This is a genomic window from Streptomyces sp. NPDC027185 (genome assembly GCF_055567035.1).
The window spans coordinates 702,403-815,958 of sequence record NZ_JBVHRF010000002.1 but is presented as its reverse complement, the minus strand read 5'-3'; the positions used below and the strand labels follow the sequence as shown (position 1 = coordinate 815,958).

The following is a 113,556-nucleotide window of genomic DNA, read 5'->3' as shown; positions in this document are numbered from 1 at the left end:
GGCCGTCCTCGCCCGACGCCGCGGTCACCACACGGTGACCTTGGCGCGACAGGGAGAGTTCGAGCGCCGTGCGGATGGCGTCGTCGTCCTCGATCAGCAACAGGAAAGGCACGCCCGCCATTCTGGCCCATGGCCCCCCACCGCATCGACCGGCCGGTGGCGCGGGACACCAACCCGCTCCCCGGGGGCCGCCGAGTGCGCCGTGAAGGGCCCAAAAGACCCCCCAAGGCACATCCGGCACGCCTGTGACGTGCGCTTCGCGCATGTCGCGGGCCCCTGTGACACGGCTGTGACAGTCGACGGACAACGCGATGAAACTGCGTTGGCAGGGTTCTTGGCACCGGGAGGGACACCGACCGGGACAGACCGATCAAGCCAGGCTCTACCGACGGGGGGCGCGAGATGAACACCAAGCACGCCAAGAGCACCAGCACGGTGGTCACGCGTCTCTGCGACGTCGCACGGGCCTCCGAGAAGTCCGGTGCTGCGGGAGGGCGGGGGTGCTCCCGCGGCACCGGACGTCAGCGGCAGCCGTACATGATCGCCGTTGACGCCACGGTGAACGGCCCGGCGCCCGCCGGCCCGGCCACGGAGCGCACCGCGCCCGCCGACGGGTCCGACGCCGCCTTCACCGCGTACGTCCAGGAGCGCCGCTCCGCGCTCTACGCCACCGCCTACCACCTGACCGGCGACCGCTACGAGGCCGAGGACCTGCTGCAGAGCGCCCTGTTCTCGACCTACCGCGCCTGGGACCGGATCAGCGACAAGGCGGCGCTCGGCGGCTACCTGCGGCGCACCATGACGAACCTGCACATCAGCGCGTGGCGCCGCCGCAAGCTGAACGAATACCCCACCGAGGAACTGCCGGAGACGGCGGGCGACGTGGACGCGATGCGCGGTACCGAACTGCGCGCGGTGCTCTGGCAGGCGCTGGCCCGCCTGCCCGAACCGCAGCGCACCATGCTGGTCCTGCGCTACTACGAGGGCCGTACGGACCCGGAGATCGCGGACATCCTCAACATCAGTGTCGGCACGGTCAAGTCCAGCATCTGGCGCTCGCTGCGCCGGCTGCGTGAGGACGAGGTCCTCAGCTTCGGCCGTGACGAGGAGGAGTCCTTCGGCGAGCTGGTGGCCTGAAGGACGGGGAGAAAGCCCGAGGGGATCAAGGGCTGCGGACACGTCCCGGAAACGGGGGACACGGGGGAACACGGTCCGGCCGGACTACCGCGAAGGCCGTGCGTATCCGGGACGCGTCCGCGAACAAGGGGAGAAAGCGGGGGGACCCGAGGGAAGGGGAACGGGGGAACACGGGGGAAGGCGAAGCGGGTCCGGACAGCCGGGGAGGGCGGTCCGGACCCGCTTCGCCATGTGTGCCGTACGGCCGCAGCCCCGCCCGGCCGCCGCACGCCGGCGCGTTCCGGGCGGGGCTGCGGCCGTGATGTCTCAGCGCACGGCCTCCGCCTGCACCTCGATCCTCGCCTCGTACCGCACCGGGAACGCCACGGAGTTGGCGATGAAGCACCTGCGGTGCGCCTCCTCGTGGAGTTCCCGCGCGCGCTCGCGCATCGGCTCCGCCGTGACCCGCACCCTCGGGCGCAGCACCGCCTCGGTGAACGCGCCGCCCCCAAAGCCGTCCTCCGTCATCGTGGCGTCGGAGTTGTCCTCGTAGCCGGTGACCGTCACGCCGTTCAGGGCGCACAGTGCGAGATAGGTCAGCATGTGGCACTGCGACAGGGCGGCGAGCAGCAGCTGTTCGGGGTTCCAGGCGTCCGCGGAGCCGAGGAACGCCGGGTCGGCGCTGGCGACGAGCGGCGGTGGGCCGTCGGCGCTGACCTCGTGCTCACGGTCATAGTCGCGGTAGCCGCTGGTCCCCGTGCCGGTGTCGCCGGTCCAGACGACGCGCGTACGGTACGTGTGCTCCCTGGCCTTCGGCATGGGGGTCCTCCCGGGACGCCGTTTCCGTGGCGGCCACCGGGTCCGGCGGCCGGGCTCAGGAGCCTACGTGCGTCACTCCGAGGCCGCCGCCGGTACGGGAGATCCCGCCTCTTCGGGGGTTTCCGGCCCTTCGGCGCGGCCGTCGCCCGGACCCGCCGTCCGCGCCGCCGCGATCCGGGCCAGCGCCTCGGGGCGGGCGCACGGGTGGGCGCCGAGCGCCGTCTGCCGCGCCACCACGGAGCGTTCGGCCCGCAGCAGCCGCAGCCCGCGGCGTATCAGGTACGGCACCGGCTTGCGGCTCTCGCGCACGTCCCGCAGCAGCCGGCGGCGGAACGTCGTCGTGGGCCGTCCGCGCAGGCACAGCGCGTCGGCGAGCAGCCCGGCGGCCCGGCAGCGGTCGATCACCTCGGCGGCGAAGATGCCCTCCGCGACGAAGAGCGCGGCGCCGTCCAGCGTGACGTCCACGGCGCCGGTGCGGGCGCTGGCCCCGATGTCGTACACCGGGACGGCCGCGCGGCCCTCGTGGCAGAGCGCGGCGACGGCGGTGACGGCGGCGTCCGCGTCCCAGGAGAGCGGGGAGTCCCAGTCGGCGCCGCCGCCCTCGGGCAGCTGCGGCAGCGTCGGGTCACCGGCCTCCTTGTAGAAGTCGTCGAGCCGGAGCACCGGCAGGCCCGTACGGGCAGCGAGGGAGGACTTGCCCGATCCGGAGGGACCGGTCAGCAGCAGGACGCGGGCGGCGGGGCGCCGGGCGGCGGACGGAAAGCTCACGGGACCCCATTGTCCGGCATCCGCCCCGCCGGGCCACCCCCTGGGCCGCGCCGGTCACCTCACATCCGGCCGGCGGGCCGGTACACCGCCCCGGGCGGGGCGCGGACCCGCGCCCCGGTACGGCCCGCACCGGCCCGGTCGCGGCGGCCCGCCGTCGATCCGTACGAACCGTACGAAGTGGATCGCCCGGCGCCCCATCAACTACGCTGTGCGGTCAAGTGATCACCGAACGGTTCCTCTCCCGTGGAAGGGTTCCCCGCTCCGGGGCCCTCCGTCGCACAGGCAGGTGGCAGCGCATGGCCTCTCACGCACGTCCCAAGCCCGCTCGGCTCTCCCGTACGCTCCTGCGGGCCTCGCTCGCGGTCTCCGCGGCCGGGGCCGCGCTCGTGGCGGGCGGCGGTGCGGCGAGCGCGGCCCCGGTGAAGTCCACGGACACCGGCGCCACCGCCTCCGCGCTCTCCGGCGCGCTGCTCAACTCCGTGGCCGGCGCCACCGGACCGGTCAAGAACCTCCAGCTCGACCCGCTGGCCAACACCTCCGTCGACCCGCTCGCCAACGCCGTCGGCACTCAGGTCGCCGACTTCAAGCCGGTCGGCACCCAGTTGCTGACCGACCCGGTCACCAAGGGCGGCGCGCTCAAGGACCTGCCGCTGATCGGCGCGGTCACCCGCCTCCTGCCGTAGCGCCTCAAGAAGCGTACGGGCCCCGATCCGCGCCGGATCGGGGCCCGTGGTGCCGGGGCGACGGGCTCAGACGCCCATCGGGTGCCACACCGTCTTCGTCTCCAGGAAGGCCAGGAGACGGCCGGTGCCCGGGTCGGCGGACCAGTCCACCGGGGCGGGGCGGCGCACCCGCTTGAGGTTGTCCGCCGCCGCGGTCTCCAGCTCCGCCGCCAGCTCGGCGTCCGCGCCCGCCAGATCGATGGCGTTGACGTCCTGGTGCGCGGCGAGCGGCGCGCCCAGCTCCGCCGTACGGCCGGAGAGGAGGTTGACCACCCCGCCCGGCAGGTCGGAGGTGGCCAGCACCTCGGCCAGCGACAGCGCGGGCAGCGGGGCCCGCTCCGCCGCCACCGCGACCACGGTGTTGCCCGTGACGATCGCGGGCGCGAGCACCGACACCAGCCCGAGGAACGACGACTCCTGCGGCGCCAGCACCGCGACCACACCGGTCGGCTCCGGCGACGACAGGTTGAAGTACGGGCCCGCGACCGGGTTGGGACCGCCCGCGATCTGGGCGACCTTGTCGGACCAGCCCGCGTACCAGACCCAGCGGTCCACGGCCGCGTCCACCTGCGCCGCGGCGTCGGCCTCGGCCAGCCCCTCGGCCGCCGCGACCTCCGCGGTGAACTGCGCCCGGCGGCCCTGGAGCATCTCCGCGACGCGGTAGAGGATCTGCCCGCGGTTGTACGCCGTCGCGCCCGACCAGCCGCCGAACGCCTTACGGGCCGCGACGACCGCGTCCCGCGCGTCCTTACGGGACGCCAGCGGCGCGTTGGCCAGCCAGTTGCCCTCGGAGTCGGTCACCTCGTACACCCGCCCGCTCTCGGAACGGGGGAACTTCCCCCCGACGTACAGCTTGTAGGTCTTGAAGACGGAGAGTCGGTCAGCCATGGTGCTCGCCCTTCGGGGTCGACGGGGTCAGATACGCCGCCAGTCCGTGGCGGCCGCCCTCGCGGCCGTGGCCCGACTCCTTGTAGCCGCCGAACGGCGACGTCGGGTCGAACTTGTTGAAGGTGTTGGACCAGACGACCCCGGCGCGCAGCTGGTTCGCCATCCACAGCATCCGCGAACCCTTCTCCGTCCAGATCCCGGCGGAGAGTCCGTACGGCGTGTTGTTCGCCTTGGCGACGGCCTCCTCCGGTGTACGGAACGTCAGGACCGACAGCACCGGGCCGAAGATCTCCTCGCGGGCGATGCGGTGCGCCTGGGTGACGCCGGTGAAGAGCGTCGGCGCGAACCAGTAGCCGGACGAGGGGAGTTCGCACTCGGGGGACCAGCGTTCGGCGCCCTCGGCCTCGCCCGCGTCGGCGAGCGCGGTGATCCGGGCCAGCTGCTCGGCGGAGTTGATCGCGCCGATGTCGGTGTTCTTGTCGAGCGGGTCGCCGACCCGCAGCGTCCGCATCCGGCGCTTGAGCGCGTCCAGCAGCTCATCGGCGACGGACTCCTGGACCAGCAGCCGCGAACCGGCGCAGCAGACATGGCCCTGGTTGAAGAAGATGCCGTTGACCACGCCCTCGACGGCCTGGTCGAGCGGGGCGTCGTCGAAGACGATGTTGGCCGCCTTGCCGCCCAGCTCCAGCGTCAGCTTCTTGCCGGTGCCGGCGACCGTGCGCGCGATGGCCTTGCCGACCTCGGTGGAGCCGGTGAAGGCGACCTTGTCCACGTCCGGGTGCGCGACCAGCGCGGCGCCCGTGGAGCCGTCACCGGTCAGGATGTTGACGACGCCCTTCGGCAGCCCCGCCTGACGGCAGACGTCCGCGAAGAACAGCGCCGACAGCGGGGTGGTCTCGGCGGGCTTCAGCACCACGGTGTTGCCGGTGGCCAGCGCCGGGGCGACCTTCCACGCCAGCATCAGCAGCGGAAAGTTCCACGGGATGACCTGCCCGGCGACGCCCAGCGGGCGCGGGTTCGGGCCGTAACCCGCGTACTCCAGTTTGTCGGCCCAGCCGGCGTAGTAGAAGAAATGCGCGGCGACCTGCGGCAGGTCCGCGTCGCGGGACTCGCGGATCGGCTTGCCGTTGTCCAGCGTCTCCAGGACGGCCAGCTCACGCGAGCGCTCCTGGATGATCCGGGCGATCCGGAAGAGGTACTTGGCCCGCTCGGCGCCGGGCAGCGCGGACCAGGTCACGAACGCCGCGCGGGCGGCGGCCACGGCTCGGTCGACATCGGCGGCCTCGGCCTGCGCGACCTCGGACAGCACCTCCTCGGTCGCGGGCGAGACGGTCTTGAAGACCTTGCCGCCCGCCGCCGGGGCGAACTCTCCGTCGATGAAGAGTCCGTACGACGGCGCGATGTCGACCACCGCGCGGGACTCGGGCGCCGGGGCGTAGGTGAAGGGCGTGGAAGCGTCGAAAGTCATGGGTTGCCTCAGTCCACCGTGACGTAGTCGGGGCCGGAGTAGCGGCCGGTGCTGAGCTTCTGGCGCTGCATCAGCAGGTCGTTGAGCAGGCTGGAGGCGCCGAACCGGAACCAGTCGGCGGTCAGCCAGGGCGCGCCCAGCGTCTCGTTGACCATGACCAGGTACTTCATCGCGTCCTTGGTCGTCCGGATACCGCCGGCCGGCTTCACGCCGACCTGCACACCGGTGGCCGCGTGGAAGTCGCGGACCGCCTCCAGCATCAGGAGCGTCACCGGCGGCGTGGCGTTGACCGCGACCTTGCCGGTCGAGGTCTTGATGAAGTCGGCGCCCGCGAGCATCGCCAGCCAGGAGACCCGGCGGACGTTGTCGTACGTCTGGAGTTCACCGGTCTCGAAGATCACCTTGAGGTGGGCGGCGCCGCCTCCGGGCCGGGCGCACGCCTCCTTCACGGCCCTGATCTCCTCGAAGACCGACAGATAGCGGCCGGCGAGGAACGCGCCCCGGTCGATGACCATGTCGATCTCGTCGGCACCGGCGGCGACCGCGTCCCGGACGTCGGCCAGCTTGACCGGCAGCGCGGCGCGGCCCGCCGGGAAGGCGGTCGCCACGGACGCGACATGGATACCGGAGCCGGCGAGCGCCTCCTTGGCCGTCGCGACCATGTCCGGGTAGACGCAGATCGCCGCGACCTTCGGGACGGTGCGGTCGGTGGGGTCCGGGTTGATGCCCTTGGCGCACAGCGCCCGCACCTTGCCGGGGGTGTCGGCTCCTTCGAGCGTCGTCAGGTCGATCATCGAGACGGCGAGGTCGATGGCGTACGCCTTCGCCGTCGTCTTGACCGAGCGGGTACCGAGGGCGGCGGCACGGGCCTCCAGGCCGACCTTGTCGACGCCTGGGAGGCCGTGCAGGAAGCGGCGCAGCGCGCCGTCGTCGGCGGTCACGTCCGCCATCGACGCCAGCCGCCCCGCGGCTTCCTTGCCGTATGCGGGAACTGTGGTGGGCATGGTCACGAGGGGAGCATATCTACGCGCGTAGCGGCCTGTCATCCCCCCAGGAAGGCCGGGGCGTGCGGGAATGTGGCGCGCGCCCGGGGCCGCCCCCGGGGGGCGGGGCGCGGTAGCCCGGCGGGGTACGTGAGGGGACAGGCGCCCGGTCGGTGGCCGAGCCTGCGGGGGCGCCGGGACGGGCCGCTGCGGGGCGTACGCGCCGGCGGCGCACGCCCCGCCGGTGCCGTCGCGCTCCGTCCCGTCCCGGATACGGCGTTCCGCCCGACCGATGCCGTAACGCAATGTCCGGCATCCGGACGGTCAGGCAGAATCGGCACCATGACGCGTCAGGAACCCGCCGGTACGGCCCCGCAGAAGTACGCCGAGCGCAGCTACCGCTCGCCCATGGGCCTGGTCGGCGGCGCCCTGCTGATCGCCCTCGGCCTCTGGCTCGGCGGCGACGCCCTGGTACGCGGGGCCCTGGAGACCAAGCTCACCGCACTCTTCGCCCTGCTCCTCGGCGTCCCGCTGGTCGCCGCGTTCACCCTGCGCCCCGTGGTGAAGGCCGGCGAGGACCGCCTGCTGGTCCGTAACCCGTTCCGCACCCTGACGCTCCCCTGGGGCGCGATCGAGGACCTCCGCGCGTCCTTCTCCTGCGAGGTCTTCACCACCGGCGGCCGCAAGTACCAGCTCTGGGCGATCCCGGTCTCCCTGCGCCAGCGCAAGAAGGCGGGACGCCAGGCCGCGCGCGGAGCGGCACCGCGCCGCTCCGGCCTGGGCGGCGATCCCGGCCCGGTGCCGCGCGCCATGGCCGACCAGACGATGGACGAACTGCGCGAGATCAAGGCCCAGGCCGTCCACCGGGAGGGTGCGAGCGGCGAGCCGGTCGTCCGGTGGGCTCACGGCTTCATCGTGCCGTGTGTGGTGGGGGCCGTAGGGCTGGCCGTGATGCTGGCGGTGTAGGGGGCTCGGAGGGCGGAGCGGCACTTGCGCCCTGCGTCGCCGCCCCGGTCCGCAAGGCCCCGGGCAGCCGCGTCCGCGGAGCCCGCACAGGCCCCCCCGCGCACGCGGGGCTCACCGGACGGTCTTCGATCTGCTGGTCGCCCGGACGGGGCCATCCCCGCGTTCGCGGGTGGACGCGGCCTCGACGCTCAGCACGTCGACCTCCCAGGGAACACCCCCGCGCACGCGGGCCCCTCCGGGCTCTTCCCCGGCCCGAGCCACGCGCTCCGGCCGGACGGCCACCGCCGCCCGGCCGGAGCGCGCCCTCAGATTCCCGCGGCCTCTCCCAGGTCGGCCTTCAGCCCCGCCAGCGCCGCGGCGGCCCGCTCCCGCGCCTCGGGCAGCGCGTCCGCGGACGCCACCGGCAGCACGACCTCCAGGTAGCACTTGATCTTCGGCTCCGTGCCGCTCGGGCGGACCACGATCCGGCCCGCCGCCACCCCGCGCTCCGGCGCGCCGGCGAGCGTGTACCGCAGGCCGTCGGTCGGCGGCAGCGCGTCCGTGCCGTGCGAGAGGTCCTCGGCCGAGGCCACCGGCAGTCCGGCGAGCGTCGCCGGCGGCGCCTCGCGGAGCCGGCGCATGGCGCCGGCGATCAGGGACAGGTCCTCGACCCGGACGGACAGCTGGTCGGTGGCGTGCAGGCCGTACTCGACGGCGAGGTCGTCCAGCAGGTCGGTGAGGGTGCGGCCGGAGTGCTTCAGCTCCGCGGCCAGTTCGGTGATCAGCAGGGCGGCGGTGATGCCGTCCTTGTCGCGGACGCCCTCGGGGTCGACGCAGTAGCCCAGCGCCTCCTCGAACGCGTACCGCAGGCCGTCCACCCGGGCCAGCCACTTGAAGCCGGTCAGGGTCTCCTCGTAGGGGAGGGCGGCGGCGGAGGCGATCCGGGAGAGGAGGGAGGAGGAGACGATGGTGGTGGCGAAGGTGCCGGACGCCTGCTTGCTGACGAGGTGGGCGGCGAGGAGCGCGCCGACCTCGTCGCCGCGGAGCATGCGCCAGCCCGCGTCGGTGCCGGGGGCGGGGACGGCCACGGCGCAGCGGTCCGCGTCCGGGTCGTTGGCGATGACGAGGTCGACGCCGTCGCCCGCGGTGCGGGCGGTGGCGAACGCCAGGTCCATCGCGCCGGGCTCCTCCGGGTTGGGGAACGCGACGGTCGGGAACTCCGGGTCCGGCTCGGCCTGTTCCGCGACGACCAGCGGGGCGGGGAACCCGGCGCGGGCGAACGCGGCGAGCAGCGTGTCCCGGCCGACGCCGTGCATCGGGGTGTAGACGACCCGGGCGTCACGCGGCGAGCCCGGGGTGAGGACCGCGTCGGTCCGCTCCAGGTAGGCGGCGAGGACGTCGTCCCCGAGGGTCTGCCAGCCCGACTCCGGGCGCGGCACGTCGTGCAGCGAGCCGATCGCGGCGATCTCCGCGGCGATCTCGCCGTCCGCGGGCGGCACGATCTGGGAGCCGTCGCCGAGGTAGACCTTGTAGCCGTTGTCGCGCGGCGGATTGTGGCTGGCGGTGACCTCGATACCGGCGACCGCGCCCAGCTGCCGGATCGCGAACGCCAGGACCGGGGTGGGCAGCGGACGCGGCAGCACCGCGGCGCGCAGGCCCGCGCCCACCATCACCGCGGCCGTGTCACGCGCGAAGTCGGCGCTCTTGTGGCGGGCGTCGTAGCCGATGACCACGAGGCCGTCGCCGTCCCCGCGGCCCTTGAGGTACGCGGCGAGACCGGCGGCGGCGCGGATGACCACCGCGCGGTTCATCCGCATCGGGCCCGCGCCCAGCTCCCCGCGCAGCCCCGCGGTGCCGAACTGCAGCGTCCCGGCGAACCGGTCGGCCAGCTCGCTCACGTCACCGGCGTCGATCAGCCGGGACAGCTCCTCGCGGGTCTGCGGGTCGGGGTCCTCGGCCAGCCAGGTCTGGGCGAGACGGATCAGCTCCGCGGGTTCGGTGGCCACGTGATGCTCCTGACGACGGTGGGTGGGGCGGGTGGGACGGGGGCGGGACGGCCGGTGCCGGGCGCCCGGCGGCGTACGGGGACGGCGTACGGGCCCGGGGCGGGCGGCGGGCCGGGCGTGGCGCCCGCCCCGGCCGTCCGGCCCGGGACCGCCGGGGCTCAGAGCTTGCCGAGCACCTTGGCCAGCAGGCTGCCCATCCGCGTCGCGGAGTCGCGGCCGGCCTGGAGGACCTCTTCGTGGTTGAGCGGTTCGCCGGTCATGCCCGCGGCGAGGTTGGTCACCAGGGACAGGCCCAGCACCTCGGCGCCCGCCTCACGGGCGGCGATGGCCTCCAGCACCGTCGACATACCGACCAGGTCGGCGCCGAGCGTACGGAGCATCCGGATCTCGGCGGGCGTCTCGTAGTGCGGCCCGGGGAGCTGCGCGTAGACGCCCTCCTCCAGGGTCGGGTCGACCTCCTTGCACAGCGCGCGCAGCCGCGGCGAGTACAGGTCCGTCAGGTCGACGAAGCGGGCGCCCTCGATCGGGGAGGTGGCGGTGAGGTTGAGGTGGTCGCTGATCAGCACCGGCTGACCCGGACGCATCCCGTCGCGCAGACCGCCGCACCCGTTGGTGAGCACGATCGTCCTGCACCCGGCGGCGACGGCGGTCCGCACCCCGTGCGCGACGGCGGCCACCCCGCGGCCCTCGTAGTAATGCGTACGGCCGAGGAAGACCAGCGAGCGCTTGTCACCCGTGCGGTACGAGCGGATCTTGCCGCCGTGGCCCTCGACGGCGGGCGGCGGGAAGCCGGGCAGCTCGGTGACGGGGAACTCGTGCTCGGGCGCGCCCAGCGCCTCGGCGGCCGGGGCCCAGCCCGAGCCCATGACCAGGGCGACGTCATGGCTGGCGGCACCGGTGAGTTCGCGCAGGCGGGCGGCGGCGTCCCCGGCGGCGGCCTGCGGGTCGCGGGCGGGGTCCGTGGTAACAGATGCGTTCACGCCGACGAGGGTAGCGGGAAATCTCCTACGCGCGTAGATGCCGCCGGGGACGGGGTCGGAAGGCGCTGGTGGAGGGGGTGCGCGGGCCGGACGGGGGAACCGGGAGGGCCGGGGGAGGCGCGGGGGTTCCGGGTGTTTCCCGGGGCGGGACCCGAGGCGGAGCCCGGGGCCCTCCGGGGACGCCCTCCGGGGACGCCCTCCGGGGACGCCCTCCGGGGACGCCCTCCGGGGCCCGCCCGGGAGGCCCCGTCGTCGTGCCGTCGCCAGGGAGAGGTGCGGAGCGGACCGGGCCCGCCCGAGGTCATGCGTCCGGCCCGTCCGAGGCCATGCGTCCCACCCGCCCCGGGCACCGCCCGGCCGGGTCGCCCGCGCGGTCCGCGTCCCTCAGCAGGGCCGCTTGCGCATCTCCATGACGTAGTCGTGCGGGGCGCCCGCGGACTCGGCGGCGTCGGCGATCTCGCCCAGGTAGCGGGCGGAGGGGAGGCCGCCCTCGTAGCCGTTGAGGACGTAGAGCCACGCGGGCTCCTCGCCGTCGAGGGTGTGCACCCGCACCCGCATCCGGCGGTAGATGTCGAGGCCGACGCCCTCCCAGCGGTCCATGGAGTCCTCGTCCATCGGCGCGATGTCGTAGAGCGCGACGAACACCTGGGAGCGCGGGGCCTCGACGATGGTGGCGAGGGCGCCCTCCCAGCCCATCTGCTCACCGCCGAAGGTGAGCCGCCAGCCGTTGAGCCAGCCGGTGCCGCGCAGCGGGGAGTGCGGTGCGCGGCGGGACATCAGCCGCGCGTCGAGGTTGCCGGCGTACGCGGCGTAGAGCGACATGGTTCGAGGGTACGGGAGGCGGACCGCCCGGCTCCTGGGGAACCGAGGATCCGGAGCCGGTAAATCCGCCGCCCGCCGCACCCCGCCGGGAAGCACCGCGCGGCGTGCGGGACAATGGAGAGCGTGACTCGGATCGTGATCATCGGTGGCGGACCCGGCGGATACGAAGCGGCCCTGGTGGGCGCCTCGCTCGGCGCGGAGGTGACCGTCGTCGACTGCGACGGTCTGGGCGGGGCGTCGGTGCTGACCGACTGCGTCCCGTCGAAGACTCTCATCGCGACGGCCGAGGTGATGACGACCTTCGACTCCTCGTACGAGGAGCTGGGCATCATCGTCGAGGACGGCACGCCCGACCCGGAGCGGCCCGCCCGCGTCGTCGGCGTCGACCTCGGCAAGGTCAACCGCCGTGTCAAGCGCCTCGCGCTCGCCCAGTCGCACGACATCACCGCCTCGGTGACCCGCGCCGGCGCCCGCGTGCTGCGCGGTCGCGGCCGGCTGGAGCCGGGGCAGGCCACGGACGGCTCCCGCAAGGTCACGGTCACCGCCGCCGACGGCACCGAGCAGACCCTCGTCGCCGACGCGGTGCTGATCGCCACCGGCGCGCACCCCCGCGAGATCCCCGACGCCCTCCCCGACGGCGAGCGCATCCTGAACTGGACGCAGCTCTACGACCTCGACGAACTGCCCGAGGAGCTGATCGTGGTCGGCTCCGGTGTCACCGGCGCCGAGTTCGCCGGTGCCTACCAGGCGCTCGGCTCCCGCGTCACGCTCGTCTCCTCCCGCGACCGGGTGCTGCCCGGCGAGGACCCGGACGCCGCCGCCGTCCTGGAGGACGTCTTCCGCCGCCGCGGGATGAACGTCATGGCCCGCTCCCGCGCCGCCGCCGTCAAGCGGGTCGGGGACCGCGTCGAGGTGACGCTCGCCGACGGCCGGACGATCTCCGGCAGCCACTGCCTGGTCGCCGTCGGCTCCATCCCCAACACCGCCGGGATCGGCCTGGAGGAGGCCGGGGTCCAGATGAAGGACTCCGGGCACATCCGCACCGACCGCGTCTCGCGCACCTCCGCGCCCGGCGTCTACGCCGCGGGCGACTGCACCGGCGTCTTCGCGCTGGCGTCGGTCGCCGCGATGCAGGGCCGTATCGCGATGTACCACTTCCTCGGCGACGCGGTGGCGCCGCTGAACCTCCGGACGGTCTCCGCCAACGTCTTCACCGACCCGGAGATCGCCACTGTCGGCTACTCCCAGGCGGACGTCGACGCGGGCAAGATCGACGCCCGGGTGGTCAAGCTCCCGCTGCTGCGCAACCCGCGCGCCAAGATGCAGGGCATCCGCGACGGTTTCGTGAAGCTGTTCTGCCGTCCGGGCACCGGCATCGTCGTCGGCGGTGTGGTGGTCTCGCCGCGCGCCAGCGAGCTGATCCACCCGATCGCGCTCGCCGTCGACAACAACCTCACCGTCGAGCAGATCGCCAGCGCCTTCACGGTCTACCCGTCGCTGTCCGGCTCGCTCGCCGAGGTCGCCCGGCAGCTGCACACCCGTAAGGCGGCGAACGAGTAGCAGCCCCGCGGGGCGCGGACGGTGGGTACGTTTGTGCCCCGGGTGCGCGCGTCGGGTGAGGGGCGCGGCGGACCACTGCCGGGTGTTCGGCGCTGACCTGCGATCATGTCACCGTTGCCGGGCGGGAGTTCGGGGTAGGAGCCTTCTATACCACTCGCCCGCTCGCGCCGTGCACAATTTCCGTTAATTGGTGCAACCTGCTGAAAACAGACGGTCGTTGGCGTTACTGTCAGTTTCGTGTTCGCTGCAGAACGTCGCCAATTGATCCTTGAAATGGTGCGGGCCAACGGAGCGGTGTCGCTCCGGGAGCTCGCCCGTGTCGTCCAGACCTCCGAAGTGACCGTGCGCCGGGATGTACGCGCGCTGGAAGCGGAAGGGCTCCTCGACCGCCGGCACGGCGGAGCGGTCCTCCCGGGCGGGCTCGCCCGGGAATCCGGTCTGCCCCAGAAATCCCACCTGTCGACCGCGGAGAAGACGGCCATCGCCGATCTCGCCGCCGGTTTCGTGGAGGAAGGCGAGGCCATCGTCGTCGGTGCCGGCACCACCACCCAGGAGCTGGCCCGCCGGCTCGCGCGGGTGCCCGGCCTGACCGTCGTCACCAACTCCCTGCTGGTCGCCCAGGCGTTGGCCCACGCCAACCGCGTCGAGGTCGTCATGACCGGCGGGACGCTGCGGGGCTCCAACTACGCGCTGGTCGGCAGCGGCGCGGAGCAGTCGCTCCAGGGGCTGCGGGTCTCCCGCGCCTTCCTCTCCGGCAGCGGGCTGACCGCCGAGCGCGGTCTCTCCACGTCCAACATGCTCTCCGCCAGCGTCGACCGGGCCCTCGTCCAGGCCGCGGGTGAGGTGGTGGTCCTCGCCGACCACACCAAGCTCGGCGCCGACACGATGTTCCAGACCGTGCCGACGGACCTCATCACCCGGCTGGTCACCGACGAGCCCCCGCCCCACGACGACCGGGCGGCGACGGAGCTGCAGGCCCTCGCCGACCAGGGCGTACAGATCGCCGTCACCGGCACCGCCGCCACGGCGGACGGCGCCCCCGACCGGCGCGGCCACCGCCGGGAGGTCCCGCTCCCGGGCCAGCGCCGCAACCACCCGCCCGGTGGCGCGGCCCCGACCCTGCGCTCCGCCTCCCTGGGCGACGGGCCCCGCGTCGCCGATCTCGCCCCCCGGCGCCGCTGAGACGTCCCGGGGCCCGGCGGCACGACCGCGGGGCCCCGGGAGGTCTCAGTACGCCCGCTCCGGCCTCCGGCACCTCGGCGGTACGCGCCCCCCTTCGGGCGGGTGCCGCCGAGGTGTTTGTGGCGGCGGAGCCCCGGCCGTCCGCGGCGTTCCGGCTATGCCGCCCGGCACGCCCGCCGCTCCCGTTACGCGCCCGGCTCCCCGGCGCAGTCGCTCCCGTCCGCCTTCAGACCGGTCAGGGTGAGGGTCAGCAGACGGTCGGCGAGGAGCGGGTCGTCCGGGGACTCCTCGGCGGCCAGCGCGATGCCGTTCGTCAGCTGCATCAGGTCGCCGATGGTGACGTCCGGCCGGACCGCGCCGGTCCGCTGCGCGCGGGCCAGCAGCGCGCCGCCCGCCTCCCGCATCGGCACACTGCACCGCGCCATACCGGAACTCTCGTCCGCCGTCGCCGTCATCAGCGCCCGCGACAGCCCCCGGTACGTACCGGCATGGGTGATGATCGCGCGCAGCCACTCGACCAGCGCCCGGCACGGCTGCGGCGCGTCCGCCAGCTCCCGCGCCTGCGCCAGCAGCGCGTCCACCTCGCTCTGGAAGACCGCGCCCATCAGTGACGTACGGTGCGGGAAGTGCCGGTAGAGGGTGCCGATGCCGACCCCCGCGCGGCGGGCGATCTCCTCCAGGGAGACGTCCGTGCCGTGCTCGATGAAGGCGGTACGGGCCGCGGCCAGCAGCCGCTCGTAGTTGCGCCGGGCGTCGGCCCGCATGGGGCGCGGGGCGGGTGCCGCACCGGCCGCCGCCTCGCTCCGTCGTGCGGCCGGCCGCCGCCCTGCCGTCTCGGTCGCCATCGCCGTCCTTCCTCGTCCCGGCCGGTCCCGGCCCGGTGGCTCCAGGATGCCACTGACCGGGGCCGCGGCGGGCCGCCCGCCGGGGGCGCACGAGGCCGTCGCGCGCGCCCCTGAGCGGGGCTCCGGGCCCCGCCGGTGGACGGGCGGCGTCCCGTGCCCCAATGCGCGGTTGCCGTCCGGCGACACCTCGCCGAACACCGTGGCGCGCCGCAACGCCGCGCCCCGCGGCACCGTCAAACCTGGCGCAACACGGCGTTCCGGGCCGGTGCGTGCCCCGGACGCCGGCACATCGCGGGGTCGGCACGGGCACGCGCCCCGGCGGCCCCACCGGACCTGGGGAAGACGTCATGGGGCTGACCAGCCGCCCGCTGTTGTACGCCGCCGTACTGGCCGCCCTGGCCGCGGTCGCGCTGACCTGCCGGCTGTGGCCGCGCTTCGCCGGGCGCGGGCCGCGGGCCCTCCTCGGCCGCCTCGGCTCCCTCCTCGCCACCCAGCTCGCCCTCGTCGCGGCCCTCGCCCTCGCCGTCAACGCCAACTTCCAGTTCTACGGCTCCTGGCACGAACTGCTGGGGCTCTACGACGACGCCCCCGGCGCGGTCGCCAAATGGGGCGGGCCCACGGGCGCGGGCCCCGCCGGGGACCCGACACAGGGCCTCGTCCAGCCGTCCGGCCCCGAAGGGCTCGACAAGGTGCACGGACTGCCCAAGGGGCCGCCCGCCACCGCCGGGAAGGTCGAGACCGTACGGATCGTCGGCAAGCGCACCCACCTGGTGGACCCGGCCTACGTCTACCTGCCGCCGCAGTACTTCCAGCCCGCCTACGCCCGCCAGAGATTCCCCGTCGTCGTGGCGCTCAGCGGCTACCCGGGCGGCATCTACCTGCTCGGACAGCATCTGCGGCTGCCGCAGACCGCGGCGGCGCTCCAGCGCTCCGGCCAGACGCAGCCCACCGTCATCGTGATGATGCGGCCCACCATCGCTCCGCCGCGCGACACCCAGTGCGTCGACGTGCCCGGGGGGCCGCAGGCCGAGACGTTCTTCGCCCAGGACGTGCCGGACGCCCTGCGCTCCCACTACCGGGTCGGCCACGACCCCGGCGGCTGGGGCGTCCTCGGCTACTCCTCCGGCGGCAGCTGCGCCCTCCAGCTCGCCATGCGCCACCCCGGGACGTACACCGCGGCGGCGGCGCTCTCCCCGGACTACAAGGTCACCCCGGATCCGACCACCGGCGATCTCTTCGGCGGCGGGCGGGACCGGGTGCGCCGCCGTGAGGAGCACGACCTGGTGTGGCGGCTGCGCCATCTGCCGCCGCCGCGGGTGTCGGTGCTGATCGGGACCAGCCGCCACGGCGAGAAGAACTACCCGGCGGCCCGGGAGTTCCTGGCCGCCGTCCGCCCGCCGATGCAGGCGGACACCGTCCTCCTCGACCGGGGCAGCCACAACTTCGCCACCTGGCGCCGCGAACTGCCCGCCGCGCTGCGGTGGATGAGCAAGGAGCTGACGTTCCCGGAGGACGTGGTGGGGGCGTCGTGACGCCGTGACGGAGCCGGGGCGCGCGGCTTCCCCGTACGCGCCCCGGCCGGACCGGCGCGCGCCCGGGGCACGCGAAGGCCCCGGCACACCCGTGCCGGGGCCTTCCGTCGCGTACGGCCGGACGTCAGTCCTTGATCTCGCAGATGACGGCGCCGGAGGTGAGGGCGGCGCCGACCTCGGCGGCCAGGCCCTTGACGGTGCCGGCGCGGTGCGCGTTGATCGGCTGCTCCATCTTCATCGCCTCCAGGACGACGACCAGTTCGCCCTCGGCGACGGTCTGGCCCTCCTCGACGGCGACCTTGACGATGGTGCCCTGCATCGGGGAGGCGAGGGTGTCGCCGGAGGCGGCGGAGCCGGACTTCTTCGCCGCCTTGCGCTTGGGCTTGGCGCCCCCGGCGACCGCGGCGCGGGCCAGCGGCATCCCGAGCGAGGACGGCAGCGAGACCTCCAGGCGCTTGCCGCCGACCTCCACCACGACCGTCTCGCGGGTGTCGGCCTCCGCCTCGTCGCCGCCGGCAGCGGCGAACGGCGGGATGTCGTTGACGAACTCCGTCTCGATCCACCGGGTGTGCACGGTGAACGGGTCGGCGGAGCCGGTCAGTTCGGGGGCGAACGCCGGGTCCTTGACGACCACGCGGTGGAAGGTGAGGGCGGTGGCCATGCCCTCGACGGTGAACTCGTCCAGCGCGCGGGCGGCGCGCTGGAGCGCCTGCTCACGGGTGGCGCCGGTGACGATCAGCTTGGCCAGCAGGGAGTCCCACGCCGGGCCGATGACGCTGCCGGACTCCACGCCCGCGTCCAGCCGGACACCCGGGCCGGAGGGCGCGTCGAAGGTGGTGACGGTGCCGGGCGCCGGGAGGAAGCCCCGGCCCGGGTCCTCGCCGTTGATACGGAACTCGAAGGAGTGGCCGCGCACGGCGGGGTCGTCGTAGCCCAGCTCCTCGCCGTCGGCGATCCGGAACATCTCGCGGACCAGGTCGAGGCCGGTGACCTCCTCGGTGACCGGGTGCTCGACCTGCAGACGGGTGTTGACCTCCAGGAAGGAGATCGTGCCGTCCTGCCCGACCAGGAACTCACAGGTGCCGGCGCCCTCGTAACCGGCCTCCTTGAGGATGGCCTTGGACGCGCGGTACAGCTCGGCGTTCTGCGCCTCGCTCAGGAACGGCGCCGGGGCCTCCTCGACCAGCTTCTGGTGGCGGCGCTGGAGGGAGCAGTCACGGGTGGAGACGACGACGACGTTGCCGTGCTTGTCGGCCAGGCACTGCGTCTCGACGTGGCGCGGACGGTCGAGGTAGCGCTCGACGAAGCACTCGCCGCGCCCGAAGGCGGCGACGGCCTCGCGGACCGCGGAGTCGTACAGCTCCGGGACCTCTTCGAGGGTGCGGGCCACCTTCAGACCGCGCCCGCCGCCGCCGAACGCCGCCTTGATGGCGATCGGCAGACCGTGCTCCTTCGCGAAGGCGACGACCTCGTCCGCGCCGGAGACCGGATCGGGGGTGCCGGCGACCAGCGGGGCGCCGGCGCGCTGCGCGATGTGGCGGGCGGCGACCTTGTCACCGAGGTCACGGATGGCGTGCGGCGGCGGGCCGATCCAGGTCAGCCCGGCGTCCAGGACCGCCTGGGCGAACTCGGCGTTCTCGGAGAGGAAGCCGTAACCGGGGTGGATGGCGTCCGCGCCGGAGTCCTTGGCCGCCTGGAGGACCTTGGCGATGTCGAGGTAGCTGGTGGCCGGGGTGTCACCGCCCAGGGCGTAAGCCTCGTCGGCCGCGCGGACGTGCAGGGCGTCCCGGTCGGGCTCGGCGTAGACCGCCACGCTCCCGATTCCGGCGTCCCGGCATGCACGGGCAACGCGGACAGCGATTTCGCCACGGTTGGCGATGAGCACCTTGCGCACGATGGGGTCCTTCCTGGGCGCTACGCCGCAACACACTGAACGCAGCGAGTTTAGGGACTGGCGACACCGCGTGCCGACCCGTTCCCTGAGGTGACCTTCCCCACACGGAGCGTGGCACGTGTGCCTCTGAAGGGGGAAGACCCCCTGACAGCCCAGGGTAGGCCCGGTTCTGCGGCGCCGGGCGAGCGGCTCGATGTGGTCTAGCTCTCTGCGTTGTATCGGACGGCGGTCCGTCAAATCTTTGTGGAGTCCCTACGAATGGGCGAAGGAAAGTTTGCGCCCGGCGCGGCGCCCGCGGTTCCCCGGGCGGCCCGTCGCCTCCGTGTGCGCACACCTCTTGCCCCGGCCGTTACCCGTTAGTAGCGTGCGCGCTGTCTTCTGTACTCGCGGTAACACGGCACGGCCCGCAGGACGCGGGCGCACGGCGGCGGGCCCTCGGCGCCCGGCGGCGGCACATCCGGTACGGACGGAAGCAGGTGGCGCGGTGGCGGCGCGAAGACCCGTGGCGGCGGTGGCGGCCGTGGTGCTGATCCTGGAGGCGGGCGGCGTCCTCCTGCTGAACTGGATCATGAGCATCGTCGTCGACCGGCAGCAGATGTCCCTGGCGGGGCTGCGGCCCGGCGCGATGACCACGGGCGCGCTGGTCGCCGGCGTCCTCGCCGCGCTCTGCCTCCTGGGCTGCGCCGCCGTGCTGCTGCGCACCGCGCTGCGCGACCGCCCGCCCGGCACCCTCGGCCGGATTGCGCTGATCGTCTGCGCCGTGGCCCACGCGGTCCTCGGCGCCTTCGCCGTCGGCATGCTCGGCTGGCCCGCCTTCGCTGCCCTGATGGCCGTCCTCGCCCTGCTGGTGCTGACGCTGGTGGCGTACGGGGAACGGCCCGCCGGGCCGGGTCCGGAGTCCGCGCCCGGTCCGGAGGCCGGCGGCCCGGAGCCCGCTTCGGGGTGAGCGCGGCGGCGCCCGGCGGCGGTGGCCCGCCCCTGCCCGGCCTGCGGGGTCGGGCCGGGCCTACGCCGCCGCTCGCCCCCCGTCCGAAGGGCTCACGCCCACAGATCCGTGACGCGGACGTCCAGCTCCCCCAGGAGGCGGCGGAGCAGCGGGAGGGAGAGGCCGATGACGTTGCCCGGGTCGCCGTCGATGCCGTCGATGAAGGGGGCCGAGCGGCCGTCGAGGGTGAACGCGCCGGCGACGTGGAGCGGTTCGCCGCTGGCGACGTAGGCGGCGATCTCGGCGTCGTCGGGCTCGCCGAAGCGGACCGTCGTCGAGGCGGTGGCGGAGGTGCGGCGGTCGCTCGCGGTGTCGATGAGGCAGTGGCCGGTCCGCAGCACGCCGGAGCGGCCGCGCATCGCCTTCCAGCGGGCCGTGGCGTCCTCGGCGTCGGCGGGCTTGCCCAGCGCCCGGCCGTCCAGCTCCAGCACCGAGTCGCAGCCTATGACGAGCGCCCCGGCGGCCTCCGGGCGCGCGGCGACCGCGGTGGCCTTCGCCTCGGCCAGCACCCGGGCCAGCTCGCCGGGGGTGGGGGCGGTGAGCGCGTCCTCGTCGACCCCGCTGACGATCACCTCGGGGGCCAGTCCGGCCTGCCGGAGCAGGCCCAGGCGCGCGGGTGACTGGGAGGCGAGGACGAGACGGCGGGGGCGGGGCTCTTCGGTCATGCCCGCCATCGTACGGAGCGCCGGAGCGGCGCGGCAGGCCTGTGGACAACCGGTCCGGCGCAACCGCCGGCGGCCTGGCGGACGTCCTCGGCCGTGGAGCGGTCCGACGGGCGGCGGGAACGATTACACGTCAACGCCCGGCCAGCAGCACCATGGTGAGCATCGAGGCGATCGCCATGACCAGACCCAGCCTGCGGAGCCGTTTCTGCGCATGGCGCAGCTCCTCGGGAGGCTCGTCGGGCGGATCGGACCACAGCATGGTTCCGATCCTGCGCCCGGCGACGGTCCGGGCGCCTGAGTACGCGTACTCAGGCGCCCTCGCGAGCGGAACGCCCGCACCTGGACGAGCAGGGCGAACGCGACGCGTGCGACGTACCTCACATACCGGTGGTGCCGGTCAGCGCGGCCAGTAGCTGGTGCGCCAGGCGCGCGGCCCCGGGTGCGGGGTGCGGTGGGCCGGGATGCGCGCCGCCGGGTCGGACCACTCGGAGACCGGCGCCGGCTCCGGTTCGGCGCTCCCGGCAGCGGCGGCGCGGACCTGTACCACCGCGAGCGCGGCGGCCAGCTCCTCGGGCGTGGGGTTGCCCCGTACGACCTTGATCATGGTCAAGCCCTCCTTCGGGACGCGGGCTACAGCGGGATGTTGCCGTGCTTCTTCGGGGGCAGCGCCTCGCGCTTGTTGCGCAGCGCGCGCAGTCCGCGGACGATGTGCCGCCGCGTCTCGGACGGCATGATCACCGCGTCGACGTAGCCGCGCTCGGCCGCGACGTACGGGTTGAGCAGCGCGTCCTCGTACTCCTGGATCAGCTCCTGGCGGCGGGTGGCCTGGGCCTCGGGGTCCTCGATGGCGGCGAGGGTGCGGCGGTGCAGGATGTTGACGGCGCCCTGCGCGCCCATGACGGCGATCTGCGCGGTCGGCCAGGCGAGGTTGAGGTCGGCGCCCAGGTGCTTGGAGCCCATGACGTCGTACGCGCCGCCGAACGCCTTGCGGGTGATGACGGTGATCAGCGGGACCGTCGCCTCCGCGTAGGCGTAGATCAGCTTGGCGCCGCGGCGGATGATGCCGTCCCACTCCTGGTCGGTGCCGGGCAGGAAGCCGGGCACGTCCACGAAGGTCAGGACGGGGATGTTGTACGCGTCGCAGGTCCGCACGAAGCGGGCGGCCTTCTCTGACGCCTTGATGTCGAGGGTGCCGGCGAACTGCATCGGCTGGTTGGCGACGATGCCCACCGAGTGACCCTCGACGCGGCCGTAGCCGGTGAGGATGTTCGGCGCGTACAGCGGCTGGACCTCCAGGAACTCCCCGTCGTCCAGGATGTGTTCGATCGCGGTGACCATGTCGTACGGCTGGTTCGCCGAGTCCGGGATCAGCGCGTCCAGTTCGCGGTCCAGGTCCGACGTCTCCAGGTCCGCCTCCTCGGGGAAGGCGGGCGGCTCGGAGAGGTTGTTGGACGGCAGGTACGACAGCAGCGCCTTGACGTACTCGATGGCGTCCTTCTCGTCGGACGCCATGTGGTGCGCGACGCCGGAGGTGGCGTTGTGGGTGCGGGCGCCGCCCAGCTCCTCGAAGCCGACGTCCTCGCCGGTGACGGTCTTGATGACGTCCGGCCCGGTGATGAACATGTGCGAGGTCTGATCGACCATCACCGTGAAGTCGGTGATGGCGGGGGAGTAGACCGCGCCGCCCGCGCACGGGCCGACGACCAGGGAGATCTGCGGGATCACGCCGGAGGCGTGGGTGTTGCGGCGGAAGATCTCGCCGTACATCCCGAGCGAGACCACGCCCTCCTGGATGCGCGCGCCGCCGGAGTCGTTGATGCCGATGACCGGGCAGCCGTTCTTCAGCGCGAAGTCCATCACCTTGACGATCTTCTCGCCGAAGACGCCGCCGAGCGCGCCGCCGAAGACTGTGAAGTCCTGCGAGAACACCGCGACCGGGCGGCCGTCGACCGTGCCGTAGCCGGTGACCACACCGTCGCCGTACGGGCGGGTCCGCTCCAGCCCGAAGTTGGTCGAGCGGTGCCGGGCGAACTCGTCGAGCTCGACGAACGAGCCCTCGTCGAGGAGCAGGTCGATCCGCTCGCGCGCGGTCAACTTGCCCTTCGCGTGCTGCTTCTCCACCGCGCGGGCGGAACCGGCGTGCGTGGCTTCGTCGATCCGCCGCTGCAAATCCGCCAGTTTGCCCGCGGTGGTGGTCAGGTGTGCTTCCGGCTCGGACATCGGGATGCGGCTCCTGCTCGTCCTGGACTGGTGCGCGTACGGGGAGACGTACGGCCTTGCTACCGCTTCGTAGCGTATCGGCGGGGGTGCTCAGGGGCACTGCGTCGTTGACCACACCTAGGCTGGTTCCATGACACCTCAACCGCCGGAAAACCAGGACAAAGACGGCCGCTCGCCCGAGCCCGGGGACGGCACCGGCGCGTCGGGTGCCGGCGGGGCCGGCCGCTGGAGCGATCTGGAACGGCCGCCGCTCGACGTCCGGGCGCTCCGGCGCGCCCTGGTGCGGCCCGGCTCCCTGTGGACCGCGCTCGACGTCGTCGGCGCCACCGGCTCCACCAACACCGACCTCGCGCTGCGCGCCGCCGCCGGGGCGCCCGAGGGCACCGTGCTCGTCGCCGAGGAGCAGACCGCGGCCCGGGGGCGCCTGGACCGCCGGTGGAGCGCGCCGCCCCGCTCGGGGATCTTCGCGTCCGTGGTGCTGGCCCCGCGCGTCCCCCAGGAGCGCTGGGGCTGGCTGCCGCTGCTCGCCGGGGTCGCCGTCGCCTCCGCGCTCTCCCGGGCGGCGGGCGTGGACACCGCACTCAAGTGGCCCAACGACGTCCTGCTGACCGTGGACGGCGCCGAGCGGAAGGCCGGCGGCATCCTCGCCGAGCGCGCCGGGGACGGCATCGTCCTCGGGATGGGCCTCAACGTCTCGCTGCGCGCGGACGAGCTGCCGGTGCCCACCGCCACCTCCCTCGCCCTGGCCGGCGCGCACACCACCGACCGCGACACCCTGTTGCGGGCCGTCCTGCGCTCCCTGGAGACCTGGTACACCGCCTGGCAGGACGCGGACGGCGACCCGGGCGCGAGCGGGGTGCAGGAGGCGTACGCCGCGGGCTGCGCGACCCTGGGGCGTACGGTCCGCGCCGAACTCCCCGGTGACCGGGTGGTGCGCGGTGAGGCGGTGGCGCTCGACGGCGACGGGCGGCTGATCCTCGCGACCGAGGAGGGCGTGCAGCAGCCGGTGGGCGCCGGTGACATCGTCCATCTGCGGCCGGACGCGGGCGGCGGCTACAGCTGACCTGCGCCCTTGCGCACGGCGGCGCCGGTGGCCGAAACGCCGGGCAGCGGCGCCGGGCGGACGCCCCTGACCGGGCACGGGAGAGTGAGCCAGAGCACACCTGCCGTATCGTTGAGGCGGCCCGCCGGGGAGCGGGCCACCGGCGAGCAGTGATCGGAAGGGCAGTGCGCAGGCAGCGGACAGGGAGCGGGCGGTGACCGCCGGCGACGCGGGCGGACCGCCCGAGAGCGCGGCCACGCCGGACGGACCCGCCACGGGCTCCGGCGCCGCCGCATCCGACGACGGCCCCGGCGAGCGGGGCCCCGGCGGCGCGGCGGCCTCCGCGACCGCGGACGAGCCCCCGCCCGGGGCGCCCGGCGCGGGCTCCGCGGCGCCGGGCGCGAGCCCGTCGGCCCCGGCGGCGTCGGCGGCGCCGTCTGCGGCTGCCGACTCCGACGACACCATCGCCATCCGCCTGGAGCAGCTCATCCTCGGCGCCGACCGCCGCTACACGCCGTTCCAGGCGGCCCGCAGCGCCGGGGTCTCGATGGATCTGGCGGCCCGGTTCTGGCGGGCCATGGGCTTCGCCGACATCGGGCAGGTCAAGGCGCTCACCGAGGCCGATGTGCTGGCGCTGAGGCGGCTGGCCGGTCTGGTCGAGGCCGGACTGCTGAGCGAAGCGATGGCCGTCCAGGTGGCGCGCTCCACGGGCCAGACCACCGCCCGTCTCGCGGACTGGCAGATCGACTCCTTCCTGGAGGGCCTCACCGAGCCCCAGGACTCCGGTATGACCCGTACGGAGATCACGTATCCGCTGGTCGAACTCCTCCTGCCGGAGCTGGAGGAGTTCTTGGTGTACGTCTGGCGGCGGCAGCTGGCGGCCGCCACCGGGCGGGTCGTGCGCGCGCAGGACGACGACGAGATGGTGGACCGGCGCCTGGCCGTCGGCTTCGCCGACCTGGTGGGCTTCACCCGGCTGACCCGGCGGCTGGAGGAGGAGGAGCTGGGCGAGCTGGTCGAGGCGTTCGAGACGACCTGCTCCGACCTGGTCGCGGCGCACGGCGGCCGGCTGATCAAGACGCTCGGCGACGAGGTGCTGTTCTCCGCCGACGACGCCGGGGTGGCCGCCGAGATCGGGCTGCGGCTCATCGAGACGATGACGCACGACGAGACCATGCCGGAGCTGCGCGTCGGTATCGCCTTCGGCACCGTCACGACACGGATGGGCGATGTCTTCGGCACGACCGTCAACCTCGCCAGCCGGCTGACGTCGATAGCGCCGAAGGACGCGGTCTTCGTCGACCAGGCGTTCGCGGAGGAGCTGGGGCGTACCGGCGACGCCCCGGTCTCGGAGGCGGCCGCGGCGGCGGCGGAGAAGGCGGCGGCCGAGGCCGCCGCGAGCGGGCTGACACCGGAGCTGCCGACGTACCGCTTCGCGCTCCAGCCGATGTACCAGCGGCCGGTGCGCGGGCTGGGCGTCATCGAGCCCTGGCAGCTGACCCGGCGCGGCTGAGACGGCGCGCCCGGGGCGGCCCGGGTGCCCTCCCGGCCGGTCGGCCCTGTTCCGGTCCGTGCCGAGCTGACATGATCCCGGCGGAACCGAATCAACGGTCGTTAACCGGGAGGGTCGTATGCAGCGGTTCGGCGAATGGGTCCGTGTGGAGCGGCACGGCTGGGTGGCGGAGCTGGTCATGGACCGGCCCGCGGCGATGAACGCGGTCTCGACGGCGATGGCCGACGCGCTGGCGCAGGCGTGCGCCGCGCTCGCCGCCGACACCACCGTACGGGCGGTCGTCCTCACCTCCACCCACGAGCGGGCGTTCTGCGTCGGCGCCGACCTCAAGGAGCGCAACTCCTTCACCGACGCGGACCTGCTGCGGCAGCGCCCGCGCACCCGCGCCGCCTACACCGGCGTCCTGGAGCTGCCGCAGCCCACCGTCGCCGCGGTGCACGGCTACGCGCTCGGCGGCGGTTTCGAACTGGCGCTGGCCTGCGATCTCATCGTGGCCGACGGCAGTGCGGTGGTCGGGCTGCCGGAGGTGTCGGTGGGCGTGATCCCCGGGGGCGGCGGTACGCAGCTGCTGCCGCGCCGGGTCGGTGCGGCGCGCGCCGCCGAACTCGTCTTCACCGCCCGGCGGGTGCGCGCCGAGGAGGCCGTACGGCTGGGACTGGTCGATCAGCTCGTGGATGTCGGCGCGGACCGTACGGAGGCGCTGGAGCTGGCCGCGCGGATCGCGCGGAACTCACCGGTGGGGCTGCGCGCCGCGAAGCGTGCGATGCGGCTGGGCCACGGTCTCGATCTGCGTGCCGGACTGGAGGTCGAGGACGCCGCCTGGCGCTCCGTGGCCTTCTCCGGTGACCGTGCGGAGGGCGTCGCGGCGTTCAACGAGAAGCGGGACCCGGAGTGGCCCGGGGAGTGAGACGCGGGGTGGGCCGGGCCGCGTCCCGGGGGAGCGCGGGGGCGCCCGGCGTGCGCGGGCGCGCTCCCCGTGGCCGCCGGTCCGCGCCCCCGTCCGCCCCGCCGGTTCCGCGGGACGCGGGTGGATCACCGTGGGTGAGGATGACCTCCGGGTGTGGGAGCCGCGCGTAAGGGGCGAAAGGGGTTAAACATTCCTACGCTGTAGTACAGAGTGTGCTCACGGTTACGGAATGTGAGGGCCCGGTGACGGATGAGGGCGATGCGAAGCTGCGGGCCGTGGTGGAACTGGCGCAGGCGATGGCGGCGGCGCACGCACCACGCGACGCCGCCCACGCCGCGGCGCAGAGCGTACGGCTGGCGCTGGGCGGCTCCTTCGCCGCGATCTCGAAATGGGAGCGCGAACGCGGAAAGCTGCGGGTGCTGGTCAACGTCGGCGAACTCGCCGAAGGCGAGCAGGAGTTCCCGGAGGACGAGTCGTACCCGGTGCACGAGTTCCCGGAGATCGTCGGCCTGCGGGGCGAGCGCCGGGCGGCGGGCGGCGGCCCCGGCGCGTGGGTGGAGCGCGCCGACGGGGCCGGTGCGGCGGGCGGTGCGCCGCTCGCCGTGGTGCCCGCGGCGGCCCGCCCCCAGGACGCGCCGCTGCCCGGCGCCCCGGCGCAGGTGACGGCCGTCGCCCCGGAGGGCGGCGGGAGCGCCAACCGGCGGCGGGCGGCCGCGCTGCGCCGCCGTGGCCGCGGTTGCTGCGTGGTGGCGCCGCTGGTGCTGCGCGGGCGCGCGTGGGGCGAGCTGTACGTGGCGCGGGCGGCGGGAGAGCCGGTGTTCGGCGCGGCGGACGCGGAGTTCGCGACGGTGCTGGCCGCCGTGACCGCCGCCGGGATCGCCCAGACCGAGCGGCTGGCGGAGGCCCGCCGGCTGGCCTTCACCGACGCGCTGACCGGACTCGCCAACCGCCGCGCCGTCGACATGCGGCTGGACGAGGCGCTGGAGGCGCACCGCCGGGAGGCGGCCGTGGTGAGCCTGGTGGTCTGCGACCTCAACGGCCTCAAGCGGGTGAACGACTCCCAGGGCCACGCGGTCGGCGACCGGCTGCTGGAACGATTCGGCTCGGTCCTCTCACTCTGCGGCGCCCGGCTGCCCGGCACCCTCGCCGCCCGGCTCGGCGGCGACGAGTTCTGTCTCCTCGCCGTCGGCCCGCCCCCCGACGACGTGGTCGGAGTCGCCGCCGAACTCTGCCTGCGGGCAGCGGAGTTGGGGATCGGCGACGGTGTCGCGGTGGGTGTCGCCTCGACCGGCGACCCGATCGGCCCGGTACGCACCGCCCGCCGCCTCTTCCGCCTCGCCGACGCCGCGCAGTACCGCGCCAAGGCCGCCCGAGCGGCGGTGCCGGTGGTGGCAGGCCGCCACGGCGGCCCGGACGACCCCGTCGTCCGCCTCGCCGACACCCCGGAGCGCCGGCCGGGTACGGAACGGCGCCGGTTCCGGCGGTGAGGGAGGTGGGGCGCGCGGCACGGGGCCGGGCCGCGGCGGGCCGTCGCGCTCCTGACGCGGGGACCGGCCGGAACGCCCCGTGCGGGCCGGGCCAAAGGTGCTTCTGCGAGGCCCGCCGCGACGCCTCCGCGTACGTCAGGCCCGATCTCGCGCAGGCCGGAACAGGTGTCGCGCGGGCTCAGTACGTACGGTCGTGGTTCCGGCGGACGGAGTAGCTGACCAGTCCGGCGCCCAGGGCGAGGCAGGCGGCACCGCCGATGACGTACGGGGTGGTGTCCGGGGAGCCGGTTTCGGCGAGGGAGCGGCCGGCGGCGCCGTCGGGTCGCGCGCCCGAGCCGCTGCGGAGGGCGTTGCCCCGGTCGGCGGTCACCGCATCGGAGCCTCGGGCTCCGCCGTCCGGGACCGTGGCGGTGGTGGTCCGCGCGCCGGTGGCGGGGGCGTCCTCGGGGGAGACGATCGCGTGCGCGGACGGGACGAACCACAGGGCGATCAGTACCGACCCCGCGGCTGCGGCGGTCAGCAGTGGTCGGCGTGCGGTCACAGAACAATCCCCCTTGCAGGTCCGGCGAATTGGCCGCTGACCTCAGATGTTAGTGACCGCAGCGGGTCGCGGGAAAGTCAGGCCCCGGAGTGCTTACCCTCCGTCCCATGAGCAATGGCGAGACATCACGGTTTGTACGGCTTCATATCGAACTGGTCATGGAGGTCACCGACACCGGTCTGCTGACCGCCGCGGCCCTCGACCACGTCGCCGCCGACCCCTCCCTCCCGGACGGCGGGCGTCATCAGGCGCAGGAGGCGGTGCGCGAGGACCCGGCGGAGGCGCTGGCCCACCTCGTCGACCCGTCCGACCTGGTCACCGCGGTCCCCGGCACCGCCCTCGCGCAGGCGTCCTGGAGCTGCGAGGAGCGCGGCGACTACGACCCGGACGCGGCGTGGGACGCCGATGAGTGGGAGCTGGCGGGCGACTCCCTCCCCGTCGAGGAGGAGGTCTGATCCGGGTCCGTCCGCACGGAGCGTGACCCTGTCCGCGCGCCCCTTGGGGAGCCCCCGCGCTCCCCTCCCGGCGCCTTCGCGGCCCTCGTACGGCAGGTGTCGTACGAGGGCCGTTGCCGTGCCCGGCGCGGGGCGGGCCCGCCGCTCTGTGGAGCGGCGGGAGCATGATCGGAACGTCTCGTGGGCGTGTGCCCGCATTGCGTGTCGTTCCCCACACTTTGTCCGTATCCGGCGCGAACCATGGGGAAAGTGGCGTTTCCTGGACGTCGGCCGGGGAGGCTGCACCCGGTCTGCTGCTCGGGGATTCCTATCGGATCAATGGAGAAGCGTGTGATGACGGACAGCAAGCGCCGCAAGGGCTTCATAGCCACCGCCGCGCTGGCCGGGGGCGTGGTCGTGCTCTCGGCCTGCGGCAGTGCGAGCGGCGTGGGCGGCGACAGCCACGCGAGCAGCGGCTCCACCCCGGCGCACGAGAAGTCTCAGCAGGTCGACGAGGCCGCGGCGCAGGACGCCTCGGACGCGAAGATCAAGATCACGCCCAAGGACGGCGCCTCCACCGCGGGCATCAGCAAGGACGCGAAGGTCACCGTCAAGAGCGGCAAACTCACTTCCGTCACCATGACCGCCGTCGAGTCGAAGAAGAGCGTCGGCGGCACGCTCTCCGCCGACGGCACGTCCTGGACGCCGTCGTCGGACCTCGCCCGCGCGACGAAGTACAAGATCACCGCGCATGCCGTGGACTCCGCGGGCCGCAAGGCGGTCGAGAACTCCACCTTCACCACCGTCTCCCCGGCCAACAGCTTCATCGGCACCTTCACGCCCGAGGACGGCGCGACCGTCGGCGTCGGGATGCCGGTCTCGATCCACTTCGACAAGCCGGTCAAGGACAAGAAGGCCGTCGAGTCCGCGATCACCGTCGCCTCCAGCAGCAACCAGAAGGCCGTCGGCCACTGGTTCGACGACACCCGTCTGGACTTCCGTCCGCAGGAGTACTGGAAGGCCCACTCCGAGATCACCGTGAAGCTCGCGCTCGACGGTGTGCAGGCGTCGCCCGGTGTGCAGGGCATCCAGAACAAGACGTTCCACTTCAACGTCGGCCGCTCCCAGGTCTCCACCGTCGACGCGAAGACCCACCTGATGACGGTGGTGCGCGACGGCAAGGTCCTCAAGACGATCCCGGTCTCGGCCGGCAGCGACGACCACCCGACGTACAACGGCCGGATGGTCATCTCCGAGAAGTACGAGCAGACCCGGATGGACGGCTCCACCGTCGGCTTCACCAACAACGACGGCAAGGGCGAGTACGACATCCCGGACGTGCCGCACGCCATGCGCCTGTCGACCTCCGGCACCTTCATCCACGGCAACTACTGGGGCAAGGGCATCTTCGGCGCCGTCAACACCAGCCACGGCTGCATCGGCCTGGCGGACGCGAAGGGCGCCGGCGACCCGTCCACGGACGGTGCGTGGTTCTACAACCACTCGCTGGTCGGCGACGTCGTCACCATGGTCAACTCCCCGGACCGCACCATCCAGCCCGACAACGGCCTCAACGGCTGGAACATGGACTGGCAGCGGTGGATCGCCGGCAGCGCCCTGGGCGGCGCCGCCTCCTGACGCGACCCCCCCGCGCGAGCACCGCCGAGCGGCGACCGGACCGACCCGGTCGCCGCTCGGCGCTCTCCGCCCCGGCCCCGCGTCAGGCCGTGTACCGGTAGGCCGGATACGTCAGATAGCCCGCGTCCCCGCCCTCGTAGTACGTGGCCTCGTCGGCGGGGGCCAGCGGGTGGCCGGCGCGCAGCCGCTCGACGAGGTCGGGGTTGGAGAGGTAGGCGCGGCCGAAGCTGATCAGGTCGGCGCCCAGGCCCAGCCACCGGTCGGCGTCGTCCCGTCCGGTCTGCTTCGCGCCCATCGGCAGGACCGGATTCATGATCAGCGCGCCCGGCCAGGCCCGGCGCAGCGCGAGCAGCAGCTCCTCCTCGGCGGTCGCCTCCAGATGGATGTACGCGAGGTCCAGGCGGGCCAGCTCGGCGAGGAGGGCGGCGTACAGCTCCGGTACGTCGCGGTCCTCGACGCCCCAGAAGCCGGTGCCGGGGGAGAGGCGGATACCGGTCCGGGCCGCGCCGACCGCCTCGACGGTGGCGGCGGTCGCCTCGACCGCGAACCGGATGCGGTGCGCCACCGGTCCGCCGTATCGGTCCGTCCGCAGATTGGCGTTGGACGAGAGGAACTGCGAGATCAGATAGCCGTTGGCGCCGTGCAGCTCCACCCCGTCGAAGCCCGCGTCGACCGCGCGCCGGGCGGCCAGCGCGTACGACCGCGCGTGCTCGGGCACCTCGGCGGTCTCCAGGGCGCGCGGCATCGGGGCGGGCTGCCGCCCGGACGGGGTGAACACGTCGCCGGTGGCGGGGACGGCGGAGGGGCCGACCGGCTGCGTACCGGTGGTCTCGGGGTGGGAGACCCGGCCGCCGTGCATGATCTGGGCGAAGATCCGGCCGCCGTTGGTGTGGACGGCGTCGGTCACCGGGCGCCACGACGCCACCTGCTCGTCGGTGTACAGCCCCGGCGTCCCCGGGTTGGACTGCCCGATCAGGCTCGGCTGCACCCCCTCGCTGATCAGCAGTCCGGCGGTGGCGCGCTGGGCGTAGTAGGCCGCCATCGACGGGGTCGCCAGTCCGCCCGCGGCGGCCCGGACCCGGGTCATCGGGGCCATCACCACCCGGTTGGGGAGCGTCAGTTCACCGAGCCGGTAACCGGAGAAAAGGGTTGTCACGTCCGGGCTCCTTCGGAATCCGCGGTGCCCGTGCTTCGGACACGCGGCTACGCTAAAACCTCACATCGATGTCAGAGGCAAGCGCTGTGTCCCAGGTCACAGCCGGGGTGGAGGGTGCCGTGCGGATCGGGGAACTCGCGACACGGACGGGCGTCAGCGTCCGGTCCCTGCGCTACTACGAGGAACAGGACCTGCTTCACAGCGCGCGCAGCCCCAGCGGCCAGCGCCACTACGAGGAGACCCACGTCGAGCGCGTCCTGTTCATCCAGCGGCTGTACACGGCGGGCCTGTCCAGCCGCGTCATCGCCGACCTGCTGCCCTGCGCCGACGCGCCCAGCGCCGAGAACTCCGACTCCGCCCTGATCCGGATGGCCCAGGAACGCGACCGCCTCACCGCCCACATCGCCGACCTCGTCCGCACCCGCGACGCCCTCGACACGGTCATGGCCACCGCACGCGCCTACCGCGAACAGCTCCGCACGGACCGCCCGGACACCGCCGAGGTCCGCCGGCCCTCCGTACAGTGAACGGGTGAGCGAGCGTACGGAGAGCGGCCGGGTGAGCGGGGGCGGAGCCCCGGACCGGAACGCCGGTGGCCGGGGCGGCCGTGCCGAGGGGTCTTCCGGAGGTGAGGGGCGGGACCGTACGGGGCACGCCGGTGCGGGAAGCGGCCCGGACCGGAACGCCGGTGGCCGGGGCGGCCGTGCCGAGGGGTCTTCCGGGGGCGAAGGGCGGGGCCGTACGGGGTGTTCCGGCGCGGGTGACGGTCGGACTGGCGCAGGGCGCGCCGGCGCGGGAAGCGGCCGGGACCGTTCCGGCCGGTCCGCCGGTGCCCGGGACCGGGGCGCCGACGCCCTGCTCGGGGAAGTCCTCGGCGCCGTCCGCTACGCCGACGACGGGGCGCCGGCCGAGGACGCGATCGAGGCCGGTGCCTCCCGGCTCGCCGCCGCGTCCGAAGGGTGGGAGGCGGTCTCCGCCGCCGTCCTGCGGGCCGCCACCGACGCGGTACGCCGCTGCTGGGCCGGCGGCTGGGAACCCGCCGACCTGGAACGGATCGTCCGCCGCGACGCCGACGGCCCCGCGCACGTCGGGCCCGTCGTGGACGCCCTCGCCGCCGACGCCCGGCGCGGCCCCCGCCCGCCGTCCGCCGGCGCCCGCTGGGACGATCAGCTGCGGCGGCTCGGCGCCGAGATCTGGTGGCCGTCCGACGGCGGCTACCTCGACGCGCTCGCCGCCCGCCGCCGCACCACCCGCTTCGAGACCGCCTGCGCCGTCCTCGCGGCGCTCCGCGCCCTCGCCCGGCTGCCGCGCATCACCCCGCTCCCGGCCGCACCGCCGCCCGCCGCCGCGTCCCCGGGCGCCTCCCGCGCCCTCGGCCGGATCCGCGGCCTGCTCGCCAAAGCCGAGGCGACCGACTACGCCGAGGAGGCCGAGGCGCTGTCGGCCAAGGCCCAGGAACTGATGGCCCGTCACAGCATCGACGAGGCCCTGCTCGCCGGAGCCGGAGCCGGCGGCGGCCCCGCGCACGGCCCCGGCGCGATCCGCGTCGGCATCGAGGGCCCGTACGAACAGGCCAAGGCCCTCCTCCTCGACGCCGTCGCCACCGCCAACCGCTGCCAGGCCGTCTGGTCGTCCGACACCGCCTTCTCCACCCTCATCGGCCACGCACCCGACCTGGAGGCGACGGAACTCCTCTACACCTCACTCCTCCTCCAGGCCACCACCGCCATGCACCGCGCCGCCGACACCCACCACACCCGCGGCCGCGCCCGCCGCACCCGCGACTTCCGCCAGACCTTCCTCGTCGCCTACGCCGACCGCGTCCGCACCCGCCTGACCGCCGCCACCGAGGCGGCCACGACCGAGGCGACGACGACCGCGGACACCGAAACCGCCGGTGCCCTCCTCCCCGTCCTCGCGGCCCGCGCCCTGGCCGTCGAGGAGGCCACCGGCGCGCTCTTCCCCGACACGGCGCCCGTCCGCCTCCGCGGGGTGAACGACGCGGAGGGCTGGCACCAGGGGCGGGCGGCGGCGGACCGGGCACGGTTGGGGGAGGGGTGAGGGGCGGCGATCCGGCAGGACCCGAGCGTGAGCTGCCGGCGTTCTTCCGGCAGTGGCGAGCCGACTGGAAGGACGAGAAACTCTCCCCGTCCCATTACCTGGACTTCGAAGGCGGCCTGCGCACCGTTCTGGCTGCGGCTTGGCTCTTCTGTCCCGAGACGGTGGAGTACCGGGGCTGCGTGTTCCTCAAGGAGCGTTTCCAACGCGGCACCATCGACGACTGGTTCACGGAGCTGGGCGATGACCTGAGACGTATCGAAGCGGTCGTCAACCACATCGAGCTGTGGGACACGTTCGCCAACACGCCCCTGTCGGATGACGATCAGCTCGGTGCGGAACTGCCCCAACTCGCCCGGACCCTGGCCGAGTGCTGGCAAGGAGTCCTCTCCGCGCGTCACGCCGACCGGAAGATCACCGTCGAGGTGAGCGACGAGGAGAGCGGCTCCTACGGGCCGACGGTGACCTTCTGGACGACCCGGGACGACCGGCCGTGAGCCGGGACCCGGCACCTTGAACGGTTCGTTACGTACTGCTATGGCTGACGCCGGTGTCTCCGCACGCCAACTGGCGTTGCGCGTAGGAGTGACAGGCAAGACGGTCGAGCGCTGGCTGGCCGACGACGCGCTGATCCCGCACGCGAGGAACAGGGAAGACACCGCAGCCGCGTGGGGAGTTGAGGCAGAAATGTTGTGGCCCAAGGCCGTACGGAACAAGGCCGGGACCGGCACCGACGGCGAACTCGTACGGAGCTATCCGTACCGTTCCGCCTGTCCGTCGTCGGTCTGGGGAGAGCGGGTCGCGGCCGCCTCGGAGCACATCTTCCTGGCGGGTTACACGAACTACTTCCTGTGGCTGGAGCAGCCCGCGTTCGTGGAGACCCTGCGCCGGAAGGCCGACGAGGGGTGCCGCGTACGGTTCCTGCTCGGCGATCCGGAAGGGGAGGTCACGCGGGAGCGCGAGCGGATCGAGGACGTGGCCCTGTCGGTCTCCACGCGCATCCGGATCTCGCTGGAGCACCTGGCGAAGCTGTCCGGGACGCCGGGCGTCGAGGCGCGGTTCTCCGACGCCGCGGACGCCATGAACCACGTCTCGCTCTCCGTCTTCCGCTTCGACGCGGACGCGCTGGTCACCCCGCATCTTGCGCGGCTGGCCGGCCACGACTCCCCGCTGCTGCACTTCCGCCGCCGGGCCGACGGCGGCATGGTCGACCGCTTCGCCGAACACGCGGAGGAGCTGTGGGGGCGGGGGCGGGCGGTCTGACCTCGGCGGGTTCGGACAAGATGGATCGACTTCGCCCGGGCTTGTCTCTTTCCCCCGATATGCGGACGAGGGGGAAGAGAAGTATGGAAACCAACGCAGCGCATTTCGCGGTACCGGTACTTCGATAACCAGTTGGAGTGGTGCGATTCCCGCTCGTCTCGTTACGGGTGCTACGTGTGTATGGCGCGTAACTCACACGAAGTATTTTGAATCTAACGCTGGCCTCTACCTGCTGAAGACGTGACACGATAGCCTCATGCTGGACGGGGTGTGGAAGAGGCGGATTGATAAGCGTCGCGAGGCGGCTGATAAGGAAATCGAAAAACTTTCAGCGAGTGTCGCTCGACTTTCATTGGAGCGTGCGGTACCTATTCGTGTACGGCTTTCCTTGAGGGTTCACGAGCGATTTTACAGAAAAGCCTCACTGGTGGCACATTTGTATGGAATGCTTGTCGGGCTCTGGTTGCCGATCCCTTTGGCTGTCGCGCTCGATGAGAGGCCGGGGTCGCTGGGGGATGTCCTCGGGAAGCTGGTCGAGGCTGCGAAGGGTTCCCTGAATTATTCGGGGAATCCGAGTGATTCCATTTCGCGCTTGTTTCAGATTCTTGAAATTGGAATGCTGTATTTTGCGCTCACCGCCTTGTTTGTGGTGGGGCCGATTTTTCTGGGCCTCCGAGTTGGGTTGGGGTTCGCTGGATTTCGCGCCCCTGGCCGTAAAGTGCTCCTCACATGCCGTCGCTCCTCGCTGGTCTGTTACTGCTCGGACGTGGTGGTGGCCTGTGCGGGGGTGATGGGAAAGAGGGGAGTGCGGCGAATTGAAGCGCTCCAAAAAGTGGGTGCAGAACTGGGCTATGTGAGAGTTCGTTTGCGTTCGGTACATCGGTTCTGCGGGAAAGGGGCCTCTCGGTGTCGCAGGAAAGCGGGCGTGCGGTGTCACGTCATGCGTGTCGGAGCTTACTTGCGCCAGTTTGAAGATTCGGTCGAAACGATGACGGATGCAATCCGAGGTATGATTGGCAGTTGAATTCTCTTATGGTGGGCTGATTCGTGTCGTGACCTGCGGAGCTCAGTAGAGCTTCTTCCGTCTTGTGTGCGATATTTTTGCTCTGGGTGAAGCTTTTTGTGTCCAGCTTCGATAAGGCAGTGGCCTGGTTTCCTGTCCAGTAGCTTTAGCTGTGCTCGCTGCCCGGAAGTCTTCGATCTCGCAGTCGCGCCCTACCGGCCGGGTTCTTGTCCAGGTACTGCTGGTGTCGGATCGCTTGCGAAAGGCCGCCCTCGCAGTCGGGCTCACCTGGTCCAGGGCGAGGCTCCCGAGCTCACTCACGGTGGGGCATGTAATCGGAATCGAGCGTGAGCGAACGCGGGTCAGGCCACGTCCTGACAGGAACGTCGGAGACTGAGTACACCTCCAGGCAGGACAGATAGCCATCTGCGGCGAAGAGGAGTACTCCGGCTCCCTTCGCGGTGCCAGGGACGCGGAATGTTGCGGACGCGGCGACCGGGGCGTCTTCCTCGCGCAGTGCGGCCTGGGAGACGGCCGACCGATCCACGAGGAGATCGACAGTCGCGCACCCGCAGCCGCACTGCCGACTCACCACGGCGTGCGGCAGTTGGCGAAGCAGCTCCTCCCGGGCAGGGGTCCCTGGCGGGAGGAGTGCCTCAATGGTGGCCGCGACGTCACCGGGCAGCGAAGGCCGCTCAGATGCCATCGAAATTGGCCACCCCCACCGGGCACGAAACCCCCGTCCCCCCGATCCCGCAGTACCCCGCCGGGTTCTTGTCGAGGTACTGCTGGTGGTAGCCCTCGGCCGGGTAGAACGGGCGCTCCGCGGCGGGCAGGATCTCGGTGGTGATGGCGCCGTAGCCGCGGGTGCGCAGGACCTCGGCGTAGGCGTCGCGGGAGGCTTCGGCGGCCTGCTGCTGGGCGGCGGAGTGGGTGTAGACGGCGGAGCGGTACTGGGTGCCGACGTCGTTGCCCTGGCGGAAGCCCTGGGTCGGGTCGTGGGACTCCCAGAAGAGCTTCAGCAGGGCGGTGTACGGGACGACGGCGGGGTCGTAGACGACGCGGACGGCCTCGGTGTGACCGGTGTGGCCGCTGCACACCTCTTCGTACGTCGGGTTCGGGGTGTGGCCGCCCTGGTAGCCGACGAGGGTGGTGTGGACGCCCTCGGTCTGCCAGAACTTCCGCTCGGCGCCCCAGAAGCAGCCGAGGCCGAAGTCGGCGATCTCGGTGCCCTCCGGGTACGGGCCGAGCAGGGAGGTGCCGAGGACGGTGTGCCGCTCGGGGACGGTGAACTCCCGCTCGGGGCGGCCCTTGAGGGCTTCCTCGGGGGTCGGGAGGTGGTTCTTGAAGCGGGAGAAGAGCATCGTGATCAGGCTCCGGGGGACGACGGCGGTGGTGGCAGGCGACCGCCCGCCACGAGGACGGTGGCGTCAGCTGCAACGCCGGGAGAGGCGGGGGCATTCCGGCGACGGCCGGTCATGGGGCACGACCGGCTCCGGGCGGCGGCCGTCCACGGCGAGCCCGGCTCACGCCGTGCCGTCCGCGAGCCTTGCCGAAGCCTCGCCCGCAAGCCGCAAGCCCCTTTCCCCAAGGCACACCGGGCCGCGTACCCCTTACGCCTGCGGGGCCCGGCCCCAGCTGAGCCCGGCGGTTCGGTGCGAGGCCCGGACCGGGTGCACCGCGGCTCCCGCGCCCCTCACCCCTCCGGCGCTATGGACCCCGCGCCCGTGCCCCCGCTGCGTTCCCAGCCCGCCACGGCCAGGGCGCGGTAGGCGGCGTACTCGGCGGCGGGGTTGTGGCCGTACGACCACGGGACGGCGCCCACGTGGCCGTCGACCTCGCGGAGCTGGTCCAGGGCCTCACCGTAGCGTTCGGCGCGGACGAGGAACCAGATCAGCAGATGGCGGACGTGCGGTGCCATCGGGTGATCGGCCGGGGCCTCACGCAGCGCGTAGTGGGCGCCCTCGATCGCCCGCTCGATCACGGCGCTCCGATACAGGCCGCGCACCATGTTGGCCTCGGGGAGGTGCTCGTAGACGGCGAAGAGGGGCAGCGCGGGGAGGAGGCTGTCCGCCGGCGCCCCGGCGGCGGCGCGCTCGGCGAACGCCTCCGCCTCCTCGCGCGAGCCGTGCCACTTCTGCGACCAGTACGGGAGCGCCGCGAGGTGCGCGCCCATGTGGTGCGGCGCGCGGCGGGCGACCTTCTCCCACAGCTCGGCGTAGTCTGCGGGGCGCTCGTGCAGCCCCCGGGCGACGGCCAGCTCGATGACGTACGGAATCGGGCTGCCCGGGGCCAGCAGGGCCGCCTCGCCGCAGACCGTCCTGGCCTCCTCCAGAATCATCCGGAAGTCCTCCGAGCCCGGGTCCCGCAGCGCCTGGAGGACGAGGAACTGGGCGTGCGTCTGCGCGCCGCCGGCGTCCTTCGGGTCCTCCAGCCGCCAGCGTCGCAGCCACACCCCGCCGCCCAGCGGCGCGCCCGGCGCACCGCCCGGACCGTCCTGCTCCCGGGCCGGCTCGAAGGCGGCGGCGCCCGCCAGCGTCTGCACCCGCTGCCAGCGCCGCTCGCCGTCCTCGGGGGTGGCCCGCAGCAGCGCCGCCGCCGGCCGCCAGTCGTGGGTGCGCCGCAGTTCGGCGAGGACGTGCTCCAGCTCCTCGTCCGGGCCCGGCAGGCGGACGTCGAGGGAGTCGAGGGGGACGAAGCCGTAGCCCGCGACCGGATCGGTGACCTGTGGCGGGCCCTGCTGTCTGAACTGCTGCGCGGCCCGGCGGCGCCGCAGCCACGGCAGGAGGACGACACCGCCGAACGCGGCGGCGGCGAGGAGTACGAGCAGAGCGTCCATGTGGTGTGTCCCGGTCGGAGGCTGGGCGGGCGGAGCGGCAGCACGCGCGGGGTCCGTGCGTCCTTCTTTCTCCACTCCCCAGCGAACCAGAAAGTTCCGCGGATCCATCCGCCCGGTGGCGACTACCCTCGGTATCCATGAGCGAACAGCGCGAACCGCGCCACCAGCACTTCGAAACCCTCGCCATCCACGCAGGTCAGGAGCCCGACGCGGCGACCGGCGCGGTGGTGACGCCCATCTACCAGGTGTCCACCTACAAGCAGGACGGTGTCGGCGGACTCCGCGGCGGCTACGAGTACAGCCGCAGCGCCAACCCGACCCGTACCGCTCTGGAGGAGAACCTCGCCGCCCTCGACGGCGGTCGCCGCGGACTGGCCTTCGCCTCCGGTCTCGCCGCCGAGGACTGCCTGCTGCGGACGCTGCTGACCCCCGGCGACCACGTCGTCATCCCCGACGACGCCTACGGCGGCACCTTCCGGCTGTTCGCCAAGGTCGTGGAGCGCTGGGGCGTGGAATGGTCCGTCGCCGACACCTCCGACCCGGCGGCGGTACGCGCCGCGCTGCGCCCCCGTACGAAGGCGATCTGGGTGGAGACGCCCAGCAACCCGCTGCTCGGCATCACCGACATCGCGGCGCTCGCCACGATCGCCCGGGAGGCCGGCGCCCGGCTCGTCGTCGACAACACCTTCGCCAGCCCCTACCTCCAGCAGCCGCTGGCGCTCGGCGCGGACGTCGTCGTCTACTCCACGACGAAGTACATGGGCGGCCACTCCGACGTGGTCGGCGGCGCCCTCGTGGTGAACGACGACGCGCTCGGCGAGGAGCTTGCCTACCACCAGAACGCGATGGGCGCGGTGGCAGGACCGTTCGACGCGTGGCTGGTCATGCGCGGTATCAAGACCCTCGCCGTCCGGATGGACCGGCACAGTGCCAACGCCGCCCGGGTGGCGGAGCTGCTGACCGCGCACCCCAAGGTGACGCAGGTCTACTACCCGGGGCTGCCGCAGCACCCGGGGCACGAGGTCGCCGCCAAGCAGATGCGGTCCTTCGGCGGCATGGTGTCGTTCCGCGTCGCCGGCGGCGAGCAGGCGGCCGTCGACGTGTGCGACCGCACGAAGCTCTTCACCCTCGGGGAGTCGCTGGGCGGCGTCGAGTCGCTGATCGAGCACCCGGGCCGGATGACGCACGCCTCGACGGCCGGCTCGGCGCTGGAGGTCCCCGCCGACCTCGTCCGGCTCTCCGTCGGCATCGAATCGGTCGACGACCTGCTCGCCGACCTCACCCAGGCACTGGGCTGAGCCCGTGACGCGGCCCCTCGGGGCCGTACGGGCTCCGGGGCGCGCCGTCCTCCGGCGCGCCCCGGGGGCGGGCCCCTCAGAGGGTCAGGAGACCGCGCCCGTCGGCGGCATCGTCGCGGTGACGGCGGCGAGGGAGACGTTGAAACGGGTCAACAGGGTGGAGAAGACGGCCCGTTCCTCCTCCGTCCACTCCTCGGTGACCAGCGCCATCAGCGCGCGGCGCGAGGCGCGCACCTCATCGAGGCGGGCACGGCCCCGCTCGGACAGCTGAAGGACGACCGCCCGGCCGTCCTCGGGGTGCGTGGCCCGGCTGACCAGCCCCGCCTCGACGAGCGGCGCGACCTGCCGGGTCACGGTCGAGGAGTCGATCCCCATCCCGGCGGCGAGCGCCTTGACGCCCATCGGACCTTCCTGGTCCAAGCGGTTGAGCAGCAGATACGCGGCGCGGTCCATGGAGTTGCGCGCCTGGCCGACCCCGCCGAGGCGGCTCTGCTCGGCACGGCGGGCGAACACCGCCACTTGGTGCTGCAACGCGTCCAGAACGGCGGGACCGGCGGGGGTCGACATGTCCGAAGAGGTGGGCATGGTCGGGAGCTCGCTTCATGGGGGGCTGAGGGACCGGTGGACAAGGTTACGCGGAAGTGACCGGCCCCTGTCCGCGGAAAGCCGGGACCGGCCCGGACCACCCCCACCCGCCAGGGGCGCACGGGACGCCGCGCACGCCCCCGACGTACGCCCTGATGCCGGGCCTGACACCGTGGCCGGGAGCGCCCTGACACCTCCACGGCACCCGCCGAACGCGCGGCCCGCCCCGCCGCCGTTCCGTCCGCCCGCACCTCAGGGTGCCCGCCCCGCACCTGCCCTGACGTGCGAAGACGTCGGCTCCGGCGGATCCGCCGCGCGGCCGGTGCGCTCGCTTCGTCGCCCTGTCCTGTCCGTACCTTGGCCGGAAAAGGCCCGGCGGTCGCCGGACTGCCAGACTGACGGCATGCACGACCACACGCCCCCTCCGCACCCCGCGTCCCCCGCAGACGAGGCGGGCGGGCTCACCGTCGAGGACATCCGCGAGGCCCACAAACTGCTCTCCGGAGTGGCCCGTACCACCGCCCTGGAGGGCAGCCGGTACCTCTCCGGGCTGGTCGGCGCCCCCGTCCACCTCAAGTGCGAGAACCTCCAGCGCACCGGCTCCTTCAAGATCCGCGGCGCGTACGTCCGGATCGCCGGGCTGACGGCGGCGGAGCGGGCGGCCGGGGTTGTCGCGGCGAGCGCCGGGAACCACGCCCAGGGCGTCGCGCTCGCCGCCTCACTGCTCGGGGTGCGGTCGACGGTGTTCATGCCGGTCGGCGCCCCGCTGCCGAAGGTCGCCGCGACCCGCGACTACGGCGCCGAGGTCCGGCTGCACGGCCAGGTGGTGGACGAGACGCTGGCCGCCGCCCAGGAGTACGCGCACCGCACCGGCGCGGTCTTCATCCACCCCTTCGACCACCGGGACATCATCGCGGGCCAGGGCACCGTGGGGCTGGAGATCCTGGAGCAGTGCCCCGAGGTGCGCACCGTCGTGGTCGGCGTCGGCGGCGGCGGTCTGGCGGCCGGGGTCGCCGTCGCGGTCAGGGCGCTTCGGCCGGACGTCAAGGTCATCGGCGTGCAGGCGGCGGGCGCCGCCTGCTACCCGCCGTCGCTGGCGGCCGGCCGGCCGGTGGCGGTCGGGGGGCTCTCCACGATGGCCGACGGCATCAAGGTCGGGCGCCCCGGTGACGTCCCGTTCCGCCTCGTCGAGAAGCTGGTCGACGAGGTCCGTACGGTCTCCGAGGACGCGCTGGCCGGGGCGCTGCTGCTCTGCCTGGAGCGGGCGAAGCTGGTGGTGGAGCCCGCCGGGGCCAGCCCGGTGGCCGCACTGCTGGCGGAGCCCGGGGCGTTCGAGGGGCCGGTCGTCGCGGTGCTGTCCGGCGGCAACGTCGACCCGCTGCTGATGCAGCGCATCCTGCGCCACGGCATGGCCGCCGCCGGCCGCTACCTCTCCCTGCGGCTGCGCCTGACCGACCGCCCCGGGGCGCTCGCCACCCTGCTCGGCGTTCTCTCCGAGGCCGACGCCAACGTCCTCGACGTCGGCCACGTCCGCACCGGCCCCCGCCTGGGCCTGACCGAGGTCGAGGTGGAACTGCAACTGGAGACCTCGGGCCCCGAACACTGCGCCGAACTCACCACGGCACTGCGCGAGGCGGGGTACACGGTGTCGGAGGCGGAGTGAGAGGGCAAAAACGGCCGCGGATCCGGCGCGGGCGGTAGGCGGGCCGGGCGCCGGGCCCGCGCCCTGTCCTGGCCCCGGCATGCGAAAGCGGTCCGGAGCCGCCGGCTCCGGACCGCTTCTCGTATGTCGGGGGACGCCTCGTGGAGACGTCCGGTCTCAGCCCGAGTACGGCTTTGCGTCGAGGATCTTCACGCTGGCCTTCTTGCCGTTCGGAAGCTCGTACTCCGCGTCGGCGCCGACCTTCTTGCCGTTCACGCCCTCGCCCAGCGGGGACTGCGGGGAGTAGGTCTCGATGTCCGAGCTGGCGTACTCGCGCGAGGCGAGCAGGAACTCCAGAGTGTCGTCCGGGTCTCCGTCGAACGCGATGGTGACGACCATGCCGGGCGCGACGACTCCGGTGGCGGCGGGGGCCTCGCCGACCTTCGCGGTCTGCAGCAGCTGGGTGAGCTGGCGCACGCGAAGCTCCTGCTTGCCCTGCTCCTCCTTGGCCGCGTGGTACCCGGCGTTCTCCTTCAGGTCACCTTCCTCGCGGGCCGCCGCGATCTTCTCGGTGATCTCGGCGCGTGCGGGACCAGACAGGTACTCCAGCTCGGCCTTGAGCTGGTCATACGCCTCCTGGGTCAGCCAGGTGACGCTTTCGCTGGTCTGGGTCACAGGTGCTCCTCGTCGGTACTGGGGATAAATCAAACGCCCTACCAGGGAAGGATTGCGCCTTCACGGGTGGGCGAAACCACGACCCTAACAATTCCGGCACAAAACGGGGAAGGGGAAATCCTCAGGCAACTCTCATCTGCGCCGAAACCCCTGGTCAGCAGGGGTGGCCGCGCGCCGGGCGGGTGATACCCCGGGCATGCCGACCCGCTCGCGGACCCCCGCCCGGCCCCGTACGGGCCGCGGCCGCCCCGCGGTCCGCGTCAGCGGCCGTCCGGGGACGAGCAGCCGACCAGCTCCGCGGTGGTCGCCCGGCCGGTGGTCCGTACCGTCACCACCGTGTCGATCTGCTTCCCGCGCCGGTCGACGGTGACGTCCTTGCGGCCCACCTCGGCCTTGTCCGCGGAGACCGACCGCAGGGTGCAGACGCCCTTGGCGTCCTCGTCCTTGACGACTTCGAGATGGACCTTGACGGCGCTGTCCGACACCGTCTCCCAGGTGATCACGCGGCCGCTGAGCTTCTCCCCGCCGATGTACGAGATCCCGCACCAGGCGACGACGCCGAGCAGCGCCACCCCGAGGACCCCGCCGGTGATCTTGAGCCCGCGGTCCCCCTTGCCGGCGGAGGACCGTCCGTAGCGGCCTTCGGGAAGCCCGTCGCGTACCGCCGTCATGCGCTGTCCTCCTGCTACCGGGGCCGGGGATGTCCGGCCCCGCGGGTTCCCGTCCGGGGAATACACGGCCCCCTCGCTTCGGTCACTATAGGAGGCATCTTCTCCAGCCTTTCACTGAGGATCGAGTCTTGACTGAGCAGCTGCGTTTGATGGCGGTCCACGCCCACCCCGACGACGAGTCGAGCAAGGGTGCGGCCACCATGGCCAAGTACGTGTCCGAGGGGGTGGACGTGCTGGTCGCCACCTGCACAGGCGGTGAGCGCGGCTCCATCCTCAACCCCAAGCTCCAGGGCGACCCGTACATCGAGGAGCACATCCACGAGGTCCGCAAGAAGGAGATGGACGAGGCCCGGGAGATCCTCGGCGTCAAGCAGGAGTGGCTCGGCTTCGTCGACTCCGGTCTGCCCGAGGGTGACCCGCTGCCGCCGCTGCCCGACGGCTGCTTCGCCCTCCAGGACGTCGACGCGGCGGCCGAGCCCCTGGTGAAGCTGATCCGTTCGTTCAAGCCGCAGGTCATCACGACGTACGACGAGAACGGCGGGTACCCGCACCCCGACCACATCATGACCCACAAGATCACGATGGTGGCCTTCGAGGCGGCCGGCGACCCGGAGCGGTACCCCGACGCGGGTGAGCCCTGGCAGCCGCAGAAGCTCTACTACAACCAGGGCTTCAACAAGCCGCGCACCATCGCGCTGCACGAGGCGCTGCTGGCCCGCGGCCTGGAGTCGCCCTACGGCGAGTGGCTGGAGCGCTGGAAGCAGTTCGAGCAGCGCGAACGCACGCTGACCACGTACGTTCCCTGCGCCGACTTCTTCGAGGTCCGCGACAAGGCGCTGATCGCCCACGCCACGCAGATCGACCCCGACGGCGGCTGGTTCCGCGTCCCGATGGACATCCAGCAGGAGGTCTGGCCGACGGAGGAGTACGAGCTGGCGAAGTCGCTCGTGGACACTTCCCTCCCCGAGGACGACCTCTTCGCGGGCATCCGCAACAATTGACCCCATGATGAGCGCGACCAGCACCCTAGCCCTGACGCACTTCGTCACCCTTGCCGACTCGTTCGACAAGGACAAGGTGACCCCCGGCATCCTCGGCTTCATCGTCTTCGCGGTCATCGGCGGCGCCGTGTGGCTGCTGATGAAGTCGATGAACCGCCACATGCGGAACGTCGATTTCGAGGAGAAGGGGGAGGCGCCCGCGGGCGCCGCGGCCACCGCTTCCTCCGGTACCGCCGCCGGGAAGGGACCGAAGACCGACTGAACCCGGGCCGGGCCGGGCGCCCGGCCCGGCTCCGCGGCGCTCGTCCCGGTCCGGGGCCCCTCGTTCCGCGTACGAAGGCCCCGGGACCGCACAGTGGCGGGCCGGTCCGGCGGGTGGCCCGTGCCCGCGGGGGAGCACCGCCGGTCAGCTCCGTCCCGGTATGGGCGCGGTGAGCACCATGCCTCACGGCCTGGGGCCGCCGTCGGCGACCTCCTCCGGAATCATCCGTGCCCGCGCCCCCGGACGCCGGCGGCAAGCTCGCTGTCTTCGCGGCCGAGGTTCAGGGCCGCAGGGGCGGACTCCGACCGAACCGCGGGCCGGCGCGGTCTTCTCCCGGCCGACGGGTGACCTCGGCGGTGTTTCCGCAGGGGCAAAAACCACTGTCCTCGCCTCGATCGGTCCTGTTCGCGCGCGGTTCTGCGGCGACGGGTCCTCGCTCCGGCCTTGCCGGCTGCATAACGGGACCACGGGCCCGGCGGGAAGAGCCGTGTCCGCGCACCCGATCCCCCACGGCCGACTTACCTGTTGGCAAGTTTGTTCTTGACGCTCCATGGGTGGGGTCCTATCGTTCAAACGATCAAACCTACCTGTTGGCAAGTAAGTCGGTGGGCGCTCCCGTCCTGTGGCAAGGAGGCGAAGGCTGTGGACCACGTGCGGTCGGAGGAAGGGCTCGCGTCGGAGGAGTCGCCTCCGCAACTGCGGGGCGGCCGGTTATACCTGGTCTTGAGCGCGGCCGTGATCGCCATGCTGCTGGGCTCCCTGGACGGCACGATCCTCGGTACGGCCATGCCCCGGATCGTCGGTGAACTGGGCGACGTCGACCGCCTTTCCTGGGTGGTCACGGCCTACATGCTCGCCATCGCCATCTCGACACCGGTGTGGGGAAAGGTCAGCGACATGTGGGGGCGCAAGGGCGCCTTCATGGCCTCCGTCGCTGTCTTCCTGCTCGGTTCGGTACTGTCCGGGCTGTCGCAGAGCGTGATGGAGCTGGTCGCCTTCCGGGTACTCCAGGGACTGGGCGGCGGCGGTCTGATGGTCGGCGCCATGGCGGTCATCGGGACTGTCGTCCCGCTGCGTCAACAGGGCCGGTATCAGGGCGTGATCTCCGCCGTGATGGGTCTGGCCATGATCAGTGGGCCGCTCTTCGGCGGCATCATCACCGACCGTCTCGGCTGGCGCTGGTGCTTCTACGTGAACGTCCCGCTGGGCATCGCCGGGATGCTGATGATGTCCGTCCTGCGCCTGCCCCGGCAGCGCTCCCGTGCCCGGATCGACTACGGCGGTGTGCTGCTGCTGACCGTCACGATCATGGCCGCTGTCCTGGTGACCACGTGGGGCGGACGGGACTACAGCTGGGGTTCGCCGACGGTGCTCACGCTGATCGGCGTGGCGGTGTTCGGTGTGGTGGCCCTCCTGTACGTGGAGCGGCGGGTGGCCGAACCAATGCTGCCCCTGGGGTTGTTCACCAGCCGGAACTTCTCCCTGGTCACCGTGATCGGTTTCCTCCTGGGGTGCGTGATGACCAGCGGCATCACGTTCCTGCCAATCTTCCAGCAGGTCGTCCAGGGGGCCTCGGCCACCAACTCCGGGCTGTTGCTGCTGCCCATGTTCGGCTCGATGGTGATCGTGAGCGCGTTCATGGGACGGGTGATCACCAACACGGGCAGGTACAAGGCGTTCATCGTCTCGGGTGGCGTGTTGCTCGCCGCCGCCACCCTGCTGCTCAGCCGCATGACCATCGGGACCGCCCCCGCGCTCTCCGCGGCCTTCATGGCCGTACTCGGCGCGGGCGTCGGGCTGTTGACGCAGACGACGATCCTCGTCTCGCTGCAGAGCGCCGACGTCCGCAACATCGGTGTGGCCTCTTCCACGGCGACCCTCGCCCGGACCCTCGGCAGTTCCGTCGGCGTCGCCGTCAGCGGCACGATGTTCGCGAGCGGTGTGGCGCGAGTGCCCGGCGGTGACTCCGCTGCTCGGCCGGACCCGGCTGTTCTGCAGAAACTTCCCGAAGCGGCCCGTACGGCGTACGAACACGGGGTCGTCGACGGGACGGGGCGGGTGTTCCTCCTCGCCGGTGTGCTCTCCCTCGTCGCGGTGGTGGCCGCGCTTCTGGTGCGGGAGGTCCCGCTGCGCGGACCGAACGATCCGGCGCCCGAGCCCGCCGGCGGTCCGGGCGCCGAGGGGCTGGACGCCACTTCGGGCGACCAGGCAGGCGGCGGGGGCGTGGGGCCCCGCGACGCGGCGGGCGCCGCGCGGTCGGACGCGTCCGCTCCCGACTGATCGACCGCGTACGCCTGTTGCCGGCTGCGGCCGGCGGTGGCCCGTTTACATCGGTGGTGTTGACCGTGTGAGTTGGGTGACGATGCTCTGTGCCGGGAATCGCCCTGCGCACCGGCAATGGCTCCGCCCCTCCCGTGGGCCGGGTGCCCCGCCGGTACGCGGGGCGTCCGGGACGGGCGTTGAGCAGCGGAGAGTGAGGGTTGCGTGGCACAGCAAGTCAGAGGGCTGAAGACCAGTCGCCTGATCGTCGAGACGGCGGCACAGGTCTTCTGCGAGCGGGGATACGAAGGGACGAGCACCACCGAAATCCTGTCCCGGTGCCATGTGACCAGAGGCGCGCTGTACTTCCACTTCGCCTCCAAGCAGGACCTCGCCCTCACGGTGCTGACGGAGGGGAGCGACGTCCTGCTGCCGTTGCGGCGTCGGCCGGCGCTGCAGAGTCTGATCGACTTCAGCCTGGAGTACGCGTACCGGCTGCAGACGGACGTGGTGACGCGCGCCTCCGTACGTCTGCGGACGGAACTGGAGTACCAGAGCGCGGCGCTGCCCGAGGGGAGCGATGTGCGTGAGGTCATCCTGGGGCTGCTGCGCGAGGCGGCGGAAGCGGGCGAGATCGTGCCCAGCGCCGACCCCGGTGAGGTCGCAGATGTGCTGGTGGGGTTGACCGCGCCCGTGAGCCTGTTCCAGGTGGGCCAGGAGTCCGGTCTGACCCGTCGCACGGCCACGCTCTGGAGGTACCTGCTGCCCGCCGTGGCGGTCCCCGGGCTGCTGATGTCCCTGCAACTCGTCCTGGACCAGGCCGAACGCCGGTTGCGGGAACGGCTCGCGGGGGCGCCCGCCGGGGGGCGGGGCGAAGAGGCGGCCGACCCTGCTGCCGACGAACTGCAGGAGGCCCGCCCCGGCCGGGCGCGGTCCACGACACTCATGGGCTGACGAGGCGTCAGCGGTCAGGTTCCGCGTACCCGTCCCCCGTCACGCCTGTCGCCGCCCGTCTCGGGAGTCACCCGTGTCGCCGGGGCGGCCTGCCGCAGAGGCATCCGCGGAGACATACAGAGTCGCTTGTTAACCGGCGGCTCCGTCGCTTGCGCGGCGCGGTCCTGGGGGAGAGGTGACCTCGCGGCCGACCCGGTCCGCCGCGAGCAGCACCGGACTCGCCGTATGAGGTGAATCCCGGTGCCGCAATTCGGCGGCACCGCGCCATTGAGATGGCATCACACCACTGTAGTGGCGCTTGCGCAACGCTAACGACGCATCAGAAAGTGCCGGTCCGGCCTCTTGTATGTACCCACGATCTTCCTTGACAAATAGACAAGTCTGCTTGTTATGTTGATCAGCGGGTTGAGGGGCACGCGAGCTCATGTGGCGCGGGCCGCACGGCCTGATGGTTAAGCGGGTGAAATGTGACACGCGGGGATCTGGCGTGAGTGGGGACGGGGCGATGTCGGAATTGTGTCGGTCCTTCTCCCCTGCTGTTCTCCCGCGGGGTTCTATCCGCTATCTCCATGCGCTCCGACGCTCTTCTTACTGTTGACGCGCGAACAGAGCACCAAGAAACCGGGGGTTAGATGCGGGTATTAGTGGCGGAACCTGATGGTGAATCCGCGAAATCACTCCGTCAGCACATGCGACGCCACGGATATGAGGCGGAGACAGCCGATACGGGTGCCAACGCTCTGGATTCCTACCAGGAATTCGATCTCCTGGTTCTCGATCTTGAGCTTCCCGACGTCGATGGCCTGGAGGTCTGCCGTGCCATACGCGCGACGAGTGACATACCCATCATAGCCTTCACCACCCACGGCACCGAACTCGACCGGGTGCTGTGCCTTCAGGCGGGCTGCGACGACTGCCTCGTCAAGCCGTTCGGATTCCGTGAACTCGTCGCCCGGATCGAGGCGATCATGCGGCGTATCCGGCCGGGGGCCATGTGCAGCCGGCGGCTCTCCCACGGTCCGCTCCACATCGACCGGGACCGTCGCGAGGTTCATCTGCACGACACCCAGGTCAAGGTGACGCGCAAGGAGTTCGATCTTCTTCAGTTCCTGGCCGCGCAGCCGACGACCGTGTTCTCCCGGGAGCAGTTGATGACCGAGGTCTGGGGAGCGTCACTTCCCGGCGGGGCCATGGGGTCCAATATCGCACGCACTATCGATACGCACGTCGGAACCCTGCGCAACAAGCTCGGTTCCAGTGAATGGATCATCACCGTGCGCGGAGTCGGATTCCGGTTCGGCGGCGTGCAGCAGAACTGACGGCGATCCCGGATTGACGCTGGTGGGGCAGCGGTGATGTGACTTTCACCGCTGCCCTTTCCCCTGCCGGTGCCGTCGCTTTCCGATTCCTTCGTCGGGGAAGTTCAGCTCCGGTGGCCGTCGCTCAGCGTTCCGTACGGGGGTCCTTCCGGTGGCGGAGAGTGCGCCGGACGTCCGCCTCGGCGTAGTATGTCCGGCCGTCCTTCCGGTGCCGTTCCCACGTGTGCTGACTGGCCAGTCGGTAGACACTGCCCGACGGGATGTCCCAGAGCCGTGAGACGGCCTGCGGGCTGAGCCAGCGCGGTGGGCGGCTCCCTCCGTGCGCCGACTGCCCGGGGTGGCCGGGCCGTTTCATGCGTTCGCGCAGGTGGAGCCATTGGTGCTCCTCCCAGCGGTGCTCGGGATCCGCGTCGCAGCGGATACCGCGTTCCTCGGGGCGGCCGGTGTCCACCGTCGTGCCGAGCGTGCCGGGACAGCCCGGTTCGACGCAGCTGCCGACCGGCACCCGGCGCGGCTGGGCGGGGGAGGCGACCCGGCGCGCGGCCCGCTCCAGCCTGCCCAGCTCGTACGAGAGGTCGGCGGCGGCCGGGTGGCGGCAGAGCCAGTCCAGGTGGTGCTCCAGGAATATCGCCAGTGCCGGCACGGTCCGCCGCGGGGCGGCCAGCTTCCGCTCCCCGGCGACCAGGCCCGCCCAGCTCGCCAGCCCCCTCAGTACCGCGGCCCGTGCCTCGACCGCCCGGCCGTTGAGCCGCATTCCGGGGAGCGGGCCGCCGGTGGTCTTCTCCTGCGGGGTACGGGAACCGGTCAGCAGTAGGCCGCACTCCTCGTACAGCGCCGGGAAGTTCCGCAGGGCGGAGCGCAGTCCGGTCCGGCAGTGCGGGCACAGCCGGTATCCGTTCGCCACCCGGCGCGCGGCACGTTCGGCGGAGTGCGTCTCCCCGCACGCCGCCCCCGCGCACACGCCGGTCGTCGCGGCCGTACAGGTTGTTTCCGTGGTCATCCACCGATTCCCCTCGTCGACTTCTTCTTCAGCTAATGCGAGCCGCCGAGCCGAAGGCAAGAAGTCCGCGGAATCTTTACGGTCACCGTGCGATCTCCTCGCGCATTCCAAGTTTCTGCAAGCTGACGTCTTGAGGTGTGTGAAGGCCCGCCCTTGGCGTGCTGCCGGGCTGTGGCCCCCATCACAAATTGTCAGTCAGTTGACGTTTCGCTGGCGCTCCACTGTCGATCCTGCCGGTCTCCTGGACATTTGTTGTGCGGATTTTGGAGGACCGGTATTGATCTCTGTAGGTGGTAGCGAAGAAGCTGTTCACTAACTTCCGATGCACTGTCTCCGCCGGTCCGGTCCGGTTTCCGCAGCACTTTTTTTCCTGCTTTCGCGCTGCCGTTACGTGCATGTCGGACCCAGCTGAGTGCTTTTTCCGAGAGACAGACGCCACCTTCTTTGCGCGGCACGTCCCGATGTCGTCCTTCCTTGACGTGCGTGGGTGAGCGTGTCAGGTGAACCGCGTTCTCGGTGGAATCAGTTCGGACACGTTCAGGGAGAGATATATGGATGCATCTGTCATTGTCGTGGGCGCTGGTCCGGCCGGGCTGATGCTCGCCGGGGAACTCCGTCTCGCGGGTACCGACGTCATCGTTCTGGAGCGGCTGCCCGCGCCCACCGGTGAATCGCGGGGACTGGGTTTCACCGCCCGCACGATGGAGGTTTTCGACCAGCGTGGTCTGCTGCCCAGGTTCGGTGAGATCGAGACCAGCGCCCAGGGCCACTTCGGCGGCCAGCCCGTGGACTTCTCGGTTCTCGACGGCGCGCACTACGGGGTGAAGGCCGTACCGCAGTCGCGGACCGAGGCGATCCTGGAGGAGTGGGCGACCGGGCTCGGCACGGACCTCCGGCGAGGCCATGAGGCCATGTCGTTCACCGATGACGGTGAGGGCGTGGACGTCGAGGTGGCCGGCCCGGAGGGCACGTACACCCTGCGGGCACGGTTCCTGGTCGGTTGCGACGGCGGGCGCAGCGCCGTCCGCAAGTCCGGGGGCTTCGACTTCCCGGGTACCTCGGCGACCCGTGAGATGTTCCTGGCGGACGTACGCGGTTGCGAGATTGAGCCCCGGCCGATCGGGGAGACGGTCTCCCGCGGCATGGTGATGTCCGCGCCGCTCGGCGACGGGGTGGACCGCATCATCGTGTGCGAGCAGGGCGCCCCGCCGCGCCGGCGCACCGAGCCGCCCGCCTACGAAGAGGTGGCGGCGGCCTGGCAACGGCTGACCGGACAGGACATCTCGCACGGTGAGCCGGTATGGGTCAGTGCGTTCGGCGACCCGGCCCGGCAGGTCACCGAGTACCGCCGGGGCCGGGTGCTGCTGGCCGGCGACTCGGCGCACGTGCACCTTCCGGCCGGCGGTCAGGGCATGAACGCCAGCATCCAGGACTCGGTGAACCTGGGGTGGAAGCTCGCGGCCGTGGTCGCGGGGCGGGCCCCGTCGAGCCTGCTCGACACCTACCACTCCGAACGGCACCCGGTCGGCCGCCGGCTCCTGATGAACACCAGCGCGCAGGGCAAGCTCTTCCTGAGCGGCGACGAGATGCAGCCGGTGCGGGACGTGCTCGCCGAGCTGATCCGCCACGACGTCGTCAGCCGCCACCTGGCGGGGATGGTCTCGGGGCTGGAGATCCGCTACGACGTGGGCGAGGGCGACCACCCGCTCCTGGGTATGCGCATGCCGCACCTGGAACTGGTCGTCGACGGCGCTCGAACGAGCGGCACTGAACTGCTGCACCCCGCCCGTGGCGTGCTGCTGGACCTGGCCGGGGACCCCGCGCTGCGCGCGAGCGCCGAGGGCTGGTCGGACCGGTTGACCATCGTGGCGGCCACCCCGCGCGAGGCCCCCGGCCAGGACCGGTTGGCGGGCGCCACGGCGGTGCTCGTCCGGCCCGACGGATACGTCGCCTGGCTCACGCCGGGGAGCACGGATCCGCTCGCCGCGTCCCTGGAGCGCTGGTTCGGTCCCGCGCGTGAACTCCCGAAGCAGAAAGGCTAATCATGCACAGCACGCTGATCGTGGCGCGGATGGAGCCTGGTGCGAGCCAGGACGTCAGCCGTCTCTTCGCCTCCTTCGACGGCACCGAGATGCCACACCTGATGGGGACCCGCCGTCGGCAGCTGTTCTCGTACCGCGGCCTGTACTTCCACCTCCAGGACTTCGACTCCGACAACGGTGGTGAGCGCATCGAGGAGGCGAAGAGCGACCCGCGGTTCGTCCGGATCAGCGAGGACCTCAAGCCGTTCATCGAGGCGTACGACCCGGCTACCTGGCGCTCACCGGCCGACGCGATGGCGACCCGCTTCTACCACTGGCAGGCGGGCCGGTGACCGGGCGACGGGTCGCTGTCACCGGCATCGGGGTGCTGGCCCCGGGGGCCCTCGGGGTCAAGGACTTCTGGAGCCTGCTGAGCGAGGGCCGCACCGCCACCCGGGGCATCACGCTCTTCGACCCCGCCCCCTTCCGCTCGCGCGTGGCGGCCGAGATCGACTTCGATCCCGCCGCGCACGGTCTCGGCCCCCAGGACGTCCGGCGCATGGACCGCGCCGCCCAGTTCGCCGTGGTCGCGGCCCGCCAGGCGCTTCAGGACAGCGGACTGCACGACGGGGCGCTGGACCCGTACCGCACGGGAGTGACCATCGGCAGTGCCGTCGGCGCGACGATGAGCCTGGACGAGGAGTACCGCGTCGTCAGCGACGGCGGGCGCCTCGAACTGGTGGACCACACCTACGCGCCCCGGCATCTGTACGGCGCCTTCGTGCCCAGTTCGTTCGCCGCCGAGGTGGCCTGGGCGGTCGGCGCCGAGGGACCGGCCTCGGTGGTGTCGACCGGCTGCACCTCCGGCCTGGATTCCGTCGGGTACGCCTGCGAGCTGATCAGGGAGGGCTCCGCCGACGTCATGATCGCCGGTGCGACGGAAGCCCCGATCTCGCCGATCACGGTGGCCTGCTTCGACGCGATCAAGGCCACCACCCCGCGCAACGACGAGGCCGCCCACGCCTCCCGCCCGTTCGACGCCACACGCAACGGCTTCGTCCTGGGTGAGGGGGCCGCGGTGTTCGTCCTGGAGGAGCTGGAGAGTGCGCGCCGGCGCGGGGCCGAGATCCACGCCGAGATCGCCGGCTACGGCACCCGCTGCAACGCCTTCCACATGACCGGACTGCGGCCGGACGGCGCGGAGATGGCCGAGGCGATCCGGAGCGCGCTCGACGAGGCGCGGATGGCCGCCGAGGACATCGACTACGTCAACGCGCACGGGTCGGGCACCAAGCAGAACGACCTGCACGAGACCGCCGCCGTCAAGCGGAGCCTGGGCGAGCACGCTCACCGGACCCCGGTCAGCTCCATCAAGTCGATGATCGGCCACTCCCTGGGGGCCATCGGCTCGATCGAGATCGCCGCCTCCGTACTGGCGATGAAGCACGACGTCGTACCGCCCACAGCCAACCTGCACACCCCCGACCCGCAGTGCGACCTGGACTACGTACCGCTGGTCGCCCGCGACTGGCGGACCGACACGGTGCTCACCGTGGGCAGCGGATTCGGGGGGTTCCAGAGCGCCATGGTGCTCACCGGCCCCGAGAGGAGGACGGCATGACGGCGCCCGTCGTGGTGACCGGCATCGGCGTCACGGCACCCAACGGACTGGGCACAGGACCGTACTGGGAGGCCACCCGGACCGGCCGCAGCGGCATCGGCCGCATCAGCCGGTTCGACCCGAGCCCCTACCCGTCCCGGCTCGCCGGCGAGGTCGTGGGGTTCCGTGCCGAGGAGCACCTGCCGAACCGACTGCTGCCGCAGACCGACCGCATGACACGCCTGGCGCTGGTGGCCGCGGACTGGGCGCTGGCCGACGCCGGCATCAAGCCCGCCGACCTGCCCGCGTTCGACATGGGGGTGGTCACCGCCAGTGCGTCCGGCGGCTTCGAGTTCGGACAGAACGAACTGCGGGCGCTGTGGAGCAAGGGCGGGCAGTATGTGAGCGCGTATCAGTCCTTCGCCTGGTTCTACGCCGTCAACTCCGGCCAGATCTCGATCCGCAACGGGATGAAGGGCCCCAGCGGTGTGCTGGTCAGCGACCAGGCGGGCGGCCTGGACGCCATCGCCCAGGCGCGCCGGCAGATCCGCCGGGGAACCCGCCTGATCGTCTCGGGCGGCGTGGACGCCTCGATCTGCTCCTGGGGCTGGGTCGCCCAGCTGACCGGCGAACGGATCAGCACCGGCGAGGACCCCGACCGCGCCTACCTTCCCTTCGACCGCGAGGCGCGCGGCCATGTGCCCGGTGAGGGCGGCGCCCTGCACATCCTGGAGGACGGCGGGTCCGCACGGGAGCGCGGGGCGCGGATCTACGGAGAGATAGCGGGCTACGGCTCCACCTTCGACCCCGCCCCCGGCAGCGGACGCCCGCCCGGCCTGCGCAGAGCCGTCGAACTCGCCCTGGAAGACGCCGGGATGACGCCCGACGAGGTGGACGTCGTCTTCGCCGACGCCGCCGCCGTACCGGAGCTGGACCGCATCGAAGCTGAAGCGGTCCGGAGCGTCTTCGGCCGCCGGGGCGTACCGGTCACCGCACCCAAGACGATGACCGGCCGGCTGTACTCCGGCGGAGCCCCGCTCGACCTGGCCGCGGCCCTGCTGGCCATCCGCGACGGCCTGATCCCCCCGACGTCCAACGTCACACCGGACCCCGCCCACCAGATCGACCTGGTGACCCGGGCGCGTCCCGCGAGCGTGCGGGCCGCCCTGGTGGTGGCACGTGGCCACGGCGGATTCAACTCCGCCCTGATCGTGCGCGCGCCCCGGACGGGCGGCGCCTGACACAGCTGACCGAACCTGACAGGAGCGACATCGTGAACGAGATCTTCACCCTCGACGACCTGCGCCGGATCCTGCACGAGGGAGCGGGCACCGCCGAGGGGACCGACCTCGACGGCGACATCCTCGACGCCGGCTTCGAGGAGCTGGGATACGAGTCCCTGGCCCTGCTGGAGACCGCCGGCCGCATCGAGCGGGAATACGGCATCGCGCTCGACGACACGACCATGGCCGACGCCAGGACCCCGCGGGATCTGCTGGAGGCCGTCAACACCTGCCTGCGGGCGTCCGCAGCCTGACCCGGCGGCGCCGTGCGGGGGCCGCAGTCCGCCTCCGGCCCCCGCACGGCTCCGCCCCCCTCGTCCACCTCTGCATGGGAGAGACATGTCGAATCACGAGCGCCGGGTCGCCCTCGTCACGGGCGGCACCAGCGGCATCGGCCTGGCCGTCATCCGGCTGCTGGCCGCCCGGCAGCACCGCGTCTACTTCTGCGCCCGCAGCGCCGAGAACGTGGCCGCCACCGTCAAGGAACTGCGCGCCGAGGGCCTGGAAGTGGACGGCACCGCCTGCGACGTCCGTTCCCCCGACGACGTGCAGCGGTTCGTCCAGGCCGCCGTGGACCGCTACGGCACCGTCGACATCCTGGTCAACAACGCGGGCCGCAGCGGCGGCGGCCCCACGGCGGACATCACGGACGAGCTGTGGCTCGACGTCATCGACACCAACCTCCACAGCGTTTTCCGGATGACCCGCGCGGTGCTGACCACCGGCGGAATGCGCGACAAGGCCGCCGGACGGATCATCAACATCGCCTCCACGGCCGGCAAACAGGGCGTCGTACTCGGCGCCCCTTACTCCGCGTCCAAGCACGGAGTGGTCGGCTTCACCAAGGCGCTGGGCAACGAGCTGGCGCCCACCGGCATCACCGTCAACGCGGTCTGTCCGGGCTACGTCGAGACACCGATGGCGCAGCGCGTACGGCAGGGCTACGCCGCCGCCTACGACACCGACGAGGCACAGATCCTCCAGAAGTTCCAGGCCAAGATCCCGCTCGGCCGCTACTCCACCCCGGAAGAGGTCGCCGGTCTCGTGGGCTATCTGGTCACCGACACGGCCGCCTCGATCACCGCCCAGGCCCTCAACGTCTGCGGCGGCCTGGGCAACTTCTGACCCGGCCGGGCCCACCGACCGGAACACCGCCGCCGCACGGAGCAGCCAAGAAGGAGACCGCACATGCCGCAGACCGCTGCGCGCGAAGTGGAGCACGACATCACGATCTCGGCTCCGGCCGCCGACATCTACCGGCTGCTCGCCGAGGTCGGGAACTGGCCGCAGATCTTCCCGCCCACCCTCCACGTCGAACAGCTGGAGAGCAACGGGAACCAGGAGCGCATCCGGATCTGGGCCACCGCCGGCGACGAGGCCAAGAGCTGGACCTCGCGCCGCACGCTCGACCCCGTGGCCCGGCGCATCGACTTCCGCCAGGAGGTGTCCGCCCCTCCGGTGGCGTCCATGGGCGGGGCGTGGATCATCGAGGAGCTCACCCCGGAGCGGTCCCGGGTGCGGCTCCTGCACGACTACCGGGCCGTGGACGACGACCCCGAGGGCCTGGCATGGATCGACCGCGCGGTCGACCGCAACTCGCGCTCGGAACTGGCGGCGCTGCGCGTCAACATCGAGCAGGTGCACGCCCGCCGGGAGCTGACCTTCTCGTTCGAGGACAGCGTGCGCGTCGACGGCCGTGCCGAGGACGTCTACGCGTTCATCGACGAGGCCCAGCTCTGGGCCGAGCGGCTGCCGCACGTGGCGTCCGTACGCCTGGAGGAGAGCAGCCCCGGGCTCCAGAGCCTGGAGATGGACACCCGCGCCAAGGACGGCTCCACGCACACGACCAAGTCGTACCGGGTCTGCCTCCCGCACCACAAGATCGCCTACAAGCAGACCACCCTGCCCGCGCTGATGACCCTGCACACCGGCCGCTGGACGTTCCGCGAGGAGGCCGGCACCGTCATCGCCACCTCGCAGCACACGGTGACCGTCAACGCCGGCAACATCTGTGCCGTCCTCGGGCCGGATGCCGGAGTCGCGCAGGCGCGGGAGTACCTGCGCGGGGCGCTGGGCGCCAACAGCCGGGCCACCCTCGGCCACGCCAAGGACCACGCCGAACGGCGTCGCCGGCCATGACGGCACCGGCCATCGACACCGACGTCGTCGTGGTGGGCGCGGGCCCCGTCGGGCTGATGCTCGCCGGCGAGCTGCGGCTCGGCGGGGCAGGCGTCACCGTGCTGGAACAACTGGCCGCGCCGGCCACGGAGTCCCGGGCGTCCACGCTCCACGCCCGCACCATGGAGATACTCCAGCAGCGGGGCCTGGCAACGGAGTTGGGCGACCCGCCGAACGCCGCCACCGGCCACTTCGGAGGCATCCCGCTGGATCTCACCCTGCCCGGCCCCTACCCGGGGCAGTGGAAGGTGCCCCAGGTCCGGACCGAGGAACTCCTCGCCGGATGGGCCACCCGGCTCGGCGCCGAGCTGCGCCGTGGACACCGGGTGGTGGGCCTCACCGACCACGGTGACCACGTCGAGGTGGAGGTGGAGGTGGAGGTGACGCGGCGACCGGCGGGCCGCGGTGGCCCCGCGGCGCGCCGCCTGCGCGCGCGGTACGTCGTCGGGTGCGACGGCGAGGAGAGCGCCGTCCGGCTGCTGGCGGGCTTCCCGTTCCCCGGGGAGGACGCGACCAAGGAACTGCTGCGGGCCGACATCGTCGGAATCGACATCCCCGACCGCCGTTTCGAACGGCACCCCCGCGGCCTGGCCATCGCCTCCCGCGGCCCCACGGGCATCACCCGGGTCATGGCTCACGGCTACGGCACCCCCGCCCGGCCCCGCACCGAGGCTCCCTCCTTCGCGGAGGTGACCCGCCTGTGGGCGGGCATCACCGGCGAGGACATCTCCGGCGGCACCCCGGTGTGGCTGAACGCCTTCGGCAACGCGCGCCGGCAGGTATCCCGGTACCGCCTGGGCCGCGTTCTGCTGGCCGGGGACGCCGCCCACCGGCAGATGCCCGTGGGCGGCCAGGCGCTCAACCTGGGCCTCCAGGACGCCGTCAACCTCGGCTGGAAGCTCGCCGCACACCTGCGCGGCACCGGACCGCTCGACAGCTACCACACCGAGCGCCACCCGGTGGGGCGGCGGGTACTGGGCAACATCGCCGCCCAGGCGCTGCTGCTCATGGGCGGCCAGGACGTCGAGGGGCTGCGGGAGGTCTTCCGCCGGCTGATCGGACTGCCGCCTGCGCGCGCCCACCTGGCGGGCATGATCAGCGGACTGGACGTCCGCTACGACATGACGGGCGACGGCGAGGGCGGACACCCGTTGCTGGGCGCCCGGTTGCCGGCGTACCGACTGCGCACGGCGGCCGGGCCGGCCGGCACCCTCGGGTTGCTGCGGTCCGGCCGGGGCGTCCTGCTGGATCTCGGCAAGGACCCCGCGCTCGCCGCCGCCGCACGGCGGTGGGCGGGCGGCCGCGTGACCCACGTCCGGGCCGAGGCCGAACCCGGCTGCCGGGCACCGGAGTTCGGCGCGGCACTGATCCGCCCCGACGGCCACCTCGCCTGGATCGACGGCACACCGGCCGGCCTGGAAGCGGCCCTGCGCCGCTGGTTCGGCACACCGGAGCCGGGCACCGGCACACCGGCACCACGGCACCGGTGACCCCGGGCACCGGCACCACGACACCGGGCCTGAACCGGCCCGCCCCTCGGGCGGTCTGCCGGGCTGCCCGGCAGACCCCACCCCACCACACCCCTACAGGAGGACACCGTGACCAAGCTCGCGGGTAAGACGGCACTCGTGACCGGTTCGAGCCGGGGCATCGGGCGGGCGACCGCCGAGCGGCTGGCGCGTGAGGGCGCGCTCGTCGCCGTGCACTACACCTCCCGGGCCGATGCCGCCCGGGAGACCGTGGCCACCATCGAGGCGGCCGGCGGCAAGGCGTTCGCCGTCCAGGCCGAACTGGGCGTCGCAGGCGATGTCGACACGCTGTTCGGGGCCCTGGAGAGCGGTCTGAAGGAACGTACCGGGGGCACCGCCCTGGACATCCTGGTCAACAACGCCGCGATCATGGGCGGGATCGCTCCCGAAGAGGTCACCTCCGAACTCTTCGACCGGCTGGTCGCCGTCAACGCCAAGGCGCCGTTCTTCATCCTGCAGCGCGCCCTCACCCTCATGCCCGACGGTGGTCGCGTCATCAACATCTCCTCCGGACTCACCCGCTTCGCCAACCCGCAGGAAGTGGCGTACTCGATGACCAAGGGGGCCGTCGAACAGCTCGCGCTGCACTTCGCCAAGCACCTCGGCCCGCGTGGCATCACCGTCAACAGCGTCGCCCCGGGGATCACCGACAACGGCAGTCCGGTGTTCGACATCCCGGAGGCCGTGGAGCAGATGGCGCAGATGTCCACCTTCGGCCGGGTGGCCGAGCCGAGGGACGTCGGGGACGTGGTGGCCTTCCTCGCCTCGGACGACGCCCGCTGGATCACCGGTGCCTTCATCGACGCCAGCGGTGGCACGTTGCTGGGCTGACGCCCGCCTCACGGCGCCGACCCGGGCGCCGCGCCCCGACCGGCCGGCCGCGACGGACCCCCACATCGCGGCCGGCCCCGTCCCGACCGAACTCCTGGCGGTGCATCTCCATGGCGCAGGCTTCGGCCTCCTCGTCCCCCTCAGCCCCGGTGCCCCACGCGGGGCGGGGCCCCGCCCGCCGGCAGCCGGGCCAGTGGCTCCTGCTGAGCGTCCTCGCGGGCAACATGCTCATCGACGCGCTCGAAGTCTCGGTCGTCCTCGTCACCCTGCCGACGATCGGCCACGCCTTCCACCTCTCGACGTGGGCCACCCAGTGGGTGATGGGCGGTTTCGCACTCGGCTTCGGCGTGGCGTTGATCCCCGGCTCCCGGCTCACCACCGCGCTGGGACGGCGGCCGGTCTATCTCGCCGCACTGCTCGCGTTCACCGCCGCCTCCCTGGCGGGCGGCCTGGCCACCGACCCGGTGGTGCTGACCGTCACCCGGATCGTCAAGGGCGGGTGCGCCGCGCTCACCGCCCCCACCGGGCTGGCCATCATCACCACCACCTTCCGTGAAGGCCCCGAGCGCAGCAGGGCCATCTCGGTCTACTCGTTCTTCGGCGCCATCGGCTTCACGGCCGGACTCCTGCTCTCCGGCCTGCTGACACCGGCCGGCTGGCGCTGGGTCTTCCTCTTCCCGGCCCCCGTGGCGCTGCTGCTGCTCCTGCTCGGCGTGCGGTACATCCCCCGCGACGGCAGGCATGTCCCGTCGCCCGCCGTGCCGCTGCGCCGGCTGCTGCGCAACGGGTGGCTGATGCGGTCGGCGCTCGGCGCGGCGGTGCTCAACGGCACGTTCCTGGGGCTGTTGTTCCTCGTCACGTTCCGGCTCCAGACGGTCCGGGGCTGGACACCGTGGCAGACCGCGCTGGCCTTCCTGCCGGCCTGTGTTCCGCTCGCGGTCTCCGCGCTGTGCTCGGGGCCGCTGGTGCGGCGCTTCGGCACACCCCGGTTGATCGCGCTGGGCGCCGCCGCCGCGTGCGCCGGCGACGCGCTGGCGCTGCGCACGGCCGCCCTGGACGCGCCGTACCCGTCCGGTCTGCTGCCCGTCACGGCGCTGGTCGGGGCGGGCTTCGTCTTCGCGTTCGTGGCCCTGAACACGCAGGCGGGCGGGAGCGTACCGGCCGAGCAGCGGGCGGCCGCCGTCGCTCTGTACCAGACCGCCGTGCAGCTCGGCGCGGTGCTGATGCTGGGTTCGGTGTCGGCACTGCTGGCCGCCGGCCACCCCGGGCGGGCGGCCGGGGCCGACGCGGTCGCCGCCGCGTACCGCCCACCCCTGCTGCTGGTCGCCGCGGTCGCCGCCGCGGGCCTGCTGATCGCACTGGCCGGCCTCGTCGCGTCCGGCTCCCGCCGCCCACCACCTCGCCCCGCACCGTCCCCGACACGGAAGGCGCCCCTGTGACCGCGCAACCGAGCAACACATCCCGGCTCCCCTCACTCACCGGACTGCGGTTCATCGCCGCTGCCATGGTGTTCGCCGTCCACGGGGCGAGCACCGGGGCCTTCAAGGACCAGTCCGTGGCGGCGGACTACTTCACGTTCTTCGGGAACGCGGGGGCCGTCGGTGTGTCGTTCTTCTTCCTCCTCAGCGGGTTCGTGCTCACCTGGTCGGCGCGGACCGGGGACACCGCCCGGCGGTTCTGGCGGCGCCGCTTCTTCAAGATCTTCCCCAACCACGTGGTGACCTTCGCCGCCGCCCTCGTGCTGATGTCCCTGGTCGGCGCGGAGATCGCGTTCCCGCAGACGCTTGCCAACCTGTTCCTGCTGCACGCCTGGTTGCCGGACGTCTCCTCTGTGGAGACCGCCAACACGGTCAGCTGGTCCCTGTCCGTGGAGATGCTCTTCTACCTGGCGTTCCCACTGCTGATCCGACTGGTGAACAAGGTCCGCGCGAACCGCCTGTGGTACGCGGCGGCGGCCACCGCGGTGCTGGTCCTCGCCCTGCCGGTCATCGCCCAGCACCTGCTGCCCGGTACCCCGCACTACTCCTTCCTGCCGGTGTCGTGGACGCAGATCTGGTTCGTCTACGTCTTCCCGCTCAGCCGGCTGCTGGAGTTCCTGCTCGGGATGTTCATGGCCCGCATCCTGCTGACCGGCCGGTGGCCCGGGTTCGGCCTGCTGCCGACCGGCCTGCTGGCCGTGGCCGCCTATCTGCTGCCGGTCTTCGTGACCTTCAACCAGCTCTACAACTACGCGGCCGTCACCGTCGTGCCGCTCGCGCTGCTCATCCCGGCCGCCGCCGCGGCCGACGCCGGGGATCGCCGGACCTGGCTGAGCACCCGGACGTTCGTCCGGCTCGGTGAGGTCTCCTTCGCCTTCTACCTCGTCCACTCCCTGGTGCTGACGTACGGGCACCGGATCTTCGGCTCGCAGCCCAACATCTTCGGGCAGCCCACCGGCCCGGCCTGGAGCACCCCGGTCGGCCTCGCCTTCCTCGCCGGCTGCTTCGCGGTCTCGCTGCTCCTGGCATGGGGGCTGTACACGCTCCTCGAACAGCCCGCGATGCGCCGCTGGTCGCGACCGGTCCGCGCCGCCTCGGGCGCCCGCGCCGGCGTGGCGGCGGATGCCTGACCCGCTCCTCTTCACCCTCGGTTCTCTTCCCGGTCCATCTACCCCAGAAGGAGTTCACCACCATGTCCGAACAGCCCATCCGCCTCGCCGTCATCACCGGCAGTTCCCGCGACGGCCGGTTCGGCCCCACCGTCACCGACTGGGTCACCGCCCGGACGGCACACCGCACCGACCTCGACGTGGACGTCATCGACCTCGCGGACGTCCCGCTGGGAACGGCCGGCCCCACCCGTGAGCCCTCGCCCGGGATGACCGCGGCCCTGGACACGATCCGTCCGCGCATCGCCGCGGCGGACGCCTTCGTCGTGGTCACCCCGGAGTACAACCACAGCTTCCCGGCCGTCTTGAAGAACGCCATCGACTGGCACCCGGTGGAGTGGCGGGCCAAGCCGGTCGGGTTCGTCTGCTACGGCGGTTTCTCCGGCGGGCTGCGCGCCGTCGAGCAGCTCCGGCTGGTCTTCGCGGAGCTGCACGCCGTCGGTATCCGGGACACCGTCAGCTTCCACGGCGGGGCCGCCGCCTTCGACGAGAACGGCACGCCCAGGGACGCCGAGGGCGCCGCCGCGGCCGCCGAGACCCTGCTGGCCCAGCTCACCTGGTGGGCGCTGGCCCTGCGCGAGGCCCGCGACAAGCGCCCGTACGGGGCCTGAGCACAGCCGACGGAACGGGAGCCGGAGCGCCGAGGGAGAGGACCACGCGACGATGAAGTACACGATGCTGGGAAAGACCGGGCTACGGGTGTCGGAACTGTGCCTGGGCGCCGGGACGTTCGGCGAGGGGGCGTGGGGAGCCGCCACGCCGGTGGCGACCCGGCTGGTCGACCGGTACGCCGAGGCGGGCGGCAATTTCGTCGACACCGCCAACGTCTACGGCGGCGGGAAGTCGGAGCGCTGTGTCGGCGAGGTGCTGTCAGGGCGGCGCGACCGCTTCGTCCTGGCGACGAAGTACAACGCGATGACCCGGCCGGGGGACGTCAACTCCGCGGGAAACCACCGCAAGAACCTGGTCAGCTCGCTGGAGACCAGCCTGCGCCGGCTGCGCACCGACCGGATCGACCTGCTCTGGCTGCACGCCCGCGACCCCTTCACCCCGGTCGAGGAGGTCATGCGGGCGCTCGACGACCAGATCCGGGCCGGCAAGGTCCTCTACGTCGGCGCCTCCAACTGGCCGGCCTGGGAGGTCTCGCGGGCCAACATGCTCGCCGAGCTGCGCGGCTGGTCGGCCTTTGCCGGGATCCAGGTGCGCTACAACCTCCTGGAGCGCACCCCGGAACGCGATCTGCTCCCCATGGCAGGGGCGTGCGACGTCAGCGTGTTCGCCTGGGGCCCGCTGGCGGAGGGCCGGCTGACCGGCAAGTACCTCCGCAGCGAGAGCGGGCGCCTGAGCGTGGAGAACTGGGCCGGCGACAGTGACCGGGACACCGCGGTCGTCCGCGAGGTCGTCAAGATCGCGGAGGAGGGCGGCTGGACCCCGGCCCAGGTCGCCCTGGCCTGGCTGCGCGGACGCCCCGCACAGCCGTTGCCCATCCTCGGTGCCACCCGGGAGTCCCAGCTCGCGGACACCCTGGCCTGCCTCGACGTCCGCCTCGACGAGGCACAGACCGAGCGGCTGGACGAGCTGAGCCGGGTGCCGATGGGCTTCCCGCACGAACTGATGCGGGTGCCCAAGTTCACCCGCAATGCCTTCTCGGACCGCTGGCAGGACCTGGAGCACCGCCGACCCGCCGCCCGTACCGTCAGCGACCTCCTCGGATGACCGGGCGCGCCACGGGTACCGGCCCCCGCCCGGCACGTGTCGCCGGGCGCGGGGCGCGCTTCGCCGTGCGGGCTCCCAGCTCCCCGCACCGGTGTCTGCCGTCGGCCGGCCGCACGCCCCTCGCGCGGCCGGTGAGCAACCCCCTTCCGGAGGTGACCGTATGAGAATTCTGATCACCGGCGGGGCCGGCTTCATCGGCTCGCACTTCGTCCGCTCCCTCCTCGACGACCGGTACGCAGGCTGGGAGGGCGCGCACGTCACGGTCCTGGACAAGCTCACCTACGCCGGGAACCGCGCGAACCTCCCCGGGGCGCATCCGCGCCTGACGTTCGTCCGGGGCGATGTGTGCGACGGTGCCCTGCTGCGGGAGGTGCTGCCCGGCCACGACGCGGTGGTGCACTTCGCCGCCGAGTCGCACGTCGACCGTTCCCTCACCGGGGCCGCCGAGTTCTTCCGCACCAATGTGCTGGGCACCCAGGCCCTGCTGGACGCGGTGCCGGCGACCGGCATCGAGCGGGTGGTCCACGTCTCCACGGACGAGGTCTACGGTTCCATCGACGAGGGGTCCTGGACGGAGGACCGGCTGCTGGAACCCAACAGCCCGTACGCCGCGTCCAAGGCGGCGTCGGATCTGCTGGCGCGGTCGTACTGGCGCACCCACGGCGTGGACGTCTCGATCACCCGGTGTTCCAACAACTACGGGCCCTACCAGCACCCCGAGAAGCTCATCCCGCTCTTCGTCACCAACCTGCTGGAGGGCAGGCCGGTCCCGTTGTACGGGGACGGCCGCAACGTCCGCGAGTGGCTGCACGTCGACGACCACTGCCGGGCCCTCCACCTCGTGCTGAACAAGGGCCGGGCCGGTGAGGTCTACAACGTCGGCGGGGGTGACGAGCGGACCAACCGGGCCGTCACCGAGCGCCTGCTCACACTGACCGGCTCCGACCGGTCCCGGATCCGGCGGGTCGCCGACCGCAAGGGGCACGACCTGCGCTACGCCCTCGACGACACCAAGATCCGCGAGGAGCTGGGGTACGCCCCGCGGATCCCCTTCGACCAGGGCCTGGCCGACACGGTCGCCTGGTACCGGGACAACCCCGCCTGGTGGCGGGAGCCGTCGGCCACCGACGCGTGATCCCCCGACCACCTGTCAATCGCCCGTGCCACACGGAAAGTTGGCTCATGCTGCCACACACCAGTGCCACCCCCACCGACTCCAGGACCCTGATGCCCCGTGCGGACGGCGACGCCGCACGGCGCATGGCCCGCTCGGCCGCGGCGACCGAGGGCGCCGTGCTGCGCACCGGCGAGGTCCGCGCCTGGCTCGACGAGCGGGCACGGGCCAACGTCTTCCAGGTCGACCGGGTGCCCTTCGACGCGTTGGACGGCTGGTCCTTCCAGGGCGGTACCGGCAACCTGGTCCACCGCAGCGGGAAGTTCTTCACCGTCGAGGGCCTCTCCGTCACCGCCGTGGACGGCGACCGGCGACGGCAGTGGCAGCAGCCCGTCATCGTCCAGCCCGAAGTGGGCATCCTCGGGCTGCTGGTCAAGGAGTTCGACGGCATACCGCACTTCCTGATGCAGGCCAAGATGGAGCCGGGCAACCCCAACCTGCTCCAGCTGTCCCCGACGGTGCAGGCCACGCGGAGCAACTACACCGGAGTCCACCGCGGCGCCGCCGTGAAGTACATCGAGTACTTCACCCGCGCCGGCCGCGGCCGGGTCCTCGCCGACGTCCTGCAGTCCGAGCACGGCTCGTGGTTCCACCGCAAGAGCAACCGCAACATGATCGTCGAAGCGGTCGGCGAGGTGCCGCTGCTGGACGACTTCTGCTGGCTGACCCTGGGGCAGATCAACCAACTGCTGTACCAGGACAACGTGGTGAACATGGACTCGCGGACCGTGCTGTCCTGTGTCCCGCTCGCCGGCGGCACCGAGGCCCTGCTGTCCGACACCGCCCTGCTGTCCTGGTTCTGCGGCGAGCGCTCGCGGCACACCGTCACCGCCGAGCGGGTGTCGCTGAACGGCATCGCGCGCTGGAAGCGCGGCCCGGAAGCCATCGAGCACGACGAGGGCCGCTACTTCCGCGCGGTCGCGGTGGCCGTCCGGGCCGGCAACCGTGAGGTGACCGGCTGGACCCAACCGCTGTTCGAGCCGGTCGGCCGGGGCGTGGCGGCCTTCCTGCGGCGCACCATCGGCGGGGTGCCGCACGTCCTGGTACACGCCCGGGTCGAGGGCGGCTTCCTCGACACCGTCGAACTGGGGCCGACCGTGCAGTACACCCCGGAGAACTACCGGGGCCTGCCGGCCGGGGACCGCCCGCCGTACCTCGACGCGGTGCTCGGTGCCGACCCGTCGCGGATCCGCTACGAGGCCGTGCACTCCGAGGAGGGCGGCCGGTTCCTGAACGCCGAGAGCCGCTACCTGGTCATCGAGGCGGACGACTCCCTGGCGCCTCTGGACCCGCCGCCCGGCTACCAGTGGGTCACCCCCGGCCAGCTGACCTCCCTGGTACGGCACGGGCACTACCTCAACGTCCAGGCCCGCACCCTGCTCGCATGTCTCAACGCGATGGGGGAGCAGGGCTGATGGAACCGGTGCGGATCGCCGTCATGGGGCCGGCCTCGATCGCCCGGCGGCGCCTGCTGCCCGCCATGGCGGCCTGTCCCGACGTGGAGATCGTCGCGGTGGCGAGCCGCGACGCGGACCGTGCACGGGAGGCGGCCCGCGCCTACGGGTGCGGAGCGGTGCACGGCTACGACCGGCTGCTCGACCGCGCGGACGTGGAAGCCGTCTACGTTCCGCTGCCCTCGTCTCTGCACGCCCGGTGGACCGGGGCCGCGTTGCGGGCGGGCAAACACGTCCTCGTCGAGAAGCCGCTCGCTGAGGATGCCGGGCGCGCCGCCGCGCTGCTGGCGTCGGCCCGGTCGGCGGGCCTGGTGCTGCGCGAGAACGTGATGTTCGTGCATCACGGGCAGCACGCGGCCGTCCGCCGACTGGTCGAGGACGGCGCCATCGGGCAACTGCGCTCCCTCCAGGCGGCGTTCACCATTCCGCCCCTGCCCGACGGTGACATCCGCTACGACCCGGACCTGGGCGGGGGAGCGCTGGCCGACGTGGGGGTGTACCCCGTGCGGGCCGCCCAGCACTTCCTGGGACCGGATCTCGCGGTGCGTGGTGCCGTGCTGACCGCGGGGCCCGGCCGTCGTGTGGAGACGTCCGGTGCGGCGCTGCTGGCCACGGACGGAGGCGTCACCGCCCAGCTGAGCTTCGGTATGGAGCACGCCTACCGCTCCGCGTACGAACTGTGCGGCAGCGAGGGCCGGATCCACGTCGACCGGGCCTTCACCCCGCCTGCGGACCACGAACCGGTGGTGCGTCTGACACGCGCCTCGGGGACGGAGCACATCCGGCTGCCCGCCGAGGACCAGGTGGTGGGCGCCGTCGCGGCGTTCGCCGCCGCCGTGCGCGCCGGGGCGCCGGCCGACGACGCGCCGCTGTGGCAGGCGCGGCTGCTGGACGGCATCCGGCGGCGCGCCGCCGGGGGAGACACAGACCGAGCAGAAACCGCATCGAGGAGTGTGCGATGAGCACGACCGTGAACTGGATTCCCGAGGGCATGGACCGTGAGATCCCCAGCGCAGCCCGTGCCTACGACTACATAGCGGGCGGCACCCACCACTTCGAGGCCGACCGGAAGCTGGGGGAGCAGGTGCTCTCGGTACTTCCGGCCAGGGACATGGCTCGCCAGAACCGGCAGTTCCTCCAGCGGGCGGTGCGCTTCATGGCCGACCGCGGCATCCGGCAGTTCCTCGACCTCGGCTCCGGACTGCCGGTGGGGGGCAACGTCCACGAGACCGCCCGGAGCTCCGCCCCCGATTGCCGGGTGGTCTACGTCGACAACGAGCGCGCCACCATCGAACACAGCGAACTGATCCTGCGCGGCGACGAACGCACCGCCATGGTGGGAGCGGACCTGCGTGACCCGGACGCCGTCCTGAAGTCCGAGGCCACCCGCCGCCTGATCGACTTCTCGCAGCCGGTCGGCTTCCTGATGCTGGGTGTGACCCAGTTCCTGCACGACGAGGACGATCCGTGGGCCGTCACCGCCGCCTACCGCCGCGCGCTGCCCTCCGGCAGCTACCTCGCGCTGTCCTGCTTCACCTGGGACAACGACCCCGAGACGATGCGGAACACGGTCGAGATGTTCCAGCGGAGCGGCCGCACGCCGATCGTGCCGCGCACCGGCGAGGAGGTCCGCGGGCTGCTCGGCGACTTCGAACTGCTCGACCCGGGGCTGGTGTTCACGCCCCAGTGGCGCCCGGACGGCGCCTCCGGCGACGCCGAGGAGCGCTCCAACCTGTACGCGGCCGTCGCACGTAAGCCCTGAGCGGGGCGGCGGTCCCCGCCGGGCCGGTGCGCCGCCCTTCCGGCGCGTCAGGTCTCTTCGGGGTGGGCCGCCGCCACCAACTCCATGGTGATGTCCAGCAGCGCCGACCGCTTCTCCTCGGCGTCCCCGGGGATGTTCGGCAGGGCGAAGGTCCCGAAGTGCAGCGTCAGCAGGGCACTCATACAGCGCAGCTGGTCGGTGAGCGAGGTGTCGGAGTCGGTGAGCATCTCGCCGATGGTGGTCATCTGCTGCCCGAACTCCTTGCCGACCTTGAGGTCGCGCAGGGTCGCCTCGTTCTCCTGGAGGAAACGGACGAGCGGGACGGAGGCTTCGAGCGCGGCGCTGTAGCGGCGCAGGATCTCCTGCTTGGTCTCGAGGTTCCGCGGCTGCCGGCGCCCCCAGGAGATGATGTCGTCGACGGGGCGGCTCAGGTCCTGGTAGATGCTGAGGAGGATGTCCTCCTTCGACTTGAAGTGGTAGTAGATCGCGGGCTTGCTGACCTCCAGGATTTCCGCGATCTCACGCAGCGAGGTCTTCTCGTAGCCGTTCCGGACAAAGAGTTCCAGGGCCACGTCCTGGATACGCCTGCGGGTGTCCCCCCGCTCCTTCTTCGTACCTTTTCCGGCCACGCTCTCTCTCCCTCGGTCCGTCCTCACCCGGCTGGGGCCGGAACACCCACTTACCGGTCGGCAGGCAAGTAGCCGTCCCCAGTGTACGTGCGCGCGTCGCGCATCGCCCGCGCGTCCCTCCGGCCCCGGGACGCGCCACCCACCACCGAACCGAAAGGACCGAAGCGTCCATGTCCTCCCAGCAGTGGAACTTCCACCCGGACCAGTTCTGGATGCGCGGTGAACGCCCCCCGGCCCCCGTCGCGTACGACGAGGCCAAACAGCTGTGGAACGTCTACGGCTACGCGGAGGCGCTCCAGGTGCTCAACGACCCGGGGACCTTCTCCTCCGACCTCAGCGTGCTGGCGCCGGAGGGCCAGCGGCAGATCTTCCCCGGCAACCTCACGACGATGGACGCACCCGAACACACCAAGATGCGCAAGATCGTCAGTGGGGTGTTCACCCGCGGCGTGGTCGCCGGACTCGAACCCCGTATCAAGGAGATCACCCACGAACTGCTCGACGCGGTCGGGCCGGGTGACTCGTTCGACCTCGTGGAGGTGCTGGCGCACCCGCTGCCCGTCATCGTCATCGCCGAACTGCTCGGAGTGCCCAGCAGTGACCGCCCGCTGTTCAAGGAGTGGGTCGGCAAGCTGCTGGAGAGCAACCAGGCGTTCTCCACCGGCGAGGACACCCCTCAGCTGCGGCGGCAGCGCGAGGAGGCCCTCACCCAGATCCAGAACCTCTCCGACTACCTGCTCGGCCATGTCGAGCAGCGCCGCGCCGCCCCGCGCGACGACCTGCTGACCAGGCTCGTCCAGGCCGAGGTGGACGGCGAGCGGCTGTCCTCGGCCGAGGTGGGCAACTTCTCCCTGGTCCTGCTGGTGGCGGGGCACATCACCACGACGATGCTGCTGGGCAACACGATCCTGTGCCTGGATGCCCACCCTTCGGCCATGGCGGCCGTACGCCGGGACCGTGGCCGCATCCCCACCGCGATCGAGGAGTCGCTGCGGCTGTTCAGCCCGCTGTCCACGCTGCGCCGGGTGACCACCAAGACGGCGCGGATCGGCGACGCCGAGATCCCCCCGCGGTCGGTGGTCATGACGTGGACGGCCGCCGCGGCCCGCGACGAGCGTCATTTCCGCGACCCGCACACCTTCGATCTCGACCGGGAGAACATCCAGCACCTCTCGTTCGGCAGGGGCGCGCACTTCTGCATGGGTGCGCCGCTGGCCCGCCTCGAAGGCATGCTCGCCCTGAACATCCTCTTCGACCGCTTCCCGGCGCTGCGCCGCGACCCGGCGCGGGACCCGGAGTTCATGCCGGGGGCCAATGTGACGGGCGTGGAGAAGCTGCACCTGCTCACCTGAGCGTCCGGCCCTCCCGGGCGCCCGCGAGCGGGCGCCGCGCGCCGGCCCGCCGTGACGCGCCGATGGAGGGGAGGTGCGGCCGGTCGCACGGGCGTCCCCTGTGGGGGAGTTGAGGCCACCTCATCGGCATCGGCAACCGCAGGAACAGGTACTGCCACAGTCACAGAAACCTACACAGTCGCAGAATCCGACGGAGACAGGCATATGAAGGGCATCATCCTCGCTGGTGGCAGCGGCACCCGGCTCAGGCCGCTGACCGGAGTGGTCTCGAAGCAGATCCTCCCGGTCTACAACAAGCCGATGATCTACTACCCCCTGTCCGTGCTCATGCTCGCCGGCATCCAGGACATCCTGGTGATCTCCTCGCCGGGCCACCTGGACATGTTCCGCGACCTGCTCGGCGACGGCTCCCGGCTCGGTATCCGGCTGGAGTACGCCGAGCAGAAGGAACCCAACGGCATCGCCGAGGCGTTCCTCATCGGAGCCGACCACATCGGCGACGACGACGTGGCGCTGATCCTCGGCGACAACGTCTTCCACGGCCACGGCTTCTCCGAGCTGCTGCGTACCACCGCCGCCCGCCTCGACGGCTGCGCGCTCTTCGGCTACCCGGTCAACGACCCCTGGCGCTACGGCGTCGCCGAACTGGACGCCGACCGGCGGCTGACGGCCCTGACGGAGAAGCCCGCCGACCCGGTCTCCAACATCGCGGTCACCGGCCTGTACATGTACAGCAACGAGGTGGTCCGGATGGCCCAGGAACTGGTCCCCTCCGACCGTGGCGAGCTGGAGATCACCGATCTGAACAAGGCGTACCTGGCCCAGGGCCGGGCCCATCTCGCCGAGCTGGGACGCGGGTTCGTCTGGCTCGACATGGGCACCCACGACTCCCTGCTGGAGGCCGGCCACTACGTTCAGATCCTCGAACAACGCCAGGGCATACGTATCGGCTGCGTCGAGGAGACCGCCTTCCGGATGGGCTACATCAGCGCGGAGCAGTGCCGCCGGCTCGGTACCGAGCAGTCCAGCACCGACTACGGGTCCTACCTGGTCGGCCTCGTCGAGGGGGACGGGGTGTACGAAGCGCGGGCCCGCCCGACCGCGCCGGCCGGCTGAGCCCCGGCCCCGGCACCGGCAGCCTTTCTTCTCCTCGCCCACCCACCTCCGGAGGACCCATGCAGGACCCCGCCCCGTCCCGGCCCCCGACCGCGGTCGTGCTGGGAGGCACCGGCTGCATCGGACGGCATGTCTGTGCCGCCTTCGCCCGGCACGGCTACCGCGTCGTCGTCGTGGCCCGCCGGCCCGCCCCGCACGTGGCGGAGCACATGTTCCGTCCCCTGGACCTGCTCACGGCGTCCGCCGCCGAGCTGGACGCGCTGTTCCGGGACGCGGACGTCCGCGCGAGCGTCGTGGTCAACGCCACCGACATGGCGGGCGCCACCGACCTGACCAGCGCCGCGGACGGCGGCGCGGGCCGCGCCGCCGAGCTGCTGGCCGCCAACGAGGGGCTGGCCCGCACACTGGTCGCGGCCCTGGAGGGCAACCCGGGGCGGCCCCGGCTGGTCCACATCGGCACCATCCACGAGTACGGGCCCGGCCAGGCGGGGGTCCCGTTGCACGAGGAGATCGAGCCGCGGCCCGCGAACGCCTACGCGGACGCCAAGCTGGCCGCGTCCAGGACCGTCCTCGACGCGGCCCGCGCGGGCCGCGTCGAGGGTGTCGCCCTCCGGCTCGTCAACACCTGCGGCCCCTACCCGACCCCGGCGGGCTTCCCGGGCAAGCTCCTCCCCAGACTGCGCGCCGCACGGCAGGGCGCCGCACTCTCCGTGCGCGTCGTCGACGCCCGGCGCGACTGGATCGATGTGCGCGATGTCGCCGAAGTGTGCGTTGCGGCTGCCGAACGGCCGGTCAGCGGGCGGGTGTTCAATGTCGGCAGCGGGATCGCGGTGCCCATGCGGGAACTGGTCGCCCACTGCCTCGCCGCCGCCGGTCTGCCGGACTCCGGCGTCACGGAGGAGGACGGCCCGGGGCACGGCGGCGTGCGCGGCCTGGGCGCCGACTGGATCCAGGCCGACATCCGGCTCGCCCGCGACCTGCTGGGCTTCGCCCCGCGCTTCGGACTCGGGCAGTCGCTGCAGGACATGTGGGACGCGGGCGTCACCAGCCGCTGACCCGCCACTGCGCGGCGGTCGGGCCGGCTTCCTCGCGGCCGCCCCGCCACCGCGGTTCCGGTCGCGGCACCCAAGGGTGTGACCGGTGTCACCATTTATGATTCCTTGGCATTTCTCTTGGATTTCCTCTGTGATTGCTGACCCGTTCCTGGTTTTCTTTATGAAATTCACGCACTGATGCGGTTGCTTTCTGCGGGCCGGAGCGAAGAAACTCTTCATTACCTTCCGCTGCAGTGTCCCGGTCGGCCGCCACGGGATTTCGGCACTGCCCGTCACGGCTTCAGGCCGTGACGGGGCGGGAATCCCCCTTGCCGTCGCGATGCCGGACGTGCGGGCAGGCGGCGCGCCCTCGTCCGCGGGGCGAGGTGCGGCGACAGCGTCCCGGCCGGGCCATTCGCCGGTTCGAAGCGATTCGCCCATTCGAGAGGAGTTCGCGTGCGGGTTCTGTTCGCCGTGTCCAACTGGCCCGGACACTGGGCCTCCATGGTGCCCCTGGGGTGGGCGTTGCAGGCGGCCGGGCACGAGGTGAACGTCGTCTGCACGCCGTGCCAGACGCAGCCGGTGAGCGGCGCGGGGCTCATGCCGGTTCCGGTTCTCGAGGCCATGGACATGACGGTGCGTGGCCGGCTGCACAATTTCCGCATGGCCCAATTCGGCTCATGGCCCTTTTCGGAACTCCCGCTGCACCCGCTCACCGGGGACCCGCTCAACTCGCTCGATGAATTCGATATGGGTGCATGGTCCCGGGAGAATCATGACTGGGCCATCGGTGTCACGACCCGGAGCAGTGACGCCGCGGTGGAATTCGCGCGCCGGTGGCGTCCCGATCTCGTGGTCCACGACCTCATGAGCTTCGAAGGGCCGCTCGTCGGGAAAGTCCTGGATATTCCCGCCGTGCTGCAGCTGTGGGGACCCGTCGGCCCGAATGACGACGTACCGGGAGCACCACCCGGGGCGAGCTTCGTGCCCATGGACCCCGGTGGGGCGTTCCCCCGGTACGGCGTGGGGCAGATGGGGCCGCACGTCTACGAGCACGTGATCGACCCCTCTCCCGCAAGCGCGCGGCCACCCCTGAAGGCGGAGCGGCTGCCCGTCCGGCATGTGCCGTACAACGGGCCCGGGGCACGGCTGCCGCACGGCGAGGGCCGTGCCGCCGGACCGCGGGTGTGCGTGGTGTGGGGGACCTCCGTCAGCGGCATCTACGGGCCGGCTTCCTTCGCGGTGCCGCGTGTGGTGAACGCGCTCGCAGGGCTGGGCGCCGAGGTCCTCGTGCTGCTCACGGGCGCCGACCGCGAACGGATGGAACGTGCGGGAGCGCTTCCGCCCGGCGTGCGGCTGCTGGAGCGCACGCCGTTGCATCTGCTGACGCCCAGCTGCGATGTGGTCGTCCACCACGGGGGCGCCGGCTGTGCCATGACCGCGCTGACGGCCGGAGTCCCGCAGTTGGCCATCCACACAGGTCTGGATCAGGAAGTGATCGCCGGACGGATCGCCGGAGCCGGTGCGGCTCGGTCCCTGTCCAACGTCCAGGCGGACGAGGGGGCGATCCGTGCGGCCGTCACGTCGCTCCTCACGGACCCCGCCCACGCGGTCGCCGCACGGAAACTGCGGGACGAGACGGAGTCCCAGCCCACTCCGGCGGCGCTGGTGTCTTCGCTGTCCGCCCTCGCCCAGTGAGTAGGAGAGCTGAATGCGCGTCCTGGTGATGACGACTCCCGACCCGAGCCACCTGGCGACCTTGGTGCCGGTGGCCTGGGCCCTCCGTGCCGCGGGCCACGAGGTGCTCGTCCTGGGAAGACCCGACAGCGCGGAACCGGCCCGTACGGCCGGGCTGAACTTCGTGAGCCTGGGCGACCCGTTCGACACCGAACGGATGGTGCTCGGCGACCTGGCGCCGGGGAAACGCCCGCTGGAATCCCGGCCGCGCGGCACGAAGGGCGGCTTCGGAGGTGTGTGGATCGAGCACGCGAGAACCATGGTGGGGGACTATCTGGGTTTTGCCCGCTCCTTCCGCCCGGAACTGATCATCTCTGACCCGCTGGAGTACAGCGCACTCATGCTGGGAGCACTGTTGAGGGTCCCGGTCGTCCACCACCGCTGGGGTGTCGATCCGATCGGCACACCCCGGCTCCCCGCGGCCAGGGAGGAACTGCGCGGGACCTGCCGGACGCTGGGGCTGGAAACCCTCCCCGAGCCGACGGTGGTCCTCGACTCCTGCCCCGGCGCGCTGCAGCTCCCGGAACTGAAGCCCGGGACCCCGGTGCGCTACGTGCCGTTCAACGGCAGCGAGATGCTGCCGTCCTGGCTGCGCGCCGAGTGGGACCGGCCGGACCCGCGTACCAAGCGGGTCGCCGTCTCCCTCGGCAGAAGAACCCTGGTCTACAACGGGGTGCCCTTCGTGCGGGCGCTGCTGCACTCGTTCGCGAAGATGCGGGACGTCGAAGTGATCGCCACCGTCGGCGCGGAGCACCGGGAGCGCATCGGACCGGTGCCGGCCAACGTGCGGATGGTCGACCCCGTCCCGCTCCATCTGCTCCTCGGCTCCTGCGACGCGATCATCACCCATGGCGGTGCGGCCACCACCATGACCGCCACCCTCTTCGGGCTGCCGCAGCTCGTCCTCCCGCAGATGGCCGACTGTTTCGCGCACGGTGACCGTCTGGCGGCCACCGGCGCGGGCATCAGCTTCGACACCGTGGCCGACCAGGACGATCCGGGACTTCTCCGCGAGGCGCTGACCCAACTGCTCACAGACCCGCGGTACGCCGAGGCGGCCGGATCCCTGAGTGCGGAGATGGCGGCCATGCCGTCCCCCGCGCGGATCGCCTCCGACCTGGAAAGCCTCGCTCTTTCCCACGCCCACGGCTGAAATCGGGTGGCAGTGCGCCGCTCGTGGTTCCCGGAGGAATGCCGCCGCCCCGGCGGCGCGTACCCGTCGGCAGGCGCGAGCTTTTTCCGCTCCTCGCGGGTCCGGCCGGGGCCTGCTCACCTGTCTCCCGCTTCCCTTCGGGAAGCAGCCCCCCCGACACGACGAGAAGAGAACGGTTCGCCCATGAAGATGTTGTTCGTCGCGGGCCCCACCCCGTCCAACGCGTTCGCTCTCGCCCCGCTCGCGACCGCGGCACGTGATGAGGGGCACCAGGTTTTCATGTCGACACTGAAGGAACGGACATCGGTGGTGGCCGGGCTCGGTCTGCCCGCCGTCGCCGCCACCACCACCCCGATAGCCGACATCAAGGCCACGCGGCGCAACGGGGAACGGGAGACCGTCCCGGACGACGTGGACCACCCCGATTTCATCCGGTACACGGGCCGCTGGTTCGGGCGGGTGGCGGCGGAAAGCCTGGTACAGCTGCGGGAGGTGGCGGCCGGCTGGCGCCCGGACATCGTGATCGGAGGGCCGCACGCCTATGCGGCGGCGCTCCTGGCCCACGAACTGTCGGTGCCGTGGGTGCGGCACACCTGGGCCGCGCTGGACACCGTGGGTATCCATGTGGGCAGCGAGGGGGAGCTCGAACCGGAACTCCGGCAGCTGGGTCTGGACGGCGTCCCGCAGCCCGATCTGCTGATCGACAACTGCCCGCCCGGGGTCCGGTGGTCCGGCGCCACACCAGCCCAGCAGGTCCGGTGGGTCCCCATCAACTCCCAGAATCCCGTCGAACCGTGGATGTACACCCGCGGTGAGCGGCGCAGGGTGTGCGTCACGGGCGGAAGCATGGCCGCCCGGGACAACAACTTCGAACTCATCCGGAGCATGGTGGACAGCCTCGCCGTCCTGGACGCCGAGATCGTCATCCCCGCGCCGGAGGAGGTCGCCGCCGAACTGCGCAACCAGTGCGACGGCATCCGGGCGGGGTGGATTCCGCTGGATGTGCTGATGCCGACCTGCGACCTCATCGTGCACCACGCCGGCGGCCTCACCGGCCAGACCGCGATGATCTCGGGAGTGCCGCAACTGCTGCTGCCCCAGGAGAAGAAGGTCCGGCGCGCCGCGCAACTCGTCGCCGACTACGGCGCCGCGATCAACCTGCTGCCCGACGAGGTCACCCCCGGCAGCGTCGCGAAGGCCCTCCGGACACTCATCGAGGACCCGGCTTACAAGGACAGGTCCCAGGCGCTCGGCCGGGAGATCGCCGCCATGCCGTCCCCGAGCGAAGTGGTCGGCGTACTAGAGGACCTGGCAACCCGCTCACGTTAGGGAGACATGTCGATGAGGGTTCTCTTCGCCACCGGAGGCGGCCAGGCGACCGTGTTCTCGCTGGCCCCGCTCGCCACGGCACTGCGCGGCGCCGGTCACGAGATCTTCATGGCGGCCAACAGTGAGCTGATGCCCGCCACCGAGGCGACGGCGATTCCGGCGGTCGCGACGACCGGCCTGCCGCTCCGGCACTTCATCTCCCGGGACCGGCAGGGGCGGCCGGTGCCACCGCCGCTCGGCGCCGGGGTGGCCGAGCAGGGGGTGTTCACCGGCCGCTGGTTCGGCCGTATGGCCGCCGCGAGCCTGGGCGCCCTCAAGGAGTTCACGGCGGCGTGGCGCCCCGACGTCGTCGTCGGCGGGACCATGACGTACGCGGCGCCGCTGCTGGCGCGGCACCTCGGGGTCCCGTGGGTGCGGCTGGCGTGGGACGCGATCGACGCGACGCATGTGCACCCCGGTGCCGAGGAGGAACTCCGGCCCGAACTGCGTGAGCTGGGACTGGCGCACCTCCCGGAGCCCGATCTGTTCATCGACGTGTGCCCGCCCGGTCTGCGGCCCGCCGCAGCCCGCCCGGCAGCGCCGATGCGGTACGTCCCCGCGAACCGTCAACGGCAGCTCGAACCGTGGATGTACACCCGCGGCGGCCGCCGCCGGATCTGCCTCACCGCCGGCAGCCAGGTGACCCGCGACGGCCATCACAAGCTCTTCGACTTCCTGACGCGTACGGTGGCCGAGCTGGCCCCGCTCAACGCCGAGGTCCTGATCGCCGCCCCCGACGGCCTCGCCGCCGACCTGCGCGAGGTCTGCGGCGAGGTGCGCGCGGGGTGGTTCCCCCTGGACGTGGTGGCCCCGACGTGCGATCTGCTCGTGCACCACGGGGGCGGCGTGACCAGCCTGACGGGCATGTACGCCGGGACGCCGCAAGTCATCGTCCCGGGCGCGGCGATGCTCGCCGACGCGGCCGAGCGCCTGGCCGGCTACGGCGCTGCCGTGACACTGAGGACCGGCGAGGACGCGCCCGACGCCGTCGGCGCGGCGTGCCGCGAGGCCGTCTCGGACGTCTCCTACGCCACCCGTGCCCAGGCGCTCCGCGACGAGATCACGGCCATGCCGTCGCCGCACCGGATGGTCGGCGCGCTGGCGGATCTGGCGGACCGCTGAACGTTCCCGTTCGCATGACGTCATCGTTTCCCGATGAATCCCGGACGCCCGCAAGCAGGGTGTTCACCTCGCGTGCGCTCGGTTGTCCGCGATCCCGTGCCAGCCCCGCGTGGCCCGCCCGATCGCTTCTTTCCCCACCGGCGCCCCGGCTTTGCCGTGCGGTGCGCGGAAGATTTCCCTTGCCCATTTCAGCTCCTGTTCGGAGGGATACATGGAAGCGCGAAAGCTCGCTGTGCAGGGCGCGCTGGAATTCACCTCGCGGACGTTCTCCGACGAACGCGGCGTGTTCGTCGCTCCTTTTCAGCAGTCGGTTTTCGAAACGGCCCGGGGCGGGCCGCTGTTCGCGGTCGCCCAGGGCAACCACAGCCTGTCCCGACGAGGCGTCGTCCGGGGAATTCACTACACCGTCGCACCGCCGGGCGCCGCCAAGTACGTCTACTGCGCGAGCGGGCGGAGCCTGGACTTCACCGTGGACATCCGGCGCGGCTCGCCCACGTTCGGCAAATGGGAAGCCGTCCTCCTGGACCAGTCCGGGTTCCGCGCCGTGTACCTGCCGGTCGGTGTCGGTCATGCCTTCGTGGCGCTCACCGACCACACCGTGATGTCGTACCTGACCTCCGCCCCGTACGTCGCAGAGCAGGAACTGGCGCTCTCGCCGCTCGATCCGGCGCTCGGCCTGCCGATACCCGAGGACATCGACCCGATCCTCTCCGAGCGGGACGCCGCCGCACCCACCCTCGACCAGGCAGCGGAGCGCGGACTGCTCCCCGACTACGAGCTCTGCCTGGAATTGGAGGCCCGACTGGGCGTCGCGGCAGGGGCGGAGCAGGGACTGACCGGCCCCCGCTCGTGAAAGGCAGCGATCCCGCCGGCGGAGCGGGACCCGCCGAAGGGCGCTGACCGGGGTGGCCTTCGAACAGGTCCCGCACCGTCCCGCCCGCGAAGGGGCGCGGTGAGCCACCCGTCGCAGCGGAGACCCCGCGCTACCGCGAGCGGCGCGACCAGGGCTGACGCCCAGACCACCACCACGCCGTGGTCCGCGGGTCCGCGCCGCTCCACGGCCCTCGGGCCGTTCAGAAACCGACGGACAACGAGAGAGGAAGAGCATGATGAACAGTGACTACAAGGACCCCAAGGTCGTCCCGCACGAGTCGGAGCAGGAACGCGAGTCACGCCTGCGCCTCACCAAACTCCTGGCCGAGACGCCGATCCCGCCCGAGTACCTGATCGACAACCTGCCGGTGTACCTGCGCCGCCACCAACTCGCCGACCTGCTGGCCATGGACGCGCTGTACCGGATGGTCACCGACGTGCCGGGTGTGATCATGGAGTTCGGCGTTCTCCACGGACGTCATCTCGCTTCCTTCACCGCACTTCGCAGCATCTACGAGCCGTACAACTCGCTCCGCCGCGTGGTCGGCTTCGACACCTTCACGGGATTTCCCGATATCGCTGACATCGATCGCGCGACGCCCAGCGCGGTCGCCGGCCGGTTCGCCGTCCCCGAGGGCGAGGTGGATCACCTCCGTGCCGTGCTCGCCGCCCATGAACTGGGCGAACCCTATGGCCACACCCAGCGCAGCTTCGTGGTGCAGGGAGACGTCCGCAGTACGCTTCCGCAGTATCTGGAAGAGAATCCGGAGACGGTCATCGCCCTGGCCTACATCGATGTCGATCTGTACGAGCCCACGCTGGAGATCCTCCACGCCATCCGGCCGCACATGGTCAAGGGAAGCATTCTGGCATTCGATGAACTTGCCCACCCCAAATGGCCCGGCGAGACCAAGGCGCTGGCCGAATTCATGGAACTCGGCAACGCGAAACTGCGTCAGCTGCCCCACCGTGAATCCCCGATCATCTACCTGGAGTGGGGGGAGAACTGATCCGCCGCCGCTCAGGCTGAAGCACCCCACCACCGGCCCCTCGCCGGTGACCATCTGCGAATCGAGGTAGCGGCATGAGGAAGATCCTGGTCACCGGCGGCGCCGGTTTCATCGGCTCGCACTATGTGCGCACGCATCTCGACGGGGGCTACCCGGAGTGGGAGGGCGCGCACGTCACGGTCCTGGACAAGCTCACCTACGCCGGGAACCGCGCGAACCTCCCCGGGGCGCATCCGCGCCTGACCTTCGTCCGCGGCGACATCTGCGACAGCGCGCTGCTGCGCCGGCTGCTGCCCGGCCATGACGCGGTGGTCCACTTCGCCGCCGAGTCGCACGTGGACCGCTCCCTGGAAGCGGCCGATGAGTTCGTCCGCACCAATGTGACCGGCACCCAGCGGCTGCTCGACGCGGCCCTCGCCGGCGGGGTGCGGCGCGTCGTCCACGTCTCCACGGACGAGGTCTACGGTTCCATCGACGAGGGGTCCTGGACGGAGGACCGGCCGCTGGAACCCAACAGCCCGTACGCCGCGTCCAAGGCGGCGTCGGATCTGCTGGCGCGGTCGTACTGGCGCACCCACGGCGTGGACGTCTCGATCACCCGGTGTTCCAACAACTACGGGCCCTACCAGCACCCCGAGAAGCTCATCCCGCTCTTCGTCACCAACCTGCTCGAAGGGGAGCAGGTGCCGCTGTACGGGGACGGCGGCAACATCCGCGAATGGCTCCATGTGGACGACCACTGCCGTGCGATCGACCTCGTGCTGAACAAGGGCCGGGCGGGTGAGGTCTACAACGTCGGCGGGGGTGACGAGCGGACCAACCGGGCCGTCACCGAGCGCCTGCTCGCGCTGACCGGCTCCGACCGGTCCCGGGTCCGGCGGGTCGCCGACCGCAAGGGGCACGACCTGCGCTACGCCCTCGACGACACCAAGATCCGCGAGGAGCTGGGGTACGCCCCGCGGATCCCCTTCGACCAGGGCCTGGGCGACACGGTCGCCTGGTACCGGGACAACCCCGCCTGGTGGAAGGGCATCACGCGGGGAGGCGGCTCGCAGACGTGAGACCCCTCTTCCCATGGATCCGCCCGGCGGCACCGGGCTGCACCGGGCGCGGGCACCCCCGCCGGCAGCGGCACCGACCGCAGCTCCCGGGGCGGCGTGCCCCCCAACCCCGGCCGACCGATTGCTCGGCCACGTCATCACCGTCGATGAAGGAATTCGTGGAGGCCCGCGGATGACCATGGAGATCTTGGGCAACGGATTCCTCGCCCGGAACCTGAGCCCTCTCGCGCACCGCCACCCGGGCACGGTCGCCCTGGCGGCGGGTGTCTCCTGGGCCAGCGGCACTTCGGACGCCGACTTCGCCCGGGAGGCCGCACTGCTGACGCGGACCGCGGACCGGTGCCGTGCCACCGGACGCCGGCTGCTCTTCTTCTCCACCGCGGCCACCGGCATGTACGGCGCGGTGGACGGGCCGGGCCGGGAGGACAGCCCGATCACTCCCTGCACCCCGTACGGCGCGCACAAGCTCGCGCTGGAGAGCCGGTTGCAGGATTCCGGTGCCGACCACCTGATCCTGCGCCTGGGGCACCTCGTCGGCACCGGCCAGCCCCCGCACCAGCTGATCCCCGCCCTCATCCAGCAGATGCGCAAGGGCACGGTGCGCATCCAGCGCGCCGCCGTCCGTGACCTGATCGACGTCCGCGACGTGGTCACCGTCATCGACCGGCTGCTCACCCAAGGCATCTGCGGCGAGACGGTCAATGTGGCCTCCGGTACGGCCGTGCCGGTGGAGCGGATCGTCGATCACCTGGAGGCCCGGCTGGGCCTGTCGGTCCGCCGCCGGTACGAGGACGCGGGCGCCCACCACGTCATCTCCACCGAGAAGCTGCGCGCCCTCGTCCCGGAGACGGCGGCCATGGGCTTCGGCCCCGGCTACTACCGGCGGGTGCTCGATGCCTTCCTCGCCACGGCTGATCCCTCCACGGCGGCCTGAACGCCCACCCGCCGACGCCCCGCACCGCGCCGCACGCCGCCGGGGCCCGCGAGCCGGCCGGGCACACCCTTCACCACCGACAGGGGAGACATCATGGGCAAGCTCTCGAAGGCAGCACGGGGCGCGGGGCCCGGCCGGGCCACGGCCCTGGACGCCCCGGCCCACCCTCCGGGCATGGCGGTCAGGGGTGTCCCGGACCGGCCCGTCCCGGACTTCTCCCGGCGCCGGGGCGGACCGGAGAGCGCCGCGGGCGGTGCCGGGAAAGGAGTGTTCTGCCCGTATGCCCTGCCCGCCACCACGTTCGGGAAGCGGGACCGCCGGCGGTTGTCCGCCCCAGCGGCCGGGCCTCGCCGGAGCACCGCGTCACCGGTGGCGCTCATACGCGTGTGGGGATCTCGACATGACATATGAGCAGCCTTGTGTGGGAGTACTGGGAGGCAGCGGCTTCGTGGGCCGGAACCTGCGCGCGGCCTTCCGGTCGTCGGGTGCCCGGGTCGTCAGCGTCTCCCGGACCCTGCCCGGCGCCGCCGCCGGCGGCGGTCCGGAGGGCGAGCGTTCCATCGCCTTCGATCTGCTCGCGGAAGGGCCCACGGCGCTCGCCGCGATGCTCGCCGACACCGGGGCGGACGTGTTCGTCAATGCCGCCGGCGGCTACTGGAAGATGTCGGGCCAGCAGATGTGGGGAGCCAACACGGAGTTGGTGTCCGCCCTGGTGGCGGCGGTGCGGACGCTGCCGCACCGGCCCCTGCTGATCCAGCTCGGCAGCGTCCACGAGTACGGGCCCGGCAGCAGGGACGCCGGTATCACCGAGGAGCGGACACCGGCTCCGGTCAACGCCTACGGCCGCTCGAAAGTGGAGGCGGCACGCCGCGTACTGGAGGCGGCCGGCGCGTCCGAGCTGAACGGCGTCGTGCTGCGGATAGCCAACATCATCGGCACGGGCATGCCGGCCGGCAGTCTCCTCGGCGACATCGCGGCGCACCTGAAGCGGTTCGGCCGGGACGGCGACGCCGCCGGCGCTGAGCTGGTCCTCGGCCCGCTGAACGCGGAGCGTGACTTCGTCGACGTACGCGATGTCGCCGACGCCGTACTCGCCGTGGCGCGCGCGCCACGGGCCGAGGTGTCGGGGCGCGTCATCAACATCGGCAGCGGGGCGGCGGTCAGCGCGCGCCGCGTGGCGGAGCGGTTGGTCCACCTCAGCGGGCTGCCCGTCCGGCTGATCGAACGGGCCCGGACGGACACCCCCCGCAGTGATGTGGACTGCCAGATGCTGGACATCTCCCTGGCGCGGCGGCTGCTGGGCTGGGAGCCGCGCCGCGACCTGGACGCCTCACTCACCGCGCTCCTCGCGGCCGGGTGAGCACCTCCGGCCCCCAGCCGCTGCGCTGGGCCCGTCACCGCCGGCCCGCCCGCCCGTCGACGGGCGGAGCGGCCCGCGGCCTTCCCCGCACGACACCCCAACGGAGAAGCACTCATGCGTGTTCTGTTCGCCGTCTTTCCCGCCACCGCACATGTGCACCCGATCGTTCCGCCGGCCTGGGCCCTGCAGAACGCCGGCCACGAAGTACGGGTGGCCATCCACCCCGACGCCGTGGACCTCGTCACCGACGCGGGGCTCGCGGCCGTGCCTCTCGGCTCCCGCGACAAGTTGGCCTCGGTGGTCGAGTTCAACACCAATCCCGACCTGACCGACAGCCTTGACGACGCCCTGTTCCTGGACACCGCGGACACCTCCGGCTGGGAGGAGCAGTGGGAGAGGATGTGCAAGGTCCTGTCGCTCTACCGCCAGGTCCTGCCCGACCTCGTCGACTTCACCCGCAGCTGGAAGCCGGACCTGGTGGTGTGGGACCAGTTCTGCGTTCCTGCCGCGGTGGCCGCGCGGGTCAGCGGCGCGGCTCAGGCCCGGATGCTGTGGGGCCGCGACAACATCGGCTGGCTGCGCGCGCGGTCCCGGAAGCATCTGGCGGCGCGGGGGGCGCAGCCCGCGGAGGACCCGGTGAACGCCCTGATGGAGGGCATGCTGGCGCCCTACGGTCTGGAGTACGAGGAGGAGCTGCTGCTCGGGCAGTGGACCATCGACCCCATGCCGAAGGGGATGCAGCTGCCGGTCGACCTGCCTTTCGTCCCGATGCGCCGCATCCCCTTCAACGGGACGGCCTCCGTGCCCAGCTGGGTCAACGAGCGGCCCGAGCGGCCGCGGGTCTGCCTCACCCTCGGTGTCGGCGGGCGCGGCCGTCAGCTCTTCCGGCAGAGCGGTGTCTCGTTCGCCGAGGTCGTCGAGGCGGTGGCCGAGCTGGACGTGGAGCTGGTGGCCACGGTGGGCGCCGCGCAGCGGGACTCCCTCGCCGCGGTGCCGGACAACGTCCGCCTGGTGGAGTACATACCGCTGAGCTATCTGCTACCGACCTGCTCGGCGGTCATCTACCACGGTGGCGGCGGCACGTTCGCGGCCTCGGTGGCCCATCGGGTGCCGCAGCTGATCACGCCGATGCTGTTCTGGGGCGAGACCACCATCGCCAAGCACGTCGCCGACAGCGGCGCCGGACTGGTGATCGACAGCGACCGGTTCACCGCGGACGCCCTGCGGAAGGGGCTCACCCGGCTGCTGGAGGACCGGTCCTTCCAGGACGGTGCGGCCGCGCTGCACAAGGAATGGGAGGAGATGCCCTCCCCCGCCGACCTCGTCCCGGTACTGGAGGAACTGACCGCCCGCCACCGCCGCTGAGCGGGGCGGGCCGCGTGGGCCCCCTGCTCGTCGAGCAGGGGGCCTTTTCCCGTTTCCGGGCCGGACCGCGCAGTGGCGGGCGCCCGCCCGGGACAGGGGCCCGGGGCCGGGCCCACCGCCCCGGGCGCGGTGTCTCCTTGCTGATCAGCGCGGTTGAGTTGTGCGACGATGCCGGTATGAATCGACTGGCCGACGAGCAGTCGCCCTACCTGCTCCAGCACGCAGACAACCCGGTCGATTGGTGGCCGTGGTCCACCGACGCGTTCGAGGAGGCGCGGCGGCGGGATGTGCCGGTGTTTCTGAGCGTGGGCTATTCGGCTTGTCACTGGTGCCATGTGCTGGCGCACGAGAGTTTCGAGGACGCGGCTACGGCGGCGTTCATGAATGAGCACTTCGTGTCGGTCAAGGTGGACCGGGAGGAGCGGCCGGACGTCGACGCCGTCTACATGGAGGCGGTGCAGGCGGCCACCGGGCAGGGCGGGTGGCCGATGTCGGTGTTCATGACGCCGGACGGGGAGCCGTTCTACTTCGGTACGTACTTCCCGCCGGAGCCGCGGCACGGTATGCCGTCGTTCCGGCAGGTGCTGGAGGGGGTCCGCAGCGCCTGGGCGGAGCGGCGCGGTGAGGTCGGGGAGGTCGCCGGGCGGATCACGGCGGATCTGGCGGGGCGGGCCCCGCTCGGGTCGCTGTCGGCCGCCGCGCCTGTGGACAAGCAGCGGCTCGCCGGGGCGCTGATGGCGCTGACCAGGGAGTTCGACGCCGTCCACGGCGGTTTCGGCGGGGCCCCGAAGTTCCCGCCGTCGATGGTGCTGGAGTTCTTGCTGCGCCACCACGGGCGGACGGACTCCGAGGCGGCGGTGGAGATGGCCGGGGCGACCTGCGAGGCGATGGCGCGCGGCGGGATCTACGACCAGCTCGGCGGCGGCTTCGCGCGCTACGCGGTCGACGCGACGTGGACGGTCCCGCACTTCGAGAAGATGCTGTACGACAACGCGCTGCTCTGCCGCGTCTACGCGCACCTCTGGCGCGTCACCGGATCCGGCACGGCCCGCCGGGTCGCACTGGAGACCGCCGACTTCCTGGTCCGTGAACTGCGGACCGCCCAGGGCGGTTTCGCCTCCGCGCTGGACGCGGACAGCGACGACGGCACGGGGCGGCACACCGAGGGCGCGTACTACGTCTGGACGCCCGCGCAGCTGCGGGAGGCGCTCGGGGAGGCGGACGCGGAGTTCGCCGCCGCGTACTTCGGGGTGACCGAGGAGGGCACCTTCGAGGAGGGCGCCTCGGTGCTGCAACTGCCCGACGGCGTCGGCCCGGTGGACGCCGAGCGGGTGCGGTCGGTGCGGGAGCGGCTGCTGGCGGCGCGGGAGACGCGGCCGCGCCCCGGGCGGGACGAGAAGATCGTCGCGGCCTGGAACGGGCTGGCGGTCGCCGCGCTCGCCGAGACCGGCGCGTACTTCGACCGGCCCGACCTCGTCCAGGCGGCCACCGACGCCGCCGACCTGCTCGTCCGCGTCCACATGGACGGCCGGGCCCGGCTGCACCGCACCTCGCGGGACGGCGTCCCCGGCGACAACAACGGCGTCCTGGAGGACTACGCCGACGTCGCCGAGGGCTTCCTCACCCTCGCCGCCGTCACCGGCGAGGGCGTCTGGGTGGACTTCGCGGGCCTCCTCCTCGACACGGTGCTGGTGCAGTTCCGCGCCGCGGACGGCACGCTGTACGACACGGCGGCGGACGCGGAGGCGCTGATCAGGCGCCCGCAGGACCCGACGGACAACGCCACCCCGTCCGGCTGGACGGCCGCCGCCGGGGCGCTGCTCACCTACGGGGCGCTCACCGGCAGCACCGCGCACCGGGAGGCCGCCGAGCAGGCGCTCACGGTCGTGACGGCGCTGGCCGAGCGGGCGCCGCGGTTCATCGGCTGGGGACTGGCCGTCGCCGAGGCGGCGGTGGACGGGCCCCGGGAGATCGCCGTCGTCGGCCCGCCGGACGACCCGGCCACCCGGGCGCTGCACCGCGCCGCGCTGCTCGGCACCGTGCCCGGCTCGGTCGTCGCGGTCGGCGAGCCGGACACCCACGACGCGGACGCCGTACCGCTGCTCCACGGCCGGCCGCTGGTCGACGGCGCCCCCGCCGCGTACGTCTGCCGCCACTTCACCTGCGAGCGGCCGGTGACGGACCCGGACGAGCTGACCGGGCGGCTGCGCGGGTCGCTGCGCTGAGCTGCGGGGACCTGGGCGGGGCCGGGTCTCTCGGTCGGAAGGTCCTCCGCCTCATGACGGAGTTGACTCCGGTACATGATCGGGCGTGAGATCGGTACATGACGCAGCGCACCGCACGTGAAGTCCATCTGGCGGCCCGGCCCGAAGGGCCGCTCACCGACGCGCACTTCGAGATCGTTCAGGTGCCGGTCCCCGAGCCCGCGCCGGGACAGCTCCTGGTGCGGAACAGGCTGATGAGCGTCGCCGCGGTGATGCGCACCCTCATGGGCGAGCCCGGCGATGTGCCACTCACACCCTTCGCGCTGGGTGAGCCGCTGAGCGGACCGGCCGTCGGCGAGGTCGTCGCCGCGCCCGGCGGTGAGGCGGCCATCGGTGATCTGGTGCACCACCGGCTCGGCTGGCGTGAGTACGCGCTGGTGGACGCGGCGGGCGCGCACCGCGTCGAGCCGGGGGTGCTGCCCGATCCGGCCGCGTACCTCTCGCAGGCGCCCACCGCGTGGCTGGGGGTCGTCACCGGCGCCGAGGTGCGGCCCGGCGACACCGTGTTCGTCACCGGGGCGGCCGGTGGCGTCGGCTCGCTGGCCGGGCAGTTCGCGCGGGCGCAGGGTGCCGCCCGGGTCATCGGCAGCACCGGTTCGCAGGCCAAGGCCGACCATCTGATCGAGGCCCTCGGCTACGACGCGGTCGTGGTCCGGGGCGCCGGGCCGATCGAGGAGCAGCTGCGCCGCGCCGCGCCGGACGGGGTGGACGCGGTCTTCGACAACGTCGGCGGTGAGCAGCTGCGCGCCGCGTTCGCGGTGGCCCGCCGCGGCGCCCGGATCGCGGTCGTCGGCGCGCTCGCCGCCCAGATGGCCGGGGAGAGCGTGGCCCCGCTGGAGATCGACGCGTTCTCGCTGCTCGGCCGCGGTATCACCCTGCGCGGGGTGACCCTCCACGATCATCTGGACCGGATTCCGGAGTGGACCGCCCGCTTCGGCGAGGGCCTGCGGAACGGCACGTTCACCTTCCCCCACGACCGGCTGTACGGCATCGAGAAGGCCCCGGCCGCCCTGCGGGGGCTGACCGAGGGACGCCATACGGGCGCGGTGATCGTGGAGTTGTGAGCCCGGGGCTGAACCGGTGGGGCGGGGCCCACGGCCGCCCCGCGGCTTCCGCCCCGCCCGGCCGGGTCCGGCGGTAGCCTGCCGCCGTGGACAGCTTGCTCCGGCATCGCTCACTCGTTCAGGAGACCGCGGCGCTGCGGTCCGGCGCGGACGACCCGGTGGCGGCGGCGCGGCGCACCTGCGACCGCATCGACGCCGTCGAACCGCACCTCCTCGCCTTCGTCCCCGAACCGGACCGGCGCGCCCGGCTGCGGGCCGCGGCGGAGCGCACCGCCGCGGCGTGGGCGGACGCCCCCGCGAAGCCGCCGCTGTACGGCGTACCGGTCGGGGTGAAGGACATCATCCGGGCCGACGGACTGCCGACGCGCGCCGGTTCCGCGCTGCCGCCCGGGGTGCTCGCCGGACCGCAGGCGGCCGTCGTGGACCGGCTGGCCGCGGCGGGCGCGCTGCTCGCCGGGAAGACGGTGACGGCGGAGTTCGCGGTCACCGCGCCCGGCCCGACGCGCAATCCGCACGACGTCGCCCACACGCCGGGCGGTTCGAGCAGCGGCTCGGCGGCGGCGGTCGCGGCGGGCATGGTGCCGCTGGCCCTCGGCACCCAGACCGTCGGCTCGATGATCCGTCCGGCCGCGTACTGCGGCATCACCGGCTTCAAACCGACCTTCGGCCGCGTCCCGGTCGCCGGGGTGATCCCCAACGCCGTCAGCTTCGACACCGTCGGCTGGTACGCGCAGGACGTCGCGGGCGTCACGCTGGCCGCCCCGGTGCTCTGCGACGGCTGGCCGTCCGAGCCGCCGCCGTCCGGACCGCCGCCGGTGCTGGGCGTGCCGGCGGGCCCGTATCTGCGCCGCGCGGACGACGTGGCGCTGGCCGCGCTGGAGGCGCAGCGGGAGGTGCTGCGGCGCGCCGGGTACACCGTCGTCGAGGTGCCGGTGATGGACGACTTCGAGGCGGTCGTCACCCAGCTGTTCACCATGAACCGCTACGAGGTGGCCCGTGCGCACACCGAGTGGTACGCGCGCTTCGGCGACCTCTACCGCGAGCAGACCGCGAACGCGCTGCACGAGGGCCACGCCGTCACGGACGCCGCGTACGCGCGGGCGCGGGCGCGGCGGACGGAGTTCCGCGCGCGGCTGGAGGCGGACCGGCGGGCGGCCGGTGTCGATGCGTGGATCACCCCCGCGGCCACCGGCCCGGCGCCCTTCGGCCTCGCCTCCACCGGTACGTCGGTGATGTGCCTGCCGTGGAGCAACGCCGGTCTGCCGTCGGTGAGCCTGCCCGCCGGACGCGCCGCGAACGGGCTGCCGCTCGGCCTCCAGCTGGTGGGCCCGTCCGGCTCCGACCCGGCCGTACTCGCCTGGGCCGCGGGCATCGAGGAGGCGCTGCGCGCGGGCGGCGCGGCAGAGGGCGGGAGAGCGGCGGGCTGAGGCCCGGCCGGTCCGTTCACCCCGGGGCGGGTACCGCGCCGGGAAGGGCCGTCACACGTGGGGGTGGCGCTCCCGGAGGGCTTCTCCGGCGGAGGATTCCGCGTCCGTCCGGCGCGGGCCGCGCCGCGTCACTCCGACGAGGACGAGGACGAGGACGCGGGCGAGGCCGGCGACGCGGAAGGCGACGGCGGTGGCGGGCCCGCGGGCGCAGGCACCGGCGCCGGCCCGGTCACCGGCGTCGGGACCAGCCCCCGCACCAGGACGTCCAGCGCCTGACCGATGAGCGTCCCCAACTCCTCGCCCCGGGCGGCGGCGGACGGACGCGCTCCCGCCGCCCCGGGCCCGTCCGCCCAGCGCAGCAGCGCCTCCTGGAGGGCGGCCACCAGCGCTGCGCTGATCACCCGTGTCTCCAGGTCGTCGGCGGGGCGGCCGGTACGGGCGGTGAGGACGGTGCCGAGGCGGGCGGTGGCGCGGGCGGCGTGGTCGGCGGTGCGGCGGCGGACGGCCGGGACGTCGCGGATCAGCCGGGCGCGGCGCCGCAGCTCGCGCAGTTCCCGGGCGGACAGCCGCGCGGCCACGGCGAGGGCGGCGGCGCGCAGCGCCCGGGGCAGCGGTTCCCCGGAGGGCCGGGCGGCGACCTCCGCGACCAGCAGGTCCTCGTACCCGTCCCGCAGGACGATGTCCTCCTTGGCGGGGAAGTACCGCGCGACGGTGCTGGGGGAGACGTCGGCCGCTTCCGCGATCCGCTCCGCGGAGACCGCGTCGTACCCCTCGGCGTCGAAGAGGCGGTAGGCGGCGTCGCGGATCGCCTGCCGGGTGCGGAGCTTCTTCCGCTCCCGCAGCCCGGCGGCGGGCCGCTGCGTGGCGCGGTCGGTGGTCACCGGTGTCAGCCGTGCGAGTAGGCGACCAGCGAGATGCCGACGTAGTGCACCACGAACGCCGCCAGCGTGAACGAGTGGAAGACCTCGTGGAAGCCGAACCAGCGCGGGGACGGGTTGGGGCGCTTGATGCCGTAGATCACGCCGCCCGCGCTGTAGAGGAGACCGCCGACGATCACCAGGACGAGGACGGCGATACCGCCGGTGCGCAGGAAGTCGGGGAGGAAGAAGACGGCGGCCCAGCCCATCGCGATGTAGCAGGGGGTGTAGAGCCAGCGCGGCGCGCCGACCCAGAACACCCGGAACGCGATCCCGGCGAGCGCCGCCGCCCACACCGCCCACAGCAGGATCTGCCCGCGGCTGCCCGGGACGAGCAGCATCGTCAGCGGGGTGTACGTACCGGCGATGATCAGGAAGATGTTGGCGTGATCGAGGCGCCGCAGCACACCGCCGGCGCGCGGGCCCCAGTTCCCGCGGTGGTAGAGCGCGCTGACGCCGAACAGCAGGCAGGCGGAGAGCGTGTAGACGGCGCAGGCCACCCGGCCGCGGGTGCTGTCGGCGAGTGCGGTGAGGAAGACGCCGGAGAGCAGGACGGCCGGGAACATCCCGGCGTGCAGCCATCCCCGCATCCGGGGCTTGAGCGGAGAGGTCGCCGCGGCGGGGGCCGCCGGGACCGCTTCGGCCGCCGCGGGCGCGGAGGGGGACTGGCTCGCTGCGGCATCGGGCGCGGAAGTCATGCCGGTCATGCTATCTACGGCACCGTAAGTTCCCGGTCGGACGACCACCCGGCCGGGGGTGGCCGGACCCGGATGGGCGGGGTGCCGGGGCGGTCGGGTGAGCGCCGCGGGCCGGACGGGTGGCGCCCGGAGCGGTGGCGCGAGAAAGACGCGGCCCCCTTCTCCACGCGGGCGCCAAGTCCCGCTTGACGTGCGCTTGGTACGCGCTTGACGAGGGCTTTTCGCCGCGGGTGTACGTACGGACGCGAGTGGTGACGGTCACCACGAGGCCCCCTGGACAGATGCCCGCCGGGGTCGGATGATCAAATGAGTGCGGTCGGCACCGGATGAGCGGTCACGAAGCGTCCGGGTCGCAGCCCCCAAGGGGCAACCAACCAAAGAAGCGGATGTCCCGGGCCGGCGCCCTTCGGCCGGGCCCGGCGGCCATCCGTCCACACCCTCATCTAGGAGCGATCGTGGCGCGCGACAACGCGGCTCCCACCACCCTCACCCGTCACCAGGAACTCATCGCCTGGGTCGACGAGATCGCGGCTCTCACCCAGCCCGACCGGGTCGTCTGGTGCGACGGCTCGGAGGCGGAGTACCAGCGTCTGTGCGAAGAGCTCGTCGACAAGGGCACGTTCACCAAGCTCGACCCCGTCAAGCGCCCCAACTCCTACTACGCCGCGTCGGACCCCCGGGACGTCGCCCGCGTCGAGGACCGCACCTTCATCTGTTCCGCGAAGGAGGAGGACGCGGGCCCCACCAACCACTGGAAGGACCCCGCCGAGATGCGGGAGATCTTCACCGGTGAGCAGGGCGTCTTCCGCGGCTCGATGCGCGGCCGGACGATGTACGTCGTGCCGTTCTGCATGGGCCCGCTCGGCTCGCCGCTCTCCGCGATCGGCGTCGAGATCACCGACTCCGCGTACGTCGCCGTCTCGATGCGCACCATGACGCGCATGGGCCAGGCCGTCCTCGACGAGCTGGGTGACGACGGGTTCTTCGTCAAGGCCGTGCACACCCTGGGCGCCCCGCTGGAGCCCGGCCAGGAGGACGTCCCCTGGCCCTGCAACACCACCAAGTACATCTCGCACTTCCCCGAGGACCGCGAGATCTGGTCCTACGGCTCCGGCTACGGCGGCAACGCGCTGCTCGGCAAGAAGTGCTACGCGCTGCGCATCGCCTCCGTCATGGCGCGCGACGAGGGCTGGCTCGCCGAGCACATGCTGATCCTCAAGCTGACCCCGCCGCAGGGAGAGGCGAAATACGTCGCGGCCGCGTTCCCGTCGGCCTGCGGCAAGACCAACCTCGCGATGCTGGAGCCGACCGTTCCGGGCTGGACGGTCGAGACCATCGGCGACGACATCGCCTGGATGCGCTTCGGCGAGGACGGCCGTCTCTACGCGATCAACCCCGAGGCCGGTTTCTTCGGCGTCGCACCCGGCACCGGCGAGCACACCAACGCCAACGCCATGAAGACGATGTGGGGCAACTCCGTCTTCACCAACGTCGCGCTCACCGACGACGGCGACGTCTGGTGGGAGGGCATGACCGAGGAGCTGCCCAAGCACCTCACCGACTGGCGCGGCAACGACTGGACCCCGGACTCCGAGACCCCGGCGGCCCACCCCAACGCCCGCTTCACCGTCCCCGCCGGCCAGTGCCCGATCATCGCGCCCGAGTGGGAGGACCCCAAGGGCGTGCCGATCTCCGCGATCCTCTTCGGCGGCCGCCGCGCCAGCGCCGTCCCGCTCGTCACCGAGTCGCTGACCTGGCAGCACGGCGTCTTCCTCGGCGCGAACGTCGCCTCCGAGAAGACCGCCGCCGCCGAGGGCAAGGTCGGCGAGCTGCGCCGCGACCCGTTCGCCATGCTGCCGTTCTGCGGCTACAACATGGGCGACTACATGGGCCACTGGCTCAAGGTCGGCGCGTCCGCGGACCCCGCCAAGCTGCCGAAGATCTACTACGTCAACTGGTTCCGCAAGGACGACCAGGGCCGCTTCGTCTGGCCCGGCTTCGGCGAGAACAGCCGCGTCCTGAAGTGGATCGTCGAGCGCCTCGACGGCAAGGCCGACGGCGTCGAAACCCCCATCGGCGTCCTCCCGACGAAGAACGCCCTGGACACCGACGGCCTCGGCCTCTCCGACGCCGACCTCGACTTTCTCCTCACCGTCGACAAGGACGTCTGGCGCGACGAGGCGTCCCTGATCCCCGAACACCTCAACACCTTCGGCGACCACACCCCGAAGGAGCTGTGGGACGAGTACCGGGCGCTGGTGCGGCGGCTGGGGTGAGTCCGGTGGCGCCGTGTGACGGCGCGCCGTAACGGGCCGAGGGGCCCCGCACCTGTGCGGTGCGGGGCCCCTCGGTGTGTCCGGGTGCCGGGGCGGGCCCGGCGTCCGTCCTGACCGCTCACGCCGTGGCGAGGTCCGGCAGGGACGGGGCGGCGTGGGCCGCGCGGCGTTCGGTCGCGAGGGCGGTGGCCGCCGCGTCGTTCCGCGAGGTGGCGACGGTCAGCGCGTGCCCGGCGAGGGCGTACGCCCGCTGGTGCAGCGCCCGCGCCCGCGCCGGCTCCCCGCCGGTCGGCTCGGCCCGCAGCGGATACCGCCCGCCGCGCAGCCGCGCCACCTGCCCGGCGATCCGCTCGGCGGCCGCCGCCAGCGCCTCCCCGTCGGCCCCGGGCGTCAGCGCCCGCAGCTCATCGGTGACCGTCAGCAGCGCCGTCAGATGCCCGGCGAGGCGGATGTCCAGCTCCTCCGCGCGCGAACGGTGCGGAAAGTCCCCGGCCGCGGCCATGGTGTGGACCGACTTGGAACGGATCGGTTCGTACATGGGACAGCCTCCTGAATACGTCCAGGAAACTATCTTAGCTTAGATCGAGTCTAAAGTTGGCCTGGCTCGGGAGAGGCGTGAGCCGGAGGCGGCCTCCGTGGCTGCGGGCCCCCGGGCCGGCGGCGCGCGGCGTCCCCGACGGCGGGCCCGCACGGGCGCCGCGAGGCCCTGCCCGTATCCGTAACGGCCGCCAGCGGTTCCGGCCGCCCTGCTTCCGCCCTCACGGCCGCGTATGCGCCAGGGCCAGCTCCGCGAGCGGCGCGGCGCTCTCCGGCGCCAGCCGGGGCAGCAGCGGGAGCGCGTACCGCCAGTGCGGACCGGCCAGCAGTTCCTGCGCGAGGCGCCGGGCCTCGGCCTCGTCACGGGACGACTCCGGGCCGACGGCACCGGCGACCGCGAGGTAGCGGAGCACGGGCACCCGCTGCGGGGACCAGCCCTCCGCGAGCGGAACGATCACGGGGACGCCCGCGAGGTGGGCCGCCACCGCTGCGAGGGCCGCGGCCCGCTCGTCCGGCGCCCCGGCGAGTCCGGCCGTGGCCCGCGCCGCCCGGACGTCGCCGCGGACGGCCTGGAGGACCGCCCATTCGGCGATCGGTCGGCCGCTCGCCAGACGGGTGGCGGCCAGGTGGCGCTCGTAGGCATGGATCTGACTCTGCGGTACGAGGCCGGGACAGCAGCCGGTCTCGTGGAGCAGGAGGAGGAGCAGCGCGGTGTGGGGATCCCGGTCCTGGAGGACCGTTCCGCCGGTGCCGCAGAGCCTCCGGAGTGCGGTGTGTGTTGGTGTGTCCGGGTGGCGCGGGTCGGGCAGGGCGGGCAGCAGCGCGACCACTCGCCGCAGCGCCGCGTCCCGCATGCGGGGTACGTCCGGCATCGTCGGCAGGTTCGGGCGCGGAGGGGCCAGTCGCTCCTCGGCGAGGGCATCGGCGGCTTCGGGTGCGTACCGGGCGAGTCCCACGGCCACCGCCGCCCATGCCTGCGCGTTCCGGTCGTGAGGGGCCCGCGCCATGCCCTCCATCCATGTCCGGGCGGCCGCTTCCTCCCCGGCGTACGCGAACGCCTGAGCGAGGAGCCCGCACACCGCCGCGTCGGGAGCGGTCCCGGCCCGCTCCGCGGCCTCCCGCGCGTACCGCCCGGCATCCGCGTGGTGTCCGCCGACCGCGCAGTGCATCGCGACGACGGCCGACCCGCTGGCCGCCCCGGCCGGGCCCCGCGCCCGCCCGGCGAGCTTCACCGCCACGCTTGCGTGTCCGGTCGCGGCGAGGGCGCCGACCAGGGCCGGCCCCCAGGTGGCGGTGTCCGCCACCGGTTCATGACCGGACCAGCGCGCGAAAGCGTGGTTGAGAAGCCGGTGTCCCGCCTCGGGCCGCTTCGCCAACTCCTCCCGAAGGGAGTCCCGTTCGTTCGGTGTCAGGTACTCCGGCGGCGGTTCGGTGTCGTCCGGCGCCTTCTTTCCGCCCTTCCCCTTCCCCTCGGCCGCGAGAGCGGTGTCCGACGCTCGCCAGGCCTCCGCCACGGCGTCCTCGTCGAACAGGTCGCGCCGTGCCGTGGCCGGTACCGCCTCCAGCAGATGCCGGACATCGGTGGACAGGCCTGCCGCGTGCATCGCCTGGACCACGTACGTCAGTACCGTCCCGAGCTCCAGGGCGAATTGAGACCGAGCGGCATCCGGCAGCGCTCCGGGGTTCTGAAAGGCGGAGAGCAGGGCGCGGTGCGCCGACCGTGCCAGCTCGCGACCCCTCCGCCGCCGGTTCGGGAGCAATGCGCAGGCCCCGAGCGCGAGCAGACCGATCTGTACGAGATCGGTCTGCGGCTCCAGCCCGTCACAGAACTCCTCGACGCCGTCGCGCGCGGCGATCGCGGCCTCGTCCCGGGCGCCCCGCGCCACCTCCGTCCAGATCTCCAGCGCCGCTGCCTGCTCCTCGGGACCCCGGGCCGCCAACTCGGCAGCGTATGACGGAAGTCCGGAGAGCAGATCCGCGTGCTCCGCCCCCAGTTCCCGCGCGGCGCGGATCCGCGACCGCCACGCCATCGCCTCGCAGGCGACGACGGCACGCAACACGGCGTTGCCCGCATCCCGCAGTCCGCGGCCCCGGAACGCGTACCCCGCGCGGGCCACCGCCTCCAGCCGCGCGTCCCGCTCGGCGCCGAGCGGTGCGGTCCTGAGCGCCTCGCCCGCCCACTCGGCGGCCTCCCCGGCCTCCGCCACGCCACCGAGCGCCAAGGCCACGTCGGTGAGCAGCACCGCCCGGTCCGCCGGGTCCGGCGCCGACAGCGCCAGCTCCCGCGCACGGCACGCCTCACCGGCACGCGCGAACAGTCCGACGAACTCCCGCGGTACGCGCCGGGCGCGTGAGGAGAGCAGTGCCCGCGAAAGGGCCACCTGATAGGAAACTCCCAGGTCGCCGCCGCCTGCCTCCGCCACGAGCGTGAGCTGTGCCAGTGCCTCGCCCACCCGCCCCCGCGCCACCATCCGCAGTTGACGATGCCGGTCGAGGATGTACGGAGCGAGGCGGTCGGTGCCGGACAGCAGACGCGGGTAGGGCCCCAGGAGGTACGGCGGTGTGTCCTCGGGCCACTGCTCGCCCTGCCAGAAGTCCGCCCATGTGTGCAGCAGGCCGGTACAGAGAGCGAGCGTCCCGGCGTCGGCGCGCTCCCGTGCGACGCGTACCGCTGCTTCGGCACCGGGCCCGCCCGGCCACGCTCCCGATCCGTCCGGCACCGGATACCGGCCACCCCCTTCCCGCAACAGCCGCTTGACCACACCGAGTCCGACCCGGGCCGCCTGCGCCAGATCCTCCGCCCGCAGCCCCGGCCCCGCCACTGCGATCAGCCCGAGCACCTTCTCCTCCACCGCTGACATGTTCCGCCGGGCCCATGCCTCCCGTACGGCGTGGACGGCGCCGTCTTCGGACTCCCGGGTGCTGAGCAGGCGTACCGTCCCCGGCCTGCGCAAGGGATGCGGCTTCGGCACATCCGCGGGCGGCCGCGCGGCGGGACGGCCGGCGACCAGGACACGGATCGCGCCCGCGCTCCTGTCGGCCGTCACCCCTTTCGGGACGTGGGGCAGGAGCGCCGCGATGCTGTGCCGAGGACGCTCCCCGTCGGGAATGCCCTCGCGCCACGCGGCGTCCTCCTCCAGCCCGTCCACCACGATCAGCAAGGTGCGCCCCGCAGCAGCCGAACGCGCCGCCGCCTGCCGGTACAGAACCTGGAGCGCTCGCGGGGAAATGCCGCCCGGGGCGCCGGGCACCCGCCCTCCCAGATGCCGCGTCAACTGCCGGTTCATCTCCCGTACGAAGTCACCGGCGCTGTCCCGGCCTTCGGCCGCGGAGAGGAAGAAGGCCACGACGTCGACGTTCTCAGGAGGTTGTCCCACCGCGGCCCGGCTCAACAGGGCCGACTTCCCTGCGCCGGGCGGCCCCTGCCACCACAGGTACGAGGGCCCGTCACCGTCCTCGGCACGGATGAACGCCCCGGTGGCCGCCAACTCGGTCTCACCGCTGAAGGGCGCCGCCAGGAACCGCGCGATGCCCCACTCCGCGACGACCCGCTGCCACGCCTGGGACAGATCAGACATCTTCACCATTCCCCCACTTCTCTTCATCTGCAGTTCACTATGTATCCGGCGCGCCGCTCTGACCTGCAAACTTCATAACGAGGCGAGGAGATGCGGCCTGGAGGACGGGCCTCCTCGGCAGCCAAAGTGATGCCACAGCCCAGCGGACGAACCCCCGGGCGCAACCGAAAGGCTTCACCATGTCCGTCCTCTCCACCCTCCTCCGTGACGCCACGGCCCTGGCCGCCGCCGAAACGGCCACCTATACCGCGGTCCTCGCCACCGTCGCCCTTACCTCCGTCCTCGCCCCGGCCCCGGACCGCCGCCGCGACGCCCGGGCAACCTTGCGGATCATGGTGGGGCGGGGGCGGCGATGAGAGGGGCACGGGGATTTTCGATTGCTCCGTGTGGGTGGTTGTGCTCCTGATTGCAGCGACAGAGGGGGTCGCGCCACATGCGCGCGTGAGTTGCAGCGAAACGGAAGTCACGCGCGCCAGTGGCGCGATCCCTTTGAGGTTCCTGCTGCTGCAGGAGGTCTTCACCCAAATGGGGGGCGTGGCACTGCCGAAGCTGTGGCCGACTGGGAGTCACTATCTGCTGAAGACGGGGTGCGCCGCACTTCGCGATGGCGGTAGAGGAGATATTTGTGCGAATCGTGCTGCTCGCGCATGAAGGAGGGGGAAAGGGTTGGAAACGACGTGGCCGCAGCTATGGGCGTAGGGCGAGAGTGACCTGCTGCTGGTGGTGGTGGGGCCTGTCGTGTTGCCTGTGCCTGATGTGGCCCGGGGAGCCGGCGGGGTGCGCCACGTGCTGATGTGGCCGGTCTCGGCCTGACGTGCCGAGACCGGCCTACCGGATGGCCGCTCGGGAACATCCGTAGTCGCGGATGCGTGCGATCGTGCAGCCATTCATGCGCCGCCACCCTTGCCGGGGTGGCGGCGCGGGCCGGTCGATGCAGCATTGCATACTGCCGAGCTCATCCTGCTTTAGTTCGGTACACGCGGCTTGTTCTGCCAATGATCGTTCCTGCTTGTGCAGGAGTGGCCCGTCACGTGCGTTCGTGGCTCGGGCGCGTTTTCTTCCCCGCGTGAGCGGGGGCTGGCGATCTCTCACCTCCATGGCGAGAGGGGATCCGCCGATCCCGCCCGCCTTCATTCGCATAACTGTTAGCGTCTCATCGGTCGCCCTACGTGATGCTTGATGAGACTGGTAGTCAGCCTTGCCCGACGTATATCCCTCCTTTGACGAGCGCCCCTCTTGGGACCCGAGGTATCAGCCCTGCGTGCCAGCCGTCAGTCTGGAGGGCGAGGTGGCGGACCTTTCTCTGCTGGAAGTGCTTTCCCATGCTGAAGAGTTGAGTGGGATTTCCCGTACCACTCCTGGTGAAGGTGTCGCCCTCTTCGACTACCTGCTCGCGATCTGCTTCGCCTCGGGGGCCTTTCCCACGTCCACCGACGAGTGGCGGATGTGGGTCGCTGAGCGGCGCGGGCTCGGGGCGGTTGCGGAATGGCTGGCCGTACAGTCCTGTGACGCGTGGGACCTCTTCCACCCGGAGCGGCCGTTGGGGCAGAACAGTCTCCTGAAGCCCTTGATGGAGGAGCACGGTACCGGCCCCGCGCAGTTGGTTCTGGAACGTGTCGGTGATTACGTCCAGTTCCTCGATCACCATCATCTGGAACATCCCACGCAGCTGACCGCCGCCGAGGCTTTCCGGGCGATGCTGACGCAGCACGTCTACGGGCTGGCCGGCCGGGCGCGGATCTCCGGTAAGGAGTTGGGTCCGAAGCTGACCAACCTTGCTGCCGGGCGGCTCCAGGGCAGGATTCGCGTCGTGGTGCAGGGGTGCACGCTTGGTGACACTCTGCGAATGAACCTCTATCCGGCGGCCGGTGGCGCTGCCGGGCGGTTCAACAATTCCTGGACGGACGATGGCGTGGAGCGGCGGACTTTTACCGTCAAGCCACCGCCCCGCCCCACCTCGGGCCCCGCTGACCTGCACAGTTACCTCGGCCGGTCGGTGTTGCTGAGGCCGGCGCCGGGCAAGGACGGCGAGCCCGTCGTGGTCGATCGGGTACTGATCGGTGCGGGCGAACTCCTTGACCTTGACCCGGAGCGCGACCTCGAGGACGCCGTTCCTATGCGGCAGCTGAACGGTCACGTCAAACCACTGTGGCCGTCGCCCACCCGTGCCCTGTGGCGTGACGCCCACGCCCTGTACACCGCGGCCAGGGAAGAGACGACGGGGTTGTTCGGGCGGCTGAGTCGCCTGCCTTTTTCGGAGGGTGGCGACGGTCCGGCCTGCATGCTGTGGGCCGTCGGCCTCCTTGCCAACAAGACCGTCGCCTCGTCCTGGACGGAGGGCGCCTTTCCGTACGCGCCGAGCTTGGGTGAGGAGCTGTGCGTAGCCTCGCGGCGTGGATCGGAGATCGCCGAGTATCTGGCCCGCTCGTTGGAACGGGCGGCGTACGCAGCGTGGAAGATGCAGTATCCGAACCCCAAGCCCGCCGACCGGCCCGCACAGCAGGATCGGTTCGATGCGCGGCAGGAATTCTGGCCAGCTGCCGAGGAGCCGTTCCTGCGGCTGCTCGAGGCGACGGCTTGCGGCGAACCCGTACCGCTCTCCCTGCTCGAGTACGCGCGCGAACTCCGCTTTTTTGCAGGGGAATTCCTGCGCAACCGCCTCGACTCGCTGCCTCGCAACGAGAAGGGGCTACACGCCCGCGCCCGTGCCGAGCGGCGGTTCCGCGATGACCTGGTCTCCCCTAAGGCGCCCGCCGAAGTCCGGGGGGAGACGTACACGCGATGAAGAGGGGAGACTGCGCATGACGGAATGGACGGCCCCCGTCCCCGACCAGCGCGGTAGCGAACAGCTCACGGCCTGGTTGACGCATCTTGTGCACAACCGCGAATACGGTCAACTCGCCGACCTGCGCCGCACCCGCCCCACCGACGCCCATATCCGGGCCGGGTGGTTCGCCTCGGAAGGGCATCGCGAGACCTTCGAGAAGGTGGCGTTCCTCTTCGGGGTCTATCACCAGGGGCGCTCCGTCCCCTCGTACGGTTCGGGCAGTCTCGGGGCGGCGGCGCGGCGGATCGGGGACGGGGTGGGGCGTGGGCCCGACAACCCCGGGGCGCAGCGGTTGCTGGCGCGGGTGGTCGCCAGCCGGCGCATCCCTTGGCGGCATCTGCAGCACACGGTGACGCGGTTGCGCTCCTGTGAGCAGGCGCCGCCCTCCTGGACGCGACTCACCGATGATCTGACTCGCTGGTACGACCGCCGGGCGCGGGTCGCCTACGGATGGTCGGTGGACTTCCACGAGCCGCAGGGGCGGCGGAGCGGGCCGGGAGCCCGGAGCGGGACGGGCGAGTAGACGTGGACGAAGAAACGGAAGGACGCGAGTACGTGACCGAGGAACCCCGAAGCGGCAGCCGCCGGTTTCTCTCGCTGCATCTGCTGGAGACGCTGGTCGCGGTGTTGCCCGTACGGGATGAGAACGGGTCGCCGAAGAGCTTCGTCTACGGCGGGGTGGAGCGGCACATGATCAGCAGTCAGGCGCGGCGGCGGGCCGAGCGGGTGCACGCGCGGAAGCGGGCCAATGCGGGAATCGGTGCGCTGGAGGGGCGGAGCACGGGGCTGCGGACCCGGGAGTGGGCGCTCATCGCCGCGAAGGCGCTTCAGAGCGCGCACGGCTGGGAGCGGGAGGAGGCCATCGCCACGACCCGCGCGGTGATCGAGGCGACCGGGCTGAAGTTCGGCGACCCGGCGAAGAAGACGGTCGCGAACCTGACGAAGGTGTTGCTCTTCGCGCCGGACGACGCCGGTGACCGGATCGCCGCCCATGTGCACGCCCACGCCGACGAGCTACGGCAGTGGCGGGACGGTTATCTGCGTGCCCAGGGGGAGTTGGCCAAGAAGGCGGCGCGTAAGGGCGGGCGGAAGACGGAACCCGCGCCGGAGGAGGCGCCCACCGGGAGTACCGAGCCGGCCCTTCCCACGCTGCCCAAGAACCACCGTGACGCCGTGCTGCTCGCCATCGCGCCGCGCGATGCCATCGATATCGCCCTCTACGGGCGGTTCCTCGCCGAGATCGCCGACTCTCCGAACGTGGACGGCGCGGTGCAGAGCGGGCACGCCTTCACCGTCCACGAGGCGGAGCAGATGGACGACTTCTACGCGGCGGCCGATGACGCGAAGCTCGAACGGAAGCGCAACGCACTGGACTTCCTCGATTCCGCGGATGATTCCGGGGCCGGAATGACCGGTTATCAGTCGCTGATTTCCGGGACCTTCTACCGGCACGCCGTTCTCGACCGCGTCCAGTTGCGGAACAACCTCCGGGCCGCGGGAATGGCGCGGAAAGAGGCGGAGGAGGCGTCCGGGGCGGCGGAGAAGGAATTCGTCAACGCGTTCGTGGAGGCTTTTCCGGAGGCGAAGAAGAATTCCACGGCGTCGACGGGGTCGCTGCCCGCGCTCGTCCTCGCCTTCGAGGGGGACCGGCCCTACAACTACGCCGCCGCCTTCCAGTTCCCCATCGACGAGAGCCCCGGCGGCGAGGGCCCGGCGGGCCCGGCGGCGGTCCGTCGGCTGCTGGCCCACCACGCCTTCGTCAGCGAACGCCGCCCGGACCTCGAAACGGCCCGCTTCCTGACGTACGACCCGCAGATCGACGCCGTACTGAAGGCGTCGGGCGTGGCGTCCGTCGCGTCGATCGGGGAGCTGACGCCGTGAGTCATGTGCTGCTCCTGCGGCTCGCGGCGCCGCTGCAGTCCTGGGGCGTGGCCAGCCGGTTCTGGCGGCGCGACACCCACACCCGGCCCACGAAATCGGGTGTCATAGGGATGTGTGCCGCCGCACTCGGCCTGCCGCGCGAGGCGGCGCCGGGCGAGCCGGACCCGCTCGCCGGGCTCGCCCCGCTGCTCTTCGGCGTACGCGCCGACCACCCCGGCAAACCGGTCCGCGACTACCACACGGTCGGCGCCGGAAGGTATCCGCTGCGCCCCCGCGACCTCGTCACCGACCACCGCCGGGCGGCCGCCGCGGCACACACCACGGACGCCGGCACCGGTGACGCGTTCGGGCATCACGAGATCGAGGGCTGGTACGGCGCGCCCAAGCGCATCGCCGCCGATCCGCGGTCCGGGGCGCTCGTCTCGGCCGAACTCCGCCGGAACGCGATGATCACCGAACGCTGGTACCTCGCCGACGCCGCGTTCCTGGTGGGCCTTCAGGGCCCGGACCGTCCGTGGTTGGAGCGGATTGGCCATGCGCTGGAGCACCCCGCGCGGCTGCTGTGGCTGGGCCGGAAGTCCTGCCCGCCGTCCGGGCAGATCACGCTGGACGTGGTGCCCGGCACCCTCGCCGAGGTCTTCGCGTCGGTGGCGCTGCTGCCGTCGCCCACCGAGGCGCCCGCGCGGCTGCGGGACGACCGGCCGTGGGCCTGGACCGAGAGCCGGACCCCGCTGCCGGGCGCCGCGCCCGTCGCCGACCAGCCGGTGCACTTCCACGCCGACGGCGCGCGGCACGCCCCGCGCTGGGAGACCCGCACCCGCGTCGACATCCACCCGCTCGCCCGCGATTGGAACATCATCCCGTGAACGCGCCCCGCCCCGCGGGGGCCCGGTTCGTCGCCACCCAGACCCTGCTGACGCTCGACGCCAGGCATCCGTACACCGCCAAGTCGTTGATCGACGCGCAGGACATGCACCGTACGGTCATGAGCGGCTTCCCCGGCTGGGTCGACGACGGCAGCCGCGACCCCCGCGCCCAGATGGGCATCCTCTCGACCTGGACGCTGAACCTCCGCGAGGCGCGGCTCGCCCTCGTCGTGCAGTCGCAGGTGCCCGGCGACTGGAGCCGCATCCCCCGGCAGGCGCTGGCCGCCGAGCCGGAGACGCTGACGCTGGACCGGACGTTCGGCGCGGGCGAGACGGTCGGCTTCCGGACGGTCGTCAATCCCGTCCACAGCAAGCCGCCGCCGCCCGGCGCACCGCCGAAGACCCGGGGCGTACGGGTCGCCCACACGCGCCCCGACCACGTGCAGAAGTGGTTCGCCCGCCGCCTCCAGCCCGTCGGAGAACCGCCCGTCGCCCCCGACGGCCTCACCCGCATCGGCGCCGACACCGACCCCGGCACCCTCGCCATCCGCATGCTCCCCCGTATCTCCAGCCCCGCCCCCCACAAGGGCCTCCGCCTCACCCGCGCCGAAATCCGCGGCAAGCTGACGGTGACCGACCCGGAGACGTTCGTATCCGTCCTGACCAGGGGAATCGGGCACGGGCGGGCTTACGGGTGCGGGATGGTGGTGGTGCGGTAGGGGAGGGCGGCGGCCGTCGCCCCCCTCGTCGCCTCCCCGCGGGCGCGGGGCGCGGACCAGACGTGAACCCCGGAGGGCCGCGATGTCGGGGCCACCCCCGCGGCGGCGGGGCGTCTCGTGGAGACGGTGAACGAATACGGCATCCACGGGTCATCCCCACGTCGCGGGGCCTGCTGCGGACCGAGCCGGAGACCGGTGGCGAGGCGGGGCCATCCCCGCGTCGCGGGCGTACGGTGTCTCAACTCCGCCCCGGTGACCTGCTCGGCCCATCCCCGCACCCGCGGGGCGTACGCCTCGTCGACGATGACGAACGCGTTGCAGTGGGGTCCATCCCCGCGCTCGCGGGGCTCATCCCTCGGCGGACGAGGTCAGCCACCGGCACTCGGGGACATTCCCGCGCCCGCGGGCCCCACCCTCCCCGACCTGCGGCTTCTCTCCGCGTCGTACGTCTGCGCCCCCTACTTCCCGTACCCCTCCAAAAACGCCCCGATCCGCGTGACCGCCTCGGTCAGGTCGTCCTTGTTGGGCAGTGTCACCAGCCGGAAGTGATCCGGCGTCGGGTGATTGAACCCAGTCCCATGCACGATCATGATCTTCTCCGCGCGCAGGAGATCCAGGACCAGCTCGCGGTCGTCGGTGATCTTGTAGATCTTGGGGTCCAGGCGGGGGAAGGCGTACAGGGCGCCCTTGGGCTTGACGCAGGTGACGCCGGGGATCTGGGTCAGCAGGTCGTACGCCGTGTCGCGTTGTTCGAGGAGGCGGCCGCCGGGGAGGACCAGATCGTTGATGGACTGGCGGCCGCCGAGGGCGGTGGCCACGGCGTGCTGGGCGGGCATGTTGGCGCAGAGGCGCATGTTGGCGAGGATCGTCAGGCCCTCGATGTACGAGGTGGCGTGGGCCTTGGGGCCGCAGACCGCCAGCCAGCCGCTGCGGTAGCCGGCGACGCGGTACGCCTTCGAGAGGCCGTTGAAGGTGAGCGTCAGCAGGTCGGGGGCGAGGGCGGCGAAGGGGGTGTGGGTGACGCCGTCGTAGAGGATCTTGTCGTAGATCTCGTCTGCGCAGACGATCAGGTGGTGGCGGCGGGCGATCTCGGCGATGCCGGTCAGGAGGGTCTCGTCGTAGACGGCGCCGGTGGGGTTGTTGGGGTTGATCACGACGATCGCCTTGGTGCGGTCGGTGATCTTGGATTCGATGTCCGCGAGGTCGGGCATCCAGTCGGCCTGCTCGTCGCAGCGGTAGTGGACGGCGGTGCCGCCGGAGAGGGAGACCGAGGCCGTCCACAGCGGGTAGTCCGGTGCGGGGACGAGGACCTCGTCGCCGTCGTCGAGGAGCGCCTGCATGGACATCTGGATCAGCTCGGAGACGCCGTTGCCGAGGTAGATGTCGTCGACGGAGACCTCGACGCCCTTGGTCTGGTAGTGCTGCATGACCGCGCGGCGGGCGGAGAGCAGGCCCTTGGCGTCGCCGTAGCCGTGGGCGGTGCCGACGGAGCGGAGGATGTCCTCCAGGATCTCCGGCGGGCATTCGAAGCCGAACGCGGCGGGGTTGCCGGTGTTGAGTTTGAGGATGCGGTGGCCTGCCGCTTCCAGCCGCATCGCCTCCTCCAGCACCGGGCCGCGGATTTCGTAGCAGACGTTGGCGAGCTTCGTTGACTGGATGACCTGCATGTCCGCCACTTTACGGGCGCCCGGGGGCGGCCGCCCGGTGTTCTTGCCCACGTTCGGGCCGCTGGGGAAGAAGGGGCCGGGCGGGGCGGTGGGGTGGTCCGGCCGGCCGCCGCTGACCTGCGGATTTCGTCGGGCGGCGGTGGGCGGGCCGGTCCGGCGGTACGCTCCGGGCTCCGGCGGCCGGCGCCCGGTCGGGTGCGCGCGGCGCCGCGAACGGGTACGGGCGCGCGGACGGACGTGGCAGCGGGCGGCACAGCGGTGCGGGGGCGGGAATGGCGGCGGGGCGGAACGGCGGCGGAGACGGCGGGGGCGATCTCCCGGGGAGCGGGGGCACTCCGTTCTCGCTGCTCAGCGATGAGCCGGTGACGGAGGCGGGCGGGGATCTGCTCGGGGCGCAGGCGGCGGCGCGGCGGCTGGCGGGGCTGCTGGTCGCCTCGCGCCCGGCGACGCCGTTCACGCTGGCGGTGGACGCCGGCTGGGGGATGGGCAAGAGCAGTCTGATGCGGCTGGTGGACGCGGAGCTGACGGCGCAGCCCGAAGTGCACACCGTCTGGTACAACGCGTGGACCTCGACCGGCGCGGACGCGCTGGAGGGGCTGATCAAGTCGGTCCTGATGCGGTTCGACCGGCGGGTGCTGCGGCGCGGGCTCCAGCGGGCCACGGAGCAGCGGGCGCTGTGGCGGGCGGTGCGGGCGGTCACGACGGTCGCGGCGGGGCCGTTGGGCGTCGCCGGGCTGGTGGACGAGTTGTGGAAGAGCCTGTCGGTCAATTCGCAGGCGCGCAACGAGATGCGGACGGCCATCGGGGAGCTGGTGGGGGAGTGGGCGCAGCGTCCCGGGGAGCTGCGGCGGATGCTGGTCGTGTTCATCGATGACCTGGACCGCTGTTCGGAGGAGACGGTGCTCGCGGTCTGCGAGGCGGTGAAGGTCTACCTGGACGTCCCCGGGCTCGCGTTCGTCGTCGGCTGCGACCGGTCCGCGATGGGGCCGAACGGGCTGCTGCGGGATCTGTCGCCCGCCGGGTCGGCGTTCATGGAGAAGATCTTCCAGACGAGTTTCCGCATCCCGGCTCCGGACGGGCGGGGCGTCGAGGAGTACATCCGCTGGTGCGCCCGGACCGCGGGCGTCGCGCCGCTGCTGGACGACGCGCTGGTCAAACTGCTCGCGCAGCGCAGCGCGCGCAATCCACGGCGGATCAAACGCCTGGTCAACGGCTTCGTGCTGGAAGCGACGCTGAACCCGGTCTGGCGCGACTTCGGCCCGGACGCGGTGCTGCGCACGCTGCTGCTCCAGTACTTCTATCCGGACTTCTACCGGATGATGACCGGCCCGTCGGGGACGGTGGACGGCGATGTGGTCGCGGAGTTCCGTACGTACCGGGAGGTGCGGCGGACGCTGCTGACGCCGCGCGGGGCGGTGTCCGAGGAGGACGCGGCGCAGGCGGCGGAGTTCGTCGCCCGGTACGACCTGGTGCTGCCGGACGGGCCGGACACGCTCGGGCCGGAGACGCTGGCGGTGCTGGAGCGACAACTACCGCGTGAATTCCCGGAGTTGGTGCTCAATGCCGGTTTCACGTCGTTGATCGACGAGTTGACGGGTCTGGACGACGCGGCGCGGCTGCTGCTGCGGCTGCGGGAGGGCCCGGTGCTCTCCGGGGACGGCCCGGCCCGGATGTCGGCCGCCTGGGAGCCGCTGCGGGAGGTGCTGGCCGGGATGCGGGACGGGCTCGACGCCGACGGGTCGCCGCTGGCCTGGCCGGTGACGGCGCCGGAGGGCGGGCGCCCGGACGCCGTCCCGGCGCAGGGTGCGGCATACCCGGAGCTGCCGCCGGAGTTCCGGGTGGCACAGCGGCCGGAGCCGTTCCGGCCGGGGTCGGCCTCGTACCCCGGGGCGGCGGCGTACCGGGACGACGGCCCGTACGGGAGCGTCGGTCCGGTTGCCGTGCCGCAGGGGCAAGGGGCGCCGGACGGGCGGGGGCAGCGGTTCCGGGTCAGGCCCGGGGCGTACGGCGAACCCGGGCATCCCTGGCCGCCGCTCGATGTGCTGTGGGTGGACGATCAGCCCGACCGCAAGGCCGAGGTGACGACGGTGCTGCGGAACCTGGGAGGGGTGCGGGTACGGCACGCGGAGTCGAGCCGGGAGGCGGTCGCCGAGCTGCGCTCACGCAAGCCCGATCTGCTGATCTCCGACATCAGCCGCCGCCGCGATCACACCGCCGGGTTCGTGATGGTCGAGCGCTTCCAGACGGAGGGGCTGTACGACGGGCCGGTGATCTTCTACACGATCCGGCAGAGTCCGGAGCGGGAGGACCGGGCCGCGTCGTTGGGTGCCGGCCTCACCAACCAGGAAGCGACGTTGCGGGAGTTGGTGCTGGAGGTCCTGGAGGAACGGCGCCGCACCATGGGACGGCCGGGGCGACCGGACCAGCCGCCCGGCGGATACGACGAGGAGCTGTACCAGAGATGGCGCGCGGCGGACCGCTCCGAGTACGGCCCGGCGATCGATGCCCCCCTCCCGGCTCCGGAACCGGCCCCGACCAGGGATTTCCTCCTCCCTCAGCCCCGTACCGGCCCGCCCGTCCCGCTGACCGGCCCACCGCCGGCCGAGGCTCCGGAGCTGGACCTCGCGGTCCTGTGGGTGGATGACGACCCCGACGCGTTGCCCGGGATGACCGAGCTGCGCCGCCGGGGTGCCGACCTCCAGGTGGTGACCACCGACGCGGAGGTGGTGGCGCGGGTCGCCGCCCGCCGGGTGGACCTGCTCCTCTCCGACGCCACCCGGGACGGCGACCCGGACGCGGGCTTCGCCCTCGCCCGCCGCCTGCGCGACGAGGGGCTGTACGACGGCCCGATCGGCTTCTTCGTCGGACAGGTCACCCCCGAACGGCAGCGGCGGGCGGACGAGGTCGGGGCGCTCGGCGTGACCGACCGGGCCGGGACGCTGCTCGACTGGATCGAGGAGACGCAGGCGGCACGCCGCCGCGCCGCCGAGGGCGACGCTCACGCGGAGTGACGGGCGCGCCCCCGCGCACGGAGGCGTACGGGGCGCGCGCTTCAGCGGCGTCCGCCCCCGCCGGACGACCAGCGGTTGAGCCGCCGGACGTCCTCGGCCAGCTCCGCCCGGCGGGTGTCCTCGGGGCCGGGCGGTGGTGGCTTCGGGGTGCGTTCCCCGTTGCGTTCGGCGGTCACCGTTCCGTACCTGTCCCGGAAACGGCCTGGTGGAGGGCGGTGGAGAGGCGCCGGGCCGTGGCGGTGTTGCAGTTCCCGAGGGCGATGAGCGGGGCGGTGTAACTCCCGGCGTACGACGGCAGATCGATGCCGAGGGAGGGGAGCGTGATGCCGTGCGCGGCGAGCGCGGTGCGGAGTTCCGTGAGGCAGTCGTCGATGTCGTCGTGGCGGGGGTAGTGGTAGGCGTGCGGCATGGGCGTCGGCTTCCTGTGCGGTCTGTGACGAACTGCTCACAGCGTGGCGCGCATCGGCGTAGCGTGGAAGGCCCTTCCCTTTCGGTGCGCAATCTGTGGAGTGGTGAACTGTGCCTGCAAGCAAAGAGATTGACGGTTCGGAGAGTGTGCTGGCCTTCTACGGTGCGGAGCTGCGCTACAAGCGGGAGCAGGCGGGCCTGACTCTCAAAGAAATGGTCAAGGACTGCTACTTCTCGGTGAGTTATCTGAGTGAGATCGAGCGCGGATATCGGCGAATGCCGAGGAAATTGGCCCTGCATGTGGACCGTGTGCTCGGCACGGACGGATTCTTCACGCGGCGATGCGATGACGTCCGGAGGTCACGCCGAGGCGGCTATGCCCATTACTTCGAGCGGGCGTTGGAAGCGGAGCAGGAGGCCACGGGTATTGAGGAGTGGTATCCCGGTCTCGTCCCAGGGCTGCTGCAAACGGCCTCGTACGCGCGGGCGGTCGTGTTGGGGGCTCACCCGCTGTCCACTGAAGAGGAAGTGGAGGAGAAAGTCTCCGCGCGACTGAAGAGGGCGCAGATCTTTGAAGCGGACCACAAGGTTCCGTCGTTCTGGGTGATTCTGCACGAGTCCGTGCTGGACCAACCCCTGCTCCCGCTGGGCGAGATGGCCGAACAGCTGAACCACATCGCGGAATTGGGCCGGCGTCGCCGGATCGTTCCACAGATTCTTCCGTGCAATAGCGGGCCGCACCCGCTGATGATGGGCTCGGTCAAGGCGATGCGATTCCGGGATGAGCCGCCTTTGATCTATATCGAGTCCGCGTACAGCGGTGAAACCGTCGATGATCCGGAGATCGTGGACCAGTACCTCAAGGCATACGATCTGGTGAGGGCCGCCGCGCTGCCACCGGCGGCGTCCCTGGCGATGATCCAGGCAACGGCAGAGGACTTCCGAAATGGCAAGCAACGGAACTGATTTGACCAATGTCGTGTGGCGTACGAGCACGTACACCAACGGCGACGGCGGCGACTGTGTAGAGGTCGGAGACGACCTCCCCGGCATCATCCCCGTCCGCGACACCAAGGACCGCGCCCGCGCCACCCTCATCTTCGGCGCGGGCGCCTGGAACCGCTTCGTCACGGCGGTCAAGAGCGAGGCGCTGCGCGCCTGATCGCGCGGCCCGCGAGGACGTCCGTCCGGCGGCCGTTCTCGATGACGAAGCGGCCGTCGATGAGGACGTGGGGGATGCCGGTGGGCAGGGTGCGGGGGGCGGCGAAGGTGGAGCCCGCGGCGACGGTGTCCGGGTCGAAGAGGACGAGGTCGGCGCGGTGGCCCTCGCGGATCAGGCCCCGGTCGGGCAGGCGCAGGCGGGCGGCGGGGCGGGACGTGAGGTGGGCGACGCACTCCTCCAGGGAGAGAACGCCCAGGTCACGGACGTAACGGCCGAGGTACTGCGGGAAGGTGCCGTAGGCGCGCGGATGCGGTTTGGCGCCCTGGAGGATGCCGTCGGAGCCGCCGGTGTGGACGCGGTGGCGCATGATCCGGCGGACGTTCTCCTCGTGGCCGACGTGCTGGAGGATCGTCGGGCCGAGCCGGTCCTCGATCAGCAGGCGGCGGGCGACCGTCCATGGCTCCTCACCCCGCTCGGCGGCGCTGTCCGCGACGGTCCGGCCCACGTACGCCGCGAGCGCCGGATCGGTGGTCCCGGAGATCTCGATGGTGTCCCACTCGATGGGGACGCCGTGGCAGCCGTCGGCGCCCTCCACCTCCATCGTGTGCCGGATGCGGGCGGCCGTCTCCGTATCCCGCAGCCGGGCGAGGATCGCCTCCGGTCCGCCCTCGCTCGCCCAACTCGGCAGCATCGCGACCAGCGTCGTACAGCCGGGCGTGTACGGGTACGTGTCGAGGGAGATGTCCGCGCCGCCGTCCAGCGCCGCGTCGAGCAGGGCCAGCAGCTCAGGGGCGCGGTCCTTGTTCACGCCGAAGTTCATGGTGGCGTGCGCCAGGTGCAGGGCGCAGCCCGCCTCGCGCGTCAGCGCCACCATCTCCTCGTACGCCTGGAGGGCACCGGCGCCGTACGAGCGGTGGTGCGGGCAGTAGTAGCCGTCGTACGCCGCCACCACGCGGCACAGCTCGGTCAGTTCGGCGTCGGAGGCGTACATGCCGGGGGTGTAGGTCAGGCCGGAGGAGAGGCCGACGGCGCCCTGCTGAAGGCCCTCGGCGACGAGCTGCTTCATCCGGGTCAGTTCGGCGTCGGTGGCGGGGCGGTCGTCCCAGCCGAGGGCGAGCATCCGGACGGTGCCCTGCGGGATGAGGTACGCGGCGTTGACGGCGATGCCGGCGCCGCCGAAACCGTGGTCGAGGCGGTCGAGATAGCCGCCGACGGAGCGCCAGGAGAAGTCGACGTCACCGCCGTCGCCGTTCCACCCGGTGATCTGTGAACGGACCTCCGCCAGCGTGCGGTCGTCCACCGGCGCGTACGACAGACCGTCCTGGCCGAGGACTTCGAGGGTGACGCCCTGCGCCGCCTTCGCCTCGTGCGACGGATCGCGCAGCAGCGCCAGATCGCTGTGGGCGTGCATGTCGATGAAGCCGGGGGCGAGCGCGAGACCGTCGGCGGACACCGTGCGGCGGGCGGACGGGCGCGGACCGTCGCCCTCGCGGTGGACGGCCGCGATCCGGCCGCCGTCCAGGGCGACGTCGGCGCGGTAGGACGGGCCGCCCGAGCCGTCGATGACGCGTACGTCGCGGAACACGGTGTCCATGAGGGGCTGCCTTTCGGTACGTCGGCCTTGCGGTCGGGCGTGCGGCCGGTGTCCGGGTCGGTGCGCCGGTCGGGGAGGGAGGGGAAGGGGGCCCGGTGGTACGCGGCGCGGGGGATCGGCGCGTACCACCGGGGGCCGGGGGCGGCCCGCCGGGCGGCGGGGCCGCGGATCAGAAGAAGGTGCGGATGAAGTCGGTGACCGTGCCGTCCGCCTCGACGAGGGGGATCAGCTGCCACTTGTCGAACGAGGTGCAGGGGTGGGACAGGCCCATCCCGACCCAGTCGCCGACCTCCAGCGCGTCGGCGGACTCGGTGGCCAGCCAGGTGTGCTGGTCGGACAGGCCCGTGACGGTGACGCCGGTGGCCGGGCGCTCGGCGCCGTCCCGGACGGAACGGACCACCTGCGCCTGCGGCAGATCCAGATCGTAGGCGGCGTCCCGCTTCCCGGCGTTGGCGAACGCCTGGTGCGCGGTCGGGCGGGACACGACCTGCGCCCAGAGGCGGAACGCGGGCTGGAGGGCGCCCTCCCCGGGAACGCGGTTGAACGGCGTGAGGTGGCGGTAGTGGCCGTCGTCGTGCGACACGTACGCGCCCGAGCGCAGCAGCTTCAGCGCCGGGGCGGACAGCTCGGGAAGCTCCGCGAAGACCTCGGCGACCGCGTCGAACCAGGCGCTGCCGCCCGCGCTGACGACGATCTCGTCCAGCCCGGCGAATCGGCCCTCGGCGTCGAACGCGCGGGCCAGCGCGGTGAGACGGCGCAGCCAGGCGGTGACGCGGCCGTGGTCGGCGTCCGGGACCTCGCCCTCGTAACCGGCGACACCGACCAGCCGCAGCGTGCCGGTCGCCGCGACGGCGTCGGCCACCGCGCGGCACTCGCCGTCGGTCCGGGCGCCGGTGCGGGCACCCGCGCCCGCGCCCAGCTCCACGACGACGTCCACCGGGCGGCGGGCACCGGCGGCGCGCAGCGCCTGGTCCATCAGTGTGACGCCGCGCACCGAGTCGACGTAGCAGACGAAGCGGAACTCCGGGTCGGCGTCCAGCTCGGCGGCGAGCCAGCGCAGGGCCGCCGGGTCGACCAGCTCGTTGGCGAGGAAGATCCGGGCGATGCCGTGGGCGCGGTAGACGCGCGCCTGGTGCGGGACGGCGGCGGTGATGCCCCACGCGCCGCGCTCCAGCTGCCGGTCGAAGAGCTGCGGCGCCATGGAGGTCTTGCCGTGCGGCGCGAACGCCAGACCATGGCGCTCGGCGTACGTCTCCAGCAGCGCGAGGTTGTGCTCCACGGACTCGGCTGAGAGCGCGAGGACGGGGGTGGTGAAACCGCCGTCGAAGAGGTTGCGGCGCTCGGCGGCCAGCTCACCGACGGTGCGGCCCTCGGCGTCCGGGGGGAGTGCCTTGAAGCGGTGATCGACGCGCTCGTCGGCGAGCGCCCGGGTGGCCGCCGCGGGGGCGGGGGTGTGCGGGTCCGCGGCGGGCCGGTCGGTGAGCCGGTCGTCGGCCATGGGGCCTCCTCGAAGGATGGGCGCCGGGCGCGGGCTGCGTCGCGGCGTGCCGGGGTGGTGGTGCGTCGGTGCACGAGGCGGATGCCGGGGCGATACGGGCCGGGCGCCGCCGAGTATGTTGCACCCTGTGCAACACCCATTGCGTATATCGCTTAATGCTGTCTAACATCCGAGCCAGCACCGGGTCAATGGTGAGCGTCGGTGGCCGTAACGGCACCGGCACGCGCCGGACCCGGCCGGAAAACCGGAGGCCGCGGCGGCCCGTCCCGCCGCACCGCCGGCGCCCGGCACCCCACCCGCACGCACCGCCCACCGCCGCCCGGCACCGTCCCCCCGGCTTCCCGCCCGGCACCGTCCCCACCGCGACGCACACCGGACGGGCGGTCCGGCACCGCCACGGTTTCCCCCCCCCACACACGGCACAGCGAAGGAGCACCACCCTCGTGACCAGGCCCTCGAACGCCGGCGGCACCGCAGGCCAGGACGGCGCCGCCCCGCACGGCACCGGGCTCCCGGCGCCCGGCAGCGAGCTGCCGGCCGACGGTGCCGGACTCCCCGTGAGCCCCGCCGACGTCGTCTGCCTCGGCGAGTCCATGGTCACCTTCCTGCCGTCCCGCCCCGGGCGGCTCGCCGACGTCCCGTCCTTCGCGCGCGCCATCGGCGGCGCCGAGTCCAACGTCGCCTGCGTGCTCGCCGCCGCCGGACACCGCGCCCGCTGGGTCTCCCGGGTCGGCGCCGACGGCTTCGGCGACCACCTCCTCACCGCCATCGCCGCCCACGGCGTCGACACCGGCCATGTCGCCCGCGACCCGCACCGCCCCACCGGCATCTACTTCCGTACCGCGGGGGAGCGGGCCACCGGCGCCGACGGCGAGGAGCCCGGCACCGCCGAGGTCGTCTACCACC

General features: G+C 72.4%; 102 protein-coding genes (2 of these 102 cut by a window edge). 69 read left to right on the top strand and 33 right to left on the bottom strand.

The features are described from left to right. Positions 1-112, bottom strand: the start of a protein-coding gene (gene afsQ1 / locus ACZ4M8_RS08775; RefSeq protein ID WP_399086755.1) for a two-component system response regulator AfsQ1. It extends 566 nt beyond the left edge of the window; the window shows 112 of its 678 coding nt (coding positions 1-112); the start codon lies at positions 110-112; its stop codon lies beyond the left edge, outside the window. A gap of 290 nt (positions 113-402) precedes the next feature. On the opposite strand from afsQ1, the gene ACZ4M8_RS08770 reads away from it, so the two are divergent. Beyond that, positions 403-1,137, top strand: a complete 735-nt coding sequence (locus ACZ4M8_RS08770; RefSeq protein WP_467604625.1) for a SigE family RNA polymerase sigma factor — start codon at positions 403-405, stop codon at positions 1,135-1,137. A 306-nt stretch (positions 1,138-1,443) separates the two neighbouring features. Here ACZ4M8_RS08770 and ACZ4M8_RS08765 read toward each other — a convergent pair whose 3' ends face one another. Both ACZ4M8_RS08765 and ACZ4M8_RS08760 read right to left on the bottom strand, forming a co-directional pair. Next, the gene (locus tag ACZ4M8_RS08765; RefSeq protein ID WP_467604623.1) at positions 1,444-1,935 is read right to left on the bottom strand and encodes an OsmC family protein; all 492 of its coding nucleotides are present in this window, start codon (positions 1,933-1,935) and stop codon (positions 1,444-1,446) included. Between the two features lie 72 nt (positions 1,936-2,007). Beyond that, positions 2,008-2,703 carry an ATP-binding protein gene (locus ACZ4M8_RS08760; RefSeq protein WP_467604622.1) on the bottom strand — a complete coding sequence of 232 codons (696 nt, stop codon included), beginning with the start codon at positions 2,701-2,703 and terminating at the stop codon, positions 2,008-2,010. Between the two features lie 296 nt (positions 2,704-2,999). Here ACZ4M8_RS08760 and ACZ4M8_RS08755 point away from each other — a divergent pair, with 296 nt between their 5' ends. Then, positions 3,000-3,386, top strand: coding sequence for a hypothetical protein (locus tag ACZ4M8_RS08755; protein ID WP_399086743.1), 387 nt, complete (start codon positions 3,000-3,002; stop codon positions 3,384-3,386). Between the two features lie 66 nt (positions 3,387-3,452). Here the strand turns inward: ACZ4M8_RS08755 and ACZ4M8_RS08750 are convergent, their stop codons facing one another. Genes ACZ4M8_RS08750 through deoC form a run of 3 tightly spaced genes read right to left on the bottom strand, consistent with a single transcriptional unit; the run spans position 3,453 to position 6,785 of the window. Continuing rightward, the gene (locus ACZ4M8_RS08750; RefSeq protein ID WP_467604620.1) at positions 3,453-4,313 is read right to left on the bottom strand and encodes an aldehyde dehydrogenase family protein; all 861 of its coding nucleotides are present in this window, start codon (positions 4,311-4,313) and stop codon (positions 3,453-3,455) included. Next, positions 4,306-5,781 carry an aldehyde dehydrogenase family protein gene (locus ACZ4M8_RS08745; RefSeq protein WP_467604618.1) on the bottom strand — a complete coding sequence of 492 codons (1,476 nt, stop codon included), beginning with the start codon at positions 5,779-5,781 and terminating at the stop codon, positions 4,306-4,308. Before ACZ4M8_RS08745 ends, ACZ4M8_RS08750 begins: the two co-directional genes overlap by 8 nt. 8 nt (positions 5,782-5,789) lie before the next feature. Beyond that, the gene (gene deoC / locus ACZ4M8_RS08740; RefSeq protein WP_467605322.1) at positions 5,790-6,785 is read right to left on the bottom strand and encodes a deoxyribose-phosphate aldolase; all 996 of its coding nucleotides are present in this window, start codon (positions 6,783-6,785) and stop codon (positions 5,790-5,792) included. 321 nt (positions 6,786-7,106) lie between these two features. Between deoC and ACZ4M8_RS08735 the strand changes: the two genes are divergently transcribed. After that, on the top strand, positions 7,107-7,730 hold the full coding sequence (locus tag ACZ4M8_RS08735) for a PH domain-containing protein (protein ID WP_467604615.1): 624 nt from the start codon (positions 7,107-7,109) through the stop codon (positions 7,728-7,730). A 305-nt stretch (positions 7,731-8,035) separates the two neighbouring features. Here ACZ4M8_RS08735 and ACZ4M8_RS08730 read toward each other — a convergent pair whose 3' ends face one another. The 3 genes from ACZ4M8_RS08730 to ACZ4M8_RS08720 form a co-directional block, all read right to left on the bottom strand. Further along, positions 8,036-9,715: a phospho-sugar mutase gene (locus tag ACZ4M8_RS08730; protein WP_467604613.1), complete on the bottom strand. Its 1,680-nt coding sequence runs from the start codon at positions 9,713-9,715 to the stop codon at positions 8,036-8,038. A 158-nt stretch (positions 9,716-9,873) separates the two neighbouring features. Then, positions 9,874-10,695, bottom strand: a complete 822-nt coding sequence (locus ACZ4M8_RS08725; protein WP_467604611.1) for a purine-nucleoside phosphorylase — start codon at positions 10,693-10,695, stop codon at positions 9,874-9,876. 384 nt (positions 10,696-11,079) lie between these two features. Continuing rightward, the gene (locus ACZ4M8_RS08720; RefSeq protein ID WP_399086723.1) at positions 11,080-11,517 is read right to left on the bottom strand and encodes a gamma-glutamylcyclotransferase family protein; all 438 of its coding nucleotides are present in this window, start codon (positions 11,515-11,517) and stop codon (positions 11,080-11,082) included. Between the two features lie 114 nt (positions 11,518-11,631). Here ACZ4M8_RS08720 and ACZ4M8_RS08715 point away from each other — a divergent pair, with 114 nt between their 5' ends. Next, positions 11,632-13,077 (top strand): NAD(P)H-quinone dehydrogenase, encoded by a 1,446-nt coding sequence (locus ACZ4M8_RS08715; protein WP_467604609.1) that lies wholly within the window; start codon positions 11,632-11,634, stop codon positions 13,075-13,077. Positions 13,078-13,314: 237 nt separating this feature from the next. After that, positions 13,315-14,259, top strand: a complete 945-nt coding sequence (locus ACZ4M8_RS08710) for a DeoR/GlpR family DNA-binding transcription regulator (RefSeq protein WP_467604607.1) — start codon at positions 13,315-13,317, stop codon at positions 14,257-14,259. A 185-nt stretch (positions 14,260-14,444) separates the two neighbouring features. Here the strand turns inward: ACZ4M8_RS08710 and ACZ4M8_RS08705 are convergent, their stop codons facing one another. Continuing rightward, a complete protein-coding gene (locus ACZ4M8_RS08705) occupies positions 14,445-15,104 on the bottom strand; it encodes a TetR/AcrR family transcriptional regulator (protein WP_467604606.1) in 660 nt (219 codons plus the stop codon). 347 nt (positions 15,105-15,451) lie between these two features. On the opposite strand from ACZ4M8_RS08705, the gene ACZ4M8_RS08700 reads away from it, so the two are divergent. Next, entirely contained in the window at positions 15,452-16,636 is a 1,185-nt protein-coding gene (locus ACZ4M8_RS08700) for an alpha/beta hydrolase (protein ID WP_467604603.1), read from the top strand. Positions 16,637-16,760: 124 nt separating this feature from the next. Here the strand turns inward: ACZ4M8_RS08700 and ACZ4M8_RS08695 are convergent, their stop codons facing one another. Next, positions 16,761-18,530, bottom strand: coding sequence for an acetyl/propionyl/methylcrotonyl-CoA carboxylase subunit alpha (locus ACZ4M8_RS08695; protein ID WP_467604601.1), 1,770 nt, complete (start codon positions 18,528-18,530; stop codon positions 16,761-16,763). 484 nt (positions 18,531-19,014) lie between these two features. Here ACZ4M8_RS08695 and ACZ4M8_RS08690 point away from each other — a divergent pair, with 484 nt between their 5' ends. Next, positions 19,015-19,476 (top strand): hypothetical protein, encoded by a 462-nt coding sequence (locus ACZ4M8_RS08690; protein WP_467604599.1) that lies wholly within the window; start codon positions 19,015-19,017, stop codon positions 19,474-19,476. A gap of 92 nt (positions 19,477-19,568) precedes the next feature. Here ACZ4M8_RS08690 and ACZ4M8_RS08685 read toward each other — a convergent pair whose 3' ends face one another. From ACZ4M8_RS08685 to ACZ4M8_RS08670, 4 genes are all read right to left on the bottom strand, one after another. Continuing rightward, the gene (locus ACZ4M8_RS08685; protein ID WP_467604597.1) at positions 19,569-20,180 is read right to left on the bottom strand and encodes a Maf family protein; all 612 of its coding nucleotides are present in this window, start codon (positions 20,178-20,180) and stop codon (positions 19,569-19,571) included. A gap of 130 nt (positions 20,181-20,310) precedes the next feature. Next, a complete protein-coding gene (gene mmpB / locus ACZ4M8_RS08680) occupies positions 20,311-20,439 on the bottom strand; it encodes a morphogenic membrane protein MmpB (protein ID WP_399086702.1) in 129 nt (42 codons plus the stop codon). A 138-nt stretch (positions 20,440-20,577) separates the two neighbouring features. Beyond that, positions 20,578-20,784, bottom strand: a complete 207-nt coding sequence (locus tag ACZ4M8_RS08675; RefSeq protein WP_467604595.1) for an acyl-CoA carboxylase subunit epsilon — start codon at positions 20,782-20,784, stop codon at positions 20,578-20,580. A gap of 26 nt (positions 20,785-20,810) precedes the next feature. Beyond that, positions 20,811-22,400 (bottom strand): acyl-CoA carboxylase subunit beta, encoded by a 1,590-nt coding sequence (locus ACZ4M8_RS08670; protein WP_467604593.1) that lies wholly within the window; start codon positions 22,398-22,400, stop codon positions 20,811-20,813. 130 nt (positions 22,401-22,530) lie between these two features. Between ACZ4M8_RS08670 and ACZ4M8_RS08665 the strand changes: the two genes are divergently transcribed. The 4 genes from ACZ4M8_RS08665 to ACZ4M8_RS08650 all read left to right on the top strand — a co-directional run bounded on the left by ACZ4M8_RS08665 (position 22,531) and on the right by ACZ4M8_RS08650 (position 27,349). Continuing rightward, the gene (locus tag ACZ4M8_RS08665; protein WP_467604591.1) at positions 22,531-23,463 is read left to right on the top strand and encodes a biotin--[acetyl-CoA-carboxylase] ligase; all 933 of its coding nucleotides are present in this window, start codon (positions 22,531-22,533) and stop codon (positions 23,461-23,463) included. A gap of 193 nt (positions 23,464-23,656) precedes the next feature. Then, on the top strand, positions 23,657-24,955 hold the full coding sequence (locus ACZ4M8_RS08660; protein ID WP_467604589.1) for an adenylate/guanylate cyclase domain-containing protein: 1,299 nt from the start codon (positions 23,657-23,659) through the stop codon (positions 24,953-24,955). 118 nt (positions 24,956-25,073) lie between these two features. Beyond that, positions 25,074-25,862, top strand: a complete 789-nt coding sequence (locus ACZ4M8_RS08655) for an enoyl-CoA hydratase/isomerase family protein (RefSeq protein WP_467604588.1) — start codon at positions 25,074-25,076, stop codon at positions 25,860-25,862. A 296-nt stretch (positions 25,863-26,158) separates the two neighbouring features. Further along, entirely contained in the window at positions 26,159-27,349 is a 1,191-nt protein-coding gene (locus tag ACZ4M8_RS08650) for a GGDEF domain-containing protein (protein ID WP_467605319.1), read from the top strand. 178 nt (positions 27,350-27,527) lie between these two features. On the opposite strand, the gene ACZ4M8_RS08645 is transcribed toward ACZ4M8_RS08650, so the two are convergent. Continuing rightward, positions 27,528-27,890 carry an LAETG motif-containing sortase-dependent surface protein gene (locus tag ACZ4M8_RS08645; protein ID WP_467604586.1) on the bottom strand — a complete coding sequence of 121 codons (363 nt, stop codon included), beginning with the start codon at positions 27,888-27,890 and terminating at the stop codon, positions 27,528-27,530. Between the two features lie 107 nt (positions 27,891-27,997). On the opposite strand from ACZ4M8_RS08645, the gene ACZ4M8_RS08640 reads away from it, so the two are divergent. Then, the gene (locus ACZ4M8_RS08640) at positions 27,998-28,345 is read left to right on the top strand and encodes a hypothetical protein (protein ID WP_467604584.1); all 348 of its coding nucleotides are present in this window, start codon (positions 27,998-28,000) and stop codon (positions 28,343-28,345) included. A 333-nt stretch (positions 28,346-28,678) separates the two neighbouring features. Then, a complete protein-coding gene (locus ACZ4M8_RS08635) occupies positions 28,679-29,962 on the top strand; it encodes a L,D-transpeptidase (protein ID WP_467604583.1) in 1,284 nt (427 codons plus the stop codon). Between the two features lie 82 nt (positions 29,963-30,044). Here ACZ4M8_RS08635 and ACZ4M8_RS08630 read toward each other — a convergent pair whose 3' ends face one another. After that, a complete protein-coding gene (locus ACZ4M8_RS08630; RefSeq protein ID WP_467604582.1) occupies positions 30,045-31,118 on the bottom strand; it encodes an alkene reductase in 1,074 nt (357 codons plus the stop codon). Positions 31,119-31,237: 119 nt separating this feature from the next. Between ACZ4M8_RS08630 and ACZ4M8_RS08625 the strand changes: the two genes are divergently transcribed. From ACZ4M8_RS08625 to ACZ4M8_RS08605, 5 genes are all read left to right on the top strand, one after another. After that, the gene (locus ACZ4M8_RS08625; protein WP_467605316.1) at positions 31,238-31,645 is read left to right on the top strand and encodes a MerR family transcriptional regulator; all 408 of its coding nucleotides are present in this window, start codon (positions 31,238-31,240) and stop codon (positions 31,643-31,645) included. Positions 31,646-31,973: 328 nt separating this feature from the next. Further along, positions 31,974-33,179, top strand: a complete 1,206-nt coding sequence (locus tag ACZ4M8_RS08620; RefSeq protein WP_467605313.1) for a DUF2786 domain-containing protein — start codon at positions 31,974-31,976, stop codon at positions 33,177-33,179. Next, positions 33,176-33,673 carry a hypothetical protein gene (locus tag ACZ4M8_RS08615; protein WP_467604580.1) on the top strand — a complete coding sequence of 166 codons (498 nt, stop codon included), beginning with the start codon at positions 33,176-33,178 and terminating at the stop codon, positions 33,671-33,673. The genes ACZ4M8_RS08620 and ACZ4M8_RS08615 overlap by 4 nt, the downstream gene beginning before the upstream one ends. 40 nt (positions 33,674-33,713) lie before the next feature. After that, positions 33,714-34,439, top strand: coding sequence for an XRE family transcriptional regulator (locus ACZ4M8_RS08610; protein WP_467604577.1), 726 nt, complete (start codon positions 33,714-33,716; stop codon positions 34,437-34,439). 256 nt (positions 34,440-34,695) lie between these two features. Beyond that, entirely contained in the window at positions 34,696-35,463 is a 768-nt protein-coding gene (locus tag ACZ4M8_RS08605; RefSeq protein WP_467604575.1) for a hypothetical protein, read from the top strand. A 674-nt stretch (positions 35,464-36,137) separates the two neighbouring features. On the opposite strand, the gene msrA is transcribed toward ACZ4M8_RS08605, so the two are convergent. Continuing rightward, a complete protein-coding gene (gene msrA / locus ACZ4M8_RS08600; RefSeq protein WP_467604573.1) occupies positions 36,138-36,806 on the bottom strand; it encodes a peptide-methionine (S)-S-oxide reductase MsrA in 669 nt (222 codons plus the stop codon). Positions 36,807-37,138: 332 nt separating this feature from the next. Further along, complete coding sequence (locus tag ACZ4M8_RS08595; RefSeq protein WP_467604570.1) at positions 37,139-38,281, bottom strand: hypothetical protein; 1,143 nt, start codon at positions 38,279-38,281, stop codon at positions 37,139-37,141. 137 nt (positions 38,282-38,418) lie between these two features. Between ACZ4M8_RS08595 and ACZ4M8_RS08590 the strand changes: the two genes are divergently transcribed. Further along, a complete protein-coding gene (locus tag ACZ4M8_RS08590; RefSeq protein ID WP_467604567.1) occupies positions 38,419-39,579 on the top strand; it encodes a cystathionine gamma-synthase in 1,161 nt (386 codons plus the stop codon). An 84-nt stretch (positions 39,580-39,663) separates the two neighbouring features. Here ACZ4M8_RS08590 and ACZ4M8_RS08585 read toward each other — a convergent pair whose 3' ends face one another. Beyond that, positions 39,664-40,164 (bottom strand): MarR family winged helix-turn-helix transcriptional regulator, encoded by a 501-nt coding sequence (locus ACZ4M8_RS08585; protein ID WP_467604565.1) that lies wholly within the window; start codon positions 40,162-40,164, stop codon positions 39,664-39,666. A 403-nt stretch (positions 40,165-40,567) separates the two neighbouring features. Here ACZ4M8_RS08585 and ilvA point away from each other — a divergent pair, with 403 nt between their 5' ends. Next, positions 40,568-41,827, top strand: a complete 1,260-nt coding sequence (ilvA, locus tag ACZ4M8_RS08580; RefSeq protein WP_467604562.1) for a threonine ammonia-lyase — start codon at positions 40,568-40,570, stop codon at positions 41,825-41,827. A gap of 156 nt (positions 41,828-41,983) precedes the next feature. Here ilvA and greA read toward each other — a convergent pair whose 3' ends face one another. Next, positions 41,984-42,481, bottom strand: a complete 498-nt coding sequence (gene greA, locus ACZ4M8_RS08575) for a transcription elongation factor GreA (protein WP_345089889.1) — start codon at positions 42,479-42,481, stop codon at positions 41,984-41,986. Between the two features lie 260 nt (positions 42,482-42,741). Next, complete coding sequence (locus ACZ4M8_RS08570) at positions 42,742-43,152, bottom strand: DUF4307 domain-containing protein (protein ID WP_467604559.1); 411 nt, start codon at positions 43,150-43,152, stop codon at positions 42,742-42,744. A gap of 128 nt (positions 43,153-43,280) precedes the next feature. Between ACZ4M8_RS08570 and mca the strand changes: the two genes are divergently transcribed. The 5 genes from mca (at position 43,281) to ACZ4M8_RS08545 (ending at position 48,947) form a co-directional block, all read left to right on the top strand. Beyond that, positions 43,281-44,153 (top strand): mycothiol conjugate amidase Mca, encoded by an 873-nt coding sequence (gene mca / locus ACZ4M8_RS08565; RefSeq protein ID WP_467604556.1) that lies wholly within the window; start codon positions 43,281-43,283, stop codon positions 44,151-44,153. Positions 44,154-44,157: 4 nt separating this feature from the next. Next, entirely contained in the window at positions 44,158-44,415 is a 258-nt protein-coding gene (locus ACZ4M8_RS08560; RefSeq protein WP_467604553.1) for an RAMP4 family protein, read from the top strand. A gap of 642 nt (positions 44,416-45,057) precedes the next feature. Next, on the top strand, positions 45,058-46,695 hold the full coding sequence (locus tag ACZ4M8_RS08555; RefSeq protein ID WP_467604550.1) for an MDR family MFS transporter: 1,638 nt from the start codon (positions 45,058-45,060) through the stop codon (positions 46,693-46,695). A 204-nt stretch (positions 46,696-46,899) separates the two neighbouring features. Further along, positions 46,900-47,628 (top strand): ScbR family autoregulator-binding transcription factor, encoded by a 729-nt coding sequence (locus ACZ4M8_RS08550; RefSeq protein ID WP_467604548.1) that lies wholly within the window; start codon positions 46,900-46,902, stop codon positions 47,626-47,628. 632 nt (positions 47,629-48,260) lie between these two features. Then, positions 48,261-48,947, top strand: a complete 687-nt coding sequence (locus tag ACZ4M8_RS08545) for a response regulator transcription factor (protein WP_467604545.1) — start codon at positions 48,261-48,263, stop codon at positions 48,945-48,947. Positions 48,948-49,071: 124 nt separating this feature from the next. On the opposite strand, the gene ACZ4M8_RS08540 is transcribed toward ACZ4M8_RS08545, so the two are convergent. Further along, positions 49,072-49,947 carry a hypothetical protein gene (locus tag ACZ4M8_RS08540; RefSeq protein ID WP_467604542.1) on the bottom strand — a complete coding sequence of 292 codons (876 nt, stop codon included), beginning with the start codon at positions 49,945-49,947 and terminating at the stop codon, positions 49,072-49,074. Between the two features lie 551 nt (positions 49,948-50,498). On the opposite strand from ACZ4M8_RS08540, the gene ACZ4M8_RS08535 reads away from it, so the two are divergent. From ACZ4M8_RS08535 to ACZ4M8_RS08455, 17 genes are all read left to right on the top strand, one after another. Beyond that, on the top strand, positions 50,499-51,989 hold the full coding sequence (locus ACZ4M8_RS08535; RefSeq protein WP_467604539.1) for an FAD-dependent monooxygenase: 1,491 nt from the start codon (positions 50,499-50,501) through the stop codon (positions 51,987-51,989). 2 nt (positions 51,990-51,991) lie between these two features. Beyond that, positions 51,992-52,321: a TcmI family type II polyketide cyclase gene (locus ACZ4M8_RS08530; RefSeq protein WP_467604536.1), complete on the top strand. Its 330-nt coding sequence runs from the start codon at positions 51,992-51,994 to the stop codon at positions 52,319-52,321. After that, the gene (locus tag ACZ4M8_RS08525; protein WP_467604534.1) at positions 52,318-53,589 is read left to right on the top strand and encodes a beta-ketoacyl-[acyl-carrier-protein] synthase family protein; all 1,272 of its coding nucleotides are present in this window, start codon (positions 52,318-52,320) and stop codon (positions 53,587-53,589) included. The genes ACZ4M8_RS08530 and ACZ4M8_RS08525 overlap by 4 nt, the downstream gene beginning before the upstream one ends. Then, positions 53,586-54,809, top strand: a complete 1,224-nt coding sequence (locus ACZ4M8_RS08520) for a ketosynthase chain-length factor (RefSeq protein WP_467604532.1) — start codon at positions 53,586-53,588, stop codon at positions 54,807-54,809. Before ACZ4M8_RS08525 ends, ACZ4M8_RS08520 begins: the two co-directional genes overlap by 4 nt. A 29-nt stretch (positions 54,810-54,838) precedes the next feature. After that, positions 54,839-55,105, top strand: coding sequence for an acyl carrier protein (locus tag ACZ4M8_RS08515; RefSeq protein WP_467605310.1), 267 nt, complete (start codon positions 54,839-54,841; stop codon positions 55,103-55,105). Positions 55,106-55,190: 85 nt separating this feature from the next. Continuing rightward, complete coding sequence (gene fabG, locus ACZ4M8_RS08510) at positions 55,191-55,976, top strand: 3-oxoacyl-ACP reductase FabG (RefSeq protein ID WP_467604530.1); 786 nt, start codon at positions 55,191-55,193, stop codon at positions 55,974-55,976. 63 nt (positions 55,977-56,039) lie between these two features. Then, positions 56,040-56,990 (top strand): aromatase/cyclase, encoded by a 951-nt coding sequence (locus ACZ4M8_RS08505; protein WP_467604527.1) that lies wholly within the window; start codon positions 56,040-56,042, stop codon positions 56,988-56,990. Next, the gene (locus tag ACZ4M8_RS08500; RefSeq protein WP_467604525.1) at positions 56,987-58,519 is read left to right on the top strand and encodes an FAD-dependent monooxygenase; all 1,533 of its coding nucleotides are present in this window, start codon (positions 56,987-56,989) and stop codon (positions 58,517-58,519) included. The genes ACZ4M8_RS08505 and ACZ4M8_RS08500 overlap by 4 nt, the downstream gene beginning before the upstream one ends. Positions 58,520-58,627: 108 nt before the next feature. After that, positions 58,628-59,389, top strand: coding sequence for an SDR family oxidoreductase (locus ACZ4M8_RS08495; RefSeq protein ID WP_467604522.1), 762 nt, complete (start codon positions 58,628-58,630; stop codon positions 59,387-59,389). Between the two features lie 110 nt (positions 59,390-59,499). After that, positions 59,500-60,828: an MFS transporter gene (locus tag ACZ4M8_RS08490; RefSeq protein WP_467604520.1), complete on the top strand. Its 1,329-nt coding sequence runs from the start codon at positions 59,500-59,502 to the stop codon at positions 60,826-60,828. After that, entirely contained in the window at positions 60,825-61,997 is a 1,173-nt protein-coding gene (locus ACZ4M8_RS08485) for an acyltransferase family protein (protein ID WP_467604519.1), read from the top strand. Before ACZ4M8_RS08490 ends, ACZ4M8_RS08485 begins: the two co-directional genes overlap by 4 nt. Positions 61,998-62,059: 62 nt before the next feature. Next, on the top strand, positions 62,060-62,647 hold the full coding sequence (locus ACZ4M8_RS08480; RefSeq protein WP_467604517.1) for an NADPH-dependent FMN reductase: 588 nt from the start codon (positions 62,060-62,062) through the stop codon (positions 62,645-62,647). Positions 62,648-62,699: 52 nt separating this feature from the next. Continuing rightward, the gene (locus tag ACZ4M8_RS08475) at positions 62,700-63,752 is read left to right on the top strand and encodes an aldo/keto reductase (protein ID WP_467604515.1); all 1,053 of its coding nucleotides are present in this window, start codon (positions 62,700-62,702) and stop codon (positions 63,750-63,752) included. Between the two features lie 160 nt (positions 63,753-63,912). Further along, positions 63,913-64,887: a dTDP-glucose 4,6-dehydratase gene (gene rfbB / locus ACZ4M8_RS08470; protein WP_467604514.1), complete on the top strand. Its 975-nt coding sequence runs from the start codon at positions 63,913-63,915 to the stop codon at positions 64,885-64,887. Positions 64,888-64,934: 47 nt separating this feature from the next. After that, positions 64,935-66,341, top strand: coding sequence for an NDP-hexose 2,3-dehydratase family protein (locus ACZ4M8_RS08465; RefSeq protein WP_467604512.1), 1,407 nt, complete (start codon positions 64,935-64,937; stop codon positions 66,339-66,341). Further along, positions 66,311-67,342 carry a Gfo/Idh/MocA family protein gene (locus ACZ4M8_RS08460; protein WP_467604510.1) on the top strand — a complete coding sequence of 344 codons (1,032 nt, stop codon included), beginning with the start codon at positions 66,311-66,313 and terminating at the stop codon, positions 67,340-67,342. The genes ACZ4M8_RS08465 and ACZ4M8_RS08460 overlap by 31 nt, the downstream gene beginning before the upstream one ends. Further along, the gene (locus ACZ4M8_RS08455) at positions 67,339-68,142 is read left to right on the top strand and encodes an SAM-dependent methyltransferase (protein WP_467604509.1); all 804 of its coding nucleotides are present in this window, start codon (positions 67,339-67,341) and stop codon (positions 68,140-68,142) included. The genes ACZ4M8_RS08460 and ACZ4M8_RS08455 overlap by 4 nt, the downstream gene beginning before the upstream one ends. A 47-nt stretch (positions 68,143-68,189) precedes the next feature. Here ACZ4M8_RS08455 and ACZ4M8_RS08450 read toward each other — a convergent pair whose 3' ends face one another. Then, complete coding sequence (locus tag ACZ4M8_RS08450; RefSeq protein WP_467604507.1) at positions 68,190-68,771, bottom strand: TetR/AcrR family transcriptional regulator; 582 nt, start codon at positions 68,769-68,771, stop codon at positions 68,190-68,192. A gap of 170 nt (positions 68,772-68,941) precedes the next feature. On the opposite strand from ACZ4M8_RS08450, the gene ACZ4M8_RS08445 reads away from it, so the two are divergent. The 16 genes from ACZ4M8_RS08445 (at position 68,942) to ACZ4M8_RS08370 (ending at position 89,011) form a co-directional block, all read left to right on the top strand. Further along, complete coding sequence (locus ACZ4M8_RS08445) at positions 68,942-70,123, top strand: cytochrome P450 (protein ID WP_467604506.1); 1,182 nt, start codon at positions 68,942-68,944, stop codon at positions 70,121-70,123. Between the two features lie 204 nt (positions 70,124-70,327). Then, positions 70,328-71,239, top strand: a complete 912-nt coding sequence (rfbA, locus tag ACZ4M8_RS08440; protein WP_467604503.1) for a glucose-1-phosphate thymidylyltransferase RfbA — start codon at positions 70,328-70,330, stop codon at positions 71,237-71,239. 59 nt (positions 71,240-71,298) lie between these two features. Beyond that, a complete protein-coding gene (locus ACZ4M8_RS08435) occupies positions 71,299-72,294 on the top strand; it encodes an NAD-dependent epimerase/dehydratase family protein (RefSeq protein WP_467604502.1) in 996 nt (331 codons plus the stop codon). A gap of 435 nt (positions 72,295-72,729) precedes the next feature. Continuing rightward, positions 72,730-73,971 (top strand): nucleotide disphospho-sugar-binding domain-containing protein, encoded by a 1,242-nt coding sequence (locus ACZ4M8_RS08430; protein WP_467604501.1) that lies wholly within the window; start codon positions 72,730-72,732, stop codon positions 73,969-73,971. Between the two features lie 13 nt (positions 73,972-73,984). Then, positions 73,985-75,163 (top strand): nucleotide disphospho-sugar-binding domain-containing protein, encoded by a 1,179-nt coding sequence (locus ACZ4M8_RS08425; RefSeq protein ID WP_467604499.1) that lies wholly within the window; start codon positions 73,985-73,987, stop codon positions 75,161-75,163. 183 nt (positions 75,164-75,346) lie between these two features. Continuing rightward, positions 75,347-76,492 carry a nucleotide disphospho-sugar-binding domain-containing protein gene (locus tag ACZ4M8_RS08420; RefSeq protein ID WP_467604498.1) on the top strand — a complete coding sequence of 382 codons (1,146 nt, stop codon included), beginning with the start codon at positions 75,347-75,349 and terminating at the stop codon, positions 76,490-76,492. Positions 76,493-76,498: 6 nt separating this feature from the next. After that, positions 76,499-77,653 (top strand): nucleotide disphospho-sugar-binding domain-containing protein, encoded by a 1,155-nt coding sequence (locus tag ACZ4M8_RS08415; RefSeq protein WP_467604497.1) that lies wholly within the window; start codon positions 76,499-76,501, stop codon positions 77,651-77,653. A 211-nt stretch (positions 77,654-77,864) separates the two neighbouring features. Next, the gene (locus ACZ4M8_RS08410) at positions 77,865-78,506 is read left to right on the top strand and encodes a dTDP-4-dehydrorhamnose 3,5-epimerase family protein (protein WP_467604494.1); all 642 of its coding nucleotides are present in this window, start codon (positions 77,865-77,867) and stop codon (positions 78,504-78,506) included. Between the two features lie 253 nt (positions 78,507-78,759). Further along, positions 78,760-79,536: a class I SAM-dependent methyltransferase gene (locus ACZ4M8_RS08405; protein ID WP_053921806.1), complete on the top strand. Its 777-nt coding sequence runs from the start codon at positions 78,760-78,762 to the stop codon at positions 79,534-79,536. A gap of 74 nt (positions 79,537-79,610) precedes the next feature. Then, on the top strand, positions 79,611-80,597 hold the full coding sequence (gene rfbB / locus ACZ4M8_RS08400; protein ID WP_467604491.1) for a dTDP-glucose 4,6-dehydratase: 987 nt from the start codon (positions 79,611-79,613) through the stop codon (positions 80,595-80,597). A 172-nt stretch (positions 80,598-80,769) separates the two neighbouring features. Beyond that, positions 80,770-81,531, top strand: coding sequence for an NAD-dependent epimerase/dehydratase family protein (locus tag ACZ4M8_RS08395; RefSeq protein ID WP_467604489.1), 762 nt, complete (start codon positions 80,770-80,772; stop codon positions 81,529-81,531). Positions 81,532-81,952: 421 nt separating this feature from the next. After that, positions 81,953-82,891 carry an NAD-dependent epimerase/dehydratase family protein gene (locus ACZ4M8_RS08390; RefSeq protein ID WP_467604486.1) on the top strand — a complete coding sequence of 313 codons (939 nt, stop codon included), beginning with the start codon at positions 81,953-81,955 and terminating at the stop codon, positions 82,889-82,891. Positions 82,892-83,005: 114 nt separating this feature from the next. Beyond that, the gene (locus ACZ4M8_RS08385) at positions 83,006-84,256 is read left to right on the top strand and encodes an activator-dependent family glycosyltransferase (RefSeq protein ID WP_467604485.1); all 1,251 of its coding nucleotides are present in this window, start codon (positions 83,006-83,008) and stop codon (positions 84,254-84,256) included. Between the two features lie 176 nt (positions 84,257-84,432). Next, on the top strand, positions 84,433-86,481 hold the full coding sequence (locus ACZ4M8_RS08380) for a thioredoxin domain-containing protein (protein WP_467604483.1): 2,049 nt from the start codon (positions 84,433-84,435) through the stop codon (positions 86,479-86,481). 98 nt (positions 86,482-86,579) lie between these two features. Then, on the top strand, positions 86,580-87,584 hold the full coding sequence (locus ACZ4M8_RS08375) for a zinc-binding dehydrogenase (protein WP_467604482.1): 1,005 nt from the start codon (positions 86,580-86,582) through the stop codon (positions 87,582-87,584). An 86-nt stretch (positions 87,585-87,670) separates the two neighbouring features. Continuing rightward, positions 87,671-89,011, top strand: a complete 1,341-nt coding sequence (locus tag ACZ4M8_RS08370; protein WP_467604480.1) for an amidase family protein — start codon at positions 87,671-87,673, stop codon at positions 89,009-89,011. Between the two features lie 128 nt (positions 89,012-89,139). Here ACZ4M8_RS08370 and ACZ4M8_RS08365 read toward each other — a convergent pair whose 3' ends face one another. Then, on the bottom strand, positions 89,140-89,892 hold the full coding sequence (locus ACZ4M8_RS08365; RefSeq protein ID WP_467604478.1) for a TetR/AcrR family transcriptional regulator: 753 nt from the start codon (positions 89,890-89,892) through the stop codon (positions 89,140-89,142). 5 nt (positions 89,893-89,897) lie between these two features. After that, on the bottom strand, positions 89,898-90,626 hold the full coding sequence (trhA, locus tag ACZ4M8_RS08360; RefSeq protein WP_467604475.1) for a PAQR family membrane homeostasis protein TrhA: 729 nt from the start codon (positions 90,624-90,626) through the stop codon (positions 89,898-89,900). Positions 90,627-91,081: 455 nt separating this feature from the next. Between trhA and ACZ4M8_RS08355 the strand changes: the two genes are divergently transcribed. Further along, positions 91,082-92,902, top strand: coding sequence for a phosphoenolpyruvate carboxykinase (GTP) (locus tag ACZ4M8_RS08355; RefSeq protein ID WP_467604474.1), 1,821 nt, complete (start codon positions 91,082-91,084; stop codon positions 92,900-92,902). Between the two features lie 118 nt (positions 92,903-93,020). Here the strand turns inward: ACZ4M8_RS08355 and ACZ4M8_RS08350 are convergent, their stop codons facing one another. Together ACZ4M8_RS08350 and ACZ4M8_RS08345 are read right to left on the bottom strand one after the other, a co-directional pair. After that, complete coding sequence (locus ACZ4M8_RS08350) at positions 93,021-93,440, bottom strand: SCO4983 family protein (RefSeq protein ID WP_467604471.1); 420 nt, start codon at positions 93,438-93,440, stop codon at positions 93,021-93,023. Positions 93,441-93,660: 220 nt separating this feature from the next. After that, positions 93,661-97,017 (bottom strand): P-loop domain-containing protein, encoded by a 3,357-nt coding sequence (locus ACZ4M8_RS08345; protein ID WP_467604470.1) that lies wholly within the window; start codon positions 97,015-97,017, stop codon positions 93,661-93,663. Between the two features lie 179 nt (positions 97,018-97,196). On the opposite strand from ACZ4M8_RS08345, the gene ACZ4M8_RS08340 reads away from it, so the two are divergent. From ACZ4M8_RS08340 to ACZ4M8_RS08315, 6 genes are all read left to right on the top strand, one after another. Then, a complete protein-coding gene (locus ACZ4M8_RS08340; protein WP_467604468.1) occupies positions 97,197-97,373 on the top strand; it encodes a hypothetical protein in 177 nt (58 codons plus the stop codon). A 905-nt stretch (positions 97,374-98,278) separates the two neighbouring features. After that, positions 98,279-99,802 (top strand): type I-E CRISPR-associated protein Cse1/CasA, encoded by a 1,524-nt coding sequence (locus ACZ4M8_RS08335; protein WP_467604465.1) that lies wholly within the window; start codon positions 98,279-98,281, stop codon positions 99,800-99,802. Between the two features lie 16 nt (positions 99,803-99,818). Continuing rightward, a complete protein-coding gene (gene casB, locus ACZ4M8_RS08330; RefSeq protein WP_467604464.1) occupies positions 99,819-100,367 on the top strand; it encodes a type I-E CRISPR-associated protein Cse2/CasB in 549 nt (182 codons plus the stop codon). 32 nt (positions 100,368-100,399) lie between these two features. Beyond that, complete coding sequence (locus ACZ4M8_RS08325) at positions 100,400-101,725, top strand: type I-E CRISPR-associated protein Cas7/Cse4/CasC (RefSeq protein WP_467604462.1); 1,326 nt, start codon at positions 100,400-100,402, stop codon at positions 101,723-101,725. After that, positions 101,722-102,591 (top strand): type I-E CRISPR-associated protein Cas5/CasD, encoded by an 870-nt coding sequence (gene cas5e / locus ACZ4M8_RS08320; RefSeq protein ID WP_467604460.1) that lies wholly within the window; start codon positions 101,722-101,724, stop codon positions 102,589-102,591. Before ACZ4M8_RS08325 ends, cas5e begins: the two co-directional genes overlap by 4 nt. After that, complete coding sequence (locus tag ACZ4M8_RS08315; protein ID WP_467604459.1) at positions 102,588-103,310, top strand: type I-E CRISPR-associated protein Cas6/Cse3/CasE; 723 nt, start codon at positions 102,588-102,590, stop codon at positions 103,308-103,310. Before cas5e ends, ACZ4M8_RS08315 begins: the two co-directional genes overlap by 4 nt. 458 nt (positions 103,311-103,768) lie before the next feature. On the opposite strand, the gene ACZ4M8_RS08310 is transcribed toward ACZ4M8_RS08315, so the two are convergent. Further along, entirely contained in the window at positions 103,769-104,977 is a 1,209-nt protein-coding gene (locus ACZ4M8_RS08310; protein ID WP_467604456.1) for a pyridoxal phosphate-dependent aminotransferase, read from the bottom strand. 362 nt (positions 104,978-105,339) lie between these two features. Between ACZ4M8_RS08310 and ACZ4M8_RS08305 the strand changes: the two genes are divergently transcribed. Beyond that, positions 105,340-107,988: a P-loop NTPase fold protein gene (locus tag ACZ4M8_RS08305; RefSeq protein WP_467604455.1), complete on the top strand. Its 2,649-nt coding sequence runs from the start codon at positions 105,340-105,342 to the stop codon at positions 107,986-107,988. 41 nt (positions 107,989-108,029) lie between these two features. Here ACZ4M8_RS08305 and ACZ4M8_RS08300 read toward each other — a convergent pair whose 3' ends face one another. Both ACZ4M8_RS08300 and ACZ4M8_RS08295 read right to left on the bottom strand, forming a co-directional pair. Continuing rightward, entirely contained in the window at positions 108,030-108,164 is a 135-nt protein-coding gene (locus ACZ4M8_RS08300; protein ID WP_467604454.1) for a hypothetical protein, read from the bottom strand. After that, positions 108,161-108,397, bottom strand: a complete 237-nt coding sequence (locus tag ACZ4M8_RS08295; RefSeq protein WP_467604451.1) for a hypothetical protein — start codon at positions 108,395-108,397, stop codon at positions 108,161-108,163. The genes ACZ4M8_RS08300 and ACZ4M8_RS08295 overlap by 4 nt, the downstream gene beginning before the upstream one ends. Positions 108,398-108,507: 110 nt before the next feature. On the opposite strand from ACZ4M8_RS08295, the gene ACZ4M8_RS08290 reads away from it, so the two are divergent. Next, entirely contained in the window at positions 108,508-109,362 is an 855-nt protein-coding gene (locus ACZ4M8_RS08290; RefSeq protein WP_467604449.1) for a helix-turn-helix domain-containing protein, read from the top strand. Position 109,363: 1 nt separating this feature from the next. Beyond that, a complete protein-coding gene (locus ACZ4M8_RS08285) occupies positions 109,364-109,558 on the top strand; it encodes a DUF397 domain-containing protein (protein WP_467604447.1) in 195 nt (64 codons plus the stop codon). On the opposite strand, the gene ACZ4M8_RS08280 is transcribed toward ACZ4M8_RS08285, so the two are convergent. Together ACZ4M8_RS08280 and ACZ4M8_RS08275 are read right to left on the bottom strand one after the other, a co-directional pair. Then, on the bottom strand, positions 109,533-111,152 hold the full coding sequence (locus ACZ4M8_RS08280; protein ID WP_467604444.1) for an N-acyl-D-amino-acid deacylase family protein: 1,620 nt from the start codon (positions 111,150-111,152) through the stop codon (positions 109,533-109,535). The two genes, ACZ4M8_RS08285 and ACZ4M8_RS08280, sit on opposite strands and share 26 nt — an antisense overlap. Before the next feature lie 169 nt (positions 111,153-111,321). Continuing rightward, a complete protein-coding gene (locus ACZ4M8_RS08275) occupies positions 111,322-112,650 on the bottom strand; it encodes an alanine racemase (protein ID WP_467604442.1) in 1,329 nt (442 codons plus the stop codon). A 593-nt stretch (positions 112,651-113,243) separates the two neighbouring features. Here ACZ4M8_RS08275 and ACZ4M8_RS08270 point away from each other — a divergent pair. Continuing rightward, positions 113,244-113,556, top strand: partial view of a sugar kinase gene (locus ACZ4M8_RS08270; RefSeq protein ID WP_467605308.1) — the beginning only. The gene runs 809 nt beyond the window's last position; the window shows 313 of its 1,122 coding nt (coding positions 1-313); it begins with the start codon at positions 113,244-113,246; its stop codon lies beyond the right edge, outside the window.

Excerpts from the sequence above, each read along its gene's own strand:
- ACZ4M8_RS08770 (WP_467604625.1), top strand. The coding sequence starts at position 403 with ATGAACACCAAGCACGCCAAGAGCACCAGCACGGTGGTCACGCGTCTC.
- ACZ4M8_RS08765 (WP_467604623.1), bottom strand. The coding sequence starts at position 1,935 with ATGCCGAAGGCCAGGGAGCACACGTACCGTACGCGCGTCGTCTGGACC.
- ACZ4M8_RS08755 (WP_399086743.1), top strand. The coding sequence starts at position 3,000 with ATGGCCTCTCACGCACGTCCCAAGCCCGCTCGGCTCTCCCGTACGCTC.
- ACZ4M8_RS08750 (WP_467604620.1), bottom strand. The coding sequence starts at position 4,313 with ATGGCTGACCGACTCTCCGTCTTCAAGACCTACAAGCTGTACGTCGGG.
- ACZ4M8_RS08745 (WP_467604618.1), bottom strand. The coding sequence starts at position 5,781 with ATGACTTTCGACGCTTCCACGCCCTTCACCTACGCCCCGGCGCCCGAG.
- deoC (WP_467605322.1), bottom strand. The coding sequence starts at position 6,785 with ATGCCCACCACAGTTCCCGCATACGGCAAGGAAGCCGCGGGGCGGCTG.
- ACZ4M8_RS08735 (WP_467604615.1), top strand. The coding sequence starts at position 7,107 with ATGACGCGTCAGGAACCCGCCGGTACGGCCCCGCAGAAGTACGCCGAG.
- ACZ4M8_RS08720 (WP_399086723.1), bottom strand. The coding sequence starts at position 11,517 with ATGTCGCTCTACGCCGCGTACGCCGGCAACCTCGACGCGCGGCTGATG.
- ACZ4M8_RS08715 (WP_467604609.1), top strand. The coding sequence starts at position 11,632 with ATGGAGAGCGTGACTCGGATCGTGATCATCGGTGGCGGACCCGGCGGA.
- ACZ4M8_RS08705 (WP_467604606.1), bottom strand. The coding sequence starts at position 15,104 with ATGGCGACCGAGACGGCAGGGCGGCGGCCGGCCGCACGACGGAGCGAG.
- ACZ4M8_RS08700 (WP_467604603.1), top strand. The coding sequence starts at position 15,452 with ATGGGGCTGACCAGCCGCCCGCTGTTGTACGCCGCCGTACTGGCCGCC.
- ACZ4M8_RS08685 (WP_467604597.1), bottom strand. The coding sequence starts at position 20,180 with ATGACCGAAGAGCCCCGCCCCCGCCGTCTCGTCCTCGCCTCCCAGTCA.
- mmpB (WP_399086702.1), bottom strand. The coding sequence starts at position 20,439 with ATGCTGTGGTCCGATCCGCCCGACGAGCCTCCCGAGGAGCTGCGCCAT.
- ACZ4M8_RS08675 (WP_467604595.1), bottom strand. The coding sequence starts at position 20,784 with ATGATCAAGGTCGTACGGGGCAACCCCACGCCCGAGGAGCTGGCCGCC.
- ACZ4M8_RS08670 (WP_467604593.1), bottom strand. The coding sequence starts at position 22,400 with ATGTCCGAGCCGGAAGCACACCTGACCACCACCGCGGGCAAACTGGCG.
- ACZ4M8_RS08665 (WP_467604591.1), top strand. The coding sequence starts at position 22,531 with ATGACACCTCAACCGCCGGAAAACCAGGACAAAGACGGCCGCTCGCCC.
- ACZ4M8_RS08655 (WP_467604588.1), top strand. The coding sequence starts at position 25,074 with ATGCAGCGGTTCGGCGAATGGGTCCGTGTGGAGCGGCACGGCTGGGTG.
- ACZ4M8_RS08650 (WP_467605319.1), top strand. The coding sequence starts at position 26,159 with ATGGCGGCGGCGCACGCACCACGCGACGCCGCCCACGCCGCGGCGCAG.
- ACZ4M8_RS08640 (WP_467604584.1), top strand. The coding sequence starts at position 27,998 with ATGAGCAATGGCGAGACATCACGGTTTGTACGGCTTCATATCGAACTG.
- ACZ4M8_RS08635 (WP_467604583.1), top strand. The coding sequence starts at position 28,679 with ATGACGGACAGCAAGCGCCGCAAGGGCTTCATAGCCACCGCCGCGCTG.
- ACZ4M8_RS08610 (WP_467604577.1), top strand. The coding sequence starts at position 33,714 with ATGGCTGACGCCGGTGTCTCCGCACGCCAACTGGCGTTGCGCGTAGGA.
- ACZ4M8_RS08605 (WP_467604575.1), top strand. The coding sequence starts at position 34,696 with ATGCTGGACGGGGTGTGGAAGAGGCGGATTGATAAGCGTCGCGAGGCG.
- msrA (WP_467604573.1), bottom strand. The coding sequence starts at position 36,806 with ATGCTCTTCTCCCGCTTCAAGAACCACCTCCCGACCCCCGAGGAAGCC.
- ACZ4M8_RS08595 (WP_467604570.1), bottom strand. The coding sequence starts at position 38,281 with ATGGACGCTCTGCTCGTACTCCTCGCCGCCGCCGCGTTCGGCGGTGTC.
- ACZ4M8_RS08590 (WP_467604567.1), top strand. The coding sequence starts at position 38,419 with ATGAGCGAACAGCGCGAACCGCGCCACCAGCACTTCGAAACCCTCGCC.
- ACZ4M8_RS08585 (WP_467604565.1), bottom strand. The coding sequence starts at position 40,164 with ATGCCCACCTCTTCGGACATGTCGACCCCCGCCGGTCCCGCCGTTCTG.
- ilvA (WP_467604562.1), top strand. The coding sequence starts at position 40,568 with ATGCACGACCACACGCCCCCTCCGCACCCCGCGTCCCCCGCAGACGAG.
- ACZ4M8_RS08570 (WP_467604559.1), bottom strand. The coding sequence starts at position 43,152 with ATGACGGCGGTACGCGACGGGCTTCCCGAAGGCCGCTACGGACGGTCC.
- ACZ4M8_RS08560 (WP_467604553.1), top strand. The coding sequence starts at position 44,158 with ATGATGAGCGCGACCAGCACCCTAGCCCTGACGCACTTCGTCACCCTT.
- ACZ4M8_RS08545 (WP_467604545.1), top strand. The coding sequence starts at position 48,261 with ATGCGGGTATTAGTGGCGGAACCTGATGGTGAATCCGCGAAATCACTC.
- ACZ4M8_RS08540 (WP_467604542.1), bottom strand. The coding sequence starts at position 49,947 with ATGACCACGGAAACAACCTGTACGGCCGCGACGACCGGCGTGTGCGCG.
- ACZ4M8_RS08535 (WP_467604539.1), top strand. The coding sequence starts at position 50,499 with ATGGATGCATCTGTCATTGTCGTGGGCGCTGGTCCGGCCGGGCTGATG.
- ACZ4M8_RS08530 (WP_467604536.1), top strand. The coding sequence starts at position 51,992 with ATGCACAGCACGCTGATCGTGGCGCGGATGGAGCCTGGTGCGAGCCAG.
- ACZ4M8_RS08520 (WP_467604532.1), top strand. The coding sequence starts at position 53,586 with ATGACGGCGCCCGTCGTGGTGACCGGCATCGGCGTCACGGCACCCAAC.
- fabG (WP_467604530.1), top strand. The coding sequence starts at position 55,191 with ATGTCGAATCACGAGCGCCGGGTCGCCCTCGTCACGGGCGGCACCAGC.
- ACZ4M8_RS08505 (WP_467604527.1), top strand. The coding sequence starts at position 56,040 with ATGCCGCAGACCGCTGCGCGCGAAGTGGAGCACGACATCACGATCTCG.
- ACZ4M8_RS08500 (WP_467604525.1), top strand. The coding sequence starts at position 56,987 with ATGACGGCACCGGCCATCGACACCGACGTCGTCGTGGTGGGCGCGGGC.
- ACZ4M8_RS08490 (WP_467604520.1), top strand. The coding sequence starts at position 59,500 with ATGGCGCAGGCTTCGGCCTCCTCGTCCCCCTCAGCCCCGGTGCCCCAC.
- ACZ4M8_RS08480 (WP_467604517.1), top strand. The coding sequence starts at position 62,060 with ATGTCCGAACAGCCCATCCGCCTCGCCGTCATCACCGGCAGTTCCCGC.
- ACZ4M8_RS08475 (WP_467604515.1), top strand. The coding sequence starts at position 62,700 with ATGAAGTACACGATGCTGGGAAAGACCGGGCTACGGGTGTCGGAACTG.
- rfbB (WP_467604514.1), top strand. The coding sequence starts at position 63,913 with ATGAGAATTCTGATCACCGGCGGGGCCGGCTTCATCGGCTCGCACTTC.
- ACZ4M8_RS08465 (WP_467604512.1), top strand. The coding sequence starts at position 64,935 with ATGCTGCCACACACCAGTGCCACCCCCACCGACTCCAGGACCCTGATG.
- ACZ4M8_RS08460 (WP_467604510.1), top strand. The coding sequence starts at position 66,311 with ATGTCTCAACGCGATGGGGGAGCAGGGCTGATGGAACCGGTGCGGATC.
- ACZ4M8_RS08455 (WP_467604509.1), top strand. The coding sequence starts at position 67,339 with ATGAGCACGACCGTGAACTGGATTCCCGAGGGCATGGACCGTGAGATC.
- ACZ4M8_RS08445 (WP_467604506.1), top strand. The coding sequence starts at position 68,942 with ATGTCCTCCCAGCAGTGGAACTTCCACCCGGACCAGTTCTGGATGCGC.
- rfbA (WP_467604503.1), top strand. The coding sequence starts at position 70,328 with ATGAAGGGCATCATCCTCGCTGGTGGCAGCGGCACCCGGCTCAGGCCG.
- ACZ4M8_RS08435 (WP_467604502.1), top strand. The coding sequence starts at position 71,299 with ATGCAGGACCCCGCCCCGTCCCGGCCCCCGACCGCGGTCGTGCTGGGA.
- ACZ4M8_RS08425 (WP_467604499.1), top strand. The coding sequence starts at position 73,985 with ATGCGCGTCCTGGTGATGACGACTCCCGACCCGAGCCACCTGGCGACC.
- ACZ4M8_RS08420 (WP_467604498.1), top strand. The coding sequence starts at position 75,347 with ATGAAGATGTTGTTCGTCGCGGGCCCCACCCCGTCCAACGCGTTCGCT.
- ACZ4M8_RS08415 (WP_467604497.1), top strand. The coding sequence starts at position 76,499 with ATGTCGATGAGGGTTCTCTTCGCCACCGGAGGCGGCCAGGCGACCGTG.
- ACZ4M8_RS08410 (WP_467604494.1), top strand. The coding sequence starts at position 77,865 with ATGGAAGCGCGAAAGCTCGCTGTGCAGGGCGCGCTGGAATTCACCTCG.
- ACZ4M8_RS08405 (WP_053921806.1), top strand. The coding sequence starts at position 78,760 with ATGATGAACAGTGACTACAAGGACCCCAAGGTCGTCCCGCACGAGTCG.
- rfbB (WP_467604491.1), top strand. The coding sequence starts at position 79,611 with ATGAGGAAGATCCTGGTCACCGGCGGCGCCGGTTTCATCGGCTCGCAC.
- ACZ4M8_RS08395 (WP_467604489.1), top strand. The coding sequence starts at position 80,770 with ATGACCATGGAGATCTTGGGCAACGGATTCCTCGCCCGGAACCTGAGC.
- ACZ4M8_RS08385 (WP_467604485.1), top strand. The coding sequence starts at position 83,006 with ATGCGTGTTCTGTTCGCCGTCTTTCCCGCCACCGCACATGTGCACCCG.
- ACZ4M8_RS08380 (WP_467604483.1), top strand. The coding sequence starts at position 84,433 with ATGAATCGACTGGCCGACGAGCAGTCGCCCTACCTGCTCCAGCACGCA.
- ACZ4M8_RS08375 (WP_467604482.1), top strand. The coding sequence starts at position 86,580 with ATGACGCAGCGCACCGCACGTGAAGTCCATCTGGCGGCCCGGCCCGAA.
- trhA (WP_467604475.1), bottom strand. The coding sequence starts at position 90,626 with ATGACTTCCGCGCCCGATGCCGCAGCGAGCCAGTCCCCCTCCGCGCCC.
- ACZ4M8_RS08350 (WP_467604471.1), bottom strand. The coding sequence starts at position 93,440 with ATGTACGAACCGATCCGTTCCAAGTCGGTCCACACCATGGCCGCGGCC.
- ACZ4M8_RS08345 (WP_467604470.1), bottom strand. The coding sequence starts at position 97,017 with ATGTCTGATCTGTCCCAGGCGTGGCAGCGGGTCGTCGCGGAGTGGGGC.
- ACZ4M8_RS08340 (WP_467604468.1), top strand. The coding sequence starts at position 97,197 with ATGTCCGTCCTCTCCACCCTCCTCCGTGACGCCACGGCCCTGGCCGCC.
- casB (WP_467604464.1), top strand. The coding sequence starts at position 99,819 with ATGACGGAATGGACGGCCCCCGTCCCCGACCAGCGCGGTAGCGAACAG.
- ACZ4M8_RS08310 (WP_467604456.1), bottom strand. The coding sequence starts at position 104,977 with ATGCAGGTCATCCAGTCAACGAAGCTCGCCAACGTCTGCTACGAAATC.
- ACZ4M8_RS08295 (WP_467604451.1), bottom strand. The coding sequence starts at position 108,397 with ATGCCGCACGCCTACCACTACCCCCGCCACGACGACATCGACGACTGC.
- ACZ4M8_RS08280 (WP_467604444.1), bottom strand. The coding sequence starts at position 111,152 with ATGGACACCGTGTTCCGCGACGTACGCGTCATCGACGGCTCGGGCGGC.
- ACZ4M8_RS08275 (WP_467604442.1), bottom strand. The coding sequence starts at position 112,650 with ATGGCCGACGACCGGCTCACCGACCGGCCCGCCGCGGACCCGCACACC.